Genomic DNA, 107033 nt, shown 5'->3' on the forward strand with positions numbered 1-107033 from the left:
CCCTGCGCGGCCAGGGCGCCCGCGTCATCGTCACCGAGATCGACCCGATCTGCGCCCTGCAGGCCGCCATGGACGGCTACCAGGTCGCGCGCCTCGAGTCGGTCCTGCCGACCGCCGACATCATCATCACGACGACGGGCAACAAGAACGTCGTCACCGCCGACCACATGGCGCAGATGAAGCACCAGGCGATCCTCGGCAACGTCGGCCACTTCGACAACGAGCTCGACATGGCAGGCCTCGCCCGCTACCCCGGCATCCGCAAGAACAACATCAAGCCGCAGGTCGACGAGTGGGTCTTCCCGTCGGGCCGCACGATCATCGTGCTGTCCGAGGGCCGCCTGATGAACCTGGGCAACGCCACGGGCCACCCGTCGTTCGTGATGTCGAACTCCTTCTCGAACCAGGTGATCGCTCAGATCGAGCTGTTCACCAAGTTCAAGGAGTACGACAACGAGGTCTACCGCCTGCCCAAGGTGCTGGACGAGAAGGTCGCGCGCATCCACCTGGAGGCGCTGGGCGGCGAGCTCACCAAGCTCACCAAGGACCAGGCCGAGTACATCGACGTCGACGTCGAGGGCCCGTTCAAGCCCGAGCACTACCGCTACTGATCTCTGTTTTTCAGGGGCCTCCCGCGCGCGTCGCGGGAGGCCCCTGTTTTCATGTTCGTCGTGGGATTCTTCGGCACGTACGCCTACGAGCACGGTTCCTGGAAGACGCTGTCCGAGGGCGAGCTCCCGCCCCTCGCGGAGCCGTCGCTGTGGATCGACATCCACGACAGCGACATCACCTCGGTCGTCTACACCCCGGCCGGCACCGGTTCGGGCGTCGCCTACCTGGGCCTGACGCCCCGCACTTACTTCGAGAACCCCAACGCCTCCGACCCGACGGACGTGCTGCGCGAGGCCGCCGGTCTGGCGGCGTGGTGGGGGCTGCTCAACCCCGACGGGGACGTCCCGGCCAAGCAGGCCGAGCTGCTCGCCTACCTCGCCGAGGACGAGGACCCGCACGGGTTCGAGTGGAACGAGGGGGAGGACGTCGACGACATCGACGACGGTGAGGTGTTCGTCGAGGTCAAGACGCGGCGGTTCCTGGTGGCGCTGGGTCTGCCGGTGCCGGCCGAACTCGGCTGAGTGGCCGTGGCCACGCTCGGAGACGTGATCGCCGCGCTCCGCGCCAGCCTGGAGCGGCTGCCGTTCACCGAGCTGGCCGATGCACTCGATGCTGCCGAGGAAGCACGCAGCCTCGTCGAACAGGTCGCGGAAGGAAGCGACCAAGCCGAACTCCACCAGGTGCTCGGGTGGTTCGGACAGGTCACCGCCGGAATCGATGAGCTGCAGCGGAAAGTTTCCGCGATTCACTCAGACGTGACGGCTGTGGCAAACCGCTTGGAGGGCACAGGCAAGGCAGATGAGCCGCTGCCGCCGGCTCCGGCTGACCCGAACCGATCCAGGGGCGCACTGCTGAGCAAGCTGCCTGACCGTGAAGGTGGGAAGACGTCGGGAATCTGGGTCGATGAGAGCGGCGCCGAACACGCCATCGTCAGCGGCGAACACGACTGGCAGCAGGCGCGCGATGTGTTGGCAGAACTGCGAATCGGTCCTGCCCGAGGCACGTTGTGGGTGGCCGCTCACGTCGAGGTCAAGCTCGCTGCCATGCTCAGAGGTCTTGCCGCGAAGGACGTTACGCTCGCCGTGAACAACGAGCCTTGCAATGAAGGCCGGTGGTCGTGCGACCGACTTCTGTCGAGGATCCTCAAGCCAGGTCAGACCGTGACGATCTACTGGCCTGGCGGCAGTCAGAGCTACCGGGGAAAGGAAGTTCAGAATTGAGCTACGTCCTGGAGGCTTCGTACAAGCACGGTGCAGGTGTGAGCCTGCTGCGCACCGATGACGACATCGAAGCCTTTCTCGCGGAGCTTCTGAACGCAGGGCCGGACTACCAGTCGGCGACGGTCTACGCCGTGGACGAGTCCGTTGACGAGGACCCGACGCATGAGTTGGTGGTCGGCGTCGACCAGGCCACTGGGCTCGGGGCCGTCCGCTACGCCGGTGATGACGGTGAGTGGTTCAGCAAGGGCGAGCAGGTCAACCCGAATGGTGTGCGCTACCTCTACTTCGGGACGGCGCACGAGTTTCCGGCTGACTCCGAAGTGCCCGTCGGCCAGGTGCAGCAGGTTCTCCGCGAACTGCTGGCGAACGGCGGGACACGACCAGAAGGAGCGAGGTGGCAGGCGCCTACCGAGCTTGGATGAACGCCTGCCAGGCCCCGACGCTGAACTCCAGCTCGGGGCTTGCGGTGTTCTTCGAGTCGCGCACGCGGACGGCCTGGGCGAATGCCACCTCGACGCAGTTGCTCCCATCGGTACCACCGCTGTAGCTGCTCTTACGCCAAGTGAAGTTTCCGGCCACTGAGGTCCTCCCGCGATCGGCTGGCGAGGTCCGCCACCATCGACCGCGATTGTTCCTCATCGAGTGCGAGCGCATCCAGGTGCGCGAAGATCGTCCTGCAGTGCTTGATCCCTGCCAGGTCCTGCACGAACACCTGCGCGAGATCCGACTCCGTGTAGGCCGTGCTGGCGCGTTTCTCCCACTCCCACAGCACGTAGTTGGCCGAGAAGACTCCTGCCATGCCGATCGACGCGGGCACGATCCGGATGACGTGCGTGTGGAAGAGCAGCCGCATGAGCTGGTCCTCCACGACCTCGTCGCTGCCGACCTTGAACCTCAGCGCGTGCTCGTGGATGTAGAAGGTGCACTGCGGGCGGTCGTGCCGCCGGAGGATCGCCTGCCGCTCGATTCGGAAGCGGACGTTCCTCTCGATCACGTCCGCGGCGGCGAGGCGTGCCTCGAACAGCGCGATCGCGTACTCCTCCGACTGCACGAGGCCGGGCAGCGACGTCAGGTCGTAGCTGGTGATCTTGTCGGCCGTCGACTCGGCCATCGACATCGTGCGCAGGTTGTCGGGCACTTGGACGAAGTAGGGGTTGAAGGCTGACCTGTACCTGTTCAGGAAGTCCTCGATGAAGGCCTGGCTGCGCCCGCACCGCCCCAGGTACTGGATGATGTCGATCTCGGTCGCCCGGACCTTGCCGTGCTCGATGTTCGAGACCTTCCCCGGATCCCAGCCGAGCATCTTGGCGATCTTGCGCGCGCGGAAGGTCGTCCAGCGCTCTCGGATCTGGCGCAGCTCATCGCCCAGGTCGCGGCTGTACGGAGTGGATGGATCGCCGTTCATGCAGTCTGACGTTAGGCGTTGGAGACCGAACAACATCCTGCCCGAACGGGTGGATTCGAACTCGGTTGACGTGCGGGTTTTACTGTCCGAGTGCGGACGACCATCATCAAGAAGACCCTGCGCGTGCCCACTTCGGACGGTGCGCCGGGTGACGGCGCCCCGGTCGCGCGCCAGTTGGACGCCGCGCTGATCAGGTCCGGCTTCAAAGCGAGCCGTGACCTGCTCGAACACGTCTCCGGCCTGGCCGGTGCCGAGGAGTTCGCCGCTGAGGTCGTCCGGGCGGTGAAGGACCTGATCGGGGCGCGCGGGCAGCACAACCCGTACTTCAAGGACTTCCCGCACAACGTGCCGAACAACATCACGTTCTGGTGGGAGTGCGTGCGCGACGCGGTGGAGCAGGGCGTCGAGCCCACCGGCAACCTCCTCGACCTGCCCAAGTACGGCCGGGTCCAGCACTCCTACGAGGAGATGCTCGCGGCGCACGACGAGCTGATCCCGTCGCTGAAGGACCGCGTCACGGTCGTGCACCTCGGTGGCACGCTCGATGAGGAGGTGCAGCGGCTCTTCGAGGAGCTCGCGACGAGCCCGATCCCGTTGGCGGAGAACGACAGGGCGTTGCTCGGCGAGCTGGCCGTGCTCGCGGCCGACGGCGAGTTCGACGTGCCGGTGCGGGAGAACCGCGCGATCCTCAACGCCGCCCGTCTCGTCGCACAGAGGCCGCTGCAGGACGTCGACACCGTCACGGACGTGCTTCGCGCAGCGGCCGAGGCCTCCGGGGGAGACGTCACGCTGAAGGAGCCGACGCGTTTCCGGTCGTTCCGCCGGCCTGAGCGCAGGGCGTTGCTCGGTGCGTTGGACGAGGTCGCGGCGAGCAAGCTCGGGGACGTCGGCCAGAACCGCGAGGCGTGGAAGCGGCTCGGCGAGCGGTTGCACCCGCACGAGCACCCGTTCGAACGGGCGCAGGACGTGTTCGCGGTGGCGCGCGGGGAGAAGGTCGCGCGGTCGTTCGCCGGGCAGGTCGAGGTGGCGTTCGCGGAGGGGGACACCGCGCGTGCGGTCGGCATCCTCGCCAACGCGCCGGGCCTGTTGCTGCGTCAGGTCGACCGGCTTCTCCGCAACGGTGCCCAGGACCTCGCCGTGCACGTCAGGGCAGCTGTGCCCGAGGTGTCCAGTCGCGTGCTCGTCTCGGTGCTGGAGCACCTGGAGAACCGCACCACGCCGGACACCGCTCGCGTCTTCGCGACGCGTGCGCGCAAGGTGTGGATCGCCGACGACGACCGCGAGCCGTTGGACCCGGTCGCGGTGGCGGAGATCGTCGAGGTGGTCGAGGACGAGCTGGTCAGCAGGCTCCCCGACTACTCCGAACTCGCCGTGGACGACGAGGTGCTCGACGTCGTGGTGCCGCTCACCGGCACCGAGGAGGGCTTCGGGGTGCTCCCGCGCGGGTCGAAGCTCTCGTTCGACGGCGACGTGCTGCGGTTCTTCGTGCACTGGCGGCAGCACGCGAAGCGGACCGACTACGACCTGTCCGCGGTGCTGCTCGACGAGAAGTTCGCATACCGGGGCCAGGTGTCGTGGACGCAGCTGAAGGACGGTGGCGTCGTCCACTCGGGTGACGTCACGGACGCCCCGAACGGTGCGACGGAGTTCATCGACGTGCAGCGCGTCAAGGCGAACGCCAAGTACGTGGTGCCGCAGGTGAACATCTACTCGGGCGAGGGTTTCGACGACGTCGCCGAGTCGATGTTCGGGTTCATGAGCCGCGACCTGGACCAGATGGGCAAGCCGTTCGAGCCGAGCACGGTGCGAGCACGTTCCTCCATGCGCGGCAAGGGAAAGGTCGCGCTGCCGGTGATGTTCGAACGCGAGGGCGACACCTGGTCCGGCACGTGGCTGCACCTCTACCTGCGCGGTTCGTCCTGGGGCAACCGGGTCGAGGAGAACCGCGACATCGTCAAGTTGATCGCCGCGGCGGCGTTGCGGCGCAAGTACTTCACCGTGGCGAGGCTGCGGGACCTGTTCGCGCGCAAGGGATCCACAGTGGACGCACCGGTGATCCGCGTCGGGCTGGCGCAGGACGAGACCGGAACCGTCACCACGGTGTCGGAACTCGGGAAACTGCTGTCGGACTGACAGCCATCACTGCTAACGTGACCCACGCGAGGCCATGAGAGGGCTTCCTCCTAAATCCGGAACCGGAATGCTCTTCGGAGCGCCGGTCTTTAGCCCCCTCGCTTTCCTCGCGCTCACTCAGGCGACGTGTGTCCGCGAAAAGCGCGGACCGCGTCGCTCGCGGTGTCCTCTGGGGACGCCCCAGACCCCGGGTCTAACTCCACTCGACGGCGATGCCCGCGATCCCCGGCCCGACGTCGCCGAAGTACGCGCTGACGACGCCGCCGAGCCCGCACACGAGCTCGTCGACGTCGACGGGCGTCGCGTCGGCCGAGGCCAGGAACTGCTTCATGCAGCGCGCGGGCATCGCCCGCCGGTGGAACGAGAGCTGCACCAGGTACGAGCCGCAGGTGTCGCGGAACGTCCGGTGGTGGCCCGGCGTCGCGTTCCCGGTGTCGTCGACGATCGTGAAGCTGAAGACGTGCTCCTCGCCCGCCGCGAGCCGCCGGTCGAACAGCATCTCCACGGCGAGGTTGCGGGAAGCGCTTTCCCTGCGCAGGCGCCCCTGCCGGCAGCCTTCGCCCGCTCTCACCATCGCGTTCTCGATCAGCGAGCCCTCGTCGCCGTGGTGCATCGCCAGGTACCGGTCCGGTCCCTGCCGTGTCGCGCGCACGACCAGCCGTGTGGTGATGGAGCGCTGCTCGCGGTGCATGCCTATCTGGACGGTGTCGTGCACGGAGAGCACTTCGAGGTCGGCGTTGCCCCTCGCGGCCTCTGGTACGGACTCGAACGATGCGAGCAGCGGTGCGGACTCCGGCCAGGTGGCGACCGGGCGCGGGGCGTAGGTGTTCGCGTTGCGCGGGCCGATGAGGTCCAACAAGGACGATGGCGGCAGGCGCAACACGGTCTCGAGCGCGCGCACCGTGCTGATGGCGCGCGGCACCTCGGGATGGCGCAGACCGCGTTGCCAGTACGAGAGCGTCGACTGGCCCACTTGGACACCCAGTTGCTCGAGATGAGCGCGCAGCCGTGCGAGCGAGAGGCCACGATGGGCGATTGCCTCGCGCAACGCGCGGTGGAAAGGCCCGTAGCGCAGCGTCTCGGTGAGTGGGGTCGGCAGACCCCCGGTCGGGTGCCCGATCGGTTCGTCGACCGACCCGGCGTGCCCGGAATCCGCGGCCACCGCGGCACCTACCCTTCACACACGCGCCGTGTGACTGTTCACCGTAGTCACTCGTTCTGGTGATCGAAAGATCGGATTTCGCCCGTGTGGGGGACGTGCTGCGGCCGTGTGAGTGGTCGGAACCGGTCCAGTTAGGGTTCTGGCGTGGGAAAGCTCGTGGTGATCGAAGGTCTGGACGGCGCCGGCAAGCGCACGCTCGCGAACGGGTTGACCGGGGTTCTGGCCTCCCAGGGCAGGACCGTGGCGAGCCACGCGTTCCCGCGCTACGGCCAGAGCGTGCACGCCGACCTGGTCCGCGACGGCCTCTACGGCCGGCTCGGCGACCTCAGCGACTCGGTCTACGGGATGGCCGTGCTCTACGCGCTCGACCGGCGCGGCGCGGCCGACGAGATCCGCAAGGACCTCGAGGAGCACGACGTGGTCCTGCTCGACCGGTACGTGGCGTCGAGCGCCGCGTACAGCGCCGCGCGGCTGCACCAGGACGAGACCGGCGAGTTCGTGCGGTGGGTGCACGAGCTCGAGATCGAACGCTTCGGGCTGCCGGTGCCCGACCTCCACCTGCTGCTGCGCGTGCCCGTCGAGGTCGCGGCCGAGCGGGCGGCGAAGCGCGAACAGGCCGACGAATCGCGCGCCCGCGACATTTACGAATCCGATGGCTCGCTGCAGGCCAGATGCGGTGTTGTTTACGACGGATTGGCGAAGATCGGCTGGTTGGCCCCTTGGCAAGTGGTCGACGGGCGGTCAAACGTGAACTTTCATTCGCTTCTGGAACCGCTCTTCACTCCTTGAGTGGTCGCTCACGTGCGTACCGATTGACACGATCGAGTGTCCGGATGTCACTGTGAGTGATAGGAGAATCGAATTTGAAGCGTGTCCTGCAGCGCACTCCAGTCGGTGTCGCCCGTACGGCGGTCCTGATCGCTGCCGCCCGTGCCAACGAGCAAGCCCACCCCCGCCCGCTCTTCGACGACCCGCTCGCCGCCGGACTCGTGGAGGCCGCCGGCTCCGCGAGCGACCTGAACGGCGTGCACACCCTCGCCGGTGACCACTTCGTCCTGCGCACCCGGTACTTCGACGACGAGCTCCTCGCCGCCGGTCACCTCCAGGTCGTCGTCATGGCGGCCGGCCTCGACACAAGAGCGTTCCGGCTGCAATGGCCGCCGGGCACAACACTGTTCGAACTCGACCTGCCCGAGCTGCTCGAGTTCAAGGACGACGCCCTGCGCGACCAGCTCGCCGTGCCCGCCTGTGACCGGGTCACCGTTCCGTGCGACCTGCGCGACGACTGGGCGACGGCGCTGATACGCGCCGGGTTCGACCCGAAGAGGCCCACGGCGTGGTTGCTGGAGGGCCTCTTCATGTTCCTGCCCCCGGACGCGGGGGAGAAGGTCCTGTACTGGGTGAGCGCGCTGTCCGCCCGCGGCAGCACGCTCGCGCTCGAACACGTCAACCGCGCCTTCCGCGACCTGCCGCAGATGAAGGCGGTGCACCAGCGGTTCGACGCGCTGGACGCCCGCTGGCAGTCCGACGTGGAGGACCCGGTCGAGTGGCTCGACGGCTACGGCTGGGACGCCGAGGTGACGCACCAGGTCGACCTGGCCGCGCGGCACGAGCGCGCGGTGCCCGCGATCACCGACCCGCACCGGGTGGGCGACGCGCGCATCTGGCTGGCCTCCGCGGTCCGCACCACCTGAGGAACCGCTGGTAACGAAAGGTGACCTCCGCGCGGTTACTCCCGCGACGAACAGGTCAAACGGGGCGAGGTGGGGTACGTGGAACGACAGTTCCGGCCGGTTACCGAACGAGCGCACATCGCCACCAGCAGCAACGGAGCGTGGGCGGTGCGCGAACGCGCGACCGGCAGTGCAACGATGTTGGGTATGAAGGCACGCGTGCTCGTCGTCGATGACGACCCCGCCCTGGCGGAGATGCTGACGATCGTGTTGCGCGGGGAGGGCTTCGACACCGCGGTGGTCGCCGACGGTGCCCGTGCCCTGCCCGCGTTGCGCGAGCTCAAGCCCGACCTCGTGCTGCTCGACCTGATGTTGCCGGGGATGAACGGCATCGACGTCTGCAAGGCGATCAGGTCCGAGTCGGGCGTGCCGATCGTGATGCTCACCGCGAAGAGCGACACGGTCGACGTGGTGCTGGGCCTCGAGTCCGGCGCGGACGACTACGTCGTCAAGCCGTTCAAGCCCAAGGAGCTCGTGGCTCGCATCCGGGCGCGCCTGCGGCGCACCGAGGCCGAGCCCTCCGAGGTGCTGCAGATCGGCGACCTCACGATCGACGTCCCCGGCCACGAGGTCCTGCGCGAGGGCAGGCCGATCCAGCTCACGCCGCTGGAGTTCGACCTCCTCGTCGCCCTGGCCCGCAAGCCGCGCCAGGTGTTCACCCGCGAGGTGCTGCTCGAGCAGGTGTGGGGCTACCGCCACGCCGCCGACACGCGCCTGGTGAACGTCCACGTTCAGCGGCTGCGCTCCAAGGTCGAACGGGACCCGGAACACCCCGAGGTGGTGTTGACTGTCCGCGGTGTCGGGTACAAGGCCGGCCCTCCGTGACAGGTGGCATATGAAGTTCGTACGGCCGGCCATCGCGAAGGCGCAGTTCCTCGTCGAGGAGGCGCGTAAGCGATGGGCCGCGTTTGGTGACCTCTGGCGTCGTTCGCTGCAGTTGCGCGTCGTCGTGTCCACGCTCGCGCTCTCGTCGGCCGTGGTGTTCGTGCTGGGCATGGTCCTGCAGATGCAGATCACCAACCAGCTGCTGAGCACCAAGGACGAGGCCGCCGTGCGCCAGGCGCTGGCCTCGCGCAACCTCATCCAGACCGACCTCGTCGGCCTGAACCCCGGCCCGGACAGCGTCCAGACGCGGTTCACCAGCGCGATCAACAAGCTCGCCGTCGGCGGCAACGGCACGGACGCCACCACGGCGGGCGCCGGCGCGTTCGAACCCGTCCTGGCCGACGGGCTGGGCACCGCGGGCGCCGGGCGGGTGCCGTCGGTCGGCAAGCTCGACGACGTTCCTCGCGGCCTGCGCGAGATGGTCGAGGACGGCGGCTCCGGCACCCAGATCCACACCGTGCAGCGCGACAACACCCAGACCACGTTGTTCGTCGTGGGCCTGCCGATCAGCACGTCCGCGCGCTCGATGCAGCTGTACCTGATCTTCCCGCTGACCGCGGAGCAGCGCACGGCCGAGGTCGTGCAGTCCACGCTCGCCGTCGGCGGCATCGTCCTGCTAGTCCTGCTCGCGCTCATCGCGAACCTGGTGACGCGCCAGGTCGTGCGGCCGGTGCGCCAGGCCGCCGAGGTCGCGGAGCGGTTCGCGGACGGCGTCCTGCACGAACGGATGCACGTCGTCGGCGAGGACGACGTGGCACGCCTGGCCGAGTCGTTCAACGAGATGGCCGAGTCGATCCAGGCCCAGTTCAAGCAGCTGGAGGAGTTCGGCCAGCTGCAGCGCCGCTTCACCTCCGACGTCTCGCACGAGCTGCGCACGCCGTTGACGACGGTCCGCATGGCCGCCGACGTCCTGCACGCCTCGCGCGAACAGTTCCCCGCCGGCCTCGCCCGCTCCACCGAGTTGCTCGTGGACGAGCTCGACCGGTTCGAGTCGCTCCTGGGCGACCTGCTGGAGATCTCCCGTCTCGACGCCGGCGTCGAGGAGCTGACCGCCGACCAGGTCGACATCCGCGTGCTCGCGCGCCGCGCGCACGACTCGGTCCGGGCGATCTCGACCTCGGCCAACTCGCCCGTGGTGCTGGACCTGCCCGACACCGAGCTGATCGCCGAGCTCGATTCCCGCCGCGTGGAACGGATTCTGCGCAACCTGCTCGCCAACGCCATCGACCACGGCGAGGGCCAGCCCGTCGAACTCACCATGCGCGGCAACGACGACGCCGTCGCGATGACCGTGCGGGACCACGGCGTCGGCCTGCGCAAGGGCGAGGCCGAGCTGGTGTTCAGCCGCTTCTGGCGCGCCGACCCGTCGCGCAACCGCCGCACCGGCGGCACCGGCCTCGGCCTGTCGATCTCGCTGGAGGACGCCCGCCTGCACGGCGGCTGGCTGGAGGCGTGGGGCGAACCCGGCCACGGCGCCGTGTTCCGGTTGACGTTGCCGCGCACGCACGGCGAGGAGCTGCGGGAGAGCCCTCTGCCGCTGGCACCCGCTCTGGAGCACGAACCCGTCGTGGTGGTCGAGGAACCGATCGCCGAGGAGGAGCCGGGCGAGATCGAGCTGCGGCCGGAGGAGATCACCTGGCAGCCGGCGGAGCCCGTCGACGGGCCTCCCGCGGACAGGACTGGCAAGAAGGCGAACGAGGTTTCGGAGGAAGTGCGGTGAAGCGGCTGGCGTTGTGGGTGCTCGTCCTCGTGACCCTGTCCGGGTGCGCCGCGATCCCGACGAACACCCAGCCGAAACCGATCGGGTCGAAGGACAACAAGGCGTCCAACACCCTGGCCGCGCCGGAACCGCGCCAGAACATCGACCCGCTCACCCTCGTGCGCGACTTCATCGAGGCGACGGCGAACCCGGCCAGCGACTACGCGGCGGCCCGCGCGTTCCTGACCCCGGAGGCCAGCAAGACCTGGGACAGCAAGAACCCCACCGTCATCGAGACCGGCTTCTCGACCGTGCCGACCTCGCAGGTGCCGCAGACGTCCCAGGACAAGACGCAGACCATCATGTTGCAGGGCAACTACGTCGGGCGGCTGGGCAACGACAACGCGTTCGTCCCGCAGCTCGGCAAGCTCGACGTCCCGGTGAAGATCGAGCGCAACAGCGAGAACCAGTGGCGGATCTCCACGCCGCCCGCGGGCGTGCACATGCCGCAGAACCTGTTCAACGCCACGTACCGCCGGGTGACGTTGTACTTCTACAACCCCGAGTTCACCGTGCTGGTACCGGATCCGCGCTACGTCGTGGTCCCGCCGGCGACGAGCATCCCGACCCGCGTCACCGAGCTGATGATCGCGGGCCCCGGTGACGCGGTGCGCGACACGCTGGTGAGCTCGCTCGGCCCGGAGACCCAGAAGTTCTCGGACACCACGGAATCCGACGACGGCGCGTTGGAGGTGAACCTCACCAACGTCGGCAAGGACATGACGCCGGAGAAGCGCAAGCAGATCGTGGCCCAGGTCGTGAAGTCGTACTCGGGCGTCACCTCGTCGCGGGTGCGCGTGCTCGTCGACGGCCAGCAGATCCTGCCGGACCAGCGCGACTACCGGCCGTCCGACGTGTCGGCGACCGCGGGTGAGGCGTTGCTGGCGCTGAATGCGAACCTCCAGGGAATGCTCGTGTCGGACGGGATGGTCAGGTCGCTGGCAGACGGCAACCCGATCAAGGGCCCCGCGGGCAGCGGCGCGTACGCGGTGGCGTCGGCGGCGCAGTCCATCGACGGCTCACGGCTGGCAGTCGTGTCGCGCGCGGGCGGCTCGGTGCGGCTGCGCGTGGGCGAGCTCGAACAGGACCTGTCCGAAGTGGACCTGAGCGCGGCGACGCTGTCCCGGCCGACGTGGCTGCTCTCCAGCGGCCCGAAGGAACCCGGCACCGAGGTCTGGACGGTCGTCAACGGCACCTCGGTGGCCCGCGTGACCCGGTCCGACAACGGCAGCTGGACCGCGAAGGCCGTCAACGTCACCGACCTCAAGGACTTCGGCTCGATCAGCGAACTGCGCCTCTCCCGCGACGGCACCCGTGCCGCCATGGTGATCTCGGGCAAGCTCTACGTCGCGTCGGTGGTCCGCAACAACCAGGACGTCGCCCTGCGCGCACCCCGGCAACTGCAGCCGCTGATCCTGGGCTCGACGGTGCAGTCGATCGACTGGCTCTCGCAGGACGTGCTGGCGGTCTCCTCCTCGCTGCCCTCGTGGCCGGTCACCAAGGTCTACACCGACGGCTCCCGGATGGACCGCTACAGCCAGTCGAACCTCACCGTGCCGGTGGGTTCGGTGGCGGCGGCCGCGGCGCGCCAGGTACAGGTGATCGACTCCTCCGGGCTCTGGTCGGCTTCGGACATCACGGACGTGTGGCGGTCGAGCGCGATCCGGGTGCCGTCGAACGCGCTGGTGTTCTACCCGGGCTGACGCGACCCGGCCGGGTCGGCGGGTGTGCCGGGCTGCGCGGCTGGGTGGGCGTGACCGGGCGGTGGGCCGGGTCGGCGTGACTGGGGCGGTATGACTGGGGCGGTGGGCCCGGCCGGTGGGCCCGGCGGGTGTGCCGGGCTGCGCGGCTGGGTCGGCGTGACCGGGCGGTGGCCCGGGCCGGCAGGTGTGCCGAGCTGCGTGGCCGGGTCGGCGTGACCAGGCGGCGGGCCGGGCCGGCGTGCTTGGGCAGGTTTGGACTGATGTGGCCGGGCGGGTGTGGCCGGGCAGGTGTGGCCGGGTTGGTTCGGCCGCCGGGTGCGGTCGGCTGACGCGAGTGGCGTTGTCACAACCCGGCTGACCGCTCGGGCTGCAGGACCTTGCGCCACGAAGCAGGCTGCTTCCACCGAAGCAGGCCGCCTCTGCCGGAACAGGCCGCCTCTGCCGAAACGCTGCCGTCAGGCCGCTTCTACCGAAGCAGGCCGCCTCTGCCGAGGCGTCACCGCCACGCCGCCCTACTCCCCAGGCCGATGCGGCCGAGCCGACGTCAACACGAGCACCGCATGCGTCCGCACCCCGGCCTGCCACAACGCCCGCACGCAAGCCGAAGCCGTGGCCCCAGTCGTCACCACGTCGTCCAGCAGCACCGTGGTCCCCGGCGGCGGCGCCGGACCACACACCTCCACCCGCCCCTCCAAGTTCCGCCGCCGAGCAACAGCCGTGAGCCCGACCGAATCGGCCACCCCAGGCGCCAACCGCAACACCGGCGCGACAGACGCCACCTCCACCTCCCGGGCGATGCGCAGCATGTGGTCACCCCCGCGGTCCCGCGCGGCACTCCGGCGCGACGGAGCGGGCACGAGCGTCCACGGTGGAGGGCCGACCGCGACGAGGGCGGCCGCGACCAGAGCGCCGAACCACGCCGAGAGGGCCCGTGCGCCCCGTTCCTTGAAGGCGAGCACCAGTTCCCTCGCGGGGCCGTGATAGGCGGCCAGCGTCCACACAGGCGGCCCGACACCGGGCACCTGGAGTCGGGTGGGCGGGCCGAACTCGTCGAGGCACCTGGCGCAGCAGGGGGTGCCGGGGCGGCCGCAGCCGGAGCAGGTGGCCGGCACGAGCAGGTCGATGGCTGTCATGGGACCAGGATGGCGGCGGGGTCCGACAGAAAATCGCGGGTGGACGGACGCGTGCGTCCGGAAGGGGCCCGGCGGGGTCTTTCGGCACCGCCCGGAAGGGTGAAGTTCTGGTGACGTTGTCGATCTCCGCGAGGCCGATGCGGCGGGAGAATCCCCAGCTGGGCAAGAGTTCTGTGACGATCTTCCACGATCTCGCGACCGTTCCGGCCCATTCGCTCCGGGCTGTGTTGAGCCGAAGTTTCAGAACTGAGGCGTCCGCATCACAGGGCGTCGATCAAGGCCGCGCGACCCGAGGCGATCACCTCCTGGAGTGAGCCGCGGGCGTGGCTCCAGGACCCCCGAGTAGTTAACGATTATTCACGTATGGAGCTGACCAGCGGTTATTACTTGAAATGCCGGTACTGCCCGCCCTGAGGGTGATCGACTGCCTTGTCCGCCATTGGGCGAAATCCGCCGTTCAGCCGGGCGTGACCGGGGTGTGATCGGGTATCGGGGCCGTTCCGTCAGGCGTGAAGAAGTGCGACTCGCGTCCACTCAGTGGTTCGGAATCGATCTCTTCCGGGTTTCGGGAACATGACGCGCGGGTCGCCCGTTGGCTGGGTATGAGGCTGCTACTGGACCCGTTCGACGCAGTGGGGCTGCCGTCGAGTGTCGGTGCTGAGCTGCGCCGTTCGGGTGAGCGAAGGGTCGTGGGGTTTGGTTCGGAGCACGCTCGGGAAACGTTTGACCACAGGCTGTCGTCGCGCTGCGTAGTCATCGAAAAATCTCGTCGTTCCCCCGTCAAGGGGGCTTACGCGACGGTGAATCCCAAGCTAACGTGCACCGCTATCAGCGTTCCCGGCCCTCGGGGAGGAGGCGAACAGCCCATGATCCTGGCGCCGTGAGAGCTGAGGGAGACGACCCTCTGCGACACATCTGCGATCGAAGATCGCCACGGCGCTTTTAAATGCAGTCCAGCCATAGCTCGCAGCAAAGCGAGGGAGGTCGTGTATGGACATCGTCGTCAAGGGCCGCAACGTCGAGGTGCCCGATCACTACAGGGTTCACGTCGCCGAAAAGCTGGCCCGGCTTGAGCGCTACGACCGCAAGGTCATCCGTTTCGACGTGGAGCTCTTCCACGAGCCGAACCGCCGCCAGTCGAAGAACTGCCAGCGGGTCGAAATCACTGGCAAGGGACGTGGACCAGTAGTCCGTTCCGAAGCCTGCGCGGGTGACTTCTACGCCGCGCTGGATGCCGCGGTCGCGAAGCTCGAGAACCGCCTTCGTCGGTCTCACGACCGCAGGCGAGTCCACCACGGGGCGCGGGCCCCGATCTCGGTGGCCGAAGCGACAAGCGGACTGGTCGATCCGTCCGCCGGCGAAAGCATGCCGTCGCGCCGCGCGAAGACCGCGGTGCTCGACGCACCCGAGGCCGACTACGAGGGCATGGCGGAAGTGCCCGCGCAGCGTTGGGACGACGGCCTCGAAGACAAGTTGCCCGGACGCGTCGTACGCGAGAAGGAGCACGCCGCCAAACCGATGACCGTCGACCAGGCCCTCTACGAGATGGAACTGGTCGGACACGACTTCTACCTGTTCGCCGACACCGAATGCGGGCGCCCGAGTGTCGTCTACCGCCGGAAGGGATTCGACTACGGCGTGATCAGGCTGGCCTGACCCGCACCCCACGTTCCTCCGACCGCCGCCGCCCCGCACCCCTCGTGTGCGGGGCGGCGGTGTGCGTCTACCGCCGGTCGGCCCCATTCGGTGCCGTGACGTTCACCGTCAAGGTGAAATCGGCCGGGCCAGGAACCTTTGCGCGGTCCTCCAGCGTTCTCCACATCAGTAGCCGAGGTGGGGGCACCGGCGACAGGTGGTCTGGGAAGATCGCAGAAACCGCGCCTGACCTGCGCATACCAGGTCGCGTGCGCCAATCCGCCTGTGTCCGTGCACACATCTTGGCGACTTGCCTACGATGGGCAGGGGAAAGGCGTCCGACGTGGGCGCGCCGCGATACAGGTGATGAGGTCTATCCAGATGGTGCTGTCCCGACTGCTCCGCTCCGGCGAGGGCAAGATGCTCAAGCGCCTCCGCAACATCGCACAGCACATCAACCACCTGGAAGACGAGGTGGTGGACCTCTCCGACGCCGAGTTGCGCGGCAAGACCGAGGAGTTCAGGAAGCGCTACGCCGAGGGCGAGTCGCTCGACGAACTGCTGCCGGAGGCGTTCGCCGTGGCCCGCGAGGCCGCGAAGCGCACCCTCGGCCAGCGCCCCTACGACGTCCAGCTCATGGGCGGGGCGGCGCTCCACCTCGGTCAGATCTCCGAGATGCGCACCGGTGAGGGCAAGACGCTGACCTCGGTCATGCCCGTCTACCTCAACGCGATCGCCGGCAAGGGCGTCCACGTCATCACCACGAACGACTACCTGGCCAAGCGCGACGCGGACTGGATGGGCCGCGTCCACCGCTTCCTCGGCCTCACGGTCGGCGCGATCCTTTCCGAGATGACGCCGGAGCAGCGCCGCGTCTCGTACAACTCGGACGTCACCTACGGCACGAACAACGAGTTCGGCTTCGACTACCTGCGCGACAACATGGCGTGGAGCCTCGACGAGTGCGTGCAGCGCGGCCACTACTTCGCGATCGTCGACGAGGTCGACTCGATCCTCATCGACGAGGCCCGCACGCCGCTGATCATCTCCGGCCCGGCCGAGCAGTCCGCTCGCTGGTACACGGAGTTCGCGCGCCTGGTCCCGCGCATGCGCGGCATCGACGTCACCCAGCTCTCCCAGAAGGACCGCATCGAGGTCATCGAGGAGAAGTCGAAGTCGTTCCACTACCAGTACGACGAGAAGAAGCGCACGGTCGCCGTCACCGAGCTCGGTGTGGAGTTCATCGAGGACCAGCTCGGCATCGACAACCTGTACGAGGCGGCGAACACGCCGTTGGTGGGCTACCTGAACAACGCCCTCAAGGCGAAGGAGCTCTACAACCGCGACAAGGACTACATCCTCCGCAACGGTGAAGTCATGATCGTCGACGAGTTCACGGGTCGTGTGCTCTCCGGTCGCCGGTACAACGAGGGCATGCACCAGGCCATCGAGGCCAAGGAGAACGTCGAGATCAAGGCGGAGAACCAGACCCTCGCCACGATCACGCTGCAGAACTACTTCCGCCTCTACGAGAAGCTCGGCGGCATGACCGGTACCGCCGAGACCGAGGCGGCCGAGTTCCACCAGACCTACAAGCTGGGCGTCGTCCCGATCCCGACGAACCGCCCGCCGCAGCGCAAGGACCAGCCCGACCTCGTCTACAAGAGCGAGGAGGCGAAGTTCGACGCCGTCGCCGACGACATCGCCGAGAAGCACGAGAACGGCCAGCCGGTCCTGATCGGCACGACGAGCGTCGAGCGCTCCGAGTACCTCTCGAAGCTGTTGGTGCGCAGGGGAATCCCGCACGAGGTGCTGAACGCGAAGCACCACGACCGCGAGGCGCTGATCATCGCGAAGGCGGGCCGCAAGGGCGCCGTCACCGTCGCGACGAACATGGCCGGCCGCGGTACCGACATCGTGCTGGGCGGCAACCCGGACATCATCGCCGACCACGAACTGCGCGACCGCGGCCTCGACCCGGTGGCCACGCCGGAGGAGTACGAGTCCGAGTGGGCCAAGGTCGTCGAGGAACTGACGACCCTGGGCAAGGCGGAGGCCGACGAGGTCCGCGCCGCAGGCGGTCTCTACGTGCTCGGCACCGAGCGCCACGAGTCGCGCCGCATCGACAACCAGCTCCGCGGCCGCACCGGCCGCCAGGGCGACCCGGGCGAGTCGCGCTTCTACCTGTCCCTGCAGGACGAGCTGATGCGCCGCTTCAACGCGTCCATGGTCGAGATGGTCATGACGCGCCTGAACGTGCCGGACGACGTGCCGATCGAGCACAAGATGGTCACCCGCGCCATCCGCAGCGCGCAGACCCAGGTCGAGCAGCAGAACTTCGAGATCCGCAAGAACGTCCTCAAGTACGACGAGGTCATGAACCGCCAGCGCACGGTGATCTACGCCGAGCGCCACCGCGTCCTCGCGGGCGAGGACCTGCGCGACCAGGTCGAGCACATGATCGTCAGCGTCGTCGAGGAGTACGTCAACGGCGCCAGCGCCGACGGCTACGCCGAGGACTGGGACTTCGACAAGCTCTGGACCGCCCTCAAGACGCTCTACCCGGTCTCACTGGACCCGAAGGAGATCCTCGAGTCCGATGAGGACGTGACGCGCGAGTACCTGCGCGACCTCCTCGTCGAGGACGCGATGAACGCCTACCGCGCCCGCGAGGCCGAGATCGAAGGCCGCGTGGGCGAAGGCGCCATGCGCGAGCTGGAGCGCCGCGTCCTGCTGTCCGTCCTGGACCGCAAGTGGCGCGAGCACCTGTACGAAATGGACTACTTGAAGGAGGGCATCGGCCTGCGCGCCATGGCGCAGCGCGACCCCCTCATCGAGTACCAGCGCGAGGGCTTCGAGATGTTCAACGCGATGCTCGACGCCCTGCGAGAGGAAACCGTCGGCTTCCTCTTCAACCTCCAGGTGGAAGCGGCAGAGCCGGAGCCCGCCGCCGAACCCGAGGTCCCCGTGACCCTGGGCGCGGTCCCGCAGGCCCTCCCGCAGGTCTCGGGCAACGGCGGAGGCGGCGGCGCCCGAGCACGAGCCCGCGCCGCAGCAGCCGCCCAGCAACAGGCCCAGCAGGCACCCCAGGCCCCCGCGGGCCCGGCCATGGCCCAGCTGGCCAGCGGCAACGCCATCCCGCCCGCCCTGCGCGGCAAGGGCCTCGGCCCCGGCGGCCAGCAGAACCTGAGCTACAGCGGCCCCGCAGAGGACGGCGGCGTCGACGAGCACGGCGAGTCCAACGGCGCGGCCGGCCAGCAGGGCGGCACCCGCAAGGAGCGCCGCGAGGCGGCCCGCCAGGCGGCCAAGAACAACCGCAACAACAAGGGCCGCTGACCTCCAGCACCACTACCGCACCACCACCGCGTGGGCCGCGTTCCTCAGGGAACGCGGCCCACGCGGCCTTTTTTGCGCGCCCGCCGGGGGTGCGGGGCAACGCGTCGGGGCAGCGCGAGGTGGGGCAGGCGGGCCAGGCAGGGCGCCCAGGGGAGCGGGTCAGGTAGGAGCAGACCAGGGCCGGGTGGGGCGGGACCGGGCGGGGCAAGGCAGGGCTGGGGCGTGCCTGGGCCGGGCAAGGCGGGGCCGGGCAGGCAAGGCTGGGCAGGCAGGGCAGGGCAGGGCAGGCAGGGCAGGGCGGAGTCAGACGGGCGCCGCCAGGCGGGGCGAGCGAGCCGAACGAAGCGAGGCAGAGCGAGGCGATTGAGGGAGACAGAATGGCATGGCAAGGCGGGCCGTAGGACGCGATGGGAAGCGGAGCGGGCGAACCTCTACCGCCCTGACCAGCGGTGATGAAATAGCCGGCTCGTCCCTGCCCACGCGACCACCCGAGCAGCCCGAGCAACCCTCACTCCAGCACCGTGAACGACGTGAACCACCATCTCCCACCCCGGTGCTCCACCCGAGCCGCCACAGCCACAACCCTCCCCTCCCTCCGCACCGTCACCGAAACCTCCGCCACGAACCGAGACGGATGACAAACCCGAGGCGCCCGAACCATCCGAGTGGCAGAAGCCCGAACCGCCCCACCCAACCGAGCAGCCACCCCAGGCACAGCCACCTCCCGCAACAACCGAACCGCCCGCCGCCCGTCCAACACCTCCAACACGACCCAGAGCAACCGAGCCGCATCCAACGGAGGCGACAGCAGCTCCGGCACCGGAACCCACACGGGCCGGGGCCGAGGCCGGGGAATCACGAACCCCGCCGAACCGACCGGCGGCTCGTAGGCGGGCAAGCGGCGAACGACTGGGGGCATGCGCACTAGGCGCGCCAACCGCGGGATCAGGACAACGAACACCCGAAAGTGGGTACGGTCCGAGGCGTGCTCAAAGCCCTGGTGCTCGACTACGGCGGTGTTCTGACCGATCCCGGTGAGGACAACCCCGCCGAACCGCCGCTACTCACCGCGCTGCGCAAGGCGAAGCTGCACGGGCTGAAGACGGCGCTGTTGTCCAACGCGGACGGGTGGTGGCAGCCGCCGAAGGTCCTGACCGACCTGCTGGACGTCCTGGTCGTGTCCGGTGAGGTGGGGCTGGCGAAGCCGGACGTCGACATCTACCTGCTCACGGCGACGAAGCTCGGCCTGGCGCCGGGGGAGTGCGTCTTCGTGGACGACCTCGCGGTCAACGTCCGGGGTGCTGCGGAGGCCGGCATGGTCGGTGTCCACCATCGGTCGACACGGTCCACCCTCGAGGAGTTGGAGATCCTGCTAGCGATCGCGCTCCGCGATTGAGGGTTCACCCCGCAGCGTAATTGCCCCTTATTCGGCGGAGCACTAGCGTCGATTTGGTCAGCAGTCGGAGTGCATAGGGGAGAAAATGCGAAGAATTGTCGCTTGTGTTGCAGTCGCCATTGCAGCCACGGCAATTGCATCACCCGCTCAGGCGCGAGAACGCGGTTGCTACGAGGACTACCTGCGGGACGGGCGCACGGTCGAGGTCTACTGCGACGAGGGCAGGCCAGGGCGGTTCCGGGCCGTCGCGCACTGCACCAACGGCCTGGGCGTGTGGGACCAGTACGGGTCGCTCGGCCGGGTCAGGGGTGAGTCGTCGGTGGCCGAGTGCACGTCGCTGCTGGGGAACCCGCGGGTCAACGGGTTCCACGTCGAGTGGGTCTAGGGCTGGGCCCGGCGCACGAGTTCGAAGCAGAGCACGGCCGCCGCTGAGGCCACGTTCAGGGATTCCACACCCGCCGCCATCGGAATTGAAAGCCACGACGTGATGTGCGGGCGCACGTCGTCGGTGATTCCGGAAGTTTCGCTTCCGAGCACGAATGCGGCGCGCGACGGGAAAGACGCGGAATAAATCGTGTCGGATGCGTGGGAATCGAGCGCGTGAAGCGGGAAACCGGACGCGCGCAACAGAGCCGAGGCCTCCGCCGAGGTGCCGCAGCGCAGCACGGGCGCGCGGAAAGCCACTCCGGCGGAGGCCTTGACCACGAGCGGGTCGATCGAGGCGACGCCCCGGCGGGGCACCACGATGCCGTCGATGCCCGCGGCGGTCGCGGTGCGCAGGATCATGCCCACGTTCGCGGGGGTCGTGATGCCGTCCAGCACGAGCACGGACCGCAGTCCGCCCTCTTCCAGCGCCAGCGCCAGGGGCTTCATGCGGGGTGCGACCACGTCGGCGAGCACGCCCTGGTCCTGCTTGCCGTTGCCGGCCAGCACCTTCACGCGTTGTGCGGTGGCGCGCTGCACGGCGACGCCACGCGAACGGGCCGCGTCGATGATCTCGTGCGCGGCCGCGCCCCGGGCCGTGTCGGCGAGCACCACCTTGTCGACCGTGAGCGACTGGTCGTCCAGCGCTTCCAGCACTGGCTTGCGGCCGTAGACGGTGACGAAGCGGTCCTTGGGCGAGATCTCCACCGGAAGAGAGTGCCAGAGACGAGCACCACGAGCTCAAACGGGTGAAGAGCCGCACTAGAGCCGTTCGGCCCTTGTGTTTCGGATCATATCGATGATGATCGTCACATGACGGCAGGTATGCGCAGCGTCGCGCAACGTCAACATCTCGCGAGCGGCCAGGACTCGGACGTGTTCATCCGGTCCGACGGCCTGCTCGTCAAGCGCACGCGCACCGGCCGTGACCTGCGGCGCGAGGCCGAGATGATGTCGTACCTGAGCGGCTTCGGCATCCCCGTCCCGCGCGTGCACGAGGCCACCGAGGCCGAGCTCGTCATGCAGTACGTGCCCGGTCCGCGGATGTCCGAGGAGATCGGCCGCAAGCCGTGGCTCGCCGGCGGTCTCGGCGAGGACCTCGCGGACCTGCACCACCGCCTCGACGTCATCCCGGCACCCGACTTCCTGAGCGGCGAGGGCGACCTGCTGCACCTCGACCTGCACCCCGGCAACGTCGTGCTCGGCCCGGAGGGGCCCGTCGTCCTGGACTGGGCGTGCGCCACCAAGGGCGACCGCAGGCTCGACGTCGCGCTCAGCTGGGTCTCGCTCGCCGTCGCCCACCTGGCGCCGGTCAAGAAGCTCACGCGCTGGCGGTTCCTGAGGTCGTTCATGGCCAACGTGGACCCGAGGGCGAAGGACGCGATCCCGGAGGCCGCGCGCATTCGGCTCGCCCGGCACGACCGCGATCCGCGAGAACGCGCCGCGCTCGAGAAGTTGATGGACCGCCGACCGCACTAGGCTGGGTGCATGCCGGACCGACTGTCAGCGCTGGACGCCTCGTTCCTGTACCTGGAGGGCTCCACGACGCCGATGCACGTCGGTGGCGTGGCGGTGTTCCGCCGTCCCAAGGCGGGCTTCGACTACGACAAGCTCGTCGCCCTAATCGAGCAACGCCTCAGCCTCGTGCCGCGCTATCGGCAGAAGGTCGTGCAGGTCCCCGGACGCATCGCACGGCCCGTGTGGGTCGACGACCCGGACTTCGACGTCACCTACCACGTGCGCAGGTCGGCGCTGCCCAAGCCGGGCAACGAGACGCAGCTGCACGACCTGATCGCGCGCCTGATGTCGCGCCCGCTCGACCACTCCCGGCCGTTGTGGGAGATCTACCTGGTCGAGGGCCTCGAGAAGAACCAGACGGCGGTCATCACCAAGACCCACCAGGCCATGGTCGACGGCATCGCGTCGCTCGAGATCGGCCAGGTCATGCTGGACGTGTCGCCGACGCCGCGCACGAACGTCGAGAACCTCTGGATGCCGCAACCGGAGCCCAGCCCGCTGCAACTCGTGGCCGACGCGGTCACCGACATCGTGCACAGCCCGGGCGAGCTCGTGGAGAACGTCCGCAGCGCCGCGCTCGACACGGTCAACACGGTCGAGAAGGTCTTCAACGCGTTCAGCGTGCTGGCGAGTGCCGTCCGCACCGCCGCGACCCCCGCGCCCGGCACCCCGCTGAACGTCCGCATCACCTCGCCACAGCGCCGGTTCGCCGTCGCCCGCGCCCAGCTCGACGACCTGCGCGCCATCCGCAAGCAGCACGGCGGCACGGTCAACGACGTGGTGCTCGCGGCCCTTTCCGGCGCGCTGCGCAACTGGCTGCTCAGCCGCGGCGAGAACGTCACCGGCAGCACCACGATCCGCGCGATGGCCCCCCTGAGCGTCCGCGAGACCGACCCGGAGTCGGGCAACAACGTCAGCGCGTACCTGGTCGACCTCCCGGTCGGCGAACCGAACCCGGTCGTGCGCCTGCACCACGTGAGCCACGCGATGCGCGCGCACCAGGAGTCCGGCCAGTCCGTCGCCGCCGACGCGCTGGTGAAGGTCTCCGGCTTCGCCCCGCCGACGCTGCACGCCCTGGGCGCGCGGGCCGCGAGCTCGTTCAGCCGCCGGCTGTTCAACGTCATGATCACGAACGTTCCGGGCCCGCAGGTGGCGCTGTACGCGGCGGGCGCGAGAATGACCGAGATCTTCCCGGTCGTGCCGCTCGCCAGGAACCAGGCGCTGGCCATCGGGGTGACGTCGTACGACGGCGGTGTTTACTTCGGGCTGAACGGCGACCGCGACGCCATGTCCGATGTGGACGTTCTCGCGACCATGGTCGAGGAGTCGGTGGAGGAACTGATGGGGACGGCGAGCGCATGAGGGTCTACATCCCGGCCACGGTGCCGATGCTGCGCACGTTCGTCGAGAGCGGCGAACTGGCTCCGATCACCGGCACGGCGTTCGCGCTGACGCCGGCGTTGCGCGAGTCCTACGCGGCGGGCGACACCGAGGAGCTGGAGTACGCGGCGATGCTCGACGCCGCACGGGCTTCGCTGCGGCTGCTGGCCGCCGACGAGAAGGCCGAACCGCGCCGCGCGGTGCTCGCGGTCGACATGGACGACGTGACGTTGCGCCCGGACCTCGATTTCTCGGTCGTGAAGGTCGGCGGTTCGTTCACGCTGAAGGACGTGGCCGCCGTGCACCTCGACACGGCGGAGGCCGAGCAGGACGTGCGCGCGGCGGCCGACGTCGTGGACGCCGCGGACATGGGCGACCCGGACGCCGAGTTCACGCTGGGCAGCGCCGAGGACCACGAACTGGCCTGGTACGCGGCGCAGGAACTGCCGTTCGTCCTGGAACTGCTCTAGTCCCGTCTCTGGTCGAACACCTCGGGCAGCGCGGTGAACCCCGCTGCCCGGTAGGTGGCGACCGCGCCGGCGTTGGAGCTCGGCGTGCACACGACCGCGCTCGACGAGCCCAGCTCGCGCAACGCGGCCGCTCCGGCGAGGGTGATCGCGGTGCCGAACCCCTTGCCGCGGTGGTCGCGGTGCACACCCATCGGTTCGATCAGGCCGGGCCTGCCGGTGCCCGCCGACCACACGGTGATGGCCGCCACCGCGACGCCCCGGTCGAGGGCGACCAGGCTGCGGGCGTCGGCGTACGGCGAGCCGACCGCCATCGCGTGCCAGCGTTCCTCGGTGAACGTCGACTTCTCGAACGACGCCCGGATCACGGCGGCGTGCACGTCAGCGTGGTCATGTCCGATGACGTCGATCCACACGCCGGGATCCGGCACCGGGGCGGCGAGATCGCGGCGCAACGGCGTCCACGGCACGTCGGACTGCCAGCCGCGCTCGAACATCAGCTCCTGGAACCGCGTGCCCCGCGGGGATTCCACGTAGACGGTCCCGGAGGGCAGGACACCGCGGTCGGGAGCGCAGATGTCGTTGGCCAGCCGCAGAGCCAGTTCCCCGTCCGCACGGGCGTCCGGCGCGACCGTGAGCCGCAGCAGGTCGGCACCGTCCAGCAGACCGACGGCGACGATCCGCCCGTCGCCGCGCCAGGTCCGCACCGCCTCGTCGGCCGCTTTGGCACCGACACGCCGGTACCAGCCCAGATCTCCTGGGTGGAGCTGGAACGGCGTGTCGTCGTGCTGCCACTCGCGCAGCGCGCGCACGGCTTCGTCCAGCATCACATTCCCTCCGCGGGCTCCCACAGCTCGATCCGGTTGCCCTCGGGGTCGACGCACCACCCGAACAGCCCGAACTCCGAGTCCTCGGTCTCCGCCAGCACCTCGACACCGCGCGCCTTGAGCTTCGCCATCAACGACACCAGGTCGTCCACCCGCAGGTTCAGCATCGTGCGCTGGTGGGGCTCGCCGATGTACTCCGTGTCCTGAGCGAACAACGCCATCGTCGTCGTGCCGGGGTACTCGGTCGTCGCCGTGTCGAGCCAGTGGAAGGTGACGGTGCCCTTCTCGCTCATCGGGACGCCCAGGTTGTCGCGGTACCAGGCGGCCAAGCGCACAGGATCCCTTGAACGCAGGAAAACCCCGCCGATGCCAGTCACCCGCGCCACCCGACGGACCCTACTACCGCGTGCCACGATGGGGGAATGGACGCTGTCACGTCTGCACCCGAACCGGTCAACGAGCCCGTGCGCACCTACGCACCCGGCAGCGCCGAACGGGCGAGCCTGCAGGCACGCGTCGCCGAGCTCGAAGGCACCTCGCACGAGCTGACGATGACCATCGGCGGTCAGCAGCGCATGGGCAGTGGCGACCGCATCAACGTCGTGCAGCCGCACGACCACAGGCACGTTCTCGGCGTCACGGCGCAGGCCGGCACCTCCGACGTCGCCGACGCGATGCGCGCCGCCCAGCACGCCGCACCGGGCTGGCAGGAGCTGCCGTTCGACGAACGCGCCGCGGTGCTGCTGCGGGCGGCCGACCTGCTCGCGGGCCCGTGGCGCGACACCCTCAACGCCGCCACCATCCTCGGCCAGTCGAAGTCCGTGCAGCAGGCCGAGATCGACGCGGCCTGCGAGCTGATCGACTTCCTGCGCTTCAACGTCCACTTCGGCCGCCGCATCCTCGCGGAGCAGCCGATCTCGTCGCCCGGCGTGTGGAACCGGATGGACCACCGGCCGCTCGACGGCTTCGTCGTGGCGATCACGCCGTTCAACTTCACCGCCATCGCCGGAAACCTGCCGCTGGCACCGGCGTTGATGGGCAACGCCGTGCTGTGGAAGCCCTCGCCGACCCAGCAACTGGCCGCGCACTTCACCATGCGCCTGCTCGAGGAAGCCGGTCTGCCGCCGGGCGTGATCAACCTCGTCACCGGCGACGGCCAGGCGCTGAGCCAGGTCGCGTTGCGGGACAGGTACTTCGCCGGCCTGCACTTCACCGGCTCGACGCGCACGTTCAAGTCGCTGTGGCAGACCATGGCCGCCAACCTCGACGTCTACCGCGCCTACCCGCGCGTCGTCGGCGAGACCGGCGGCAAGGACTTCGTGCTGGCCCACGCCTCCGCCGACCCCCGGGCGCTCGTCACGGGCCTGGTGCGCGGCGCCTTCGAGTACCAGGGCCAGAAGTGTTCAGCGGCCTCCCGCGCGTACATCGCGCGTTCGCTGTGGGAGGGCGGCGTCCGCGAACAGCTGCTCGACGTCACGAAGTCGTTGTCGTACGGCGATGTCACGGACCTGTCCGCGTTCGGCGGGGCCGTGATCGACGCACGCGCGTTCGCCAAGCACGAGGAAGCCCTGCTGATGGCGTCCGCGTCCACTTCGGTCGAGGTGCTCGCCGGCGGCTCGTGCGACGACTCGGTGGGCTACTTCGTCGACCCGACAGTGCTACTGGGCACCGACCCGCACCACGACATCTTCACCACGGAGTACTTCGGCCCGATCCTCGCCGTGCACGTCTACGAGGACGCGGACTTCCCGACGATGATGGAGACCATCGACACCTCCACGCCGTACGCGCTGACCGGCGCGATCTTCGCGCGTGACCGGGTGGCCGTGGAGCAGGCACATCGTGCTCTGCGGTTCGCGGCGGGCAACTTCTACGTCAACGACAAGCCGACCGGTGCCGTCGTGGGGCAGCAGCCGTTCGGAGGGTCGCGGGGGTCGGGCACCAACGACAAGGCGGGGTCGATCTACAACCTGCAGCGGTGGACGAGCCCGCGCGCCATCAAGGAGACGCTGGTGCCGCAGACCGACCACCGGTACCCGCACATGGGTTAGGGCTTCGGCAGCCGTTCCAGGGCCTTCGCCGCCAGCCCCTGCGTCGCCTGACCCACCGCGTTGAGGTCGTGGCTGCGCTGCAGCACCTTCAACCCGATGAGCGCCCCGTCCCGCACCTCCAGGACGGCGTCGCACGTCACCTCACCCGACGAGTCGACGCACTTGCGCGTCAGCGGCCGGTCACCGATCACACCGCCGTACCCACCGCCGGCCAGCAGCTTCTGCGACTCGTCCTCGTACTTCGCGGTCTGCAGCGTCAGCCGCACGGTCAGCGCGCCGAACGGGTAGTCGCACGTCCGCTCGGACTTGGACGGGGTGCCGTTGAGCTGGCCCGCGTCACCGGACTGCAGCAGCGTGCAGGGGTCCGTGTCGGCGAAGGTCGGTGCTTCCTTCTCCGGCGCGGAGCACGCGGCGAGAGCGACCAGCAGGGGCAACGTCCAACGCATGCTCATGATCCGTCAGAGTAATCGTCCATTCCGGCACGGGACGCGAGCAGCCGCCGCAGCGACGTCAACCGCCCTGGTGCGTCCGGCACGAGCTCGTCCAGCATGCAACCTGGGTCCTCGGGCGAGCCGAGGTGGCCGCAGCCGGGCGGGCACTCCTCGGCGGCCTCGGCGAAGTCCGGGAACGCCTTCACGATGTCGTCCGGCGTGATGTGCGCGAGGCCGAACGAGCGGATGCCCGGCGTGTCCACGACCCAGCCGCCCTCGGGCAGGCGCAGCGCGACGGCCTGGGTGGAGGTGTGCCGGCCCTTGCCGACGCCGGAGACGACGCCGACCGCGCGGTTCGCGTCCGGTACGAGCTTGTTGACCAGGGTGGACTTGCCGACGCCGGAGTGGCCGATCAGGCACGACACCGTGTCCGTCAGCCGTGCGCGCAGTTCGGCGGGTTCCTCGTCGGAGCGCGTCACGACGACCGGCACGTCGAGCTCGGTGTAGAGCGCGAGCAGCGAGTCGGGGGAGGCGAGGTCCGACTTCGTCAGGCACAGCACCGGTTCCAGGCCGCCCGCGTAGGCGGCGACCAGGCAGCGGTCGATGAAACCGGTGCGCGGCGGCGGGTCTGCCAGTGCGACGACCATGATGAGCTGGGAGGCGTTGGCGACGACGACCCGTTCGAACGGGTCGGTGTCGTCCGCGGTCCGGCGCAGCACCGAGGTCCGCTCCCCGACGCGCACGATGCGGGCCAGCGTGTCCGGCAGGCCCGAGGTGTCGCCGACGACGCCGACCTGGTCGCCGACCACCACGGGCGTGCGCCCCAGTTCACGCGCACGCATCGCCGTGACGACGGCGCCGGACTCCATCGCGCACGTCCAGCGGCCGCGGTCGACGCCGATGATCATCGCCGTCTCGGCGTCGGCGTGTTCCGGCCGGATCTTGCTGCGCGGCCTCGTGCCCTTGCCGGGGCGCACCCGCACGTCGGATTCGTCGAGCTTGCGCCAGTCCCGCTTGCCCACGGTCTACGCGCCCCCGGTGAGCATGGCGTCCCACATGCCGGGGAAGTCGGGGATCGTCTTGGTGGTGCTGCCGATGTCGTCGACCGACGTGCCCGGCACGACCAGGCCGATGATCGCGCCCGCCGTCGCCATCCGGTGGTCGGCGTAGGCCTTCCACACACCGCCGTGCAGCGGAACGGGGTCGATGACCAGGCCGTCCTCGGTTTCGGACGCGTTGCCACCGATCGCGTTGATCTCGTTCACCAGAGCCGCGATCCGGTCCGTCTCGTGGCCTCGGATGTGCGCGACGCCGCGGATGGTCGTGCGTCCCTGTGCCAGGGCGGCGAGGGCGGCGACCGTCGGGGTCAGCTCGCTCTCGTCGCGCAGGTCGATGTCCACGCCGGACAGCTTCGCCGGGCCCCGCACGGTCAGCCCGCGCTCCGACACCTCGACCGCACAGCCCATGCGCTCCAGGATGCCGCGCACCGCGTCACCGGGCTGGGTGGTCGTGGACGGCCAGTGCGGGATCGTCACCTCGCCGCCGGTCACCGCGGCCGCCGCGAGGAACACCGTCGCGTTCGACAGGTCGGGCTCCACGTGCCACGTCCGCGCGCTGATCACGCCGGGCTCGACGTGCCACACGTTCGGCACGCTCGTGTCGACCTGAACGCCGACCGAGCGCAGCGTCTGGACCGTCATGTCGATGTGCGGCAACGAGGGCACGGGCTTGCCGTCGTGCCGGATCGTCACGCCCTTGTCGAACCGGGCGGCCGAGAGCAGCAGGCCGGAGACGAACTGCGACGAGCCCGACGCGTCGATCGTCACCTCGCCACCGGGCACAGACCCCGTGCCGTGCAACGAGAACGGCAGGGCGTCGCCGTCGACCTCCACGCCCAGCGACCGCAGCGCACCCAGCACGGTGCTCATCGGCCGCACGCGGGCGTGCGGGTCGCCGTCGAACCGGATCTCGCCCTCGGCCAGCGCGGCGGCGGGCGGCAGGAAGCGCATGACCGTGCCCGCGAGACCGCAGTCGACGTCGGCCGGACCGCGCAGCAGACCGGGCATCACGTCCCAGCCGCCGTCCTCGCGGTCGGTGATCCCGACACCGAGCGAGCGCAGCGCGGCGGTCATCAGCACCGTGTCGCGGCTGCGCAACGGTGCGTGCACCGTCGACGGCCCGTCGGCCAGTGCCGCGAGCACCAGGACGCGGTTCGTGATCGACTTCGAGCCGGGCACCGGCACCGTCGAGTGGACTGGGCCGGACGCGCTGGGGGCTGACCAGTGCTGAGTCATGCACAGATGATCCCGCATCGGCATCGGGGCAGCTCGCACAGGTGTTCCCGGCGTGGGACGATTGTGACTTCGGAGGTGATCGGATTTGTGCGGTAGGTACGCCTCCACCAAGGACCCGGCGCTGCTGGCGGCCGAGTTCGACGCGGTGGACGGGACCGGTGACGAGGCTCCGGGGGCGGACTACAACGTCGCTCCCACTAAGCACGTCATGGCCGTGGTCGAGCGCAAGCCCGAGGACGAGGAGCTGGAGCGCAGCATCCGCGTGATGCGCTGGGGCCTCGTCCCGCACTGGGCGAAGGACCTCTCCGGCGCGGCCAAGATGATCAACGCCCGCGCCGAGACCGTGCTCTCGAAGCCCGCGTACAAGCAGTCGGCGATGAAGCGGCGCTGCATCGTCCCCGCCGCCGGCTGGTACGAGTGGCAGCCGGCCGAGGGGCGCAAGCAGCCGTACTTCATGACGCTCGGGGACGACACGTCGCTCGCTATGGCGGGCCTGTGGTCCGTGTGGTGGAAGGACGACGTCCCGACCGTCACGTGCGCTGTGCTCACCACGGAGTCCATCGGCGCGTTGACCGAGGTGCACAACCGCATGCCGTTGCTGCTGCCGCAGGACCGCTGGTCGGCGTGGCTCGACCCGGCGTCGCTCGACCCGAGCGAGCTGCTGGTGCCGGACCCGTCGATCGTCGAGGCGCTCGAGGTGCGCCCGGTGTCGACCGACGTGAACAGCGTGAAGAACAACAACGCCTCCCTGCTCGAACGCGCAGAACTGCCGTGACGACGCTGTTGGTGGACACGCCGCACGGCCCCGCGCGGGCCTCGCTGCACTGCGCCCACGAACCGCGTGCCGCACTGCTCCTCGGGCACGGCGCCGGTGGCGGCGTCGAGGCTCCCGACCTGGTCGCCGCGTGCCGCGCCGCCAACTCCGTCGGCGTGCACGTGGCGTTGGTCGAACAGCCCTACCGCGTCGCGGGCCGTCGTGCGCCGGCGCCCGCCAACCAGCTCGACACGGCCTGGATGGCGGTGGTCGACGACCTGGGCGAACGCTGGTTCGACGGCCTGCCCCTGGTGTTCGGCGGCCGGTCGTCGGGCGCGCGGGTGGCCTGCCGGACCTCGGTGGAGGGGCAGGCGGTGGCGGTGCTGTGCCTCGCGTTCCCCGTGCACCCGCCGGGCAGGCCGGAGAAGTCGCGGATGTCCGAGCTCGACGGAGTCGAGGTCGCCACGCTGGTCGTGCAGGGCGAGAACGACCCGTTCGGCCAGCCGGTGCGCGCTCACCACCGCGAGGTCGTGCTGCTCAAGGGCGACCACTCGCTGAAGGCTTCCGTGGGCGACGTCGGCAGGTCGGTCGGCGAGTGGCTCGACCGAGTGCTGCGGCCGCTCGACTAAATCGCCTGCTCACGGCGGACCGCGGCATTACTGTGCCGCCCCATGACGCTTCTTGATGAGCAAGGCAGGCCCGAACCTCCGACGGACGGCGACGAACTCGCCACCCTGAACGGGTTCCTGGAGTTCCAGCGCGCGACCCTCGCGTGGAAGATCAGCGGACTGACCGCCGCGCAGCTCGCCCAGACCACCGCGAAGTCCGCGATGACCCTCGGCGGCCTGGTCAAGCACCTCGCGTACGTCGAGCAGCAGTGGTTCCACACCGTCCTGCACGATCGCGAGCCGCTGGAGCCGTGGAAGAGCGTCGACTGGAAGGCCGACTACGACTGGGACTGGCACTCGGCCGCCGACCACACCGTCGAGGACCTGGTCGCGCTCTGGCAGGACGAGGTCGGCCGCGCCCGCAAGGCCGTCGAGGAGGCGCTGGAGACCGGCGACCTCGGGCAGGCCGCCAAGCGCAAGCCGTGGCGCGGCGACGAACGGACCGTGAGCCTGCGCTGGATCCTGACGCACATGGTCGAGGAGTACTCACGGCACAACGGCCACGCCGATCTCATCCGGGAAGCGGTCGACGGCCAGACCGGCGAGTAGGGCGAGCGCTTCCGAATGGAGGAATGGGTCGGCCGAAAGTACGAAATTCGCTCTTCGTGACAACCGGGTGTATCTCCGAGTCGTCGATAGGTGTGCAAGGCGAACGCCTGTCGAGATGAATTCGGGGAGAAAACGTGAGCCGTTTCCGCACGATTGCGACCGCAGCCGCATTGACCGGTACTGCCGCATTGGCCGTCGTGGCGTCCTCCGCCGCTCAGGCCTCCGACCCGGCAGCGGCCCCGTGGTGCACCGGCGACGATCTGGCGATCCGCGTCGACGACATGCGCTCTCCGTCGGCCAGGGACAAGGCGCACGTCATCAGGTTCGTCGCCGCGGAGGGTGCCTCCTGCAGGATCGGTGGCACCGTGAGCAACCTGCGCTTCCTCGACGGACAGGGCAACGACATCCACGCAGCCCTGAACGGAGGCCAGCCCCCGTACAGCGAGACGCTGGTCGGAGGGGACAGCTACGCCGTCAAGTACGTGGCGTCGAACAGCGAGGGTCCCCAGCAGTTCCCGGCCTTCGTCCGCTTCAACCTGCCCGGCCAGGGCAAGCTCGGCGCTTTGGTCACCGTCGCGTGGCCGGCGTCCGGTATCGGTGCTGAATACGTCCGGAGTGGCGGCATCACGGCGCCGGTCGGTTAAGCACTGATTCCGGCGACCACCGCATTGGTGAGTCGCACCAGTTCGGCAGGCGTGATCTCGACTTCGAGACCACGCCTGCCCGCGCTGCAGAAAACCGTCTCGAATTGCATCGCCGATTCGTCGACCACGACCGGGAGGCGTTTCTTCTGTCCCAGCGGCGAGATCCCGCCCGCGACGTACCCGGTGGCGCGTTCCGCGTCGGCGACGACGGCCATCTTCGCCTTCTTGCCCTTCAACGCCGCCGCGAGGCCCTTCAGGTCGAGCTGGACGGTCACCGGCACGACGCCGACGGCGAGCTTGCCGTCCACCTCGGCGACCAACGTCTTGAAGACGCGTTCCGGCGCCAGCCCGAGCGCCTCGGCCGCCTCCAGCCCGTAGGACTCGTGACGGGGGTCGTGCTCGTACGAGTGCAAGGTGTGCGCCACCCGCTGCTTGTCCAGCAGCGCTGTGGCGGGGGTCCCACGTCCGGCCATGCGGAATTACTACCAGCACGTCCGTTGTTAGGTAGAACGTGGCAACCAACACGCTTGAGCGGTCACGCGTAGAGTCAGTCCCGACCCAGAACCAGTGGGAAGGGAGCGCGGTGCCCGCCACCGGCACGACAGAAACGACGGCGGAGCGCGCTTCGCGTTTCGAGCGCGACGCTATGCCGATGCTCGACCAGCTGTACTCGGCCGCCCTGCGCATGACGCGCAACCCGGCGGACGCCGAGGACCTGGTGCAGGAGACGTTCCTCAAGGCCTACTCGGCGTTCGCGTCCTTCTCGGAGGGCACGAACCTCAAGGCCTGGCTCTACCGGATCCTGACGAACACCTACATCAACGGCTACCGCAAGAAGCAGCGCCAGCCGATCCAGCAGCCGACCGAGGAGATCACGGACTGGCAGCTGGCGAAGGCGGAGAGCCACACCTCGTCCGGGCTGCGCAGCGCCGAGGTCGAGGCACTCGACAACCTGCCCGACAGCGACGTCAAGGAAGCATTGCAGCGGTTGCCGGAGGAGTTCCGGATCGCGGTCTACCTCGCCGATGTCGAAGGCTTCGCGTACAAGGAGATCGCAGACATCATGGGCACCCCGATCGGCACGGTGATGTCCCGGTTGCACCGGGGCCGTCGCCAGCTCCGCGACATGCTGGCGGACGTCGCCCGCGACCGCGGGTTCCTCCGAGGCAGCAACGGAGACGCGTCATGAACTGCGGCGAACCCCACGACACCGACTGCTCAGAGGTGCTGTCCGAGGTGTGGCTGTTCCTGGACCAGGAATGCGACACGGGCCGGCGCGCGGCGCTGCAGACGCACCTCGACGAGTGCCATCCGTGCCTGGAGCAGTTCGGGCTCGAGGAGCACCTCAAGGCGCTCCTCGCCCGCAAGTGTGGTGGGGATTACGCCCCCGCGGACCTGAAGGCGCGCATCCGCGCGACGATCGTGGAGATCCGCACGGAGGACTGACAAGTCCCCCAGCAAGACAAAAGGCCCTGGTCACCGTCGTGGTGTCCAGGGCCTTTCGCAGCACTCAGGCGTTGGGGCGCTTGCCTCGGTTGGCGCCGCCCTTTTTGCGGTCGCGGCGCTTGCGAGCACGCTTCGACATGGGAGTCTCCTAGGATCAGAACTGCTTCGCCCACCAGTTTCTCATGGAGGAGTTCTGAGCACGCTCACGGACCTGCTGGCCGAGCACACCAAGCTCTCCGGCGCCGCCGTCGACCACCTCCAGCTGGTCGTCGCGGAGTGGCAACTCCTCTCGGACCTGTCGTTCGCGGACTTCGTCATGTGGGTCCCCCTGGAGGACGACAAGTTCCTCTGCGTCGCCCAGGCCCGTCCCACGACGGCGCCCACGGCCCACCCGGAGGACGTCGTCGGCAGCGAGGTCGACTCCGACGAGCACCCGCAGCTGCGCCGGGCCATGGACGAGTCGCGGATCTGCCGCGAGGAGGACCCGCGCTGGCACCTGGGCGTGCCGGTGCGGCGGGAGACCATCCCCGTGCGGCTGGGCGGCCAGGTCATCGGGGTGCTGAGCCGCAGCACGAACCTGGCCGTGCCGCGCGTGCCGTCGCCGTTGGAGATCTCCTACCTCGGCAGCGCGGCCGACCTGTGCCAGATGATCGCCGACGGCACGTTCCCCGCGCCCGAACCCTCGCCGGACGTGCACACCAGTCCGCGTGTCGGTGACGGTCTGATCAGGCTCGACCCGTCCGGCGCGGTGGTGTTCGCGTCGCCGAACGCGCTGTCGGCCTACCACCGCATGGGGCACGCGAGCGACCTCGTGGGCGTGCACCTAGCGCCGCTCACCCGCAGCCTCATCAGCGACCCGTTCGACGCCACCGAGGTCGCCCAGCGCATCAGGCAGGCGCTGGACGGCCAGCCGTCGATGCGCATCGAGGCGGAGTCGCGGCGCGGTGCGGCGGTGCTGATCCGGTCCTTGCCCCTTCGGCCACGCGGGCAGGCGGCCGGCGCCATCGTGCTGTGCCGCGACGTGACCGAGGTGCGCCGTCGTGACCGTGCGTTGATGTCGAAGGACGCCACGATCCGCGAGATCCACCACCGGGTGAAGAACAACCTGCAGACCGTCGCGGCCCTGCTGCGGCTGCAAAGCCGCAGGTTGAGCAACCCGGAGGCGAAGGAGGCGCTCGCCGAGTCCGTGCGCCGTGTGACTTCCATCGCACTGGTTCACGAGACGTTGTCGATGAGCGTCGACGAGCGCGTCGACCTCGACGACGTCGTCGACAAGGTGATCCCGATGATGGGCGACGTGGCGGTCACCGAGACCCAGGTGAGCGTGCGCCGCGAGGGCGGTTTCGGCATCGTGTCGGCCGAGATCGCGACCCCGCTGGTGATGGTGCTGACCGAGCTCGTGCAGAACGCCTTCGAGCACGCCTACGCCCCTGGCCAGCGAGGGGAGGTCGTCGTGCACTCCGAGCGGTCCGCGAAGTGGCTCGACGTGACGATCACCGACGACGGCAAGGGCCTTCCGCAGGGTTTCTCCCTGGAACGCACCGATCGGCTGGGTCTGCAGATCGTTCGGACCCTCGTCGATTCCGAATTGAGAGGCTCTTTGAGCTTGCGGCGACGGCCCCGAGGCGGTACTGAGGCGGTCCTGCGCGTGCCGCTCAGAGGGCGGCGCTAAACTAACGCCGTGCACACGTGACGACCAGCCTCAGCGGTCTCACGTGGTCATGCGGGAGGGTGTGCAAACAAAAGAAGAAGCCCGACACCTGGCACGGTGTCGGGCTTCTACTTTATGAAGTTCTAGATCGGTACTGCTTCGCTTTCAGAGGCGAACTGCCTGCTCAGGCGTTGCTGCGGGCGCGCGTGCGAGCGTTGCGGCGCTTGAGGGCGCGGCGCTCGTCTTCGCTCATCCCGCCCCAGACGCCGGCGTCCTGGCCGCTCTCGAGTGCCCAGGCGAGGCAGTCGGAGACGACGGGACAACGACGGCAGACGGTCTTCGCCTCGGCGATCTGAAGCAGCGCGGGACCACTGTTCCCAACGGGGAAGAACAGCTCGGGGTCCTCGTCGCGGCAGATCGCGCGGTGGCGCCAGTCCATTGGAACTACTCCTCAGCTAGGCGCGCACAAGGGCACGCCGGTTGTCAGCGGTCGTTTTTGGGGTGCTTGTGAATGCTTTCACGAACGGCAGAGATGTCAAGGGGTAAGCACTGACCCGGTGAGTGAACTCACCCAAAAGATCGACAGCGTTCACCTGGGGTTTCACGCTCTGCTGTCACTCGACTGCAGTACATCGCGGGTGGGTACCGAGACGGTCACGAACCGATCACGGACTGTCAAGTTCCTTACAGGGCAACAGTCAACGCGTCGGGCACCGCCCGGAACTCCACCTCGGTGGTCGTTCCGAGGAAGTCTCCGTCGACCTGGAGGTTGGCCGGATCCTCGCACTTCACTCTGACATAACCCACGTCATCACGCCGAACGAGTTTCCCGCTCTTCGGATTGCCCGTGGCCAGGACCTGGGCGATGTAACGCCCGACGGTGGGTACCCGCAAAGTCCTCAACGCACTCACGCCGAGTCCGCCGTCGAACGACGTGCTGGGGTTGAGCTGGATCGCCCTGTCGCCGAAGTACGTCCACGGGTCGGTGTTCGACACGAACACCATGCCGTCGGTGTCGAACGGCGCCTCGTCCGGCACTTCGACGGTGAAGTGCTGCGGCTTGCGCACGAGTTGCCCGTAGGCCTTGAGAGCGACGCTCAGATAAAGGAACGGGCTCGCGGTGCGGCCTTTTGCCCGCTTGTGTTCCACACCCGCCACCACGTCGGCGTCGAGACCCACGCCCGCGTTGAAGGTGAACCAGCGGCCGTTCTCGATGACGTCCGCGAAGACCTGCCCGAGCCCGACGCGGCGCTTGGTGCCGTGCTCGATCGCCTGGAGCAGGACGTGCGTGGCCTCGACGGGGTCGCGCGGAATGCCGAGCGCGCCCGCGAAGACGTTGGCCGAACCGCCGGGCACGACGCCCAGCATCGGCTTCTCGGGACGGGGGCCGCCGCGCAGCACGCCGTTGACGACCTCGTTGACCGTGCCGTCGCCGCCGTGGGCGATGACCAGGTCGAACCCGTCGGCGGCCGCCTGGTGGGCCGCGTCCGCGGCATGGCCCCGGTAGGAGGTCTCGACGACCTCCAGCTTCACGTCACTGGCGAGTGCGTGGGCCAACACGTCACGGCCCGCCGGCGTCGTTGTAGTCGCCTGCGGGTTCACCACGAGAAGAGCGCGCACTACTTGAGAGTAGGACAATGCGTGACCGTTCGCGGTTCGCATGTCCTCCCTCAGGGTGGCTCCAGCCTCACGAAAGTGGCGCAGATCTCCCTTCCGTCGCACCGCGTCCCGCCCTGCAGCCGAGTGCACCCTGGACGACCGCCGGCTCGCTGAAGGCCCCTTGATCTTCCCGCGCCCGACGCGCTTCCAGAGCCCTCCAACCGGGTGGCATACGATCCGTGACCAGTACAGAACGTGAGGAAAGGTCTCCTGTGAGCACTCGGACCCAGGCGCCACCGCGCCCGGTGCGCATCGCGTCGGCGCTCACCTTCGTGCAGGGGCTGGGCGGGATCGCGCTGGCCGTCGCCCTCGTCCTGCGGGTGATCGGGGGAGCGACGCCCGCGGGCCCCATCCTCGGCGCCGCCGGTGTGCTCGTGCTCTGGTTCGGCGGGGTGCTGTTCGCGACGGTCATGCTGTTCCGCGGTCACCACGGCGCCCGCACGCCCGTGATCGTCACGCAGCTCCTGCTGCTCGGCTGCGCCTGGTACGCGTACGGGCCGTCGGACCAGCAGCTGCTGGGTTCGCTCGGCGGCATCTTCTGCGTCGTCGTGCTCGTGTTCCTCTTCACGAACGAGGGCCGCAGGTGGGCGATGGGCATGGACGAACCGGAAGTCGACAAAGCCGACTAACGGAGGGTGTTCACAGTCACACGGCCGGGTGAAGCTGTGGGTGGTTGCTTGACCACTCCCTGCACTCACGAGGTGACCAACCATGCGTTTGACCATTGCGATCGCGGGCGCCGTCCTGGCGGCTCTCTCCCTCGCCCCTGCCGCGACTGCCGCTCCGGAGAACCCGGACATGTCGCCGATGATCATCGGCGGCGGCAACGCCTCGAACTTCCCGTACGCGGCACGCCTGTTCTTCAACGGGCGGGAGAACTGCTCCGCCACGAAGATCGCGCCTCAGTGGATCCTGACCGCTGAGCACTGCGTCGCGGGCAACGGCACGTACACGTTCCGCGCGGGCAGCCTGGACCAGACCTCCGGCGGCCAGCTCGTCACGGCCAACCAGATCATCAAGCACCCGTCGGCCGACCTGGCGCTGGCGCGTGTCTCGACGACCATGTCGGCTCCGTTCTCCCCGCTCGGGACGACGGCGAACGTGGCCAACGGCAACACCGTGCAGCTCTACGGCTGGGGTGCCACCTGCACCAACCAGCCCGAGATCAACTGCCAGTCGCGCTACCTGAAGGTCGCGAACACCCGCGTCACGTCCGTCAACGGCCGTGACTACCGCGGTGGCACCGCGGTGTCCGTCACGCGCGTCGACGGCATCGCCGCCGGTGGTGACTCGGGTGGCCCGATGTTCTCCAACGGCCGCCAGGTCGGCGTCGCCTCGACGTCGGACCGCGCGACCCGCTCCAACTACACCCACGTCGGCGTGTACCGCGCCTGGATCCGCCAGTACGCGGGCGTCTGACACACAGCTCCACCAGCGGTAACCCTGCGATGGCCCTCGGCTCCGGCCGGGGGCCATCACCCTGCGTGTTCACTAATGGTGGATGGACACGAACGGAGTAGCCGGTTACCGTGCCTCCAGCGTTCGCGCCGCTCGGGAGCAGGGTGAGGTGCGCAGTGCAGGACGGCCCGAAGCGGGTGACCACACACGGCGATTCCGAACGCCCAAATCTGGCCCGCCTGTTCGACTACTACCTCGGCGGAGCCCACAACTTCGCGGTGGACCGCGCGGTGGCCGAGGAGAGCATCGCCAAGTTCCCCGTCGCCGAGATGGCGCGCACGATCCGGTCGTTCTCCCGCCGCGTGGTGCGCCTGTGCGTCGAGGAGTACGGCATTCGCCAGTTCCTCGACCTGGGCAGCGGCATCCCGACCGCCGGCAACGTCCACGAGGTCGCGCAGGCCCTCGACCCGTCGTGCAACATCGTCTACGTCGACAACGACCCGGTGACCGTCGCCCACGCCCGCACGATGCTGCGCGACAACCTCAACGCCGCCATCGTTCAGTCCGACATCGGTGACGTCGGCGCCGTGCTGCGCCACCCGGAGACCCGTCGTCTCATCGACTTCACGCAACCGACCGCCGTGCTGATGGTCGGTGTCCTGCCGTACGTCACCGACGAGCCCGCGGGCGTCGTCGCGCGCTACCGGGCCGCGTTGTGCGAGGGCAGCATCCTCGCTCTGACGCACCTCACGAAGGACATGGAGCCCGAGCTCGTCGGCCGGCTGGTCGAGGTCTCGGCGGAGATGAGCTCCGAGCTCGTGCCGCGGTCCAAACAGGACGTCGAGGAGTTCCTCTGCGGCTTGAAGCTGCTGGAGCCGGGGCTGGTGCTCGCCGCCCACTGGAGGGCCGACGGGGAACTGCCCGGCACGTCCGCCGCCGCCGACGCGTCCACGTACGGCGCCGTCGGGATGGTCTGAGAACGGCGAAGGCCGGGTCCGGAGCCACAGGGATGGCTTCGGACCCGGCCTCGACGATGTTCGGGTGCGTCAGCCCCGGTACGCGGCCTGCTGGCCGACCAGAGCGGCCGGGCCGCGGTACTGCGCGCCACCGAACGCGATGATCGCGTAGCCGATGAGGCTGAACAGCCACAGGCCGACGACGCCGAAGACGGCGTCCTTGCCGAAGGACTTCGCGATGTCGATCGACACGATCACCGAGATCACGATGTTCACGAACGGGATCAGCATCAGGACGAGCCACCAGCCCGGACGACCGGCGATCTTCAGCCACACGTAGATGTTGTAGATCGGGATGATCGCCGCCCAGCCCGGCTGCCCGGCCTTGGTGTTGACCTTCCACATGATGATGATGCCGATCACCGCGAAGATGAGGCTGATCACCAGGAAGACGCCGGAGACGGCGGCTGCGGCGTTCGGGTCGATTGTGGTCGGGTCAGTGCCCACGGTCTTTCCTTCTTTCCACTCTTGCTCTGTGCCGGGGGATCGGCGAGCGGGGACGCTGCCAGGACCGTGGACCCGTCCTGTGTGGAATTCCCGATTCGTGAGCCTTTCGAGACCTTCCGTCAACCTTCAGGGTGAAGTGCCGAGCCTGACCAGGGCTTCGTCGGAGACGCGCATGGTCGTCCACTCGTCCATCGGTATGGCGCCCAAGGACTTGTAGAACCCGATGCTGGGCTCGTTCCAGTTGAGCACCCACCACTGCAGGCGGGTGTACCCCTGGGCGACGCACTCCCGGGCAAGCGCTTGCAGCAACTGCTTCCCGAGGCCCTTGCCACGCTGGTCCGGTGTGACGTAGAGGTCCTCGAGGTAGATGCCGTGCACGCCGTCCCACGTGGAGAAGTTGAGGAACCACAACGCGATGCCGACGACCTGACCGTCCACTTCGGCCACGTGACCGAACAGCGCGGCGTTCTCGCCGAACAGCGCGGTGTGCAACTGTTCCGAGGTGAGGTGGCACTGCTCGGGCGCCTTCTCGTACAGCGCCAGCTCGTGCACCAGCCCGACGGCCGCGTCGACGTCTCGCGGTTCCACCCGCCGGATCATCACACCTCCCACGCGGGCACGTTGAGCCTGCGCACCTGCGGGTCGCCCCGCTCATCGCCCAGCTGGCAGATGCCGGCCGGGTCCAGTCCGAAGTGGACGCCCTGGTCGGGCGCGAGGCCGAGCCACGCCGCGATCAGCACGCGGCTGAAGTGCCCGTGACCCACCAGCACGACGTCGCCGCCGGGCAGGATCTTGCGCACCTCGCCGAGCACCTTGCGGGCCCGCTCCTGCACGTCCGCGTGCGACTCGCCGTTCGGGTTCGGGTGCGTCCACACCGTCCAGCCGGGCACGCGCTCGCGGATCTGCGGCGTGGTGATGCCCTCGTAGTCGCCGTAGTCCCACTCGGCCAGGTCCTCGGTCGTCGCGCCGACCTCCAGACCGGCCAGCGCGGCCGTCCTGGTGGCGCGCTGCCGCGGACTCGTCAGCACGAGCGCGGGAGCCTGGTCCGTGGCCCGCAGTCGCGCGAGCACGGCGCCCGCGCGGCGTGCCTGCTGCTCGCCCTCGGGCGTCAGCTCGATGTCAGTGCGTCCCGTGTGCCTGCCGCTCTCGGACCACTCGGTCTGGCCGTGGCGCAGCAGGTAGAGGTGGGTGCTCACCTGTTCGATCCTAGGGAGTGACGGGGAGCACGTTTGGAGGAGTCCTCCCGTGAGGTACTCCACCCGCCATGACCGCCGAGCCCCCCGACCACGGCGTCCCCGACGAAGTCGATGCCCAGGAGATCCGCGAGGCCTTCGGCGTCCGCGTCGCGCGCATCCGGGCGGAACTGACCTCGACGTGGAACAAGCTGAGCCAGAACGAGCGGGGCACCGACGCCGGGGACCGGTGAATCCAGGCTGGTCCGCTCCTTTTCGAAATACCGTGCCGGAACTTTTTCCGGAAATGTGCGATCGAGCGTTCTGAGGCCCGTTGTACCTAGGTATGTACCCAGGTCACGGGCCTCTTTTGTGCTCTTCTGCGTCGAATTGGTCCGAACGGCGTAATACTGTCGGTTGGTTGTCGTTTTGATTGGCGGATTCCGGGCGGAATTGCGTGCCGTGTGCTGTGCGGCGTCGATAGAACGGAGTGGATCCTTTTTGAGGGGGACCCACAGATGCGTCGTGCAGTCGCGCTTTTGCTACCTGTTCTGCTGGCCGCGGTACTACCGGCGCCGCCCGCGTCGGCCGCGCCGCAACCACCCGCTCCACCGGGCTGGACCGTCTCCGGGAACGTGGTCCGGTGGACCGCCTCCGCGCCGATGCCGCTGCTCGACGCGGGCGTGGAGTTCTGGGAGGGCGACCGCTTCCTGGGACGCGCCCGGGAGTCGGCGGACCTGCGGACGTTCACGGTGCAGGCCGCCCCGGAGGACCCCGCCGCGCTCCAGGTGCGGTCGGCCGGCAAGCGGCTGGACGTCGTCGAGCCGCCGGCGGCCGGGTTGGCGGTGCCCGAGTTGCCGGCGTTGCGGCCGGAGGCGGACGTGGATCCGGGCACGCCCGGTCCGTACGCCACCAGCACCGGTGAGTACGCGCTCGAGCCGATCCGGCTGCCCGAGTACGCGGCGCCGGTCGAGATGGAGGCCGTCGTCGTCGGGCCGAAGGATGCGCCAGGCGAGCGGCCGCTCGTGCTGTTCCTGCACGGCAGGCACTTCACCTGCTACGACAAGGCGGATCCGAACCGGATCCTGATGAACTGGCCGTGTCCCGCCGGGTCGACGGCCGTGCCCAGTCACAAGGGATATTTGAAGGCGCAGCAGTTGCTGGCATCGCAGGGGTACCTGACGGTGTCGATCTCCGCCAACGGTGTCAACGCGCAGGACGCGTTGACCGCCGACGCCGGTGCGCAGGGGCGTTCGTCGCTGGTGCGCCACCACCTGGCGAAGTGGGCGGACTGGTCCTCCGGCAGCGGCTCCGCGCCGACGGGGGTGCGGGCCGACATGTCGGAGGTGCTGCTCGTGGGCCACTCCCGCGGTGGCGAGGGCGTCAACCGCGCCGCGACCGACAGCCTCACCCCGCCGCCCGGCGACACCGGGTTCAGCGGCCCCGTGCGGTGGAACATCCGCGGTGACGTGCTGATCGGCCCCACGATCTTCGGCCACAACCCGGCGCCGGACGTCCCCTCGGTGACGTTCCTGCCCGGTTGCGACGGTGACGTGGCCGACCTGCAGGGCCAGATCTTCGTGGACCAGACCCGCGGCCTGAGCCGCGGCGACGCCCTGCACAGCGCGCTCTACGTGGTCGGCGCGAACCACAACTACTTCAACAGCGAGTGGACGCCCGGCCAGGCGCAGGCGCCCGCGTTCGACGACTTCTGGCCCGGCCAGCAGCCGGACCCGCTGTGCACGCCCGGCGCCGCCACCCGCCTGACGGCCGACCAGCAGCAGACCGCGGGCGCCACGTACGTCGCGGCCTCCGCCCGCCTGTTCCTCGGGCGTGACGAGTCCGTGCTGCCGCTGCTCGACGGCTCCGGCGTCCGCGCCCCGTCCGCCGACCCGGCCCGCGTCCTCTCGCACGCCGTCGGCGCCGACCGCGAGCCGTTCGTCGTGCCGGACGGTGCCACGGCCGCGTCCGGCAGCGCCCGTGTCTGCCTGCAGACGTCCCGTGACGCCGCCGTCGCGTGCAGCACCGCCCGTTCGCCGCACTTCGTCGGCTTCCGCGGCGCGGTGGCGCAGCCCGAACGCCTGTCGGTCGCGCTGAAGTGGTCGGCCGCGGGCCAGGCCGGTGTGGTCACGCCCGCCGAACCGGTCTCGCTGAACGGCTCGCGTGAGCTGGCGCTGCGGCTGGCCGTTCCGCCGAACGCGGCGGCGGCCGGGTTCGGCGTCGCTGTGACCGACCACAGTGGACAGAAGCACCCGCTCGGGTCGGTGTCGGTGGCCGGACTGCCCGGCTCGGACCGCACGGCTTCGGTGTGGGCGCAGGAAGTCCGCGTGCCGCTGCCGTCCGGCGTCGACCGGGTCGCCTCGCTGGAACTGGTGCCCGAGTCCGCGTCGGGTGAGGCGTGGCTGATCGACGCCCACGGCTGGGACGGCGGCCTCGTCCCGGTGCTGCCCACGAACCTGGCCCGGGTCGACGCCGTGGTCACCGCGGTGGACGAGGGGAACTCCGGCACGCAGACCCACAACGTCGTCGTCACCGCCACGGGCGGCGGCACCCGCGTGATCCGGCTCTTCTACAACGACCAGGCGACCAACCAGCCCACCACGAGGCTCGTGACGCTGAAGCCCGGCGAGGACCGCGCCGAGGTGCCGGTCACCTACACCGGCAACACGAGGTGGAGCGCCGACGTCCGGTACGCGGTCTCGGTGCAGGCGATCTCCAACGCCGTGGTCGGTTCCGCGACGGGTGCGCTGCTGGTGCGCAACGACGACCCGGCGCCGAAGCTGACCGTCACCCCGGTCTTGGACAGCGTGGCGGAGGGCGGTGCGCTGAAGTGGAGGCTGACCCTGTCCGAGACCGCCGACTCGACGGTCGCGGTCCTCGGTGCGGCGGTGGCACCGGCCTCCGGCGCCGAACTGTCCACAACGGACGTCAACGCCGACTGGCTGCTCCGGAACTCGGGTGAGGAGGCGCTGCCGTCGAGGCCCTTGTCCTCCACCGGACTCGGTGTCTACGCCTTCGTCCCGCCGGGCCAGACCTCCGCCGAGTTCGAGGTGCCGACGATCGCCGACACCGAGGCCGAGGGCGAGGAACAGGTCCGGTTGCAGTTCCAGGGGGTGTCGCCAGCCGGCGGCGGCTTCGAGGTGACGGGCGAGGTCACCGAGGCGGTGTGACCGCGCGCGGGTGGTCGTTCCGGCGGCCACCCGCGTCCTCCGCCGTCCAGCTGGTCAGCAGCCGGAGCTTCTCCTCCGACGGTGAACCGGTGTCGGCGCTGTAGACGACGATCGTCTGCCCTTCGGCGCCCGGCAGGTGCAACGTCTGCCAGTTGATCCGCATCTCGCCGACGGCCTCGTGGAAGAACCGCTTGACGCCGTGCTGGTGCTCCGACAGCCGGTAGTCCGCCCACATGGCCGCGAACTCCTCCGACCGCGTGCTCAGGTCGCCGACGATCCGCGCCAGGGCGTCGTTGTCGCGTCCGGGGATGATCGACGCCCGCAACAGGGCCACGACGTCGGTGGCGATCTCGGTCCAGTCGCGGTAGACCGCGCGGGCCCGCGGGTTCAGGAACATCCACTTGGCCAGGTTGCGGTCCTCGGCCGGCATGGCGTCGAAGTCGTCCAGCAGCGCCTTGCCCGCGTGGTTGATCCCGAGCACCTCCAGGTACGGCCCGTGGATGACGGCCGGCACCTCCATGGCGCGGATCATGGACTGCAGCGCGGGCCGCGCCCTCAGGGCCTTCTGCGGCTGCCGGGACGGTTCGGACTGCAGCAGCGACGAGAAGTAGCGGCTCTCGACGTCGTCGAGCCGCAGCGCCCGCGCCACCGCGTCGGCCACCTGCTCGGAGACGTTGCGAGCGCGTCCCTGCTCGAGCTTGACGTAGTAGTCGACGCTCACCCCGGCGAGGATCGCGACCTCCGCCCGGCGCAGCCCCTTGACCCTGCGCGCCGTCGTGGCGGCGGGAAGGCCCACGTCCTCGGGGGACAGCGCCGCGCGACGCGAGGTGAGGAAGTCGCGCAGTTCGTTGCCGCTGGTCATGGACCGATTATGGCCTTGTGGCGGGCTGGTCGGCAGCCGCTGGGTGGTACTGCCAGAGCCACGACGAGGGGTACCACCTATCCCCTTCGAATCGGTGCCGCGCTGGGACGTAATGGAAAGCGTCAACCACGTCCAGCAAGGAGAACACCGTGTCCGTTTGGTTCGTCACCGGAGCGTCCCGCGGCCTGGGTCTGGAAATCGCGAAGGCCGCGCTGACGCGCGGCGACTCGGTGGTGGCGACCGCCCGCGACCCCCACGCGATCGAACAGGCCCTCGGCCACCCCGACCACCTGCTCGCCCTGCCGCTCGACGTCACCTCGCAGGACCAGGCCGACGCCGCGGTGAAGGCGGCGGTAGCCCGGTTCGGAGGGATCGACGTCCTCGTCAACAACGCGGGTCGAGGCCTCGTGGGCGCGATCGAGGAGACCAGCGACGCCGAGGCCCGCGCCGTCTTCGACATCAACGTCTTCGGCCTCCTGACCGTCCTCCGGGCCGTCACCCCGGTCATGCGCGCCGCCCGCAACGGCCGCATCCTCAACATCAGCTCCACCGGCGGCGTCGTCGCCTGGGCGGGCTGGGGCGTCTACAGCGCCACGAAGTTCGCACTGGAGGGCATCACCGAGGCCCTGCGCCTCGAACTCGCCCCGCTCGGCATCCAGGTCAGCTCGGTGCAACCGGGCCCGCTGCGCACCGACTTCCTCGCCTCGTCGTCACTCGGCCAGGTGGAGCGCGTCATCGACGACTACGCCCCGACCGGCGGCGCGTCGAGGGAGTGGGCCGGGGCGAACCACGGCCTGCAGGAGGGTGACCCGGTGAAGGCCGCGGAGGCGGTCCTGACGGTTGCCGGCCTGCCTGAGATGCCCGCGTGGCTCCCTCTTGGCACCTCGACCCTCACCGACATCCGCACCAAGTTGGCGGCCGTCGGCGCGGACCTCGAGACCTGGCAGGAGTTGTCGCGGTCGACCGACGTCGTGTCCGCCTGACGTCGCTGAAACTGCGTGGCAGCCCGGCACTTCTCGCCGCTACGGTCCTGCGCTTGTGAACGAGAGTCCGATGGCGGAAGAATCCCTGTGACCGAACGGGACCAGCACGAGTACAAGGCCTCGTTGAGGGTCTTCAGCGAGACGCTGACCCTGGCGGACCTCGTCGCCTCGCTCGGCGAACCCACCAGGAGCTACGACGTCGGCGATCCGGTGAGCCCACGCCGTCCCGACGGCCCCCGCCGCGCCGTGTCCCACTGGGCTCTCCGGAGCCGGGCACAGCCCACGAGCCCGCTCGACGAGCACCTCTCCGAACTCGTCGTGTTCGTCGAGGCCCACAGCCGTGAGATCGAGGCGCTCAGGGACAAAGCCGAGATCGACGTCTTCTGCGGTGTCTTCGCCGGCGACGACGCGCAGGGCGGCTTCACCCTCACCGCGGATCTGATGCGCCGGTTGGCAGCCCTCGGCCTCGACGTCGGCTTCGACCTGTACTGACCGGCTCCCCTGGGCGGGGAACGACGAACGGCGCCGCTCCCTGCCCAGGGGAGCGGCGCCGTCCGTCAACGATCCGAAGGGGGATCAGCCCTGCTTGGTCTCCCAGAAGATCTTGTCGATCTGGGCGATCAGGTCGAGCAGCGCCTGGCCAGAGGCCGGGTCCATCGAGCCCTTGGTGCCCGACGCACCCGCGGCCTTGGTGGCGCGGTTGAACAGGTCGTGCAGCTCGGGGTACTTCTCGAAGTGCGGCGGCTTGAAGTAGTCCGTCCACAGCACCCACAGGTGGTGCTTGACGAGCTCACTGCGCTGTTCCTTGATCAGGACGGCGCGCTCCCGGAACTCCGGGTCCTCGTTGGCCTGGTACTTCTCCTGGACCGCCTTGACCGACTCGGCCTCGATGCGGGCCTGCGCGGGGTCGTAGACACCGCACGGCAGGTCGCAGTGCGCGGTGGCTTCGACGCGCGGGCGGAGAATGCGCGACACGAGTCGCATCGTTCCTCCCAGAATGAAAAAACAGTGGATGCTCCGACAGGTAGGACCCTACTCCGGCTGACCGAAGGGTGATCGTTGAGACCGCGTCTCTCCACCGTGCTCGTGAAGGGGCCGTCGATGGTCCCCGCCCTGCGCAACGACGACGTCGTGCTGGTCAGGTGGGGTGCGGTGCCCAGGCCGGGGCAGGTCGTGCTTGTCACATGGGCGAGCAGGCCGGGCCAGTTGTCGGTGAAGCGCGCCTCCCACGAGGTGGACGGGGGGTGGCACGTGGTGGGAGACAACCCGTACGCGAGCACGGACTCCGAGCACCTCGGACCTGCGGAGGTGCTCGGAGTCGTCAAAGCTCGACTATGGCCGAGGCCTGGTTTCAGGCTTTGAGGGACGCGTACAGGGCGAGGCAGTCCTCGTAGCGCGGCAGCACGCCGGCCTCGTACGCCTCGGCCAGGGTGGGGGCGGAGGTGTCCTTCTCGGAGAGCCGGAACTCGAGCTCGCGCGGCCACGGGAGGTCCAGCGCGGGGTCGAGCGGCGTCAGGCCGTGCTCGCCGGACGGGTTGTAGACGGTGGAGCAGAGGTAGTGCATGGTCGTGTCGTCCTCGAGGGCGATCATGGCGTGGCCGAGGCCCTCGGAGAGGTAGACGGCGTTGCACTTCGAGGAGTTCACCAGCACGGCGTCCCACTGGCCGAACGTGGGGGAGCCGACGCGGATGTCGACGACCACGTCGATGAACGAGCCGCGCGGGCAGAAGACGTACTTCGCCTGGGACGGCGGGACGTCCGCGTAGTGCAGGCCCCGGATCGTTCCCGCGCGGGAGACGCTGTGGTTCGTCTGGGCGACCCGCAGGGGGTGCCCGACCGCCTCGACGAAGGCCGCCTCCTGGTACGGCGAGACGAACACACCGCGGTCGTCGGGAAATGATCGGGGAGTGAACTCGAACGCGCCGTCAATTTTGAGGGAACTCACCTGCATGGCCGTCACTCTAAGGCGTCGATCTTCTTGAACGATCGGGTGCTTCCTGCCTGCAGAAACTGACCGGTCGGTCCAGAAAACCGGACGGACGTCTTGCTACATGCCCTCTGACCTGCGGAAAAAGTGTGATCCCCGCCGCAGACAGCATCGCGGGACCCTGCCACACTTCCGTCACCCGCAGCACTCGGCCGGCCTCGCCGGCGGAAAACTCCGCCGACGACGTCGACCGAATTTCAAGGCCCCGTGCACCCGGCGTGACAACGCTGGGCCGGTGCGCCGTTTGGTGATGAGCCCACGTTGGGGCCACTACGCCGCCCGCACCGCAGGAGGGACGCCGTGACAGCAGTGAACGAAGCCCGTATCGAGAACTCCGATCCGACGCAGTTGACGGATGACGAGATCTTCAACGCGCACCTGGGCGGGAAGCTCGAGGTCGGCGCGACCGCCTCGCTCGCTGACCCGAAGGCGCTGTCCATCGCCTACACACCCGGTGTCGCCCGAGTGAGCAAGGCCATCGCGCAGGACCCGTCGCTGGCCGCGAAGTACACGTGGGCGCACCGCCTGGTCGCCGTCGTGAGCGACGGCACCGCGGTGCTCGGTCTCGGCGACATCGGCCCCAGCGCGTCGCTGCCCGTCATGGAGGGCAAGTCCGCGCTGTTCAAGACGTTCGGCGGCCTCGACTCCATCCCGCTCGTGCTCAACACCACCGACGTGGACGAGATCGTCGAGACGCTCGTCCGGCTGCGCCCGTCGTTCGGCGCGGTCAACCTGGAGGACGTCTCCGCGCCGCGCTGCTTCGAGCTCGAGCAGAAGCTGATCGAGGCGCTCGACTGCCCGGTCATGCACGACGACCAGCACGGCACGGCCGTCGTGTCGCTGGCCGCCCTCAACGGCGCGAACGCCGTGCTCGGCAAGAACATCGGCGACCAGCGGGTGGTCATCTCCGGTGCGGGCGCTGCGGGCATCGCGATCGCCAAGATCCTCATCGCCGCCGGTGCCGGCGACATCACGCTGATCGACTCGCGCGGCATCGTCCGCACGGGCCGCGCCGGTCTCAACCCGATCAAGGAGGAGATCGCGGCGGTCACCAACTCCGCGAACCTCGACGGCGGCATCGACGTGGCCCTGCGCGGCGCGGACGTCTTCATCGGCGTGTCGTCGTCCAAGGTGTCCGAGGACCTCATCGCGAGCATGGCGAGCGACTCGATCGTGTTCGCGTTGTCGAACCCGGACCCCGAGGTGCACCCGGAGATCGCCGCCCGGCACGCCGCGATCGTGGCGACCGGCCGCAGCGACTTCCCGAACCAGATCAACAACGTGCTCGCGTTCCCCGGCATTTTCCGCGGGGCTCTCGACGCGGGTGCGCGACGGATCACGGAAGGCATGAAACTCGCCGCCGCGGATGCCATTCTCGCGGTCGCGAAGGATGATTTGGGCCCAGATCGAATTGTGCCCTCGGCATTGGACCCGCGCGTCGGACCCGAGGTCGCGGCGGCTGTGGCCCTGGCCGCGAAGGCCGACGGAGTCGCCTGATCACGCTCTCCTATTCGCCACTCATTTGCATCTTCACGGGGACCGGAACCACGAACGTGGCTTTTCGTTAACCCGTGCAGGGGTGGGCGATGACGCTCTGAAGCGCTACCGTCCCTCTCCTCGGGTGTTCACTCGAGGAGAGGGTTCGTGTTTGCCGCCGTTCGGGTGCCGTTGTCGTGTCCACCTGAATTGCCGCGGGCGGCTAATGCGGGAGAGGGTGGGTCGGTGCCCAAGTGGGTGGGACGCGCGACGACGGTGGTGAACGGCCGTGCACGGACGGCGGAGAAACCTCCGATGACGCTCGACGGGTTGACGCTGCCCGATGCGCCTTCGTTGCTCGTGGACGCCAAGGGCGTCGTCATGCAGGCGAATCCCGCCGCCGTGGAGCTCGCGGTCGCGCAGGGAGCCGACGACCTCGTCGGGCACCCGCTCGGTGAACTGCTCCTCGGCAACTCCTCCGACCTGCGGCTCCTGCGCGCGGACGGCTCCGAACTGCCGGTGCGCGTCGCACGCCACGCCGTTCCCGGAACGGGCCTGCAGGCCGTCCTGCTGATCGACGTCTCCGACCTCTCCACCGCCGCGGACGCCCTGCGCGACGAACAACGCCGCCTGCGCAAGGTGCAACGGGTCGCGGAGCTGGGCTCCTGGGAGTTCGACCCCCTCACCGGCATGACCGTCTGGTCGGACACGCACTACGAGCTCCTCGGCCTCGAACGCGGCACCGTGGTGCCCGGCGCGCAGGCCGTCCTCGACGTCGTGCACCCGGACGACTTCCACATGGTCGAGACCTACTGGCACGGCCGCGAGATCACCGGCGACCCGATCGACATCGAGTACCGGATCGTCCGCCCGGACGGCCAGCTGCGGTGGATCCGCGGCGTGGCCGAGGCGAGGCTCGACGACGCGGGCTCCCTGGACAAGATCACCGGCTACATCCGCGACATCACCGAGACCAAGCGCGCGGCCAGCGAGCTCGCCCAGGAACGGGCGCGGCTGCTGGAGGCGCAGCGCATCGCCCGCATCGGCAGCTGGGCGTACGAGACGGGCACGCGCGCCGTGCACCGCAGCGAAGTGCTGATGGAGATGTTCGCCGAGCTCGGCATGACGCCGGACGAGGACCTGCTCAGCGGCGTGCACCCGGACGACCGCGAGGCAGTCAAGGAGATGCGGCACCAGCTGCTGCACACCTCCGACAACGCCCCGGTCGAGATCGAGGTCCGCAGCGAGATCGGCGAGCGCGTCTACATGTGCCGGGCCCGCGCGGAGATCTCGCCGTCCGGCCGCATCGAGCGCTACCACGGCACGATCCAGGACGTCACCGAAGCGCGCGCCCTGGAACGCCAGATGCGCGAGGACCGCCGGAGGCTGGCCGACGCGCAGCAGGCGGCCCGCCTGGGCATGTGGGAGTGGAATCCCGCGTCCGGCGCCGTCGTGTGGTCGGACATGCTCAGCGAGCTCTTCGGCGTCGCTGGCGAGGCCGTGGGCAGCTACGAGGCCTACCTCGAGCTCGTGCACCCCGAGGACCGCAACTGGGTCGACGACCTGTGGCGCCAGCTGGCCGTCGACGAGGTCGCCGTGCAGTGCGAACACCGCGTGGTGCGCCGCGACGGCTCGATGCGGATCTTCCGCTGCCACGGCATGATCGTCCACGACCCGCGCGGCAAGCAGCTCGCCGTCGGCACCGCCCAGGACGTCACCGAGCAACGCGCCGCCGAGGCGCGCATGAAGCGGTCGTCGCAGCGCTTCACCGACCTCGTGTCCGTGACGCCGGTCGGCATCGGCCTGTTCGACGAGGGCGAGCGCCTGGTCGACGCCAACGACGCGTTGTGCGACCTGCTCGGCATGGAGCTGGAGCAGCTGCGCGGCATGACCGCCGAGCAGCTCACCCACCCCGAGGACACCTCGCCCGGCCTGCAGTGGGCCGCCGAGCGCACGCAGAAGATCCCGCAGCGCATCCTCGTCCGCCCCGACGGCGAGAAGGTCTACTGCGAGCTGCACATCGCGCTGTCCGTGCAGGACGACGGCCGCCGCTTCTGGCTGATCGTGTTCCTGGACATCACCGAACGCCGCCGCGCCGCCGAGGCGCTGCGCCACCAGGCCACGCACGACGAGCTGACCGGCCTGCCCAACCGCGCGCTGGTCAAGGAGATCCTCGGCAAGGCGCTGGAGGGCCCCGACCGCGCCAAGGTCGCCGTGCTGTTCTGCGACATCGACAACTTCAAGCGCGTCAACGACTCCCTCGGCCACGACGCGGGCGACGAGCTCCTCGTGGCCCTGGCGCGACGGCTGGAGGGCGGCCTGCCCGACGGCTGCACCGCCGCCCGCCTGTCCGGCGACGAGTACGTGATCATCTCCGAGGACATCGACTCGGTCGGCGGCGTCGACGCCCTGGCCACACGCGTGGCCTCGTTGCTCAGGACCGCCGTCCCGGTGCACGGCCAGCTCGTCCGGGTTTCGGCGTCGATCGGCGCCGCCGTCCCGAACGGTTCGCGCGCCAACGGGGCCGACCTGCTGCGCTTCGCCGACGCCGCCATGTTCGAGGCGAAGCGGGCCGGCGCCGGACGCGTGTCCCTGGCTTCGGCGGCGTTGATCGCGTCCGCCGACCGCCAGGTGCACCTCGAAGGCCAGCTCCGCGAGGCCCTGCAGAACGACGGCCTGGCGCTGCACTACCAGCCCGTCGTCGGCGTCGACGGCGCCGTGCTGACCGCCGAGGCCCTCGTCCGCTGGCCGCACCCCGATCGCGGACTGCTGCCGCCGGACGTGTTCCTTCCTGTCGCCGAGCAGGGCGACCTGATGCGCGAACTCGACCGCTGGGTGCTGCGTACGGCGCTGAAGGAGGCCTCGACCTGGCCCGCGCCCGACGGCCGTCCGGTGTCCGTCGCCGTGAACCTCGCGGGCCTGGTGCCGGGTGATCCGGAGTTCGTCGACATCGTGTCGACCGCGATCATGGAATCCGGCGTCCCGTGGGAACGCGTGGTGCTGGAGCTCGTCGAGACGGCGTTCGTCGACCTGCCCTCCCGCGTCCGCCAGTCGATGGACGAACTCGTGAAGCGCGGCGTGCAGTTCGCGGTGGACGACTTCGGCACCGGCTACTCGTCACTGGCCCGCCTGAAGGACCTGCCCGCCCAGATCATCAAGGTGGACCGGCGCTTCGTCTCGGGCGTGGGCAACGACTCCTCGGACTTCGCCGTCGCCCGCGCCGTGGTGGACATGGCCCGTGCGATGGGACGCAAGTGCGTCGCAGAAGGGGTGGAGACCGCCACCCAGTTCCACGTGCTGCGAGGTGTGGGCGTGGACGCGTACCAGGGGTGGCTGTTCTCGCGTCCGGTGCCACCCAAGGAGTTCCGCGCGATCCTAGCCCTCGGTCCGCTCCACATACCCCGCGCTGGCTGAGATCTCCGGCAGGAGCGCCGCCACGCGGTGCTTCGGCAGGTCGATCAACCGCAGCTCGAGGTCCTCCTGCACGACCGACGCGTTGTCGACGATCTCCGCCGCCTGGCGCTTGGTCAGCACGCCCTGCGACGCGGTGATCAACGCCTCGCGCCACACGTTGCGCAGCTTGCCGTGCGCCTTCATCAGGACCTCGCGGACCGTGCGCTCGCCCAGCGACAACGTGCCGGTGAGCACCTGGTCGGCGACGACGATCGTGGTCTTGGCATCCGGGTTGTTGCGCAGGAACTTCAACTTGAACCGCGTGGCGACCAGCTCCTGCAGCTCCTTCTGCCCGGCCTCCGACGACACCGCCGGGTGGTTGTTCGGGACCAGGCAGGCCAGGCGGGCGGGAGAGGACGCCAGCAGCGTCCGCAGCAGCCACGGGCCCGGATCCGCGGACAGGTCGACGGCCAGCGAGGCCGCGCCCTTGCCCACGGGCTCGGCCCACCCGGCGGCACGGGGCTTCGGCGGCGGCGAGGACTCCGGCCGCGGCGCCAGTTCCGACAGCGCGGCGAGGGCTTCCTTCGAGGGCCCCGACGACTCCACGGACTGCGCGCCGTGCGTGTAGATCCGCGTGCCACCGGACACCGCGCGCCGCCCGGTGGGCCGGCAGACGTACAGATCGGCGGCCGACCCGATCGCCTGCGCGCCGTCGAACCGGTGGAACGCGGGCAGGATCGCCTCGAACACCAGCCCGAGCTTCTGCAGCTCCTGCTGCACCTTCAGGCCGAGGGCCGGGGTGCGGTCGGAGAAGCCGTACGCCAGCAGCAGCCGGCCCGACGCGATGTCCTCCAGCGCCTCGATGCCGCGTCCGGCGAACAGGCCCATGCCCTCCGGCGTGTAGGGCGGGTCGCTGAAGACGAGGTCCGCGGACTCGAGCACGGACTGGGGCAGCCCGAAACGCATGTCGCAGTGCAACGTCCGGATGTCGAGCCCCCGCGCCTGCGCCCGCGAGTCGATGAACTCCAGCAGGCGCTCGTCGAGGTCCACGACCGTGACGGAGACGTGGGGGTTCACCGCGGCGACGGCCAGCGACGTCAGGTCGTGGTCGCCCAGGCACAGCAGGCGCTTGCCCGTCAGGTCGTACGTGGAGTTCAGCCACACCGCCCGGTTCAGCGCGGTCTCCGCCGTCGCCTGCACGTGGTCCAACGAGGACAACGGCGGCGGCACGTCGGCGACGTCCACCAGGATCTGCCGCAGCACGTCGGTGTGGTCGCGAACACCGGAAACACCGAACTCGGCGCGGTAGGACGCGACCAGACCGGGCGCGATGCGGTAACGATCGCCTGAAGATTCGGCGTCGTCCCCGAGGGCCTTGAGCAGGTCCTGAACGGTGCGGCGGGGCACGGCGGGCAGGCGCACGAGTTCGGCCAGCGGGTGCCAGTCCTCGCTGAGCAGGGACAACACCTCGCGGAGCTTGCGGGCGTGCACGCCGCGTTCCGCCACCAACTGCCGCACCTGATCGATCGTCACAAGCGGTAAACCATACGGCCCGTCACATAGTGGAACGCTGTGCCGGGGTACGCCGAACGAGTTAAGGTCTTTGGGATCTACATCCAGGGCGGCCCAATCGGGGTGGTCGTCACGACCGGAGGGATCCGAAGGGTGATCGAGTTCCGGGCCGTAACCAAGCGGTTCGAGGACGGGACCATCGCTGTCGACGAGCTCGACCTCGCGGTCGAGGCGGGCACCATCACGGTGTTCGTCGGTCCTTCCGGCTGTGGCAAGACGACGTCCCTGCGCATGGTCAACCGCATGATCGACCCCACGTCGGGCACGATCCTCGTGGACGGCAAGGACGTCCTGACCGTCGACCCGCCCACGCTGCGGCGCGGCATCGGCTACGTGATCCAGCAGGCTGGGCTCTTCCCGCACCGCACGGTGCTGGACAACATCGCGACGGTGCCGCTTCTGTCCGGTTGGGACAGACGCAAGGCGCGCACGCGTGCGGCCGAGTTGCTGGAGATCGTCGGGCTCGACTCGAACTTCGGCAAGCGCTACCCGGCCCAGCTCTCGGGCGGTCAGCAGCAACGCGTGGGCGTCGCCCGCGCGCTCGCGGCGGATCCGCCCGTTCTGCTGATGGACGAGCCGTTCAGCGCCGTGGACCCGGTGGTCCGCGAGGACCTGCAGAACGAACTCCTCCGCCTGCAAGCGGAACTGGACAAGACCATCGTGTTCGTCACGCACGACATCGACGAGGCGTTGAAGCTCGGTGAGCGCGTCGCGGTGTTCCAGACGGGCGGGCACCTCGCGCAGTACGCGCGGCCGACGGAGCTGCTGGCCGCGCCCGCCAACGACTTCGTGGCGTCGTTCGTCGGCAGGGACCGCGGCTACCGCACGCTGACGTTCCTGCACGCGGACGTGCCCGTGCACCCGGTGACCACGGCCAAGCTCGGCGAGCGCATCACCGTCGCGGACTGGACGCTCGTCGTCGACGAGCAGAACCGGCCGAAGGGCTGGCTGTCCGGTGTGGACGGTGAGGTCGAGGTGAACGAGCGCGACCTCATCTCCGGCGGCTCGCTCTACGACGGTTCCAGCCTCAGGGGCGCGCTCGACGCGGCTCTCAGCTCGCCGTCCGCGCTCGGCGTGGTGGTCGACGACGCCGGCGCCGTGACCGGTGTGGTCAGGGCCGACGACGTGATCCAGGCGCTCGCGAAGGCCCGCGCGGCGGGTGAGGTCCCGAAGTGACCTGGATTTTCGAGAACTGGGAAAGGTTCTGGGAAGTCACCGGGGTGCACCTCCGGCTCTCCGTCGTGCCGGTGCTGATCGGGTTCCTGCTCGCCATCCCGTTCGGGTGGTGGGCGAGCCGGTCGCAGCGGGCGCGGGCGGTGCTCTTCCCGTTCGCCAACGTCCTGTTCACGATCCCGTCCATCGCGCTGATCGTGATCACGCCGGTGCTCATCGGCGTGAAGATCCTCGACGAGATCAACGTCATCGTGCCGCTGACCGTCTACACGGTCGCGCTGATGATCCGGTCGGTCGCGGACGCGCTGTCGGCGGTGCCGGGCAACGTGATCGCCGCGGCGAACGCGATGGGGTTCCGGCCGTTGCGCAGGTTCCTCACCGTCGACTTCCCGCTGGCGCTGCCGGTCACGATCGCGGGCCTGCGGGTCGCGACCGTGTCGAACATCAGCATGGTGAGCGTGGGCGCGCTCGTCGGGCTCGGCGGCTACGGCCAGCTCTTCACCGAGGGCTACCAGACCGACCACACCGAGAAGGTCCTCGCGGGTCTCATCGGGACCGTAGTGCTGGCGGTGCTCGCGGACGGCCTGCTGTTGCTGATCGGACGGCTGCTCACGCCGTGGGCACGGGCGGGGAGGTGAGCTGAGATGGGCTGGCTCTTCGATCCCGCGAACTGGTCGGGCTCGACCGGGATTCCGCTGCGGTTGCTGGAACACCTCGGTTACACGTTGCTGACGCTGGTGATCGCCGCGCTGATCGCGATCCCGCTCGGCGCGTTCGTCGGGCACACCGGCAAGGGCGGCTTCGTGATCGTCGGTCTCTCCAACGCCCTGAGGGCGCTGCCGACCACGGCGGTGCTGATCCTCGTGGTGCTGTGGGCGGGTCTCGGCGACTTCCCCGTGTACGTCGCGCTGGTGCTGCTGGCGATCCCGCCGATCATGGCGGGCACGTACGCCGGCGTCCGCGCGGTCGACCCCGTGACCGTCGACGCCGCGAGGGGCGTCGGCATGCGCGAGTCGGGAGTGCTCCTGCAGGTGGAGATCCCGAACGCGCTTCCGTTGATCTACGGCGGTTTCCGCGGCGCCGCACTGCAAGTGGTCGCGACCGCCACCATCGCCGCCTACACGGGCGCCGGTGGTCTGGGCAGGCTCGTCTTCGACGGCCTCGCCCTGCAGGATTTCGGACAGATGCTCGCCGGCGCGGTGCTCGTGGCACTGCTCGCCGTTCTCGTCGACCTGGGGTTCGCCGGCTTGCAGAAGCTGACGGTCTCGCCAGGGCTGCGTCCAGTGGGAACCGGAGGAAAGAGATGAAGCGCATCGCGACAGCCGTCGCTGCGGTCATGCTTCTGTCGGCGTGCGGTGGCGATCCGCTGACCGGCGACGGCAAGAACGAACCGGCCCCGACGGACACCATCGTCGTGGGCTCCGCGAACTTCCCCGAGTCGCGCCTGCTCTCGGAGATCTACGCGGAAGCGTTGTCCGCCAAGGGCGTCAAGGTCTCGAAGAAGCCGAACATCGGCAACCGCGAGCTGTACTTCAAGGGTGTGCAGGACGGCTCGATCGACCTGATCCCCGAGTACACCGGCGTGCTCCTCAAGCACGTCAACAAGGAGGCGCCGGAGGTCGGCGCCGACGAGGTGTACGCGGCGCTGCAGAAGGCCCTGCCGAAGGGCCTCATCGTGCTCGACAAGTCCTCCGCCGAGGACAAGGACGCCGTCGTCGTCACGAAGCAGATCGCGGCCCAGTACAGCCTGAAGTCGCTCGACGACCTCGTGCCGTACTGCAAGGACCTGTCCTTCGGCGGCCCGCCGGAGTTCCAGAACCGCCCCGACGGCCTGCCGGGCCTCAAGGCCAAGTACAACTGCGAGTTCAAGGAGTTCAAGGCCCTCGACGTCGGCGGTCCGCTGACCGTCGCCGGCCTGAAGGACAACACCGTTCAGGCGGCCGACCTGTTCACGACGGACGCGGCCATCAAGGCCAACGAGTTCGTGGTGCTGGAAGACCCGAAGAACGTGTTCGCCGCGCAGAACGTGCTGCCGCTCATCAACGAGAAGAAGGCGTCGCAGCAGGTCCGCGACACCCTCAACGCCATCTCGAAGAAGCTCGACACCAAGACGCTGCTGGAGCTGAACGAGAAGCTCTCGTCGCCGGACAAGCCGGAGCCGCAGAAGGTCGCCAAGGAGTGGCTCGCCTCCGCGGGCCTCTGATCGTCTGAAAACCGCCGGCCCGCAGGCTTCACGCCCGCAGGTCGGCGGTTTTCGCTTGTACGGCCATGTACGTGTACCTGTCCTCGAAGCCCAGCGAGTGGTTGACGCGCAGCATGTGCTCGTTCTGGCTGCTGGTGCGCGTGTAGATGGTCCCGACGCCGTCCAGTTCGTGCAGCATGCGCGCCTTGATCAGCCTGCCCAGCCCCTTGCCGCGATGGGCGGGCAGCACGACCGTCTGTTGCTGCTCGGCGATGTCGTGTTTGACGGAGTCGCGTTCCACCACCGTGACCCCGGCGACCTCGCCCCCGTGCAGCAGGAGCACGACCCAGCGGTCCGAGAGCGCCTGGGCCTCTTCTTCCCGAACGCTCTCGACCGTGTTGTATGCCTGGTCGAGCGCCGTCTCGCCGAACGGTGCGTCGGCGATCGAGTTGAGCCCTTCGACGTACGCCTCGACGAGCTCCTCCGGCGCAGCGCCGTTCCACGTCACCAGCTCGTACCCGTCCGGCAGCTCGCCCAACTCCGGCAGATCGGTGAGCACCAGCCGTTGCCTGGTCATGGACGTGACGACCCGGAACCCGTGTGCGGCGGCGAAGTGTTCGCCCGGTTCGCCCGCGCCGACGCTCCACGACTCGACGACGGTCTGCCCGTCCAGCAACGAAGGGGTGGCGCGGAGCAGCGCGGTGCCGATGCCGCGGCGGCGATGTTGGGGCCGCACCACGACGGTGACGAGCGCGAGGTGCGCGTTCGCCTCGGCCTCGGAGAGCTCGGCCTGCGCGTAGCCGACGATCTTCCCGTTCTCCCGTGCGACGACGAAGCGCGCGGGCTCGAAACCCAGGTCGTTGCGGGACTCCCACATCGCGATGTAGGACTCGACGGGCGCCGGGTCGCGGTCCGGGGCGTCCTCGGACGCCCACGCCTCCGCCACCTCGTAGAGCGCGTACCGGTCTTCTGCTGACGCGGAACCGAAATCCAGCTTCTCGATCATCCGCGCACCTCCTCGACAGTCGCGCTGACGGCGATCATCTCGCCGATCGTGACGAAGCCGAGGGAGTGGTTGACCCTCGCCATGTGGATGTTCGAGGCACCGGTGCCGGTGACGATCTCCCGCAGCGCGGGCCGCTCCGGCAGCACCCAGCGGATCATGTGCGCCTTCATGCTCCTGCCGAGTCCGCGGCCCCGGTGTGCGGGCACCACCGAGGTCTCCTGCTGGGACGCCCGGTGCGGCCGCCCGTCGTGCAGTTCGAGTTCGGTCATGCCGGCCACGGCGCCGCTGGCCTCGTGCACCGCGACCACCACTCGTTGCTCGGCGCCGCGCCTGCGGTAGTCCTCCTCCGCTTCCCGCGTCCGCTCGGGCGTCCACTGTTGCGATGGCACGGTCTGGTCGCCGGTGGGCGCGTCGTGGATCGCGTTGCGGGCGGTGGAGTAACCGGCGAGCAGGTCGTCCGGTGCGTGGCCTGCCCACTGCGCCAGCCGGTAGCCGGGTGGGACCGGGACGTCCCAGAGCGCGCTGTCGACGTCGGCGAACGTCAGGCTCTGGAGGATGCTCCCGTTGGTGGTGCGGAACCCGCGGTTCGCCGCCCACCTGGCGCCATCGCTGTCCTTGGTGACCTGCCACTCCTCGATCGTGGTGCGGCCGCGGGACTGGATCTCGGGCAGCAATGCGGCCAAGAGCGCACCACCGACGCCCTGACGCCGGGCCCGCGGGTGCACGACGATCTCGAGCAGCGCCGCGTGTTCCCACAGGTCCGGCACGTTCAGGTCGGCGAAGCCGGCGATCTCACCGTCGAGGCGGGCCATCCACCGGTGCGACGGGCCCAGCCCCTGGAACGACGTCCTCAGGCGGAACACGACCTCCTCGTAGGTCGGCGCGGTCCACCTCGGCCGGTCGTCCGCGTACCGGGCGAGCATGACCTCGTGGAACGCCCGGAGCTCGGCTTCGGACGCGTGCTCGGGAACGAACTTCTCGACTACGACCCCCATGCACCCGATCTAAGCAAGATCGTGCCGACCTGCCCAGTGAGCGACGGCCGCCGCGATCTCCTTCGCCTTGTCCTCCTGCGCGTGGTGCCCCGCCTCACCCAGACTCACGACGTCGAGCGCGGCGATGTTCTCCCTGCACCAGTCGGTGAGCAACGGCCCGATGGCCAGCGTCGGCGAGCCCTCGAACGTCAGCAACAGCTTCGGAACAGTTGACGCACCCAGCCACTCGCAGTAGGCCTCCATGCGCGGCACCAAAGCCGGCGGCTCACCGTCGACCGGAAGCTGCCGCACCCACGCCAGCAACGGGCGTCGGCTCTCCCGGTCTGGGTAGGGCTCCAGGTACACCGCCAGGTCCTCGTCCGAGACCGGCGTCAGCACCCCGCCGGTGAACGCCTGGCGCACCAACACGTCCTGCTCCAGCACCAGTTCCTCACCCACACCAGGAGTCCGCAGCCGGCGAGTGCGTTCACGGGCGGCCGGCGGAAGATCAGCGCTCGTCATCGGCTTCAGCATCGCCTCGAAGAAGGCGATGCCCGCGACGCGGTCCGGATGCCTCGCCGCCCAGTCGAACGCGAGCGTGGCGCCCCAGTCGTGGCCGACGAGGACCACGCGGTCGAGGCCGAGGGCGTCGAACCACGCGTCGAGGTAGCGGGAGTGGTCGTCGAACGAGTAGCCGATGGCCGGCTTGCCGGACCTGCCCATGCCGATGAGGTCGGGGGCGAGCCCGCCGAGCTCGGGCAGGACGTGCCGCCAGATGTGCGAGGAGGCCGGGTTGCCGTGCAGGAACACGAAGGGCGCGGTGCCGGACGACTCGTGGTGCATGGTCGAGTCGAGGACGGGGACGACGGGCATCGGGGAGCTCCCTAGTCGAGGGGAACGGCGAGCAGTTCGCGGAGCTCGTCGGAGAACGCGGAGGTGCGGTCGCCCAGCGGCTCCAGCAGGCGGTCCAGCAGCGAGCGGACCACGGCGATGGCGGGCTCGACCGTCGAACGTCCGTGCGGGGTCAGGGTCAGCCGCACGGACCGGGTGTCGACGGTGTCGCGCGTGCGCGCGATGAAGTCCGCGGCCTCCAGGGAGCGCGCCAGCTTCGAGACGTACAGCGGTTCGAGACCGGTGTGGTCGGCCAGTTCGCGTTGGGAGGGCCGGTCGAGGGCGATCAGCGACGACAGCACGACGTACTGCGCGTGCGTCAGTCCGAGGGAGTCCAACGCGCGGTCAACGGCCGTTCGCCACTTCATCGCCAAACGCCACACGAGGTGCCCAGCCGTCGGTCCCATGGCAGATACAGTACATAGCTACTATGTACATGGCTACTGTTCGGAGATCGGGTGACCGCCGATCCGGACGGTGAGCTCGTCGGCGGCCTTGCGGACTTCTCTTGCCAGATCGGGCCACGTCTGGCCGCACGGCGTGTCGCACAGGTGCCGGAACGTCAGCGTGATGGCCGCGATCGGGCGCTCGCCGTGGTCGAACACCGGCGCCGCCACCGAGGCGAACCCCGCCGTCACGAACCCGTCCTCGACCGACCAGCCCTGACGGCGTTCCAGCGTCAGCAGTCTGCGCAGCGCGGGCAGGTTGTGCGGGCCCCGCCCGGTCCGGTCGACGAACGCGGCGACGGACGGCAGCAGCGCCCTGACCTGCGCCGGGGGCAGGTGGGCCAGCATCGCGCGGCCGGAGGCGGTCAGGTGGGCGGGCAGGCGGACGCCGACGTCGGAGACGATCGACTGAGGCTGCCGGGGCTGCTCGCGCACGAGGTAGAGGGCCTCGGCGCCGTGCAGGACGCCCAGGTGCGCGACCTTCTCCATCCGGTCGGCGAGCTTGCGCAGCAACGGGCGGGCCAGCCGTTCCAGCGGGTCGTGCCGCAGGTAGGCGGACCCGAGTTCGAACGCGGCGACGCCCAGGCCGTAGCGCTTCTCCTCGGGGAAGTGCGTCGCGAAGCCCGCCTCGGTCAGTTCGGACAGCAGGTGGTAGGTCGTTGACCTGGGCAGATTGAGCTCGCGCGCCACCGACGCCGCGGAGACGGGCCCCGGTCTGCCCGCCAGCAGCCGGAGGACCGCCAGCCCTCGCCGCAGCGCGGGAACGTCACTGCTGCTGCCCACGAAGTGATTTTCCCACGTGATGCAGCCCACGCCGTTCCTCCATCAGGGCACACTCAACAGAACAGCCTCGAGCTGCGTCATAGGGGTGTGACGGTTTTGAAGGGGGTCGGGATTGACACCGAGTTTCGATGACTTCGTGGCAGAACAGGTGACCCCGTTGCTGCGCTACGCCACCGTGCTCACGTGCGACCCGCACCTGGCCCAGGACGTGGTCCAGGAAGTTCTGCTGCGCGCGCAGCAGAAGTGGGACCGCATCGGGTCCGTCGACCTCCCTCACGCCTACGTCAAGCGCATGGTGACCAACGAGTTCCTCTCGTGGCGCAGACGCAGGGCCGCCAAGGACGTCGCTCTGAGCATGACGACCCTGGAGTCCGTCACCCCGCCCGTCGCGGACAAGACGCACCACTACGACGAGCGGGAAGCGATGTTGCAGCGGATCGCGAAGCTGCCCCGCAAACAGCGGGCGGCCGTGGTGCTCCGCTACTACGAGAACTACGACGACTCGGAGATCGCACAGATGCTCGGTTGTGCCGAGGGAACCGTGCGCAGCCACATCTCACGTGCGCTGGCCACACTCCGCATGGAACACACGCCGGAACCCGCTGGTGTCGGGTCCCGGCTCGGGGAGGGCCTGTCGTGAACGACACCGAACAGCGGATCAAGGAGGCACTCGGCCTGCTGGCCGAACGCACTCCTCACCCGGGACCGACGCTGAACGCGTTGCGGCGCAAGCGCAAGCGGCAGCGGAACAACATCTTCCTCATCGCCACGGCGGGCATGGCCGCGGTCGTCGTCCTGATCTTCGCGGGCGTCGTCGCCAGCGACAGGTACGCGCCGCCGAACCCGAACGACGCCGGCGCGGCGCTCGTGGTCGAACAGCCCTCGCGCCTGCCTCTCAAGTACGCGCCGCACTGGCTTCCCGAGGGGTACGGCGAGGTCTACCGCGGCCTGCTGGACGGCGAACGCGCCTACGTGCCCGCCGGTGCCCAGGGCTACCCGTTCACCAACGGCGGTCCGCTGACCAGGATCTTCAAGTCCAAGGCCAAGCCGGACACGACCGGGTGGGACGAGGTCTCCGTGCGCGGCCTCAAAGCCTGGATCCACACACAGCAGGGCCAGTCGCCCGGCCTGACCGCCGAGCTCGTCTGGGAGGCGCAGGACTGGCTGCACGTCACGGTGCGCGGCACCGACGACGTGAGGCAGACGGCGACGCGCGTCGCCGAGTCGGTGCGCGCGGACGCGAAGGTCGCGCACACGCCACCGTTCACGCTGAACGGCCAGGAGGCCACCGAGGTCTGGGGCAGCTCACCCGGCGACTGGGGCGCGCAGTTCAAGAAGGACCCGCTCGTCGTCCAGGTGTCGACCCGCTCGCCCGGCATCACCGGCACGCCGGTCACGGTGCGCGGCACGCAGGGGATCCAGGCCGACGGCGCCGTCGCGGTGCTGGACGGCTCCGTGTGGGTGACGGTCCAGGGCGCCGCTTCGGTCGAGGAGCTGGTGAAGACCGCGAACGACGTCCAGCTCGCGTCCACGCCCGACACGAGCTGGATCGGCAGGGGGATGTAGACCGTCTGGCATCTCAGACACCATCACCCGCTCCGGGGTCGCCCAGTCGGCTCCGGAGCGGTCTGATGTCTGCATGCGACAACCGGTGGAGCTGGGTCCGAAGCCTCTGACCCTCGAGGACGTTCATGCCGTCGCCCGCGACGGCGCCCCGGTGGAGATCACCGCGGCGGCCCGCGAGGCGGTCACCACCGCCCGCGGCCACATCGAACAGCTCGCCACGGCCGAACGCCCCACCTACGGCGTCTCGACCGGGTTCGGGGCTCTCGCCGTCCGGCACATCCCGCCGGACCGCCGTGCCCAGCTGCAGCGGTCGCTGATCCGCTCGCACGCCGCCGGGTCCGGGCCCGAGGTCGAGCGCGAGGTCGTGCGGGCGCTGATGTTGCTGCGCCTGCGCACGCTCTCGACCGGCCACACCGGCGTCCGGTTGTCCACTGTGGACGCCATGGCCGGGATGCTGAACGCCGGCATCACGCCGATCGTGCACGAGTACGGCTCGCTGGGCTGCTCCGGCGACCTGGCGCCGCTCTCGGCCAACGCGCTGGCGTTGATGGGCGAGGGCATGGTCCGCAACTCGCGCGAGGAGCTCGTGCCCGCCGCCGAGGCGTTGGCGGAAGCCGGCATCGAACCGGTGCAGCTGGCAGAGAAGGAAGGCCTCGCGCTGATCAACGGCACCGACGGCATGCTCGGCATGCTGTCGCTGGCGATCGCCGACCTGACCAGGCTGCTGGACATCGCCGACCTCACGGCCGCCATGAGCGTCGAGGCGCTGCTGGGCACCGACCGCGTCTTCGAGCCGCAGCTGCACGCGCTGCGCCCGCACCCCGGCCAGAACCTGTCCGCGGCCCGGATGCTCGCGTTCCTGCGCGACTCCGAGATCGTCGCCTCGCACCGCGGCCCGGACTGCACCCGCGTGCAGGACGCGTACTCGTTGCGCTGCTCCCCGCAGGTGCACGGCGCGGCCCGCGACACCGTGGCGTACGCGGCGACGGTGGCCGACCGCGAGCTGGCGTCCGTGATCGACAACCCCGTCGTGCTGGCCGACGGACGGGTCGAGTCCAACGGCAACTTCCACGGCGCGCCCGTCGCCTACGCGCTCGACTTCCTGGCCATCCCGCTCGCGGACGTGGCCTCCATCGCCGAGCGCCGCACCGACCGCATGCTCGACGTCTCGCGCTCGCACGGCCTGCCGCCGTTCCTCGCCGACGACCCCGGTGTCGACTCCGGCCACATGATCGCCCAGTACACGCAGGCGGCGATCGTGTCCGAGCTCAAGCGCCTGGCCGTGCCGGCGTCAGTCGATTCGATCCCGTCCTCCGCGATGCAGGAGGACCACGTGTCGATGGGCTGGTCCGCCGCCCGCAAGCTGCGCAAGGCCGTGGACGGTCTCACGACCGTGCTGGCCATCGAACTGCTCACCGCCGCACGGGCGCTCGACCTGCGCGCGCCCCTCAAGCCCGCCCCCGCGACGGCCGCCGCCGTGGCGAAGCTGCGCGAGACGGTCCAGGGCCCCGGCCCCGACCGCCACCTCGCCCCCGAGATCGCCGCCGCCGAGGCCCTCATCCGAAGTGGAGCCCTGTAATGGTTGTTCGCGCTGACCGCGGCACCGAGCTGACCGCGAAGAACTGGTCCACCGAGGCCGCCCTGCGGATGTTCCACAACAACCTCGACCCGGACGTCGCCGAGCGCCCCGAGGACCTCGTCGTCTACGGCGGCACGGGCAAGGCCGCGCGCGACTGGCCGTCGTTCGACGCCATCACCCGTGAGCTGAGGAACCTCGAGGCCGACGAGACGCTGCTCGTGCAGTCGGGCCGTCCGGTCGGCGTCATGCGCACGAACGAGTGGGCGCCGCGCGTGCTCATCGCGAACTCGAACCTCGTGCCGGACTGGGCGAACTGGCCCGAGTTCCGCCGCCTGGAGGCCGAGGGCCTCACGATGTACGGGCAGATGACCGCCGGTTCGTGGATCTACATCGGCACCCAGGGCATCCTGCAGGGCACCTTCGAGACGTTCGCCGCCGTCGCCACCAAGCGCTTCAACGGGACTTTGAAGGGCACGCTGACCGTCACGGCCGGACTGGGCGGCATGGGCGGTGCGCAGCCTCTCGCCGTGACGATGAACGAGGGCGTCGCGCTGTGCATCGAGGTCGACCCGCACCGCGCCCAGCGTCGCCTGGAGACCCGCTACCTCGACGAGGTCGCGGACGACCTGGACTCGGCCATCGAGCGTGTGCTGGCCGCCAAGGCCGCTGGTGAGGCCGTGTCCGTCGGTGTCGTGGGCAATGCGGCGGAGATCCTGCCGGAACTGCTGCGCCGCGAGGTCGCGATCGACATCGTCACGGACCAGACGTCGGCGCACGACCCGTTGGCGTACCTGCCGGTCGGTGTCCCGCTGGAGGACTGGGCGTCGTACGCCGCCGCGAAGCCCGAGGAGTTCACCGACCGGGCGCGCAAGTCGATGGCCGCGCACGTCGAGGCCATGGTCGGGTTCATGGACCGCGGCGCCGAGGTGTTCGACTACGGCAACTCGATCCGCGGTGAGGCGCAGCTCGGCGGCTACGAGCGCGCGTTCGCGTTCCCCGGCTTCGTGCCCGCCTACATCCGGCCGCTGTTCTGCGAGGGCAAGGGCCCGTTCCGCTGGGCCGCGCTGTCCGGCGACCCGGCCGACATCGCCAAGACCGACAAGGCGATCCTCGAGCTGTTCCCGGACAACGAGCAGCTGCACCGGTGGATCAAGATGGCGGGGGAGCGCGTCGAGTTCCAGGGCCTGCCCGCCCGCATCTGCTGGCTCGGCTACGGCGAACGGCACCTCGCGGGCCTGAAGTTCAACGAGATGGTGGCGTCCGGCGAGCTGTCCGCGCCGATCGTCATCGGGCGCGACCACCTCGACTGCGGCTCGGTGGCCTCCCCGTACCGCGAGACCGAGGCGATGGCCGACGGCTCCGACGCGATCGCGGACTGGCCGCTGCTCAACGCCCTGGTCAACACGGCCTCGGGTGCGACGTGGGTGTCGATCCACCACGGTGGTGGCGTGGGCATCGGCCGCTCGATCCACGCCGGCCAGGTGACGGTCGCGGACGGTACTCCGCTGGCCGCGCAGAAGATCGAGCGCGTGCTGACCAACGACCCCGGCATGGGCGTCATCCGGCACGTGGACGCCGGGTACGACGAGGCGAAGACGGTGGCAGCGGACAAGGGCGTCCCCATCCCGATGATGCACAGGCCAATGGAGGGCTGAAAATTGTCAGACCTCGCTGGGACAATTGAATCAGGGGACCCCCTGGGAGGGGACCCCTGCGTGAGCCTGCCGGTGGAGGCGTGATGCTCGACCAGATCACCGATGTCGGCCGCGACCTCAAGCGCGGCGGTTACTCGCGTCACGGCTACGACAAGCCGGAGCTCGAACTGCGGCACTGGTTCGTCGAGCAGGCCGTCAAGCGCGGCCTGAACGTCGAGACCGACCAGAACGGCAACCTCTGGGCGTGGTGGGGCGAGCGCGGCGACGACGCGCTCGTCACCGGCAGTCACCTGGACTCGGTGCCCGGTGGTGGCGCGTTCGACGGGCCGCTCGGGGTGACGTCGGCTCTGGAGGCCGTCGACCTGTTGCAGGCCAAGGGTTTCACGCCCGCGCGGCCGTTCGCGATCACGGTGTTCGCCGAGGAGGAGGGCGGCCGGTTCGGGGTCGCCTGCCTCGGCTCCCGGCTGCTGACCGGTGCCATCTCCCCGGAGAAGGCGCTGAACCTCAAGGACCCGGACGGCGTCACGCTCGCCGAGGCCATGAAGGCGGCGGGGTACGACCCCGGCCTGGTCGGCCGCGACGAACGGGCGTTGAAGCGCATCGGCCAGTTCGTCGAGCTGCACGTCGAGCAGGGCCGCGGCCTCACGGTGCCGGTGGGGGTGGCGAGCAGCATCCTCGCGCACGGCCGGTGGCGCTTCACGTTCTCCGGCGAGGGCAACCACGCCGGAGCGACGTTGATCGAAGACCGCCGCGACCCGATGCTCCCGGCCTCCCAGCTCGTGCTGGCGGCGCGGAAGGCGGCTCGCGGTGGCGGGCGTGCGACCGTGGGGAGGCTCGTCCCCAACCCCGGTGGCACGAACGTCATCGCGTCCACTGTGGACGTCTGGCTGGACGCGCGGGACAGCGACGACGCGCGCACCCGTGCGATGGTCGCGGAGATCTCCGAGGCTGCTGAGCGGGCTGCCGAGGAGGAAGGCTGCGCGCTGAGGATCACCGAGGAGTCGTACGGCGACACGGTGCACTTCGACGCAGCTCTGCGGGACGACATCGCTTCGGCGCTCGGCGGCGTTCCGGCGCTGCCGACCGGCGCGGGTCACGACGCGGGCATCCTCGCGGAGCACGTGCCGACCGCGATGCTGTTCGTGCGCAACCCCACCGGCGTGAGCCACGCGCCGGAGGAGTTCGCCGAGCAGGCCGACGTCGACGAGGGCGTCAAGGCGCTGGCCGCGACCATCGAACACCTCGGCTCGTGAACTTCTGGTGCGAGCGGGCCTGGTTGCTCTCCGGGCTCGCCGAACGCGTCCTACTCAGGGTCGAGAACGGCGTGATCTCGAACGTGTCCACAGTGGACACGATTCCGCTGGGTGTGCGCAGGCTGCACGGCATCGTGGTGCCGGGCTTCGCGAACGCCCACTCGCACGCGTTCCACCGGGCGCTGCGGGGCCGGACGCACGACGGCGGTGGCACGTTCTGGACGTGGCGCGAAGGCATGTACGCGCTGGCGTCGAAGCTGACACCCCAGTCGTACTACCGCCTGGCCCGCGCGGTCTACGGCGAGATGGCGCTCGCCGGGGTGTCGGCCGTCGGCGAGTTCCACTACGTCCACGACAGGTCGAACGAGTTCGGGTACGCCCTGCGGGAAGCGGCCAAGGACGCCGGCATCCGGCTGACGCTGCTCGACACCTGCTACCTCGCGGGCGGCATCGACCAGCCCGTCAACGAGGTGCAGCGGCGTTTCTCCGACGGCACGGCCGAAGCGTGGGCCACCAGGGTCGGCGAGCTGAAGTCCGACGACGTGATGCGCGTCGGCGCGGCCATCCACTCGGTCCGCGCCGTCCCGCGAGCCGAGCTCCCCGTGGTGGCGCAAGCGTTTCCGGACGCGCCGCTGCACGTCCACCTCTCCGAGCAACCGGCCGAGAACGAGGCGTGCCTCGCTGCTTACGGGGTGACGCCGACCGGCCTGTTGCACGAGGCCGGCGCACTGTCGCCTCGAACGACGGCCGTGCACGCCACGCACCTCACGCCGGAGGACATCGCGCTGCTGGGCGGTTCCGGCACGGGTGCGTGCTTCTGCCCGACCACCGAGGCGGACCTGGCCGACGGCATCGGCCCGGCCCGGGAGCTGGCCGACGCGGGCAGCCCGCTCTCGCTAGGCAGCGATCAGCACGCGGTGATCGACCCGCTGCTGGAGTCCCGCGCGCTGGAGCACCACGAACGGCTCCGCACCGGTCAGCGCGGCCGTTTCTCGCCGTCCGAACTGCTCGGCGCGGCCACCCGCCACTCGGCGATCGGCTGGGACGGCGGCCGCATCGAGCCGGGCGCGCCCTGCGACCTCGTGGCGATCAGCTGCTCGACGCCGCGCACCGCGGGTTCGTTGCCGCAGCAGGTCCTCCTGTCCGCGACGGCGTCCGATGTGGACACCGTGGTGGCAGGCGGCCGGGTGGTCGCGAGCGGTGGCGTGCACGAGACCCTGGGAGACGTCGGCAGGCTGCTGGCGGACGCGATCGAGGAGCTGTGGGCATGAGCGTGCTGATCACCGGCATCGGTGAGCTGACCACGAACAGCGAGTCCGCCGGTGACGCGCTGGTGATCGACGGCGCGGAGATCGCCTGGGTCGGCGACGCCTCGAACGCCCCCGCGGCGGACGAACGCGTCGACGTCGAGGGCCGCGCGGTGCTGCCCGGCTGGGTCGACAGCCACACCCACCTGGTCTTCGCGGGCGACCGCACCGCCGAGTTCGGCGCGCGCATGGCCGGCAAGCCCTACACCGCGGGCGGCATCGCCGTGACCGTCAACGCGACCCGTGCCGCGACCGACGAGGAACTGGCCGCCGTCGTGCGCAAGCACGTCGCCGAGGCGCTCAGGCAGGGCACGACGTTCGTCGAGACCAAGACCGGCTACGGCCTGAACGTGGCCGACGAGGTCCGAAGCGCCCGCATCGCCGCCGAGCACGCCGACGAGGTCACGTTCCTCGGCGCCCACCTCGTGCCGCCCGGCGAGGACGCCGACACCTACGTCGAACTGGTCCGCGGCGAGATGCTCGACGCCGTCGCACCGCTCGTGCGCTGGGCTGACGTGTTCTGCGAGAAGGGCGCCTTCGACTACGACCAGTCGAAGGCCGTGCTGGTGGCCGCTCAGCAGAAGGGTCTCGGCCTGCGGGTGCACGGCAACCAGCTCGGCGAGGGCCCCGGCGTGCGGCTGGCCGTGGAGCTCGGCGCCACCTCCGTCGACCACTGCACGTACCTGTCGGCGGACGACGTCGACGCGCTGGCGTCGTCGGACACGGTCGCGACGCTGCTCCCGGCGTGCGACCTGTCGACCCGCCAGTCGCTGCCGCCCGCCCGCGCCCTGCTGGACGCCGGTGCGACGGTCGCGCTCGCCAGCAACTGCAACCCCGGCTCCTCCTACACCTCGTCGATGGCGTTCTGCGTGACGACGGCGGTCCTGCAGATGCGGATGACCGTCGAGGAGGCGGTGTGGGCGGCGACGGCGGGAGGCGCGCGGGCGTTGCGACGGGACGACGTCGGTGTCATCCGGCCCGGTTCGCGCGCTGACCTGCACGTGCTGGACGCCCCCTCGATCACGCATCTGGCGTACCGGCCCGGCGTCCCGTTGACGCACTCGGTGTGGCGTCAGGGGCAACGCGCCAATTGAGACCGGGGTCCCGGCACCCGTCGTGTGGGCCTGTTGGCGGAAGGTGCGGGGCCGTACGGTGTCCCCGTGGTGGATTTCGCGGAGGCGCTGACGAAAGCCGTCGACAACAGCGGCCTGAGTCTCGAACGCATCCAGCACCACCTCGCCGCCCGCGGCATGCAGGTGAGCATCTCGACGCTGAGCTACTGGCGCCGCGGCCGCAGCCGCCCGGAACGCCCCGAGTCGCTGAAGGTCGTCGCCGCGCTGGAGGAGCTCCTCGAACTCGGCGAGGGCTTCCTGACCGACCGGCTGGGCGACAAGCGGCCGCGGGGGCGCTGGGTCGACCAGGCGCTGTCGCTCGAGGACATGTGGGACTCGCGGGCGACGGACCTCGGTGAGGTCATGTCGCGGATCGACCGCCTGCAACCGACCGCGTCGACGTACCTGAGCGTGCAGGACCGGCAGGTGGTCGGGCCGGACCGCCGCGAGGTCTCGAACCGCTGCACCGGGGTGATCCAGGCGCTGGAGGACGGCGTCGACCGGTTCCTCGCGATCCAGCTGGCCGATGCCACCGACCTCGGTGTGCCGTCGATCGAGGCGGGGCCGCCGTGCCGGCTCGGGCGGGTGCGCAGCGAGGACTCGACGGGCTTCCTCGTGGCGGAGATCCTGTTCGACCGGATGCTCAGGGCCGGGGAGACGGCGCTGGTCGACTACACGGTCCGGATGAGGCCCGGTGCGGACAGCGAGGTCTGCGACCGGCGGTTCCTGCGGCCGGTGAACGACTACACGCTGCAGATCGGCTTCCACCCCGACGCCGTGCCCGCGCGGTGCTTCCAGTTCGCGCGGCCGTCGTTGCACGAACCGGAGACCGCTCTGAACGACCTGTGGATCGGGACGACGGCATCAACGCACATCCACGTGCGGAACTCGAAGCCCGGGATCTATGGAGTGCGGTGGGAGTGGGAGTAGCCGCTACTCCCACTCCCACCGCAAGCGCCCCCCAGTCGAAATGATGCTTCGGCCGAGCCGCATTCGGCCGTGGGCATCGAGGGCGCCCAGGATGGCCGTCGCCGCCGCAGGGAGGCGGCGACGGCAAGTCCCTAGACCTTCAGCAGCAGGTTCGGTGAACCCGTCCTGATGTCGGTCAGCTTGTTCGGCGTGGCCGCGCCGACCAGGGCGTTGCGCACCTGGGCGGGCGTCGCGGACGGGTTCGCGCTCAGGTACAGCGCGGCCGCTCCGGCGACGTGCGGGGAGGCCATCGACGTGCCGCCCATGGACCGCGTGCCGGTGTCGTTGCTGTGCGAGGCGGAGACGATGTCGCTGCCCGGCGCCCAGATGTCGAGGCACCTGCCGTGGTTCGACGAGCCCGCGGAGTAGATCGACCGCTTGTCGGCGCGGTCCGAGGCGCCGACGGTGATCGCCTCCGGCGTGCGGGCCGGGGTGAAGTTGCAGGCGTCCTGACCGCTGTTGCCACCCGCGAGCACGTAGGTGAAGCCCGTGCTGATCGAGCGCTTGACGGCGTTCTCCAGCGAGGCGTTCGTGCCGCTGCCACCGAGACTCATGTTGACGACGGCGGGCTTCTTGCCGTTGGCCGTCACCCAGTCGATGCCGCGGATGATGCCGTCCCACGGGCCGCTGCCGTTGCAGTCGAGCACGCGGACGCCGATGAGCTTGGCCTTCTTCGCGACGCCGTACGTCTTGCCGCCGACCGTGCCGGCGACGTGCGTGCCGTGGCCCTGGCAGTCCTGGGCGACGGAATCGTTGTCGATGAAGTCGTAACCGTCGGAAGCGCGGCCCTCGAATTCGGAATGCGTTTTCCTGATTCCGGTGTCGAGAACGTACGCCGTCACGTTCGACGCGGTGTTCGGGTAGGTGTAGCTGCGGCTGAGCGGCAGGTTCGCCTGGTCGATCCGGTCGAGACCCCAGACGGGATTCGCCTGGGTGGCCTGGATCGTGGCGAACGTGTTGCGCTCGACGAATTCGACGTCGGGGTCGGCCGCGAGCCGCCGCGCCTGTCGTTCGGACATCCCGGTGACGGAGAAACCGTTCAGCGCGGTGCTGTAGGTGTGCTTGACGTTGCCCTGGTAGCGGGACGCCAACGCGCCGGCAGGGGTGCGCGCTCCGTCCTTCAGCACCACGATGTAGCTGCCCTCGACCGCTTGTGCGCCCGCACCGGGGAGCACCGCTTCCTCAGCGATCGCGGTGGGCGTCAGCATCGCCGTGGAAGCGATGCCCAATGCCGCCGCGATGGCGACATGACGCCGTGGTGACATGAGTTCCTCCTGGCAGGGAATGAACTGGGGAACACCAAGAAACTAACGCGGCATGTGCTTCGGATAACAGGTTCGAAACTTCGGTCCTCAATACTGTCAAAACTGTGGCGCGCGCACTCGGTCACTCACAGTAGTATCCGGCGGTGTCGGAATTCGCTGAAGCGCTGACGCTGGCCGTGGAGGCGAGCGGGCTCAGCCTGGAGCGGATCCAGCACCACCTGGAGTCACGCGGCGTGCAGGTGAGCCAGTCGACGCTGAGTTACTGGCGCCGTGGCCGCAGCCGCCCGGAACGTCCCGAGTCGCTCGCGGCCGTAGCCGCTCTCGAGGAGATCCTGCAGCTCTCGCCGGGCGCGTTGACGAGCAGGCTCGGGGGCAGGCGTCCGCGCGGCCGGTGGGTGGAGCGCGCCACCGCGCTGGAGGGCATCTGGCGTGACGCCGCGATCGACCTCGGCCGTGAGATCACCCGCGTCGACAGGCTGCTCCCGGCCCCGGCTCGTTACCTCAGCGTGCGGGACCGCGCGCTGATCGGACAGGACAGGCGCGAGATCGAGATCCGCAGCAGCGCGGTGATCGAGGCGTTCGAGGACGGCGTCGACCGGATGCTGCTCGCCAAGACGGCCGACGACACCGACCTCTCGCCCGGCGGCATCGTCGCCGAGAAGACGTGCCGCGTGGGCAGGGTGCGCAGGGACGACGAGCAGAAGCTGCTCGTCGCGGAGATCATCCTCGACCGCGTGCTGCAGGCCGGCGAGACCGCGCTCGTCGACCTGCGGCTGATCTCCGACCCCGGCGCCGACAGCGCCTGTGCCGACCGCACGTTCCTCCGCACGGTGCGCAACTACGTGCTGGAGGTCGAGTTCCACCCCGCCGCGGTTCCCGTGCGCTGCCACAGCTTCACCCGCTCCGAGCCCGGCGGGCCGGACGTGGAGACGGGCGAACTGTGGATCGGCACCACCGCCGCCGCGCACCTGCTGGTGCACGAGGCCCAGGCGGGCTCCGTGCACGGCATCAGGTGGGAGTGGGAGTAGCGGCCCTCGCTCGCTATTCGCACGACTGCGCACCGGATTCCTGTTCCCTGCGTGCAGAGAGCGGTCGCGAACAATGCCGCCACAACGCAGGTGTTGATTCTCGTCAGGTCCTCCAGGCAAGGGGGAACGCGATGAAACGTGAACTCACTAGCGGGTGAATTGGCGGCGTAGAAAATTCGGTGACCGACACTGTCGAACCTGTGGCGAGCTGGAGCAGCTCCACGTGGCACAACGCCGCGCCGCGGGGCAGGCTGGAAGCATGGAGTACACCCAGCTCGGTCGCAGCGGCCTGTCCGTCTCCCGCCTGTGCCTCGGCACGATGAACTTCGGCCCCGAGACCTCCGAGACCGACAGCCACGCGATCATGGACCGCGCCCACGAACACGGCCTGAACTTCTTCGACACGGCCAACGTCTACGGCTGGAAGAAGGGCGAGGGCGTCACCGAGAACATCATCGGCAACTGGTTTGCCAAGGGCGGCACCCGCCGCGAGCGGACCGTCATCGCCACCAAGCTCTACGGCAGCATGGGCGACTGGCCGAACGAGACCAAGCTCTCCGCCCTGAACATCCGCCGCGCCGCCGACGCCTCGTTGAAGCGCCTCCAGACCGACTACATCGACCTCTACCAGATGCACCACGTCGACCGGGACACGCCGTGGGACGAGATCTGGGAGGCCTTCTCCGTCCTGCGCCAGCAGGGCAAGGTCATCTACTTCGGCTCGTCGAACTTCGCCGGCTGGCACATCGCCCAGGCTGCCGAGGCCGCTCGTACGCGCGGGTTCCTCGGGCTGGTGTCGGAGCAGTCGATCTACAACCTGATGACCCGCTGGGTGGAGCTGGAGGTCCTGCCGGCCGCTCGTCACTACGGCCTGGGCGTCATCCCGTGGTCGCCGCTGCACGGCGGGCTGCTGGGCGGCGTGCTGCGCAAGCAGCGCGAGGGCGGGGTCTCCCGGTCCGCGTCCGGGCGTTCCGCCGACGCGCTGGAGAAGAACAGGGACCAGATCGAGGCCTACGAGAAGTTGTGCGCCGAGATCGGCGAGGACCCGGCGAACGTCGGTCTCGCGTGGTTGCTGCACCAGGACGGCGTCACGGCGCCGATCATCGGGCCGCGCACCGGTGAGCAGCTGGACAACTCGCTGCGGGCGGCGGAGTTGAAGCTCGACGCCGACGTGCTGGCGAAGCTCGACGAGCTGTTCCCGGCACCGGCGCCGAACGGGTCGAAGCCCGCTCCGGAGGCCTACGCCTGGTGATCCGCCGCTAGTCGGTGGCCAGGACGATCGTCTCGTTCGCGGGGATTCTGCCGTCGGCGCGTCGCTGCAAGATCGACGCGCTGGCGGCCAGCGAACGGAAATGAGGCCAATTGGCCTTGTCTGTCTCGTGTGCCAAACACGTCGCGAGGAGGCGCACCGATGCCGCTTCTTCGGCAGTGACCGGTTCGCGCCTGGAGAAGAGGGCTGCGGCTCGCACGACGAGGTCCGGAAGACGAGCCTGTCCCCACCGAGTCGTCGGGCATTCCTGCACATGCCGGAGTGCTTTCGGGAAATCCGCGTCGAGGCGTGGATTGCCCTTGGACTCGAACATGTCGACGAACGTCCGGCTGAACTGCTCGGTGAAGTTCGTGCGCTTCGGGTTGGCCGCCATGGCCGCTCTGCACAGTGCTCTTCCAAACAAACCTTCCGGTTTCAAGGCTCGCATGTGCCGGATCTCTATCCGGAGCAACTTCGATTTAGCGGGCGACCAGTGAAGGTCAGGCGCGATCCTGAACACATACCCGAGTTCCATGATTTCAGGCAGCAGCACGAGGTCGGCGTGCAAGTCCTCTCGCACCTCCTGCATCGTGACCGAGAAGTGTGCCCGCTCCTCGGCTTCTGCGGTGTGAGGGGACAGCACTTCGAGTTTCGCGGCCAGCGGGGACGACATCAGCTCGTCTGCGACGGCGAGGCGGAAGATCTGCTCCGCAGCCGCGATGCGGTTGACCCAGTCGACGAAGCCGACCACATCGCGGTGCCACATCCCTCTGGCGGGTTCGTCAGGCCCGCCCAGCGGAACATCCGGCATGCCAGGCGATTCCTGCGCCAAGAACAGCTTGTAGACGCGCACGGGTACCGGTTCGGCGCAGATGTGGGTGCCCGCGCCGGTGCGCACGAGCTTGCGCAGGTGTCGTGCCACCAGCACGCGGGTGATGAGGGTGCGCAACGAGGGTTCGGCGTCGGAGTCGTACGGGGTGTCCAGCAGGTCGTCGAGCCTCTTCCGAAGTTCCGGTGCGAGTTCGCTGCCCTGTTCGGCGATGTCGAACGCCAGCGACAAAGTCCACACAGAGCCGAATTCGAAGACCGCCCTCACGATCGCGTCGGCACTGGCACGGGCCACGTGCAGCAGTGTCGTTTCGCGCCACCACAGGTTGTTGACGTTGTCGACCAACACCTTCGTCAGCTGCTTCTCGCGGATGTGATGTGCTGCCAGGAACTCCTGGAACGTCAGGTGCGCGAACGCGAAGGTGTCGCGCTCGCGCTCCAGCAACAGGCCGCACGACGTCATGTCCGCCAGAAAGGCGTTCTCGTCCAGCCCACCCGCCATGCGGCGCAGGGAAGAGCGGAACTCGACAGCGATCTCGTCCCTGCTGACGTCGCGCACTTCGCGACTCATCATCGAGAACGCGAGTCCGCTCATGAGCGTCATCTTCTGCTCGCCGCTCAGCTCCGATCGGAGCCTTTTCGCCTCCTGCCGCCGCCACAGCAGCACCTGGCAGATCTCGCTGTACAGGTCCACGCGACTGCCGGGCAGCGCGCCGCGGAACTTGTGGACGTTCGCGATCATGGTGAGCAGCAACGGGTTCACCGACAGCTCGTAGAGCGAAGGGTTCTGGTGCAGGCGCTCCAGGAGGTCGTTCGCCTCACCCTCGGCGCGGCGGGCGATCTCGGGCGACTTCTCGCCGGTGCTGCGCTGCTCGAAAGCGAAGTACCAGCTCCGCACGAACCTGGTCACCTGCTCGTCGGTGAAGCCGCGGACCTGCACGACGTCGGCGCCCGACACCGGAGCCGACTCGTAGCCGTGCGGGCGGGACGTGATCACGAAGTCGTTCGACGGGTGGCGCGCGATCTGGCGTTCGACCCAGTCCGAGACGGTGCGGCGGTTCTGGTGGTCCGCGACCTCGTCCAGGCCGTCGAGGAGCACCACGCACGAACCGGCGCGCAGCTTCTGCTCGAACCAGCCTGCCGGAGCGGCCCGGTCGACCAGGTCCGTCAGCGCGGTGTCCTCGGCGATCGCCTGAACGTGGTCGCGGAGGTAGAGGAGCACCGGAATGCCGCGCCGCCGGCGGCGCTTGCGGCACACGAGCAGCGCGGTGTGGCGGAGCAAGGTCGTCTTGCCACAGCCCGGTGCGCCGATCACGGCGAGCACCACGGGCTTGGGCTGGTCGATCAGGTCGCCGATGAAGCGGCGTTCGGGGTGCACCTGGTGGTGGCCCAGCACGTCCGAGGGGACCTTCGCCGGGTCGCTGTGGACGAGGCTGATGTCGACGAAGACCTCGTCGAGTTCGGGCGTGTAGAAGCCCATCGTGGCGAGACCCTTGAGGTCGATGAACCTCAGGTTGCCTAGCACGGCCTCGCGGTAGCGGCGTTCGAAGCCGGACAGACGGCGGCGTGTGCCCTCGTCGATGGTTCTGGCGAGGTCGTCCTTCCATCGCCTGTTCAGCTCGTCGGCGGTGCCGCCGACGAGCTTGCCCGCGAAGCTCAGGCCGAGGACCACCGCTTCGTAGGCGACGAACGCGATCAGGGCCAGGACCGGGTGTGCCTTCGCCCAGGCCTGCAAGAAGGCGAAGGCGGCGGCCGGTGGTGCGATGGCCGCGCCGAGCAGGCCGAGCGTCTTGCCCATGCACCTCTAGTCGCCCGAGGTGCACGGGATGTCACGTTATTCGAGGTGACTAGTCCTCGAAGTCGTCGTCGCGCGCCAGGAACGTGGCGAAGCGCTCGATCGGCGTCTCGAAGTCCGGGTTGGCGTCGACGAACTCGCGCAGCTTGTCGGCCAGCCACGCGAAGGTGACCTCCTCCTCGCCGCGCCGCTTCTCGAGCTCCTCGATGCCGCGATCGGTGTGGTACATGGCTAGAACTCCTAGAGGGCTTGAGAAAACGAGCCGCCGGACCCCAGCGGAGTCCGGCGGCTCGTTTCGTTCAGGACCGGCCTACTCGAACGCGCGGGTGATGATCTCGCGCTGCTCGACCTCGTGCACCTTGCTCGAACCGGCCGACGGGGCGGCCATCGGGCGGCGGGACACGCGGCGGACGGTGCCCAGGTGCTCCGGCAGGAGCTCCGGGAGGGCGAGGCCGTAGAACGGCCAGGCACCCTGGTTCGCCGGCTCCTCCTGGACCCAGCGGACGTCCTTCGCGTTCGGGTAGCGCTCCAGGGTCTCGGTCAGCTTGCGGGCCGGGACCGGGTAGAGCTGCTCGACGCGCACGATCGCCACGTCGCCGCCGCCGCGCTTCTCGCGCTCGGCGTGCAGCTCGTAGGAGATCTTGCCGCTGCACAGCAGGACCTTCGTGACCGCGTTCGGGTCCTTGACGGTCGGGTCGTCCATCACCGAGTGGAAGCGGTCGTTGATGAACTCGTCGGTCCCGGACACGGCGGCCTTGAGGCGCAGCATGGACTTCGGCGTGAACACGATCAGCGGCCGGTCGACGCCGTCGAGGGCGTGGCGACGCAGCAGGTGGAAGTAGTTCGCCGGAGTCGACGGCACCGCGACGGTCATCGAGCCCTCGGCGCACAGCTGCAGCCAGCGCTCGATGCGGCCCGACGTGTGGTCGGGGCCCTGGCCCTCGTGGCCGTGCGGCAGCAGGATCACGACGTCGGAACGCTGACCCCACTTGGCCTCACCGGACGAGATGAACTCGTCGATGATCGGCTGCGCGCCGTTGACGAAGTCACCGAACTGCGCCTCCCACAGCACCAGCGCCTGCGGGTTCGCCACCGAGTAGCCGTACTCGAAGCCCACGGCCGCGAACTCCGAGAGCACCGAGTCGTAGACCATGAACTTGCCCTGGTCCTCGGACAGGTGCTGCAGCGGCGTGTGCTCCGCGCCGGTCTTGCGGTCGATCAGGGTCGCGTGGCGCTGCACGAACGTGCCGCGGCGCGAGTCCTGGCCGGCCAGGCGGATGTTGCGGCCCTCGATCGCGAGCGAGCCGAAGGCGAGCAGCTCGGCGAACGCCCAGTCGATGCCACCCTCGCGCGCCATCTTGGCGCGGCGGTCGAGCACCGGCTTGACGCGGGCGTGCGGCGTGAAGCCCTCGGGCAGCTTCACGTGGGCGTCGGCGATGTGCTCCAGCGTCTCGCGGGAGATGCCCGTGGGCAGCTTCGCCGGGATCTGCTGCTCGGCCTCCACCGAAGGACTGGCCTTCACCGGGTGCTTCTCGAGCTCGCGGACCTCGTTGAAGACGTGCTCCAGCTGGCTGGAGAAGTCCTGCAGCGCCTTCTCGGCCTCTTCGACCGTGATGTCGCCGCGGCCGATCAGGGACTCGGTGTAGGTCTTGCGCACCGAGCGCTTCTGGTCGATCACGTCGTACATCGCCGGCTGCGTCATCGAGGGGTCGTCGCCCTCGTTGTGGCCGCGGCGGCGGTAGCAGACCATGTCGATCACGACGTCCTTGGCGAACGCCTGGCGGTACTCGACGGCCAGCTTCGCGACCCAGTAGCAGGCCTCGGGGTCGTCGCCGTTCACGTGGAAGACCGGCGAGCCGATCATCTTCGCGACGTCGGTCGAGTACTTCGAGGACCGCGAGTGCTCCGGCGCGGTGGTGAAGCCGACCTGGTTGTTCACGACGATGTGCACCGTGCCACCGGTGCGGTAACCGCGGACCAGCGCCAGGTTCAGCGTCTCGGCCACGACACCCTGACCGGCGAACGCCGCGTCACCGTGCATGGCGACCGGCAGCACCGGGAAGAAGTCGCCGCCCTTGTCGAGCATGTCCTGCTTGGCGCGGACGATGCCCTCCAGAACCGGGTCGACGGCCTCGAGGTGCGACGGGTTGGCGGTCAGCGACACCTTGGTCTCGCCGTCGCCGAACATGCGGAAGTACTTGCCCTCGGCACCGAGGTGGTACTTCACGTCGCCGGAGCCGTGCGCCTGACCGGGGTCGAGGTTGCCCTCGAACTCGCGGAAGATCTGCGAGATCGGCTTGCCGACGATGTTCGCGAGGACGTTGAGGCGGCCGCGGTGCGGCATGCCGATGACGACCTCGTCGAGCTCGTGCTCGGCGGCCTTGTCGAGCACCGCGTCGAGCAGCGGGATGACGGTCTCGCCGCCCTCGAGCGAGAAGCGCTTCTGGCCGACGTACTTCGTCTGCAGGAACGTCTCGAACGCCTCAGCCGCGTTCAGCTTGCTGAGGATGTACTTCTGCACGGTGGCCGGCGGCTTCTCGTGCGGGACCTCGACGCGCTCCTGGATCCACTGGCGCTCTTCGGGCTCGAGGATGTGCATGTACTCGACGCCGACGGTGCGGCAGTACGAGTTGCGCAGCACGCCCAGGATGTCGCGGAGCTTCATCCGCTCCTTGCCGGCGAAGCCGCCGACCGGGAACTCGCGGTCCAGGTCCCACAGCGTCAGGCCGTGGCTGAGCACGTCCAGGTCGGCGTGGGAGCGCTGGCGGTAGTTCAGCGGGTCCGTGTCGGCCATCAGGTGGCCGCGCGTGCGGAACGCGTCGATCAGCTCGATGACGCGCGCCGTCTTGTCGACAGCGCCCTCGGGGATGTCGGCGACCCAGCGGATCGGCTCGTACGGCAGCCGCAGCGACGCGAAGATGTCGTCGTAGAAGCCGTCCTCGCCCAGCAGCAGCTGGTGGATGCGCTTGAGGAACTCGCCCGACTCCGCGCCCTGGATGATGCGGTGGTCGTACGTGGAGGTCAGCGTGATGATCTTGCTGACGCCCATGTCGGTGAGCGCCTGCTCGCTGGTGCCCTGGAAGTGCGCGGGGTACTCCATCGCGCCGACGCCGATGATCGCGCCCTGACCGGCCTGCAGACGCGGCACCGAGTGGTTCGTGCCGATCGTGCCGGGGTTGGTCAGCGAGATCGTGGTGCCGGAGAAGTCGTCCGCCGTCAGCGAGCCGCCGCGGGCCTTGCGGATCAGGTCCTCGTAGGCCTGCCAGAACTGCGTGAACGTCATGTTCTCGCAGCCCTTGACCGACGCGACGACCAGCGTGCGGCTGCCGTCCTTGCCGGGCAGGTCGATCGCCAGGCCGAAGTTCACGTGCTCCGGCGTGACGACGAACGGCTTGCCGTCGACCTCGGCGTAGTGCCGGTTCATGTTCGGGAACGCCTGCAGCGCCCGGACCACCGCGTAGCCGATGACGTGCGTGAAGGAGACCTTCCCGCCGCGCGTCCGCTTCAGGTGGTTGTTGATGACGATGCGGTTGTCGGCCAGCAGCTTGGCGGGCACGGCACGCACGCTGGTCGCGGTCGGAACGGTGAGCGACAGCTCCATGTTCTTCGCGATCGCGGCGGAGGCACCGCGCAGCTGCTTCTGCTCGGGCTGCGCGCTCTGCGAGACCGGCTTGGCCTTGGCGGCCTGCTGCGGCGCGGGCTTGCCGGTCGACGGCAACGAGGCCGCCTGCTTCGGCTGCGACTGCGCGGCAGGCTTGGGTGCGGCGGCGGGCGCGGGCTTCGCCTTGTCGGCGGCCGGCGGCGTCACGGTCGCGGTCGTGGTGGCCGTGGAGCCACCCGCGCTGGCCGTGGCGGCACTGCCGTTGCCGCCCGCCCGCTTGTAGTCGGCAAAGAAGTCGTGCCATGCCGGGTCTACGGATGACGGGTCCGCGAGGAACTGCTCGTACATCTCCTCGACGAGCCACTCGTTCGGCCCGAATTGTGACGCAGGACTGCTGCTGGACACGGCTGGCGCTCGCCTCTATCCATCTCGCTCTTGGTGATGACTCATGCGGTACTCAGGTTAGTCCCCCCGGCATGGGCCTTCACACGCTGGAGGCCCCTGGCAAGGAGTGCTCTGTCACAGGATCGATCAGGACGGGCCTGCCGTCACCCGCAGTTGAGCATTTCTTGAGGTGCGTCTCACCACGTCACCTCCTTTCGGGTATTGCGCACTGAGCTGTTTGACGGGCATACGCACACAGCGCGGTGATCAGTTCACGATAGGTACACCGCGGCTGCTTTGCGGATTGATCTTGTTCAGGTCAGTGAACTGCGGATCGAGGCCGTCATCGCCGCCGTGAACCTGGCTCTCGCGTCGTCCGTCGTGCGGTCCAGCGACAGGTACGGGTTCAGGTCCTCGAGTTCGACGAGGAGCAGGTCGCCGCTTCGCGTGCGGCACGCGTCGACGCGCTGGACGCCGTGGGCGAGGTCGTTCCAGCCGACGAACTCCCGCGCGAAATCCAGGTCCTCCGCGCTCGGGGTGTAGTTCGCGAGTTCCCAGCGCCGGGACGGGTCCGGGGCGTTCAGCGCGTACTGGAAGTCGTGGTCCACGAAGTAGAACGAGACCTCGTACCGAAAATCGATCTTCGGCTGGACGAGGATTTCCGCCCCGTCGCTCGCTTTCGCCGCCAGGTTGCTTTGCAGGTCCTGCGCCGGGACGAACTCCAGGCCGTGCGAGTCGGCGCCCGCTTTCGGCTTCACGACGTAGGTGTCGGACCGGGGGAGGCGGTCCAGGTGGTCGTGCGAGTCGACCGTCGGGATGACCGGGTGCCCCTGGGCGGTCAGGTCGACCAGGTACTGCTTGCCCGCCATGTCGCCCTTGCCCGTCAGCGGGTTGTAGACGCGCTGACCCGTGGCTTCCGCTTGCCGGCGGAACTCGGCGTAGGCGGAGGGGTAGTCGATCACCGGTCCGCTGTTGCGGACCACGACGGTGTCGAAGTCCCGCATGAGGGCGATGGCGTCTTCCGGGTGGCAGATGGCCAGGTCGAAGGCCTGTCTCAGGTGCGAGGTCAGGTAGATGTCCTCGTCGCAGTACCGGCGGCCCCTGGCGGGGTAGGCCAGGTTGGAGACGTAGAGGACGTGGGGGCGGTTTGGCATGGGTGTGCTCCTCCGGCCGTCGGCTGGCCGCGGTGTCAGCGGGGTGGTCGGTCGCGGTGGCTATGCGGCCTCTGAGGTGTCGCCGTGCCGCCAGAGGCGGGCGTAGGTGCCGTTCGCCGCCAAGAGCTCGGCGTGGGTGCCCTGTTCGATCACCCGGCCGTCGGCCAGGACGACTATCCGGTCCGCCCTTGCCGCCGTGGCCAGGCGGTGGGCGACCACGAAGGTGGTCCTGGAGCCCGTGAGCTGGTCGCTCGCGGCCAGCACCGCCGACTCCGTGGCCGGGTCCAGGGCCGCTGTCGCCTCGTCGAGGAGCAGGAGATCCGGGTCGACCAGTTCGGCCCTGGCCAGGGCCACCAGCTGGCGCTGGCCCGCGGACAGGTGGTTGCCCCGTTCGCCCACCGGTTGGTGGAAGCCGTTCTGGAGCGAGGCGACCATGGGCAGGGCGCCCACGGCCGCTGTGGCCGCTTCGATCTCCTCGTGCGTGGCCGTGGGACGGCCGTAGGCGACGTTGGTGGCCAGGTCGCCTCCGAACAGGTGCGCTTCCTGCGGGACGACGCCCAGCCTCTGGCGGTAGGCGGAGAGGTCGTAGGTGCGGATGTCGGTGCCGTCCACCAGCACTTCGCCCGTCGTGGCGTCGTAGAAGCGGGCGATCAGCTTGACGAGGGTGGACTTGCCCGCGCCCGTCTCGCCCACCAGCGCGACCGTTTCGCCCGGGCTCACGTGGAGGCTCACGTCGTCGAGCGCCGGGGTCTCGGCGCTCGTGTACGTGAAGGAGACGTTGCGCAACTCCACCTCGCCGCGGAGGCGGGCCGGCACCGGGACCGGCTCCGACGGCGGTTCGACCGTGCTCGGGGTGCGCAGCAGGTCGCCGATCCTGCGCAGACCCACCCGCGCCTGCTGGTAGCCGTCGAAGACGCCGGAGAGTTGCTGGATCGGGCTGAAGAACAGGCCGAGGTAGAGCAGGAAGGCCAGCAGGACGCCCGGTGTGAGGGAACCCGTCGCCACCCGGTGCGCGCCCACGGCCAGGACGACCGCTTGGGCCACGCCCGAGAGCATCGACACGAACGGGAAGTACGTGGCGATGTAGCGCTGGGCCCGCAGGCGGGTGCGGCGGTAGGCGTCGCTGCGTTCCGCGAAGGCCGCCGCCGAGCGGCGTTCTCTCGTGTAGGCCTGGGAGACGCGCAGACCCGAGACGTTCTCCTGCAGGTCGGCGTTGACGGCGCTGACCCGCTCCCTGGCCTCCGCGTAGGCGGTGGAGGAGAGGCGCTGGAAGACCACCGTGGCGATGGCGAGCACCGGCAGCACCGACAGGGCGATCAGGGCCAGCGAGGCGTCGGTGAGCACCAGGGCCGCGGTGATGCCCACGACGGTGATCAGGCTGATGACGGCGGTGACGAGGCCGGTCTGCAGGAACGTCGAGAGGGCGTCGACGTCCGTCGTCATCCTCGTCATGATGCGGCCGGCCATCTCGCGCTCGTAGTAGTCGAGGCCGAGGCGTTGCAGGTGGGCGTAGCTGCGGACGCGCAGCAGGTAGAGCAGGCGTTCGCCCAGGCGGGCGGCGAAGACCGTGCTGCCCGCCGTCGTCAGCCAGCCGACCACGACGAGGCCGACGCCCAGGACCACGGCCTGCCACAGCGCCGACTCCGCGCCACCGACCACGCCGCCGTCGATGCCCAGGCGGACCAGCGAGGGCATGCCCATGCCCACCAGCGCGTCCAGCACCACCAGGGCCGCCACGCCGCCCAGGGCCCAGCGGAACGGGCGCAGGAGGCGGGCGAGGCGGAAGGCCGGGTCGGGGGCGCGCGGGTCCTCGTCGTGCAGGACGGGGACCTCGGTGGCCGGGGGCAGCGAACGGACCTGGGCCAGCAGCTCGGGAGTGGGCGGGCCGCCGGCCAGGGCCGCCATGCTGCCGCCTCCCGCGCCCCCTCCACCTCCGCCGCGCCTGCCGGACGCGGCCGGCGTCGAGGTCTTGGCCTCGGCGATCAGGCGGTCGTCGAGCTCCTCCTGCGACAGCGTCGGCCACAGCTCGCCGGTCTGGACGGGCGCGGCGGACTCGATCGCCTCACCGGGGCCCGCGAGCAGGTCGCGGTAGAGGGCGCAGCGGGCGATCAGCTCGGAGTGCGTGCCGACGTCGACCACGCGGCCCGCGTCCAGGACCGCGATGCGGTCGGCCAGCGACAGCGTGGAACGCCTGTGCGCCACCAGGAGAGTCGTGCGGTGGGCCGTCACCGAGGCCAGCGTCGAGTGGATGGCGGCCTCGGTCGCGTTGTCGACGGCGGACGTCGCGTCGTCCAGCACCAGGACGCGCGGGTCGGAGAGCAGCGCGCGGGCCAGGGCCACGCGCTGGCGCTGACCACCGGACAGCGTGAGGCCGCGTTCACCCACCACCGTGTCGTACCCGAGCGGCAGGGCGTTGATGAAGTCGTGGGCCTCCGCGGCCTTCGCGGCGCGCTCGACCTCCTCGCGCGACGCGTCGGGGTTGCCGTACGCGATGTTCGAGAACACCGTGTCGGAGAAGAGGAAGGCCTCCTCGAACACCACGCCCACCGTGCCGCGCAACGACTCCAGCCTCAACGTCCGCACGTCGGCACCGCCGACGCGGACCGAACCCGCGTGCACGTCGTAGAAACGGGGCAGCAGCAACGAGACCGTCGACTTGCCGGACCCCGCGGTGCCCACCAGCGCCAGCGTCTCGCCCGGCTCGACGGAGATCGAGAAGTCCTGCAGCACGGGTTCGCTCCGCGCATACCCGAAGGTCACACCGGAGAACGAGACCCCGAGCGGACCGTCCGGCACCTCGCCGGGGCCGTCCGTCACGTCCGGCTGCGAGTCGATCAGCTCGTAGACCCGCTCCACACCGGCGCGGGCCAGCTGCGCGGACACCATCAGGCTCGACAGCAACCGCGTCGGCCCCACGAGGTTCGCCACGTACGTCGTGAAAGCCAGGAACGTGCCCAGCGTGACCTGGCCGTGCAACGCGAGCCAGCCACCCAGCCCCAGCACCGCGACCTGACCGAGCAACGGCAGCGCCGTCACCGTCGCGAGCGGCTTCGAGGACAACCGCGCCGCCCGCATCCGCTCCGCGAACAGGAACTTGGCGTGCTTCTCCAGCCGGGCGACCTCACGAGCCTCCTGGCCGAAGCCCTTCACCACGCGGACACCGGTGACGGTCTCCTCGACGTGCTGCGCCAGATCCGCCGCCCGCTGCTGCGCCGACCACGTGGCCGGGAACAACGTCAGCCGCGTGCGCCCGGCCAGCCACGCCACCAGCGGCAGCACGACCACCGCGATGATCGTCAGCGGGATCGACAGGTAGATCATCGCCGCCAGCGCGGCAAACGCGAACACCACCGTCCCCACCGCCAGCGGCGCCATCATCAGCAACGACTGCACCAACTGCAGGTCCGTGATCGACCGCGACACGATCTGCCCGGTCCGCAACTCGTCCTGCTTCGCCCCGTCGAGCCGCTGCACCGCCGAGAACACCCCGAGCCGCAGGTCGTGCTGCACCCCCAGTGCCAACCGCCCGCCCAGGTACCGGCGCAGGAACGCCGACCCGAACGTGAGCACCTCGAGCACGATCAACGCCACCATGAGCGGCCACAACCGATCGGTGCGCCCACCCGTCGAGTCGTCGATCGCCGTCTTGAGCAGCAACGGCCCCGCCGCCTGAAGACCCACGCCGACGACCGCGGCGAGCACCGACAGCACCACCAGCCGGGGGTGCTGCCAGCAGGCCGCGGACAGTCGGCGGATCCAGCCCTTCGTCACGAGCCCCACACTACGTTCGGTGTCCGACATAAAAGTGTGACGTCAGAAACCGCAGGTCAGGGGAGCATCGCCAGTCGCACCTGGGACCGCGGGGCGGCTACGCGCAGGCCGGGTGCGGCGTGGGCCGACCACGTATGCAGGCCTGGCGCGTGGTGCCGACCGGCGCTCGCTCTCGTGTGGTGACCAGGTACGCAGGCCTGGCGCGTGGTGCCGACCGGCGCTCGCCCTCGCAGGCCAACCACGTACGCATGCCTGGCGCGTGGTGCCAACCGTCAGCCGACATCGCAAGCCACCTCGCACGCAGCCTGGCGTGGCGATGCGAAGCGAGCCGTCCGAACTCTTACGACTGGGTAGCGGTGCACCCCGCTCATGGCGATTGGGGCTTGACCTTGAGGGGCGGGGTGCTACCCCTCATCAGGCACGGCCGGGCGCTTTTCAGCCCGGCCTTTCCGGCCGTCAAGCACCCCGCCAGAGGCTCAAGGTCAAGCCCCAATCGCCAGCCCGTGATTCGTCACGACCTACGCGCCCGTCCTCGCAACGCGACCCAACCCCAGGAACGCGACCAACCCCGCTGGAATGCGACACAACCGAGCAAGCCGCCAACCGAATCAGAACCCGCAGCTCAGGTGATGTCCTTCGACTGCGTGACCGCCCAACCACCAGCGAACACCACACCGGCCCAAGCCAGGAACACGATCCCCGACAGCCACCAGTCCTGCGCCCCGGCCGCCCCGGCGATCGCCCGCAGCACGTCCTCGATCTCCGTCGGCACCACCCCCGCCGACGACAGGAACAGGTCGACCGCGACCGCCCCGGTGAGCCCGTTGATCGACCCGTTCGGCAGGAAGCCGATCACCGCCGGCACCTCGAGGTACGCGAGCACGCCGTGCAGCACGTTCTCGATCACCAGGAAGTACAGCAGCAGGAGCACCACCGCCCCCGCGACGTTGGGGATCAGCGCGCCCACGCCGACGCCGAGCATCGTCATGAGGATCGACGACAGCACGCAGACCAGCGTCAGCATCGCCCAGCCGCCCGCGTCCGGCAGCTGGCCGGCGTCGCTGGTGATCACGACACCGATGCTGACGAACGCCATGATCGCGAGGCCGTAGATCGCGCCCCACAGGACGTAGACCAGCATCTTCGCCAGCAGCGCGTGCATGCGCGACGGAGCGGTCAGGAACGTCGTGGTGATCGTCCGGCGGCTGATCTCGCTGGAGATCGCCATCGCGCCGAACACCATCGGGAAGATCGTCGAGATGTTGATCGCCCGCGCCATGCCGAACAGCGAGACCTTCCACTGGTCGGGTGTGACGCCGAGGAAGTCCGAGACCTCGTCGACGTCGCCGCTGGACGCGAAGTCCACGAAGAACTGTCCGAGCAGGCCGGTCGCGAGCCCCCAGCCGAGCGCCAGCACCGCGGTCGGGATCAGCAGGCCCCACCACAGCCCGGTCGTCGTCGTCTTGCGGAGCTCCGCTCCCACGAGGTTGCCCATCAGGCCCAACCACCCTGCTGCTGGTACGGATTCTGCTGCGCGGGCGCGTACCCGGCGTACTGACCACTGGTGAGCTGGAAGAACAGCCGTTCGAGGTCGACCGTCTCCTCCTGGATGCCGTAGACCGACACGCCCGCCTGCAGTGCGATGTCGGCGACCTGCCGCGAGTCCACACCGGACACCGCGAGCCTGCCGTCCGGCAGCTGTTCGATCACCTGCACACCGGCGGTGCGCAGGGCGTTCGCGAGGGCGTTGATGTCCGACGGCTGCACGAGAACGCGGCGCTGCTGCGACTGCCGCAGCTGGTCCAGCGGCCCGTAGAACATCGTCTGGCCGCGCGAGATGATCACGACCTGGTCGACGGTCTGCTCGACCTCGGCCAGCAGGTGGCTCGAGATCAGCACCGTGCGGCCCATGCGCGCGTAGGACTGCAGGAACGTGCGCAGCCAGGCGATGCCCTCGGGGTCGAGACCGTTCGCCGGTTCGTCCAGCACGAGCACCTGGGGGTCGCCGAGCAACGCCGTGGCCAGCGCCAGCCGCTGCTTCATGCCGAGCGAGAACCCGCCCACCTTGCGGTCGGCGGCGCTGCCCAGGCCGACCAGGCCCATGACCTGGTCGGCCTGCGCGTCGGGCACGCCGATGGCCGCCGCGTACACGCGCAGGTGGTTGCGGGCGGAGCGCGCCGGGTGGAACCCCTGCGCCTCCAGCACCGCGCCCACCACGCGGCCGGGCTGGCCGAGCTGGTGGAACGGTCGTCCGTTGATCGTCGCCGTGCCACCCGTGGGTTTGACGAGACCCAGCAACATCCGCAGGGTCGTCGTCTTGCCCGCGCCGTTCGGGCCGAGGAAGCCCGTCACGCTGCCGGGTGACACGGTGAAGCTCAGGTTCTGCACCGCGGTCACCGGACCGAACTGCTTGGTCAGGTTCTGGACCGCGATGAGGCCGCTGCCGTCATGCATGCGGCCCATCCTGCCTGAAAGGTCACTCCGGCAAGGCGTGCTTCGGACGAGACACGACGGGCGCGCGGTGCACCACCGGTGGCGCGTCGGTCAGGACCGGCAGCTCGGTGGTCATTTCCGCCGGACTCTCCTCCGGCATCTCGATGACACCTGATCGAGTGAAGGGGTTGCGCAACGGCCGACGCCGTTCGCGGTGCGGCAGCCCTTCTCCGATGAGGTGCTGGTGCGCCATGTTCCAGACCTGGCAAGGCCACCGGCGGCGGCGCAGCCAGCCGGGACAGGCCCGGCAGCGACCGTCCTCGTCCGGCTGGTGCACCGTCAGCAGCAGGCGCCAGCCGTCCGCGAGGCGGTGGATCTCCGCGCGGGCCAACGGAACCAGCGCCTCGGCCTCTCCGTGCTCGGCGACCTTGTCCAGCAACGCCAGGCGTTGCATCACCGCGTCGCGCAGGTTCTCGTCCATCACATCTTCGCCGTGGCCTGGTCGAGCAAAGAGCCCAAGCGACGCGTCTGGGTGGCGGACATCACAGCGGTCTCGCCAGGAGGCGTGACCAGCAGGACGCGGTCGTTCTCCACCAGCACGGTCATGGACCTGTCACGACCGAACGGGTCGTGGCAGTGGATCCATCCCTGTGGTTCAGCCATGGAATCTCCCTTCGAGGGACACCCGACTTGGTCTACATCGGCCGAACCCCCTGCTCGCCGCACCACGATCCGCGGAATTCACTCGTTTGCTGGACGGTCCGAGGTCGGGCAGTGGTCCACTCGGGGAAACTTTTGGGTCCCGTTTAGGTGGGGGTGCTGGGCGTGACCCCCGACGGCCCGCTATATTTGGTGACGGCGGCCCCGCTCCCAGTGACCCCCAGGCTGGTTGAGCGCGGCCGCCCTTTACGTGGCGGACTCCGATGCTCATTGACCTTCGGCCAATTTCGCCGTAGCCCGCAGTGTTGGTCGGGGGACACCCCCGAACCCCCGGGCTTTCCCGAATCCCTTTCAGTTCTGAGCAAAAACCCGTTGCGTCCTCCGGTCTCGTACGCTGTAAGTTTCCTCGTACACCGTAAGGGGGGATGATGATGACTTCGACGACCGAGAAGGCCGTGGTGCACCCGCACCCGCAACGCTGGGCCGTGCTCGGCGTGCTCTGCCTGTCCGTGATGGTCGTGGTGCTGGACAACACCGTGCTCAACGTGGCGATCCCGTCCATCTCCACGGGCTTGGACGCGAGCACCGCCGACATCCAGTGGATGATCAACGCCTACTCGCTCGCGCTGGCGGGCCTGCTGCTCACGACCGGGTCGCTCAGCGACAGGTTCGGCCGCAAGCGCGCGCTCCTGGCGGGTCTGGCCCTGTTCGGCGCGGGCAGCGCGGTCGCGGCCTACGCGACCTCGTCGGAAGCGCTGATCGCGGCTCGCGGCTTCATGGGCATCGGCGCCGCGGTGCTGATGCCGGGCACGCTCGCCGTGCTCATGCAGTTGTTCGACGACGAGGAACGCCCGAAGGCCATCGGCATCTGGGCCGCCGTCAGCAGCCTCGGTTTCGCGGCCGGGCCGGTGATCGGCGGCGCGCTGATCAAGCACTTCTGGTGGGGCTCGGTGTTCCTGATCAACGTGCCGGTGGCCCTCCTCGCGGTCGCGGCCGTCGCGTTCCTCGTGCCGGAGTCCAAGGACCCGACCGTGCGCAGGCCTGACGTGCTCGGCTCGATCCTGTCGATCGTCGGCATGGTGTCGGTCGTGTACGCGGTGATCGAGGTGCCGGAGCACGGGTTCGGCTCGGCCGAGTTCGGCGTGCCCGTCGCGATCGGGCTCGTGACCATGACCGGATTCGCCTTGTGGGAACGGCACACCACCGACCCGATGCTCGACCTCGGGTTCTTCGGGAACCGCCGGTTCACCGGTGCGGTGGCGTCGGGTGTGCTGGCCGCGTTCGGCATGGCGGGCTCGCTCTTCCTGCTGACGCAACACCTCCAGGGCGTGCTCGGCTACAGCCCGCTGGAGGCCGGCGTGCGCGTGGCGCCGATGGCGATCGCGTTGCTGATCACCAGCAACACGTTGGGACAGCTCGTGATCAAGCTCGGTGCGGGCAGGGCGATGCTGCTCGGCATGACGATCGTCGCGGGCGGTGTGGCACTGCTGTCGATCGGCACCACCTACCCGCCGACGCTGGCCGGGCTGGTGCTCATCGGCGTCGGAGTCGGTGTGTCCCAACCGGTCGCGGTCAACGCGCTGATGGGCTCCATCCCGCCGGAACGGGCCGGGATCGCGTCCGGGTTGTCGGGCACGCTCACGGAACTGGGCTCCTCGTTCGGCATCGCGGTGCTGGGCGCGCTGCTGTCGGCGCGGTTCGTCGCGTCACTGCCGGAGGGCGTTCCAGGGCGTTCGCTGAGCGAGGCCCTGCACAGCGGTGCGGACATCACGGTCGTGCGCGAGGCGTTCTCCAACGGCATGAGCGTCAGCCTCGCCGTCGGTGCTGTCGCCGTGTTCCTGGGAGGTGTTGTGGCCAGCGTGCTCCTCAGGCGCGCCTAGGATCGCCGACGTGGACAGCGTGTGGTTCGGCAAGCCCAGGCCCAGCAGCGGTCAGCCCCTCGGCTTGAGCCGTGAGTTGATCGTCCGCAAGGCGCTGGAGATGCTGGACGAGCACGGTCTGCAGAAGCTGTCCATGCGCAAGCTCGCCGCCGAACTCGGCGCGGCACCCATGTCGCTCTACTGGCACGTGCCCACGAAGGACGCGTTGATCGAGCTCTGCCTGGACGAGGTCTACGGCGAGTTCACCCTCCCCGATCCCGAGGCCGAGTGGGAGACCGCGGTGCGCGCGATGATGCGCGAGCTGCGCCAGCTCGCGCTCAAGCACCCGTGGTGGATCCGCGGGATCGGGGAGTTCAACACGATCGGCCCGAACGCGGTGGCGTTCGCGGACGCCATGTTCGAGCCCATGCTGCGCGCCGGCCTGTCGACCGCGGCCGCCGCCCAGTCGATCTCCGCGGTGGGCAGCTTCGTCAACGGCCACGCGATCGCGGAGGTCAACTTCATCGGACGCGGCGGGATGGACTCGCCGCCGCCCGACCTGGCGAAGATCGCCGACCTCTACCGGGACGAGCACCCCCGCTACGTCGCGATGCTGGACGAGCCGAACCTGTGGTCGCTCGACACCCAGTTCGAGTTCGGGCTGGACTGCGTCATCGACGGCATCAAGGCGCGCGTCGCCGCCCTCAGATAGCCGAAACCCCCGCAGCGGTTCACGCGTGCGGGGGCCTCATTCATTCAGTTGGCTTTCAGACCACGCTCTCGAGCGGCGTGTGGAGCAGACCGGTCGCCTCGGCCACCGGGCCGTTGGTCAGCAGGCCCTCGTGGGCGTTGAGGCCCAGGGCCAACGAACGGTCGTCCTTCAGCGCCTGCGTCCAGCCCTTGTCCGCCAGCGCGACCGCGTACGGCAGCGTCACGTTGGTCAGCGCGTAGGTCGAGGTGCGCGGGACGGCGCCCGGCATGTTCGCCACGCAGTAGAACACCGAGTTGTGGACCTCGTAGGTCGGCTCGGCGTGCGTGGTCGCGCGGGAGTCCTCGAAGCAACCGCCCTGGTCGATGGCGATGTCGACGAGCACCGAACCCGGCTTCATGTCCGCGACCAGCGCGTTCGACACGAGCTTCGGCGCGGCGGCACCGGGGACGAGCACGGCGCCGATGACCAGGTCGGCCTCGCGGACGGCCTGCTCGATGGCGAACGAGTTCGACGCGAGCGTGCGCAGGCGGCCCTGGAACTGGGCGTCGATCTGGCGCAGGCGGTCGACGTTGGTGTCGAGGATCTGCACGTCCGCGCCCATGCCGACGGCGATCGTGGCGGCGTTGACACCCGCCACGCCACCGCCGATGACGACCACGCGGGCCGGGGCGACACCGGGGACGCCGCCGGGCAGCACACCGCGGCCACCGGAGGGCTTCATCAGCGCGAACGCGCCGACCTGCGGGGCCAGGCGGCCCGCGACCTCGGACATCGGGGCGAGCAGCGGCAGCGCGCGGTTCGGCAGCTGCACGGTCTCGTAGGCGATGGCCGTGGTGCGCGACGCGAGCAGCGCCTCGGTCAGCGGCTTGTCGGCGGCGAGGTGCAGGTACGTGAAGAGGGTCTGGCCGGCGCGGAGACGGGGGTACTCCTGCGCGATCGGCTCCTTGACCTTGAGGACCAGGTCGCCCTCCGCCCAGACGTCGTCGGCGGTCGCGAGGACCTTCGCACCCGCGGCGAGGTACTCCTCGTCGGTGATCGCGGAGCCCAGACCGGCGCCCTGCTCGACGTAGACGTCGTGCCCGCGGCTGGTCAGTTCGTGCGCACCGGCAGGGGTGAGGGCGACGCGGTACTCGTGGTTCTTGATCTCGCGAGGAACTGCGATCCGCACGATGACTCCTCCGTTCGGTGGCCGACATCTCATAATGTGGGCCAGTCGCAAGGTCATGTCACTGTGCGGATCGCACTATCCGGCACCAAGCCGATTGTTCACTTGGGACAAAGCGACCTGAGCCTCGTTCGCGTTCCGCTCGACCGTCCCGCGTTGACACTCGGCGGGGGCCGCACATAGCGTTCGCCCCGGACAACTGAACACCGGCCGCGGCGCGCGAGCGCCAGAACCCGCGTGGGAGAGACCTCGACGACCGAGTCGGGGCGCCGAAGGGGCAAGCTCCCGCACACTCTCAGGCAGCAAGACCACTCGGGGTAGGCAACTCTGCACGGCGGAGGGGGCGCAAGTTTCCTGACCCGTCACAGCTGGAGGAGTCGCGCCGTGGAGTTCCCCGAGAACCTGCTCTACACCGTCGAGCACGAGTGGGTCGACTGGACGCCGGGCACCCAGGACCCGCTGACCTGCGGAATCACCGAGTACGCGGCCGACGCCCTCGGCGACATCGTCTACGTGCAGCTCCCCGAGGTCGGCGCCAAGGTCGTCACCAACGAGGTCTGCGGCGAGCTCGAGTCCACCAAGTCCGTCAGCGACCTGTTCTCGCCCGTCACCGGTGAGGTGCTCGAGGTCAACAGCGCCGTCGTGGACGACCCGGCGGTCGTGAACACCGACCCGTACGGCGCCGGCTGGCTGTTCAAGGTCCGCGTCGAGTCGGCGGAGAACCTCCTCACCGCGGCGAAGTACGCCGAACTCACCAAGTCCGACTGACCATGGACCTGACTGACCGCTCCACCACCACGAAGGACTGATCAGTGGCGATCAGCGTTTTCGACCTGTTCTCCGTCGGCATCGGACCGTCCAGCTCCCACACGGTCGGCCCGATGCGCGCGGCGGCGATGTTCGTCGACAAGCTCGGCGAGCGACTGTCCTCAGTGGACCGCGTCCACGTCGAGCTGTTCGGCTCGCTCGGCGCGACCGGACACGGCCACGGCAGCCCGAAGGCCGTGTTCCTCGGCCTCGAGGGCAACCTCCCCGAAGAGGTCGACCCCACCGCTGCGGCGACGCGCGTCGAGGAGATCGTCTCCGGCGGACGGCTCCGGCTCGGCGGCGAGCACGAGATCGGCTTCGTGCACGACCGCGACCTCGTCATGCACCGCCGCAAGTCGCTTCCGCTGCACCCCAACGGGATGAGCTTCGAGGCCTTCAGCGGCGGCAAGTCCGTCGAGCACGCCGTCTACTACTCGATCGGCGGCGGTTTCGTCGTCGACGAGAACGCCTCGGGCACCGACCGGATCAAGCCGGACTCCACACCGCTGCCGCACCCGTTCCTGACCGGCGACCAGCTCCTCGCGCGCTGCCGCGAGACCGGCCTGTCGATCAGCGAGATCATGATGGCCAACGAGCTGTCGTGGCGCACCGAAGACGAGGTGCGCCAAGGACTCCTGCACATCTGGCACGTCATGCAGGAGTGCGTCGAACGCGGCTGCACCGAGCACGGCGTCCTGCCCGGCGGCCTCAAGGTCCGCCGCCGCGCCGCCGAGATGCGCAAGCGCCTCGAGGGCGAGCACTTCGTCACCGACCCGCTACGGGTCATGGACTGGGTGACGCTCTTCGCCCTGGCCGTCAACGAGGAGAACGCGGCAGGCGGCCGTGTCGTCACCGCGCCGACCAACGGTGCGGCCGGCATCGTCCCGGCGGTCCTGCACTACTACACGAGGTTCGTGCCGGGCGCGTCCGACGACGGAGTGGTCCGCTTCCTGCTGACCGCCGGCGCGATCGGCGTGCTGTTCAAGGAGAACGCGTCGATCTCCGGCGCCGAGGTCGGCTGCCAGGGCGAGGTCGGCTCGGCCTGCTCGATGGCCGCCGGCGGACTCGCCGAGGTCCTCGGCGGCACCCCCGAACAGGTCGAGAACGCCGCCGAGATCGCCATGGAGCACAACCTCGGCCTGACGTGCGACCCGATCGGCGGCCTCGTGCAGATCCCGTGCATCGAACGCAACGCCGTCGCGTCCATCAAGGCGATCACGGCTGTGCGCATGGCTCTGCGCGGTGACGGCTCGCACCTCGTGTCGCTCGACAAGGTCATCAAGACCATGCGGGACACCGGCAAGGACATGTCGGTGAAGTACAAGGAGACGGCACGCGGCGGGCTCGCCGTGAACGTCATCGAGTGCTGAGCCACTCCAGCACCTCGTCCTGAGGCGTGGGGTCGGTCCACCGCAACCACGTGCCGAAGGTGCTGCTCGCCTTGTCGCAGTCCGACCACTCCTCGGCGAGGTGCTCGACGACCTCGTCGGGGAGCGTGTCGACCAGGCGCAGCCACGGGACCATGCTCTGGTCGAGCTGCGCGGCGGCCTCGATCAGCTCCCCGAGGTCCTTGTGGCGTTCCTCGTCCGACGCCGCACGCAGGACGATGTCGGTGACCTGCGCGTAGAGCGCGGTGCGTTCGGCTTCCGGCCAGTGCGAGAACCCCGCCCACGTCAGCCCCATGGTGAGCCGGGAGTCGGGGTCCTCGGTGAGCAACCCGACCACCCTGTGCGCGAGTCGTCGCCAGGCGGGCCCGTACTCGTCGGGCTCGAAGTGGTCCTCGACCTCCCAGGCGAACTGCCACACGACCTCGTCCGGCACGAGCGCCGGATCACCGTCGAGCAGCGCCAGTTCGGCCTCGGTCCAGCAGAGTCCGCAGCCTTTCAACGCGCGTCGTAGGCCTTCTGCGCGTCCAGCACCTCGGGCATCCGCGCCTCCAGCAGGTGGATCAACGACAGCAACCGCTCCGCGGTGTCGCGCCCGAGCGGCGTGAGGCTGTAGTCGACGCGCGGCGGGTTCGTGGGCTGCGCGTCGCGGTTCACCAACCCGTCGCGCTCCAGCGCCTGCAGCGTCTGGGAGAGCATCTTCTCGCTGACCCCGTCGACCCGGCGGCGCAGCTCGTTGAACCGCAGCGGGCCGTCGACGAGCACGCCCAGCGTCAGCCCGCCCCACCTGCCGGTGACGTGCTCCAGCAAGGGACGTGACGGGCACGCCTTCGCGAACACGTTGTACTCCATGGCGGCATCATACCTGGTGAGGGCGCTTACTGATAGTAAGTGTGAGGACTCTCCACGTCAGGGGAGCCCTCACACGTCAGAACGGCCAGGTCGCGTTCTGGCCCGCTTCGAGAAGCGGGACCATGCGGAACGTCGCGTCCGACAGGCCTCCGAATTCGTGCCTGCCGGCCTTGCCGGTGGCGTACGCGGCGTTCTTGTAACCACCGAGGTTGAACCCGTACACCGGCACGTGCTTCGGCACGACGTCCGAGACCCCGTTGCCGTAGTACCCGGACATCGTCTGCATGTCCGAGATGATGAACACGCGGTCGTGACCCCGGTACGAGCGCTTCAGCGACCCGACGATGTCGGTGCCGTGCCCGACCTCTCCGATCCGCTCGAGGAACCGGCTGACCTCGCGGATCACCGACGCCCCGCGCGGCACGTCGTGCCGGAACGTGCCGTCCGCGAACCCGACGACGTCGACCTGCTCGCCCTTCGCGCCCAGTGCGACGCCGAAGACCGCCGCGGCCTTGGCCGGGGTGACCTTCGAGCGGGCCGAGATCGCGCCACCCGTCATCGACGCCGAGGTGTCGATCAGGATCAGCGACCGGCCCGGCAGCGCGGGCAGGTTCGACAGCGACGCCTGCAGCGCCTGGTCCAGGGCGTGGCCCCAGCGCAGGCTCGGCGCGGCCTCGTAGGCGGACAGGAAGCGGAACGGGAACTGCCGCGAGCGCGCGACCTGGCCGGGGTCGGCCAGACGTGCCGCGACCTGGGACGCGACTTGGTCGGACATGCCGGCCTCGTCGAAGTTCCTGAGGTTGCGGAGCGCGGCCATGTACCCCATGGACGGCGCGAGCGCCTCCCACACCTCACGGGTCAACGGCCCCTGCAGCCAGCCGGCCACGGCCTCCCACGTCATCCCGGCGCCGCGCAGCACGTCGACCGCGTCGGGACGCGAGAAGAGCGCACGGCGCTGCTCCACGGGCCACGCCATCAGCTCCCGGCGGGCCGCGATCACGCGCAGCGCCTCGGGCACCGAGGTGTCGGCGTCGCGGCGGCGGTCGAGGACGTACTGGAAGAGCGAGCCCTGCCACGAAGCGGCAGGCGAGGGGTGGGCGAGGTTCAGGACGTCGGCCATGCGGAAGCCGCGGGCGTCGCTGTCCCACTTGAGGACCGCGCGCTCGTCGTACAGGCGTCCGACGGCGTCGGCGATGCCGCGCTTGATCGGCTTCGGCACGCGCCGGCCGTTCTGGGCCGTCCAGTACGCGAGGAGTTCGCCCGGCTCGTCGGCGCGCTGCAGGACGGAGTCGACGACGGCGCGGTTGGTGACGCCCGCGCCGGACTCGGCCACCAGTCGCGCGAGGACGAACTCCGCCGCGCCCACCAGCGACGCGGTGCGCATGTTCGCCTCGCCGCGCAGCCACGCGAGCAGGCGCGCGGTCCACTCGGGATCCGCGAGCGCCGCCTCGTGCACTAGCTGGGCGAAGCGGTTGTCGCGCTGGGTGCCGGACTCGTAGAAGGTGTCCTCGCCGCCCATGTTGGACACGGCGAGCAGGAACAGCTCGGACTTCGTGTCGCGCGCGTAGCCGTCGCCGCCCTCGTAGGTGCGGCCGGTCGGTCCTGGCGCCGTGGCGACAGGGCTGGTGCCCGCCGGACGTGCGCGGAAGATGTTGAACTTCGCCATCGGCTCTTCCCCCTCGGAGAAACAAAAGGGGAGCCCACGAACCCCACACGTGTCCGAGATCAAAGTCGCGGAAGGTACGTAGCTGCTCTGCCGTTTTGAGCTACAGCCGGTTTCCCGTCTGGCGGGACTCGAACCCGCAACCCGCCCATTAACAGTGGAAGTAACCCTCTGCTTCGCACCGGACACGTGTGGAGTTGTGCGCTCCCGAGGTCAAACGCGCCCGCGGCATGGGTTTCATCTCGAATGAAGTAGCCGTGGACTTTCGCACCGGGTGCTATTTCCATATAACCACGTCACGCCAGCGAATTAATTGTCGGCCGATGTGGAGTTGGTGGACGCCCGAGATCAAATCACGGAAGGTGACGTGCTCACCGGGGTGAGCAGAGACCGGCCGGAACCGGCCTCAGGAGTTGAACCTGAGAATCACCAGAAGTAACCCTCCGCTGCGCACCGGGCGCTCATTAATACAACCACACCGCGCAAAGGGTTTTCCTAAGGCGCCGCCTTCACGAGCCGGCGCAGGAGGTAGAAGAGGCCGACCGTCAGCAGGAAACCGACCGCGCTGATCATCACGATCTGCTCCACGGTGTCGGCCTTCGAGCCGGCGAACACGTAGGCGGCGCAGATGGGCAGGGTTCCGATGAGCGTGTACGACATGAATTGCCGGAACGACACCCTGGAGACACCCGCGGACACCGACACGGTCTCCGCCATCATCGGGATCCCGCGCGCCACCCCGAAGAACCACGGCCCGAACTGACGGCCCCAGCGCCGCATCTCCGTGAGCTCCTCGATGGTCACCACCCGGCGCACCAGCAGCGGGCCCGCGAACCGCCCCAGGGCGTACCCTGCGGCAGAGGAACCCAGTGATCCGACGACCGCGAGTGCCAGCCCGAGGGGCAGGCCGAGTGCAGTTCCCGCCAGCACGATGAGCGGCGTGGACGGCACGGGCAGCAGCACGTCCACGACGAGCAGGGCGAAGATCGCCGCCGCAGCCCACATCGGGTCGATGCCGCGCACCCACGTCACGACACCGTCGAAGTCGATGAGGTCGAGTGCCTCGAACACGATCCAGCTCAGCAGCACGAAGCCGAGCACGACGGCCGGTATCCACTTCCACCGGACGCCCGTCTCATAACTCATCGGGTGATGGTCGCCCACGTCGATCCGCCGGACAATCCGCCAGTGGCGCAGGTTCCGCGAAGGGACACACATGAGTGACGATCTCGTGCCTTTTCTGGGGCACTGGGTGCTCGACCCGGCACGCTCCGCATACACCGGTGGCACTCCTCCGAGGAGCGGCCACTACGACCTGAGGCTCGAGAACGACCGCCTGGTCGTCAGCATCGAGGGCGTGCTGGGGTCCGGTGACCCCATCCGCACCGGGTACACATTGGACCTGTGGCACGACACGCCGATGAGCGTCGGTCACGTGGACCGCGTGCGCACGGTCGTCGAGCCGCGCCGGTTCTGCACGATCGCCTACGCGGGCGCGCAAGCGGTTGCGCGCGCGTGGCGGGTCCTCGGTCACCTCAACGAGATGACGGTCGTCCAGTCCGCTCCGGACCAGTTCGGGGTGTGGCGCGACGACGTCTCGGTCTACCGCAGGCAGTTCTAGGCACCCGGAGATGAACGGGGCCTGAACACCGCGACGACGACGCGCAGGCCCAGCAGCACGCTGATGATCAGCAGGTTGTAGCCGAACACCTGGTACAACCCGACGTCCGGCGAGATCTGCGGCCCGCCGGTCGAGCCGAGCAGCAGCACCGCCATCACGCCCGCGGTCGCGCCCAGCGCCGTGAGCATCGCCTGGTGCAGCAGGCCCGTGATGAACGACCGGTCGCGTTCGTCCGCGAACAGCCTCATCGACATGCTCAGACGTCCCTGCTCCATGGCCCCGGTGATCCGGTCGATCCGCCGCGGCAGCCGCCGCAGCATCGGCAGCACGGCCTGGAGCTCCTCAGCCATCGTCCGCTTCACCGACTCCGGCGTGAGCCGTTCGGAGATCTGCTCGGCCGCGAACGACCGCGACTCGACCACGATGTTGAAGCCCGGCGCCAGCACCGCCAGCGTGCCCTCCAGCGTCGCCAGGGCCCGGAACACGGCCGCGATCTCCGGCGGGATGCTCAGCCCGAACCGCGACACGATCAGGAACAGGTCGCCGAACATCTCCACGTCCGGCCGCATGCCCGCGCCGAGGTGCCGAGCCATGAACTGACCGAGCGCGCGCTCCAGCCGTTGCTCGTCGATGTCCTCCGGCCGTGAGGTCAGCTCCAGCAGCGCGTCCGTCAGTCCTGCGGGGTCGCCGCGGTCGATGGCGAGCAGCAGCCGTTGCAACGCCGAGCGCAGCGCGGAGTCGATCCGCCCGACCGAGCCGAAGTCGAGCAGGCCCAGGCGTCCGTCGGCGAGCAGCAGCACGTTGCCGGGGTGCGGATCGGCGTGGAAGACGCCGTCGAGCATCACCTGGCGCAGCACGAAGCGCAGCAACGTCCGTGCGAGCCCCTCGTCCTCGGAGGCACCGCGCAACGGCACACCGTCGAGCCGGTCCATGACGAGCACGCGGGAAGTCGACAGGTGGACGTGCGGCAGCCCGACCGACGAGTCCGAGGCCGCCGCCACGGCCGTGATGTTGCGTGCCTCGATCTTGAAGTCGAGCTCCTCGCGCAACGCCGCAGCGAACCCGGCCGCGAGGTCGCGGACCCCCAGTGCCGAACCCCACCGCGTGCGCTGCAACGTCTCGGCCAGCCGGGAGACGATGTCGAGATCACCCTCGGCCGTCGCCCGCACGTCCGGCCGTTGCACCTTCACGACGACCTCGGCGCCGGAGCGCAACACGGCCCGGTGCACCTGCGCGATCGAGGCGGCGGCCAGGGGCTCGGGATCGACCTCCTGGAACGCGTCGAGCCCGACCTCGGCGTCGAGCACCTCCCGGACCTGCTCCCACTTCGCCGCCGGCACCTTGTCCTGCAGCAGGCTCAGTTCCTCGACGAAGTCCTCGGGCAACAGGTCGGCGCGCGTCGACAGCACCTGCCCGAGCTTCACGAACGTCACGCCCGCGTCCTGCAACGCGAGCCGCAGCGACCGCGCGAGACCGGTGGACGTGCGCTCCCGGCCGCGCAGGTAGGGCCCCAGGCCGTGCCGGAAGGCGATGGCGGTGATCCGCGAGTAGCGCCGGGTCCGCGCGATCCGGCGCCGCGCCATGCCCCACCACTCGGTGGGCGGCGGGATCGACCCGGTCGGGACGATGATCTCCGCGAGCGCCAGCAGCGCGATCACGGCGAGAATGGACAGTCCGAGTTGGAGCGTCACCAGCCCCGCGGACGGCTCGGCGGTGGTCTCGCCGAAGGCGTTCTGCGCGATGGACATCGCGAGCGCGCACGCCAGCGCGGTGCGGATGAGGCCGATGCGCAGGCCGAGGATGCGGCGCGCGGCCAGTGCCATGCCCAGCACCAGCAGCAGGAACGTGACCGGGAAGCCGATCGTGTAGACCAGGAAGTCCCCCATGCCCGGCATGCTAGGCCGTGCGAGCTGAGCCCCGCCCGCGCTTCCCGGCGAACGAACTCAGCGTGCAGGACCTGGGCAGGGCGAGCTGAACGCCACCGGTGTTCCAGCACGACGGCGGTGCGCTGGAACACCGGTGGCGCGGTCAGGGGATCAGAAGTCGAAGACCTTGCCGGTGTGCGCGCGCAGCACGCACGGGTTCGAGTACACCTGCTGGAAGTCGATCTTCTTGTTGCGCCACTTGCCGCGCAACGTGGCCTTGGTCGGGTTCAGCTCCATCGTGCACATCACGTCCGCCGTGCCGATTCTGCGGAAGTCGCCCTCGACGGGCGTGAGCTGCTCGCACGCCTGCTGGGCGTTGCGGTGCAGCCCGCCCGTGGGTTCGCAGGTCAGCTGCGTGGTGCTGAGCGTGCCCATCTCCGGCTGCACCGACAGCGTCACGCCGGCTGCGGGGAAGAGGGCCTCTGTCAGTGGTGCCGCCTGAGCCGTCGCGGGGATGAGCGGGGCGGCGAGCACGAGACAGGCCAACAAGATTCGGGTCCTTGCCATGCCAACACTGTGGCGTGGCAAGGACCCGCGATTCCATTCAACCGGGCGGTAACACCAGATCGTGTAAACCGCCGCGACTCAGTGCAACTAGACGCCGCTCAGTTCCGTCCCGGCGAGCGCGGCGGCGACCTGCTTACCCACCGCAGCCATGCCCTTGGCGTTCGGGTGAACGGGGAACGCGAGGCTCGTCGGGATGATGCCCTCGACCCACTTGTCCCACGGTGCCGCACACGTATCGCGACCGGAGCTGATGTCGTACGGGTTCACGAACGTGGCACCGGCGGCTTTCGCCTGTGCGCCGAGCATTCCGTTCAGCTGCTGCTGCACGTTGTCGAGGAACGGCACGTCGCCCTTCGCGATCGGCACGATCGGCCAGCAGCCACCGGACGACGGCAGGATGCGCAGGTAGCCCACGACGACGATCTTGGCCTTCGGGCTGCGCTGCTTGATGCCCTGGAGCACCGCGGCGACCTTCGAGGCGGTGGCGTCGACGCGCTGGCCGAGCGAGTCGCCGAAGTTCGCCTTGCAGGGCGCGCCGTTCGGGTCGGAGATGCTCTTGCCGGCGCAGGTCAGGATGATGTCGGAGAAGCCGATGTCGTTGCCGCCGATGGAGACGGTGACGAGGTCGGTGTCCGGCTTCAACGCGGAGAACTGCGTCACCGACTGGCCGGGGATGCCGCTCTGGACGCCCGCCATGTCCTCGGTCTGCGCGCCACCGCAGGAGATGTCGGTGAAGTTCGCGATGCCGAGCCGCTTCGCGAGCACGGACGGGTAGTTCTGGGTGGACTTGAAACAGCTCAGCGGATCGAGCCGCTGCAGGGGGATGAACGGTCCCGAGACGAACGAATCTCCGAGCGAGACGTAGTTCCGGTACGTGGGAGCGGCGCTGGCGTGCGGTACCAGCAGGGCCGCGAACAGGGCCGTGAGCAGGGAAACAACAGTCACTCGGCGCGTCATTGCTACCTCGTTACTGAACAGTAGGAACGTAGGACGAAGGGTGACCGGACCATTGCGCAGTGTCAATCCCTCGACCAGGCTGGAACGATGACGGGGGTGCGGAAAGTGGCAGCGGCGTCGGCCGTCGGCAACACGATCGAGCTGTACGACTTCCTGCTCTACGGCACGGCGTCGGCGCTGGTGTTCGACAAGATCTTCTTCCCGCAGTTCGACTCGCGCGTCGGTGTGCTGCTCGCGTTCGCCACGTTCGGCGCCGGCTTCTTCGCCCGGCCGCTGGGCGGCGCGGTGATCGGTCACCTCGGCGACCGGATCGGGCGACGCCCGATGCTGGTGATCACACTGTCGGTCACGGGTGCGTCGACGGCGTTGATCGGCCTGCTGCCGACCTACGCCCAGGTCGGCATCCTGGCGCCGCTGCTGCTCGTGTTGCTGAGACTCGTCCAGGGGTTCTTCATGGGCGGCGAGCAGGGTGGTGCGTCGCTGATGGCGGTCGAGCACGCGCCGCCGGGGCGGTGGGGCTGGTACGGCAGTTGGGTGTTCATCGGGTCGCCGGTCGGGCTCGTGCTGGCGAACCTCGCGATGTACGCGTCCTCGCGCGCGTCCGGGCCGGACTTCCTGAGCTGGGGCTGGAGGCTGCCGTTCCTGTTCTCGGTCGTGCTGGTCGGGATCGGCCTCTACATCCGGCTGCGCGTGGCGGAGTCGCCGCGGTTCGAACGGGCCGAGAAGGCGCGGCTGCCGATCGCGGAGGTGCTGCGCGACCGGTGGCGCGTGGTGCTGCTGGGCGCCGGGGTGAACCTCGGCTTCACGATCTTCATCTACGTGCTGAGCGTGTTCATGATCGGCTACGGGCGCACGGCGTTGAAGATCTCCGCGGACGACCTGCTGATCGCGACGATCGTCGGGTCCGTGGCTCAGGTGGTGGCGGTGCCCGCCTTCGCGCTGTTGTCGGACCGCATCGGCCGTCTGCCGGTGATGTTCGGCGGCGCGATCTTCCAGGCCGCGTTCGCGTTCCCCTTGTTCTGGCTCACGGACTCGGGCTGGTTCACGTTCGCGATGGTGCTCGGGTTCGTCGGCTCCGCGGCGTTGTTCGGCCCGTCCGCCGCCTACTTCGCCGAGCTCTTCCGGACCCGCGTCCGCTACAGCGGGGTGGCGTTGAGCTTCCAGCTCGGTGCCGTGCTGGGCGGCGGGCTCGCCCCGCTGGTCGCGCAGTCGTTGCTGCGCACCGGAACCTGGGCGATCGCGCTCTACCTGATCGCCGGCGCGGTGTTGTCCGGCGTGTGCCTGCTGGTGATCGGGTCAGCGCACGAGGCGGAGCCTGCGGGCGGCGAGTCCGATGCTCAGCCGCTGGCCCCAGCCCAGTCGTAGCGCGTCGCTCTCGATGCCGTCGCCGAACGCCACCAGGCCGTCCGACTCGACCTCGACGTCGAGGGGCCGGCCGGTGATCTCGCCCTCGGTGTGCTCGATCCCGGTGCCCGGCGACGGCCACGCCTCCCGGACGAACCAGACGAGCCTGCGTTCGGTCGGGGAGGGGAGGCCGAGCGGACTCTTCCGCTCGCGGTGGGCCGAACTGCACCAGCCCGTCGCGCCCGTGCCGCTGCCGACGAGGACGCCGGACGACGCCTGGCGTTCGCCCGCGATGCGGTAGCGGCTGGTCTGGTGGCTCGGGTGGCCCACGTAGATCTCGTTGAGCGCGCAGAGGGTCTGGCCGTCGTCCGACCTCGCCTCGACCATCGTGCGCTCCTCGACGTTCCCGGTGCTGCGGAGGAGTTCCCCGGCGTCCTGCGGAGCGTGCCGGGCGAGCACGCCCCGGTCCGGGTTGATGCCGATCACGGGCTGGCCGTCGAGGTACTTCGCGACGTTCGCGACGAGCCCGTCCTGCCCGACGATGACGACTACGTCCTCGGGCGCGAACAGGAACCGCGACAGGTCTTCCCGCTCGACGACGCCACGGCGCCAGTCGAGCGGGATCGCGGCGCCGACGTCTCCCAACGCCCGTCTGGCCTGCTGGTCACGGTCCACCACCTCGTCCAGGGTTCTGTTGCGGGACTTGAGGAAGAACTCGACCTGCCCTCTGGTCCCGTGTCGTGCCAGCAACTCTGTCAGCTCGGTGCGCCGGTGCACCAGCACAATTCTCGGCGCGAGGCTCATCGCGCGAGCCGCTGCAGGATCGGCTGGATGAGATCCGGCGTGAGCGTGATGCTGCCGATCTCCGGCAGGTTGCCGGCGAGCTCCTTCGCCGCCAGCGCGTAGAGGAGATCCTGCGGAACCTCCCTGTAGGCGTCCAGGCGCGCCTTCTCGCCGGCGGCCTCGGCCTCGGCGAGCTTGCGGATGCCGTCGGCCTTCGCGTCGTCGGCGACTCGGCTGGCCCTGGCGTGGTCCTCGGCCTTCTTCAACGCGTTCGCACCCCGTTGTACCACTAGGAGCTCCTCGCGCTTCGCGAGCTCGATCTGGTTCTGGAGCTCGTTCTCGCTGATCGCGCGCTCGCGCTCGACGGCCATGGCCCGGCGTTCGTAGGTGGCCTTGTCGGCCTCCTGCTGGACCCTCTCCCTGATGGTGGTCTGGAGGGCCTTCTCCATGTCGGCGTCCGGGCGGATCGCGACCACGCGCACGTCGATGATCTCCAGGCCGATGTGGTCCGCCTTCAGGTTGGCGCCGACCGCCGCCTTGACCCTCTCGACGCCGGTCCTGATCGCCGTTTCGAGGTCGAGGGTGCCGAGGATCTTCAGCGCGTGCTGCTGGGTGCTCTCGGTGAGGGTGTTCGCGATCTGGCTCAACGGGTCCTGGCGCCAGGTGCCGGTGTCCGGGTCGATCGAGAAGTCGATGCGCGCCGTGGCCGTCTCCGGGTCGGTGCAGCGGTAGGTGACCGTCAGCTGGACCGTGACGTCCTGGTGGTCCTGGGTCCGCGCGTGGAAGAGCATCGGGAGTTCCCTGTCGTCCACCGGGACCTCGCTCAGGACGGCGGTCCTGGGGCGGAACCAGAAGCTCAGGCCCGTGCCCTCGTGGACCAGCTTGCCCTTCTCGACGTGTCTGATGTGGACCGTCGGGGTTCCCCTGAGGTGGCGGAATCCGGGGTAGGTGCTGATGTCGGCCATCGTGCTGCCTCTCGTCTGCCCGAGCCGGGCTGGTGTGGAGGTGGACGACAAGCGCTCGACCCCCCGATCGTGCGCTTGTCGTCCAACTGACGATAAGCCTATGCTGTGGGACGTGTATTCGCCAAGTGATTTCCCTCCCTTCGCTGTCACGGTCGATCTGGTGGTGCTGACCGTGCGGGGGGATGCGTTGTGTGCGTTGCTGGTGCGGCGGGGGGAGGCGCCGTTCCGGGGGCGGTGGGCGTTGCCCGGGGGGTTCGTCCGGGTCGACGAGTCGGTGGATGACGCGGCTGTTCGGGAGCTTGGTGAGGAGACCGGGGTGTCCGGGCTGCATCTCGAGCAGTTGGGGACGTATGGGGAGCCTCGGCGGGATCCTCGGATGAGGGTTGTTTCTGTGGCTTATTTGGCGTTGGCGCCGGATTTGCCTGTTCCCGTGGCTGGGACTGATGCGGCTTCTGCTTCTTGGGTGCCGGTGGCTGAGGTGTCTGCGTTGGCCTTCGACCATGCGCGGATCTTGGGGGATGGGGTGGAGAGGGCTCGGGCGAAGTTGGAGTACACGTCGTTGGGGACTGCGTTTTGTGGGGAGGAGTTCACGGTGGCTGAGTTGAGGAGGGTGTACGAGATTGTTTGGGGGGTTGGGTTGGATCCTCGGAATTTTCATCGGAAGGTGACTGGGGTGGGTGGGTTTCTGGTGGCTACTGGGGAGAGCACCAGTCGGGATGGGGGGCGGCCGGCTGCCTTGTTTCGGCGTGGGGGTGTTGAGGTGTTGTATCCGCCGTTGGTTCGGTCGCCTGTTGCGTAGGGTTCCCCTGTTGTGTTGCGTGGTTTCCCCTGGGGGCTCTGCCCCCAGACCCCCGGCAATCTGATCGGGGGGTGGCGCCGTGGGCGGGTTGATGGCACGCCTGTTTGTGTTGGGCGGCTGCCTGTTGCGTTGTTGGTTGCGTTGGCGGTGGGGTCCCGTCACGAGTCGCACCAGGAGCTGGCCACATGCAGGTAGGGGTGTCAACTCGACGAAAAGCGTGGAGTTGTCCCCGGTTCCCGGACACGGGGTGTTCACGCAGCGTAGGTGATGCGTGT

Annotated in this window: 103 protein-coding genes and 1 riboswitch; of the genes, 56 read left to right on the top strand and 47 right to left on the bottom strand. The window is 69.3% G+C overall.

Annotation, left to right across the window (positions count from 1 at the left end):
• From IE307_RS42285 to IE307_RS42300, 4 genes are all read left to right on the top strand, one after another.
• On the top strand, window positions 1-611 hold a 611-nt coding region (locus tag IE307_RS42285), incomplete at its 5' end, for an adenosylhomocysteinase (protein WP_191305136.1).
• Window positions 612-662: 51 nt separating this feature from the next.
• On the top strand, window positions 663-1133 hold the full coding sequence (locus tag IE307_RS42290; protein ID WP_191305137.1) for a hypothetical protein: 471 nt from the start codon (window positions 663-665) through the stop codon (window positions 1131-1133).
• 24 nt (window positions 1134-1157) lie between these two features.
• A complete protein-coding gene (locus IE307_RS42295; protein ID WP_191305138.1) occupies window positions 1158-1832 on the top strand; it encodes a DddA-like double-stranded DNA deaminase toxin in 675 nt (224 codons plus the stop codon).
• Between the two features lie 38 nt (window positions 1833-1870).
• Window positions 1871-2254, top strand: coding sequence for an Imm1 family immunity protein (locus IE307_RS42300; RefSeq protein WP_191305139.1), 384 nt, complete (start codon window positions 1871-1873; stop codon window positions 2252-2254).
• Here IE307_RS42300 and IE307_RS42305 read toward each other — a convergent pair.
• Both IE307_RS42305 and IE307_RS42310 read right to left on the bottom strand, forming a co-directional pair.
• Entirely contained in the window at window positions 2238-2486 is a 249-nt protein-coding gene (locus IE307_RS42305) for a DUF397 domain-containing protein (protein WP_308436445.1), read from the bottom strand. The two genes, IE307_RS42300 and IE307_RS42305, sit on opposite strands and share 17 nt — an antisense overlap.
• Window positions 2386-3237: a DUF5753 domain-containing protein gene (locus IE307_RS42310; RefSeq protein WP_191305141.1), complete on the bottom strand. Its 852-nt coding sequence runs from the start codon at window positions 3235-3237 to the stop codon at window positions 2386-2388. Before IE307_RS42310 ends, IE307_RS42305 begins: the two co-directional genes overlap by 101 nt.
• Before the next feature lie 90 nt (window positions 3238-3327).
• Here IE307_RS42310 and IE307_RS42315 point away from each other — a divergent pair, with 90 nt between their 5' ends.
• A complete protein-coding gene (locus IE307_RS42315; protein ID WP_191305142.1) occupies window positions 3328-5370 on the top strand; it encodes a TerD family protein in 2043 nt (680 codons plus the stop codon).
• Between the two features lie 193 nt (window positions 5371-5563).
• On the opposite strand, the gene IE307_RS42320 is transcribed toward IE307_RS42315, so the two are convergent.
• On the bottom strand, window positions 5564-6532 hold the full coding sequence (locus IE307_RS42320) for a helix-turn-helix domain-containing protein (RefSeq protein WP_191305143.1): 969 nt from the start codon (window positions 6530-6532) through the stop codon (window positions 5564-5566).
• A 144-nt stretch (window positions 6533-6676) separates the two neighbouring features.
• Here IE307_RS42320 and IE307_RS42325 point away from each other — a divergent pair, with 144 nt between their 5' ends.
• The 5 genes from IE307_RS42325 (at window position 6677) to IE307_RS42345 (ending at window position 12612) form a co-directional block, all read left to right on the top strand.
• Window positions 6677-7321 (top strand): dTMP kinase, encoded by a 645-nt coding sequence (locus IE307_RS42325; RefSeq protein ID WP_191305144.1) that lies wholly within the window; start codon window positions 6677-6679, stop codon window positions 7319-7321.
• A gap of 74 nt (window positions 7322-7395) precedes the next feature.
• Window positions 7396-8226: an SAM-dependent methyltransferase gene (locus tag IE307_RS42330; protein ID WP_229905588.1), complete on the top strand. Its 831-nt coding sequence runs from the start codon at window positions 7396-7398 to the stop codon at window positions 8224-8226.
• A gap of 186 nt (window positions 8227-8412) precedes the next feature.
• Window positions 8413-9090, top strand: a complete 678-nt coding sequence (mtrA, locus tag IE307_RS42335) for an MtrAB system response regulator MtrA (RefSeq protein WP_030471262.1) — start codon at window positions 8413-8415, stop codon at window positions 9088-9090.
• Window positions 9091-9100: 10 nt separating this feature from the next.
• On the top strand, window positions 9101-10870 hold the full coding sequence (gene mtrB, locus IE307_RS42340) for an MtrAB system histidine kinase MtrB (protein WP_191305145.1): 1770 nt from the start codon (window positions 9101-9103) through the stop codon (window positions 10868-10870).
• Window positions 10867-12612: an LpqB family beta-propeller domain-containing protein gene (locus tag IE307_RS42345; RefSeq protein ID WP_191305146.1), complete on the top strand. Its 1746-nt coding sequence runs from the start codon at window positions 10867-10869 to the stop codon at window positions 12610-12612. The genes mtrB and IE307_RS42345 overlap by 4 nt, the downstream gene beginning before the upstream one ends.
• Window positions 12613-13124: 512 nt before the next feature.
• On the opposite strand, the gene IE307_RS42350 is transcribed toward IE307_RS42345, so the two are convergent.
• The gene (locus IE307_RS42350) at window positions 13125-13745 is read right to left on the bottom strand and encodes a ComF family protein (RefSeq protein ID WP_191305147.1); all 621 of its coding nucleotides are present in this window, start codon (window positions 13743-13745) and stop codon (window positions 13125-13127) included.
• 990 nt (window positions 13746-14735) lie between these two features.
• Here IE307_RS42350 and hpf point away from each other — a divergent pair.
• Entirely contained in the window at window positions 14736-15401 is a 666-nt protein-coding gene (gene hpf, locus IE307_RS42355; protein WP_191305148.1) for a ribosome hibernation-promoting factor, HPF/YfiA family, read from the top strand.
• Between the two features lie 360 nt (window positions 15402-15761).
• Entirely contained in the window at window positions 15762-18716 is a 2955-nt protein-coding gene (gene secA / locus IE307_RS42360; RefSeq protein WP_191305149.1) for a preprotein translocase subunit SecA, read from the top strand.
• 508 nt (window positions 18717-19224) lie between these two features.
• Here secA and IE307_RS47705 read toward each other — a convergent pair.
• On the bottom strand, window positions 19225-19635 hold the full coding sequence (locus IE307_RS47705) for an Rv3235 family protein (protein WP_373306086.1): 411 nt from the start codon (window positions 19633-19635) through the stop codon (window positions 19225-19227).
• Window positions 19636-19701: 66 nt separating this feature from the next.
• Here IE307_RS47705 and IE307_RS42365 point away from each other — a divergent pair, with 66 nt between their 5' ends.
• Both IE307_RS42365 and IE307_RS42370 read left to right on the top strand, forming a co-directional pair.
• A complete protein-coding gene (locus tag IE307_RS42365; protein WP_191305150.1) occupies window positions 19702-20112 on the top strand; it encodes an HAD-IA family hydrolase in 411 nt (136 codons plus the stop codon).
• Window positions 20113-20197: 85 nt separating this feature from the next.
• Entirely contained in the window at window positions 20198-20497 is a 300-nt protein-coding gene (locus IE307_RS42370; RefSeq protein WP_191305151.1) for a hypothetical protein, read from the top strand.
• Here IE307_RS42370 and IE307_RS42375 read toward each other — a convergent pair.
• Window positions 20494-21243 (bottom strand): TrmH family RNA methyltransferase, encoded by a 750-nt coding sequence (locus IE307_RS42375; protein WP_191305152.1) that lies wholly within the window; start codon window positions 21241-21243, stop codon window positions 20494-20496. The two genes, IE307_RS42370 and IE307_RS42375, sit on opposite strands and share 4 nt — an antisense overlap.
• A 105-nt stretch (window positions 21244-21348) precedes the next feature.
• Here IE307_RS42375 and IE307_RS42380 point away from each other — a divergent pair, with 105 nt between their 5' ends.
• The 3 genes from IE307_RS42380 to IE307_RS42390 are packed head-to-tail and all read left to right on the top strand — an operon-like array spanning window position 21349 to window position 23903.
• A complete protein-coding gene (locus IE307_RS42380; RefSeq protein WP_191305153.1) occupies window positions 21349-22014 on the top strand; it encodes a phosphotransferase in 666 nt (221 codons plus the stop codon).
• A 9-nt stretch (window positions 22015-22023) separates the two neighbouring features.
• Complete coding sequence (locus IE307_RS42385) at window positions 22024-23415, top strand: WS/DGAT/MGAT family O-acyltransferase (protein ID WP_191305154.1); 1392 nt, start codon at window positions 22024-22026, stop codon at window positions 23413-23415.
• Window positions 23412-23903: a DUF6912 family protein gene (locus IE307_RS42390; protein ID WP_191305155.1), complete on the top strand. Its 492-nt coding sequence runs from the start codon at window positions 23412-23414 to the stop codon at window positions 23901-23903. Before IE307_RS42385 ends, IE307_RS42390 begins: the two co-directional genes overlap by 4 nt.
• On the opposite strand, the gene IE307_RS42395 is transcribed toward IE307_RS42390, so the two are convergent.
• Window positions 23900-24727, bottom strand: coding sequence for a GNAT family N-acetyltransferase (locus IE307_RS42395; protein ID WP_191305156.1), 828 nt, complete (start codon window positions 24725-24727; stop codon window positions 23900-23902). The two genes, IE307_RS42390 and IE307_RS42395, sit on opposite strands and share 4 nt — an antisense overlap.
• Window positions 24727-25062, bottom strand: coding sequence for a VOC family protein (locus tag IE307_RS42400; RefSeq protein ID WP_229905596.1), 336 nt, complete (start codon window positions 25060-25062; stop codon window positions 24727-24729). The genes IE307_RS42395 and IE307_RS42400 overlap by 1 nt, the downstream gene beginning before the upstream one ends.
• A gap of 87 nt (window positions 25063-25149) precedes the next feature.
• On the opposite strand from IE307_RS42400, the gene pruA reads away from it, so the two are divergent.
• Window positions 25150-26778, top strand: coding sequence for an L-glutamate gamma-semialdehyde dehydrogenase (gene pruA / locus IE307_RS42405; protein WP_191305158.1), 1629 nt, complete (start codon window positions 25150-25152; stop codon window positions 26776-26778).
• On the opposite strand, the gene IE307_RS42410 is transcribed toward pruA, so the two are convergent.
• The 3 genes from IE307_RS42410 to aroA are packed head-to-tail and all read right to left on the bottom strand — an operon-like array spanning window position 26775 to window position 29503.
• Window positions 26775-27230: a hypothetical protein gene (locus tag IE307_RS42410; RefSeq protein WP_191305159.1), complete on the bottom strand. Its 456-nt coding sequence runs from the start codon at window positions 27228-27230 to the stop codon at window positions 26775-26777. The two genes, pruA and IE307_RS42410, sit on opposite strands and share 4 nt — an antisense overlap.
• Window positions 27227-28231, bottom strand: a complete 1005-nt coding sequence (gene rsgA, locus IE307_RS42415) for a ribosome small subunit-dependent GTPase A (RefSeq protein WP_191305160.1) — start codon at window positions 28229-28231, stop codon at window positions 27227-27229. Before rsgA ends, IE307_RS42410 begins: the two co-directional genes overlap by 4 nt.
• A gap of 3 nt (window positions 28232-28234) precedes the next feature.
• Window positions 28235-29503, bottom strand: a complete 1269-nt coding sequence (gene aroA, locus IE307_RS42420) for a 3-phosphoshikimate 1-carboxyvinyltransferase (RefSeq protein ID WP_191305161.1) — start codon at window positions 29501-29503, stop codon at window positions 28235-28237.
• Window positions 29504-29588: 85 nt separating this feature from the next.
• Between aroA and IE307_RS42425 the strand changes: the two genes are divergently transcribed.
• The 4 genes from IE307_RS42425 to IE307_RS42440 all read left to right on the top strand — a co-directional run bounded on the left by IE307_RS42425 (window position 29589) and on the right by IE307_RS42440 (window position 32118).
• On the top strand, window positions 29589-30278 hold the full coding sequence (locus tag IE307_RS42425; protein ID WP_191305162.1) for an SOS response-associated peptidase: 690 nt from the start codon (window positions 29589-29591) through the stop codon (window positions 30276-30278).
• Window positions 30275-30886, top strand: a complete 612-nt coding sequence (locus IE307_RS42430; RefSeq protein WP_191305163.1) for an alpha/beta hydrolase family protein — start codon at window positions 30275-30277, stop codon at window positions 30884-30886. The genes IE307_RS42425 and IE307_RS42430 overlap by 4 nt, the downstream gene beginning before the upstream one ends.
• Before the next feature lie 42 nt (window positions 30887-30928).
• Window positions 30929-31474 carry a DinB family protein gene (locus tag IE307_RS42435; RefSeq protein WP_191305164.1) on the top strand — a complete coding sequence of 182 codons (546 nt, stop codon included), beginning with the start codon at window positions 30929-30931 and terminating at the stop codon, window positions 31472-31474.
• Between the two features lie 134 nt (window positions 31475-31608).
• Complete coding sequence (locus IE307_RS42440; RefSeq protein ID WP_191305165.1) at window positions 31609-32118, top strand: hypothetical protein; 510 nt, start codon at window positions 31609-31611, stop codon at window positions 32116-32118.
• On the opposite strand, the gene ybaK is transcribed toward IE307_RS42440, so the two are convergent.
• Window positions 32115-32591 (bottom strand): Cys-tRNA(Pro) deacylase, encoded by a 477-nt coding sequence (ybaK, locus tag IE307_RS42445; protein WP_191305166.1) that lies wholly within the window; start codon window positions 32589-32591, stop codon window positions 32115-32117. The genes IE307_RS42440 and ybaK overlap by 4 nt on opposite strands.
• A gap of 110 nt (window positions 32592-32701) precedes the next feature.
• Between ybaK and IE307_RS42450 the strand changes: the two genes are divergently transcribed.
• The gene (locus IE307_RS42450) at window positions 32702-33307 is read left to right on the top strand and encodes a sigma-70 family RNA polymerase sigma factor (RefSeq protein ID WP_191305167.1); all 606 of its coding nucleotides are present in this window, start codon (window positions 32702-32704) and stop codon (window positions 33305-33307) included.
• Window positions 33304-33564 (top strand): mycothiol system anti-sigma-R factor, encoded by a 261-nt coding sequence (gene rsrA, locus IE307_RS42455; protein WP_191305168.1) that lies wholly within the window; start codon window positions 33304-33306, stop codon window positions 33562-33564. Before IE307_RS42450 ends, rsrA begins: the two co-directional genes overlap by 4 nt.
• A 64-nt stretch (window positions 33565-33628) precedes the next feature.
• On the opposite strand, the gene IE307_RS47710 is transcribed toward rsrA, so the two are convergent.
• Window positions 33629-33703, bottom strand: a complete 75-nt coding sequence (locus IE307_RS47710) for a 50S ribosomal protein bL37 (protein WP_369809028.1) — start codon at window positions 33701-33703, stop codon at window positions 33629-33631.
• 54 nt (window positions 33704-33757) lie between these two features.
• On the opposite strand from IE307_RS47710, the gene IE307_RS42460 reads away from it, so the two are divergent.
• Window positions 33758-35236, top strand: coding sequence for a PAS domain-containing sensor histidine kinase (locus IE307_RS42460; protein WP_191305227.1), 1479 nt, complete (start codon window positions 33758-33760; stop codon window positions 35234-35236).
• A gap of 163 nt (window positions 35237-35399) precedes the next feature.
• Here IE307_RS42460 and IE307_RS42465 read toward each other — a convergent pair whose 3' ends face one another.
• Window positions 35400-35654 carry a WhiB family transcriptional regulator gene (locus tag IE307_RS42465; protein ID WP_015104912.1) on the bottom strand — a complete coding sequence of 85 codons (255 nt, stop codon included), beginning with the start codon at window positions 35652-35654 and terminating at the stop codon, window positions 35400-35402.
• A 245-nt stretch (window positions 35655-35899) separates the two neighbouring features.
• Window positions 35900-36835, bottom strand: coding sequence for a diacylglycerol/lipid kinase family protein (locus IE307_RS42470; RefSeq protein ID WP_191305169.1), 936 nt, complete (start codon window positions 36833-36835; stop codon window positions 35900-35902).
• 251 nt (window positions 36836-37086) lie between these two features.
• On the opposite strand from IE307_RS42470, the gene IE307_RS42475 reads away from it, so the two are divergent.
• From IE307_RS42475 to IE307_RS42485, 3 genes are all read left to right on the top strand, one after another.
• On the top strand, window positions 37087-37503 hold the full coding sequence (locus tag IE307_RS42475; protein WP_229905589.1) for a hypothetical protein: 417 nt from the start codon (window positions 37087-37089) through the stop codon (window positions 37501-37503).
• Window positions 37504-37585: 82 nt separating this feature from the next.
• Entirely contained in the window at window positions 37586-38293 is a 708-nt protein-coding gene (locus IE307_RS42480) for a S1 family peptidase (RefSeq protein WP_191305171.1), read from the top strand.
• Window positions 38294-38436: 143 nt separating this feature from the next.
• Window positions 38437-39249, top strand: a complete 813-nt coding sequence (locus tag IE307_RS42485; protein ID WP_191305172.1) for an SAM-dependent methyltransferase — start codon at window positions 38437-38439, stop codon at window positions 39247-39249.
• A 69-nt stretch (window positions 39250-39318) separates the two neighbouring features.
• On the opposite strand, the gene IE307_RS42490 is transcribed toward IE307_RS42485, so the two are convergent.
• The 3 genes from IE307_RS42490 to IE307_RS42500 all read right to left on the bottom strand — a co-directional run bounded on the left by IE307_RS42490 (window position 39319) and on the right by IE307_RS42500 (window position 40931).
• On the bottom strand, window positions 39319-39735 hold the full coding sequence (locus IE307_RS42490; protein ID WP_229905590.1) for a DUF5684 domain-containing protein: 417 nt from the start codon (window positions 39733-39735) through the stop codon (window positions 39319-39321).
• Between the two features lie 126 nt (window positions 39736-39861).
• Entirely contained in the window at window positions 39862-40335 is a 474-nt protein-coding gene (locus tag IE307_RS42495; RefSeq protein ID WP_191305173.1) for a GNAT family N-acetyltransferase, read from the bottom strand.
• Window positions 40335-40931 (bottom strand): histidine phosphatase family protein, encoded by a 597-nt coding sequence (locus tag IE307_RS42500; RefSeq protein ID WP_191305174.1) that lies wholly within the window; start codon window positions 40929-40931, stop codon window positions 40335-40337. The genes IE307_RS42495 and IE307_RS42500 overlap by 1 nt, the downstream gene beginning before the upstream one ends.
• Window positions 40932-40999: 68 nt before the next feature.
• Between IE307_RS42500 and IE307_RS42505 the strand changes: the two genes are divergently transcribed.
• Together IE307_RS42505 and IE307_RS42510 are read left to right on the top strand one after the other, a co-directional pair.
• Window positions 41000-41161, top strand: coding sequence for a hypothetical protein (locus tag IE307_RS42505; RefSeq protein WP_191305175.1), 162 nt, complete (start codon window positions 41000-41002; stop codon window positions 41159-41161).
• A 264-nt stretch (window positions 41162-41425) separates the two neighbouring features.
• Window positions 41426-44077 (top strand): alpha/beta hydrolase family protein, encoded by a 2652-nt coding sequence (locus IE307_RS42510; RefSeq protein ID WP_191305176.1) that lies wholly within the window; start codon window positions 41426-41428, stop codon window positions 44075-44077.
• On the opposite strand, the gene IE307_RS42515 is transcribed toward IE307_RS42510, so the two are convergent.
• The gene (locus IE307_RS42515; protein WP_191305177.1) at window positions 44061-44939 is read right to left on the bottom strand and encodes a helix-turn-helix domain-containing protein; all 879 of its coding nucleotides are present in this window, start codon (window positions 44937-44939) and stop codon (window positions 44061-44063) included. The two genes, IE307_RS42510 and IE307_RS42515, sit on opposite strands and share 17 nt — an antisense overlap.
• A gap of 149 nt (window positions 44940-45088) precedes the next feature.
• Between IE307_RS42515 and IE307_RS42520 the strand changes: the two genes are divergently transcribed.
• Together IE307_RS42520 and IE307_RS42525 are read left to right on the top strand one after the other, a co-directional pair.
• The gene (locus IE307_RS42520; RefSeq protein WP_191305178.1) at window positions 45089-45922 is read left to right on the top strand and encodes an oxidoreductase; all 834 of its coding nucleotides are present in this window, start codon (window positions 45089-45091) and stop codon (window positions 45920-45922) included.
• Window positions 45923-46009: 87 nt separating this feature from the next.
• Window positions 46010-46414, top strand: a complete 405-nt coding sequence (locus IE307_RS42525; RefSeq protein WP_191305179.1) for a DUF4279 domain-containing protein — start codon at window positions 46010-46012, stop codon at window positions 46412-46414.
• An 84-nt stretch (window positions 46415-46498) separates the two neighbouring features.
• Here IE307_RS42525 and sodN read toward each other — a convergent pair whose 3' ends face one another.
• Complete coding sequence (sodN, locus tag IE307_RS42530) at window positions 46499-46906, bottom strand: superoxide dismutase, Ni (protein ID WP_030476597.1); 408 nt, start codon at window positions 46904-46906, stop codon at window positions 46499-46501.
• 102 nt (window positions 46907-47008) lie between these two features.
• Between sodN and IE307_RS42535 the strand changes: the two genes are divergently transcribed.
• Window positions 47009-47284 (top strand): S24 family peptidase, encoded by a 276-nt coding sequence (locus IE307_RS42535; protein ID WP_373306087.1) that lies wholly within the window; start codon window positions 47009-47011, stop codon window positions 47282-47284.
• Here the strand turns inward: IE307_RS42535 and IE307_RS42540 are convergent.
• On the bottom strand, window positions 47274-47873 hold the full coding sequence (locus IE307_RS42540) for a dTDP-4-dehydrorhamnose 3,5-epimerase family protein (protein WP_191305181.1): 600 nt from the start codon (window positions 47871-47873) through the stop codon (window positions 47274-47276). The two genes, IE307_RS42535 and IE307_RS42540, sit on opposite strands and share 11 nt — an antisense overlap.
• Window positions 47874-48209: 336 nt before the next feature.
• On the opposite strand from IE307_RS42540, the gene IE307_RS42545 reads away from it, so the two are divergent.
• Window positions 48210-49406: an NAD(P)-dependent malic enzyme gene (locus tag IE307_RS42545; RefSeq protein WP_229905591.1), complete on the top strand. Its 1197-nt coding sequence runs from the start codon at window positions 48210-48212 to the stop codon at window positions 49404-49406.
• A 225-nt stretch (window positions 49407-49631) separates the two neighbouring features.
• A complete protein-coding gene (locus tag IE307_RS42550) occupies window positions 49632-52799 on the top strand; it encodes a bifunctional diguanylate cyclase/phosphodiesterase (RefSeq protein WP_229905592.1) in 3168 nt (1055 codons plus the stop codon).
• Here IE307_RS42550 and IE307_RS42555 read toward each other — a convergent pair.
• On the bottom strand, window positions 52761-54311 hold the full coding sequence (locus tag IE307_RS42555) for a bis-aminopropyl spermidine synthase family protein (RefSeq protein ID WP_191305182.1): 1551 nt from the start codon (window positions 54309-54311) through the stop codon (window positions 52761-52763). The two genes, IE307_RS42550 and IE307_RS42555, sit on opposite strands and share 39 nt — an antisense overlap.
• Before the next feature lie 132 nt (window positions 54312-54443).
• Between IE307_RS42555 and IE307_RS42560 the strand changes: the two genes are divergently transcribed.
• Genes IE307_RS42560 through IE307_RS42575 form a run of 4 tightly spaced genes read left to right on the top strand, consistent with a single transcriptional unit; the run spans window position 54444 to window position 57726 of the window.
• Window positions 54444-55526, top strand: coding sequence for an ABC transporter ATP-binding protein (locus IE307_RS42560; RefSeq protein ID WP_191305183.1), 1083 nt, complete (start codon window positions 54444-54446; stop codon window positions 55524-55526).
• Entirely contained in the window at window positions 55523-56161 is a 639-nt protein-coding gene (locus IE307_RS42565) for an ABC transporter permease (protein WP_191305184.1), read from the top strand. The genes IE307_RS42560 and IE307_RS42565 overlap by 4 nt, the downstream gene beginning before the upstream one ends.
• 6 nt (window positions 56162-56167) lie before the next feature.
• Window positions 56168-56830, top strand: coding sequence for an ABC transporter permease (locus IE307_RS42570; RefSeq protein ID WP_191305185.1), 663 nt, complete (start codon window positions 56168-56170; stop codon window positions 56828-56830).
• Complete coding sequence (locus tag IE307_RS42575) at window positions 56827-57726, top strand: ABC transporter substrate-binding protein (protein WP_191305186.1); 900 nt, start codon at window positions 56827-56829, stop codon at window positions 57724-57726. Before IE307_RS42570 ends, IE307_RS42575 begins: the two co-directional genes overlap by 4 nt.
• A 28-nt stretch (window positions 57727-57754) precedes the next feature.
• Here the strand turns inward: IE307_RS42575 and IE307_RS42580 are convergent, their stop codons facing one another.
• Genes IE307_RS42580 through IE307_RS42600 form a run of 5 tightly spaced genes read right to left on the bottom strand, consistent with a single transcriptional unit; the run spans window position 57755 to window position 61805 of the window.
• Window positions 57755-58711, bottom strand: coding sequence for a GNAT family N-acetyltransferase (locus IE307_RS42580; RefSeq protein WP_191305187.1), 957 nt, complete (start codon window positions 58709-58711; stop codon window positions 57755-57757).
• On the bottom strand, window positions 58708-59706 hold the full coding sequence (locus IE307_RS42585; RefSeq protein WP_191305188.1) for a GNAT family N-acetyltransferase: 999 nt from the start codon (window positions 59704-59706) through the stop codon (window positions 58708-58710). Before IE307_RS42585 ends, IE307_RS42580 begins: the two co-directional genes overlap by 4 nt.
• A gap of 9 nt (window positions 59707-59715) precedes the next feature.
• The gene (locus IE307_RS42590; protein WP_191305189.1) at window positions 59716-60558 is read right to left on the bottom strand and encodes a haloalkane dehalogenase; all 843 of its coding nucleotides are present in this window, start codon (window positions 60556-60558) and stop codon (window positions 59716-59718) included.
• Between the two features lie 11 nt (window positions 60559-60569).
• On the bottom strand, window positions 60570-60983 hold the full coding sequence (locus IE307_RS42595; protein ID WP_191305190.1) for a MarR family winged helix-turn-helix transcriptional regulator: 414 nt from the start codon (window positions 60981-60983) through the stop codon (window positions 60570-60572).
• A 33-nt stretch (window positions 60984-61016) separates the two neighbouring features.
• Window positions 61017-61805 (bottom strand): IclR family transcriptional regulator, encoded by a 789-nt coding sequence (locus IE307_RS42600; RefSeq protein WP_191305191.1) that lies wholly within the window; start codon window positions 61803-61805, stop codon window positions 61017-61019.
• A gap of 112 nt (window positions 61806-61917) precedes the next feature.
• On the opposite strand from IE307_RS42600, the gene IE307_RS42605 reads away from it, so the two are divergent.
• The 8 genes from IE307_RS42605 (at window position 61918) to IE307_RS42640 (ending at window position 71207) form a co-directional block, all read left to right on the top strand.
• The gene (locus tag IE307_RS42605) at window positions 61918-62445 is read left to right on the top strand and encodes a SigE family RNA polymerase sigma factor (protein WP_191305192.1); all 528 of its coding nucleotides are present in this window, start codon (window positions 61918-61920) and stop codon (window positions 62443-62445) included.
• Window positions 62442-63371, top strand: coding sequence for a hypothetical protein (locus IE307_RS42610; RefSeq protein ID WP_191305193.1), 930 nt, complete (start codon window positions 62442-62444; stop codon window positions 63369-63371). The genes IE307_RS42605 and IE307_RS42610 overlap by 4 nt, the downstream gene beginning before the upstream one ends.
• A gap of 73 nt (window positions 63372-63444) precedes the next feature.
• Window positions 63445-64950: a histidine ammonia-lyase gene (gene hutH / locus IE307_RS42615; protein ID WP_191305194.1), complete on the top strand. Its 1506-nt coding sequence runs from the start codon at window positions 63445-63447 to the stop codon at window positions 64948-64950.
• Window positions 64950-66605, top strand: coding sequence for a urocanate hydratase (gene hutU, locus IE307_RS42620; RefSeq protein ID WP_191305195.1), 1656 nt, complete (start codon window positions 64950-64952; stop codon window positions 66603-66605). The genes hutH and hutU overlap by 1 nt, the downstream gene beginning before the upstream one ends.
• 83 nt (window positions 66606-66688) lie before the next feature.
• Window positions 66689-67858: an allantoate amidohydrolase gene (locus IE307_RS42625; protein ID WP_191305196.1), complete on the top strand. Its 1170-nt coding sequence runs from the start codon at window positions 66689-66691 to the stop codon at window positions 67856-67858.
• Window positions 67855-69129 (top strand): formimidoylglutamate deiminase, encoded by a 1275-nt coding sequence (locus IE307_RS42630; protein WP_191305197.1) that lies wholly within the window; start codon window positions 67855-67857, stop codon window positions 69127-69129. The genes IE307_RS42625 and IE307_RS42630 overlap by 4 nt, the downstream gene beginning before the upstream one ends.
• On the top strand, window positions 69126-70259 hold the full coding sequence (gene hutI / locus IE307_RS42635) for an imidazolonepropionase (RefSeq protein ID WP_191305198.1): 1134 nt from the start codon (window positions 69126-69128) through the stop codon (window positions 70257-70259). The genes IE307_RS42630 and hutI overlap by 4 nt, the downstream gene beginning before the upstream one ends.
• Before the next feature lie 66 nt (window positions 70260-70325).
• The gene (locus IE307_RS42640) at window positions 70326-71207 is read left to right on the top strand and encodes a hypothetical protein (protein ID WP_191305199.1); all 882 of its coding nucleotides are present in this window, start codon (window positions 70326-70328) and stop codon (window positions 71205-71207) included.
• A gap of 131 nt (window positions 71208-71338) precedes the next feature.
• Here the strand turns inward: IE307_RS42640 and IE307_RS42645 are convergent, their stop codons facing one another.
• The gene (locus IE307_RS42645; protein ID WP_191305200.1) at window positions 71339-72511 is read right to left on the bottom strand and encodes a S8 family peptidase; all 1173 of its coding nucleotides are present in this window, start codon (window positions 72509-72511) and stop codon (window positions 71339-71341) included.
• Between the two features lie 143 nt (window positions 72512-72654).
• On the opposite strand from IE307_RS42645, the gene IE307_RS42650 reads away from it, so the two are divergent.
• Entirely contained in the window at window positions 72655-73539 is an 885-nt protein-coding gene (locus IE307_RS42650) for a DISARM anti-phage system protein DrmE domain-containing protein (protein WP_191305201.1), read from the top strand.
• Between the two features lie 259 nt (window positions 73540-73798).
• Window positions 73799-74791: an aldo/keto reductase gene (locus tag IE307_RS42655; protein WP_191305202.1), complete on the top strand. Its 993-nt coding sequence runs from the start codon at window positions 73799-73801 to the stop codon at window positions 74789-74791.
• 7 nt (window positions 74792-74798) lie between these two features.
• On the opposite strand, the gene IE307_RS42660 is transcribed toward IE307_RS42655, so the two are convergent.
• The 9 genes from IE307_RS42660 to IE307_RS42700 form a co-directional block, all read right to left on the bottom strand.
• Complete coding sequence (locus IE307_RS42660) at window positions 74799-77414, bottom strand: NACHT domain-containing protein (RefSeq protein ID WP_191305203.1); 2616 nt, start codon at window positions 77412-77414, stop codon at window positions 74799-74801.
• A gap of 49 nt (window positions 77415-77463) precedes the next feature.
• Complete coding sequence (locus IE307_RS42665; RefSeq protein WP_189154218.1) at window positions 77464-77640, bottom strand: DUF6104 family protein; 177 nt, start codon at window positions 77638-77640, stop codon at window positions 77464-77466.
• An 81-nt stretch (window positions 77641-77721) separates the two neighbouring features.
• The gene (locus tag IE307_RS42670) at window positions 77722-81417 is read right to left on the bottom strand and encodes a multifunctional oxoglutarate decarboxylase/oxoglutarate dehydrogenase thiamine pyrophosphate-binding subunit/dihydrolipoyllysine-residue succinyltransferase subunit (RefSeq protein ID WP_191305204.1); all 3696 of its coding nucleotides are present in this window, start codon (window positions 81415-81417) and stop codon (window positions 77722-77724) included.
• Window positions 81418-81710: 293 nt separating this feature from the next.
• Window positions 81711-82550 carry an ATP-grasp domain-containing protein gene (locus tag IE307_RS42675; RefSeq protein ID WP_191305205.1) on the bottom strand — a complete coding sequence of 280 codons (840 nt, stop codon included), beginning with the start codon at window positions 82548-82550 and terminating at the stop codon, window positions 81711-81713.
• 60 nt (window positions 82551-82610) lie between these two features.
• Window positions 82611-86351 carry an ABC transporter ATP-binding protein gene (locus tag IE307_RS42680; RefSeq protein WP_191305206.1) on the bottom strand — a complete coding sequence of 1247 codons (3741 nt, stop codon included), beginning with the start codon at window positions 86349-86351 and terminating at the stop codon, window positions 82611-82613.
• Window positions 86352-86943: 592 nt separating this feature from the next.
• Window positions 86944-87816: an ABC-2 transporter permease gene (locus tag IE307_RS42685; RefSeq protein ID WP_191305207.1), complete on the bottom strand. Its 873-nt coding sequence runs from the start codon at window positions 87814-87816 to the stop codon at window positions 86944-86946.
• The gene (locus IE307_RS42690) at window positions 87816-88775 is read right to left on the bottom strand and encodes an ABC transporter ATP-binding protein (protein WP_191305208.1); all 960 of its coding nucleotides are present in this window, start codon (window positions 88773-88775) and stop codon (window positions 87816-87818) included. The genes IE307_RS42685 and IE307_RS42690 overlap by 1 nt, the downstream gene beginning before the upstream one ends.
• A gap of 22 nt (window positions 88776-88797) precedes the next feature.
• Entirely contained in the window at window positions 88798-89235 is a 438-nt protein-coding gene (locus tag IE307_RS42695; protein ID WP_229905593.1) for a hypothetical protein, read from the bottom strand.
• Window positions 89235-89417: a hypothetical protein gene (locus IE307_RS42700; protein ID WP_045312139.1), complete on the bottom strand. Its 183-nt coding sequence runs from the start codon at window positions 89415-89417 to the stop codon at window positions 89235-89237. Before IE307_RS42700 ends, IE307_RS42695 begins: the two co-directional genes overlap by 1 nt.
• A gap of 428 nt (window positions 89418-89845) precedes the next feature.
• Here IE307_RS42700 and IE307_RS42705 point away from each other — a divergent pair, with 428 nt between their 5' ends.
• Both IE307_RS42705 and IE307_RS42710 read left to right on the top strand, forming a co-directional pair.
• The gene (locus IE307_RS42705) at window positions 89846-91294 is read left to right on the top strand and encodes an MFS transporter (RefSeq protein WP_191305209.1); all 1449 of its coding nucleotides are present in this window, start codon (window positions 89846-89848) and stop codon (window positions 91292-91294) included.
• 10 nt (window positions 91295-91304) lie between these two features.
• Window positions 91305-91985: a TetR/AcrR family transcriptional regulator gene (locus tag IE307_RS42710; protein ID WP_191305210.1), complete on the top strand. Its 681-nt coding sequence runs from the start codon at window positions 91305-91307 to the stop codon at window positions 91983-91985.
• Between the two features lie 55 nt (window positions 91986-92040).
• Here the strand turns inward: IE307_RS42710 and ald are convergent, their stop codons facing one another.
• A complete protein-coding gene (ald, locus tag IE307_RS42715; RefSeq protein ID WP_191305211.1) occupies window positions 92041-93153 on the bottom strand; it encodes an alanine dehydrogenase in 1113 nt (370 codons plus the stop codon).
• A 225-nt stretch (window positions 93154-93378) separates the two neighbouring features.
• Window positions 93379-93471, top strand: a riboswitch (glycine riboswitch).
• A 63-nt stretch (window positions 93472-93534) separates the two neighbouring features.
• Between ald and gcvH the strand changes: the two genes are divergently transcribed.
• Both gcvH and IE307_RS42725 read left to right on the top strand, forming a co-directional pair.
• A complete protein-coding gene (gene gcvH / locus IE307_RS42720) occupies window positions 93535-93918 on the top strand; it encodes a glycine cleavage system protein GcvH (RefSeq protein WP_191305212.1) in 384 nt (127 codons plus the stop codon).
• 44 nt (window positions 93919-93962) lie between these two features.
• Window positions 93963-95327, top strand: coding sequence for an L-serine ammonia-lyase (locus tag IE307_RS42725; RefSeq protein ID WP_191305213.1), 1365 nt, complete (start codon window positions 93963-93965; stop codon window positions 95325-95327).
• Here IE307_RS42725 and IE307_RS42730 read toward each other — a convergent pair.
• From IE307_RS42730 to IE307_RS42745, 4 genes are all read right to left on the bottom strand, one after another.
• Window positions 95314-95844 carry a hypothetical protein gene (locus tag IE307_RS42730; protein WP_191305214.1) on the bottom strand — a complete coding sequence of 177 codons (531 nt, stop codon included), beginning with the start codon at window positions 95842-95844 and terminating at the stop codon, window positions 95314-95316. The two genes, IE307_RS42725 and IE307_RS42730, sit on opposite strands and share 14 nt — an antisense overlap.
• On the bottom strand, window positions 95841-96194 hold the full coding sequence (locus tag IE307_RS42735; RefSeq protein WP_191305215.1) for a winged helix-turn-helix transcriptional regulator: 354 nt from the start codon (window positions 96192-96194) through the stop codon (window positions 95841-95843). Before IE307_RS42735 ends, IE307_RS42730 begins: the two co-directional genes overlap by 4 nt.
• A 76-nt stretch (window positions 96195-96270) precedes the next feature.
• Window positions 96271-97860 carry a TROVE domain-containing protein gene (locus IE307_RS42740; RefSeq protein WP_191305216.1) on the bottom strand — a complete coding sequence of 530 codons (1590 nt, stop codon included), beginning with the start codon at window positions 97858-97860 and terminating at the stop codon, window positions 96271-96273.
• A 492-nt stretch (window positions 97861-98352) separates the two neighbouring features.
• The gene (locus tag IE307_RS42745; protein WP_191305217.1) at window positions 98353-99003 is read right to left on the bottom strand and encodes a TVP38/TMEM64 family protein; all 651 of its coding nucleotides are present in this window, start codon (window positions 99001-99003) and stop codon (window positions 98353-98355) included.
• Between the two features lie 70 nt (window positions 99004-99073).
• On the opposite strand from IE307_RS42745, the gene IE307_RS42750 reads away from it, so the two are divergent.
• Window positions 99074-99478 (top strand): hypothetical protein, encoded by a 405-nt coding sequence (locus tag IE307_RS42750; protein WP_191305218.1) that lies wholly within the window; start codon window positions 99074-99076, stop codon window positions 99476-99478.
• Here IE307_RS42750 and IE307_RS42755 read toward each other — a convergent pair.
• From IE307_RS42755 to IE307_RS42765, 3 genes are all read right to left on the bottom strand, one after another.
• Window positions 99475-101364 carry an ABC1 kinase family protein gene (locus IE307_RS42755; RefSeq protein ID WP_191305219.1) on the bottom strand — a complete coding sequence of 630 codons (1890 nt, stop codon included), beginning with the start codon at window positions 101362-101364 and terminating at the stop codon, window positions 99475-99477. The genes IE307_RS42750 and IE307_RS42755 overlap by 4 nt on opposite strands.
• A gap of 150 nt (window positions 101365-101514) precedes the next feature.
• Window positions 101515-101910, bottom strand: coding sequence for an SSI family serine proteinase inhibitor (locus IE307_RS42760; RefSeq protein WP_191305220.1), 396 nt, complete (start codon window positions 101908-101910; stop codon window positions 101515-101517).
• A gap of 87 nt (window positions 101911-101997) precedes the next feature.
• Window positions 101998-102867, bottom strand: coding sequence for an SGNH/GDSL hydrolase family protein (locus IE307_RS42765; protein ID WP_191305221.1), 870 nt, complete (start codon window positions 102865-102867; stop codon window positions 101998-102000).
• 105 nt (window positions 102868-102972) lie between these two features.
• Here IE307_RS42765 and IE307_RS42770 point away from each other — a divergent pair, with 105 nt between their 5' ends.
• Window positions 102973-104232, top strand: coding sequence for an MFS transporter (locus IE307_RS42770; RefSeq protein ID WP_229905594.1), 1260 nt, complete (start codon window positions 102973-102975; stop codon window positions 104230-104232).
• Here IE307_RS42770 and IE307_RS42775 read toward each other — a convergent pair.
• Together IE307_RS42775 and IE307_RS42780 are read right to left on the bottom strand one after the other, a co-directional pair.
• Entirely contained in the window at window positions 104164-104988 is an 825-nt protein-coding gene (locus IE307_RS42775; protein ID WP_229905595.1) for an NAD(+)/NADH kinase, read from the bottom strand. The genes IE307_RS42770 and IE307_RS42775 overlap by 69 nt on opposite strands.
• Before the next feature lie 23 nt (window positions 104989-105011).
• Complete coding sequence (locus tag IE307_RS42780; protein WP_191305224.1) at window positions 105012-105959, bottom strand: SPFH domain-containing protein; 948 nt, start codon at window positions 105957-105959, stop codon at window positions 105012-105014.
• Between the two features lie 100 nt (window positions 105960-106059).
• Between IE307_RS42780 and IE307_RS42785 the strand changes: the two genes are divergently transcribed.
• Window positions 106060-106758, top strand: a complete 699-nt coding sequence (locus IE307_RS42785; protein WP_191305225.1) for an NUDIX hydrolase — start codon at window positions 106060-106062, stop codon at window positions 106756-106758.
• Window positions 106759-107033 lie beyond the last annotated feature (275 nt).

Origin of the sequence: Lentzea cavernae (assembly GCF_014653695.1) — a bacterium.
GTDB classification, from domain to species: Bacteria; Actinomycetota; Actinomycetes; order Mycobacteriales; family Pseudonocardiaceae; genus Lentzea; species Lentzea cavernae.

Bases quoted from the DNA above. Each gene is read 5' to 3' on its own strand.
- IE307_RS42290 (WP_191305137.1), top strand. From the start codon at position 663: ATGTTCGTCGTGGGATTCTTCGGCACGTACGCCTACGAGCACGGTTCC.
- IE307_RS42305 (WP_308436445.1), bottom strand. From the start codon at position 2,486: ATGCGCTCGCACTCGATGAGGAACAATCGCGGTCGATGGTGGCGGACC.
- IE307_RS42310 (WP_191305141.1), bottom strand. From the start codon at position 3,237: ATGAACGGCGATCCATCCACTCCGTACAGCCGCGACCTGGGCGATGAG.
- mtrA (WP_030471262.1), top strand. From the start codon at position 8,413: ATGAAGGCACGCGTGCTCGTCGTCGATGACGACCCCGCCCTGGCGGAG.
- mtrB (WP_191305145.1), top strand. From the start codon at position 9,101: ATGAAGTTCGTACGGCCGGCCATCGCGAAGGCGCAGTTCCTCGTCGAG.
- IE307_RS42350 (WP_191305147.1), bottom strand. From the start codon at position 13,745: ATGACAGCCATCGACCTGCTCGTGCCGGCCACCTGCTCCGGCTGCGGC.
- hpf (WP_191305148.1), top strand. From the start codon at position 14,736: ATGGACATCGTCGTCAAGGGCCGCAACGTCGAGGTGCCCGATCACTAC.
- secA (WP_191305149.1), top strand. From the start codon at position 15,762: ATGGTGCTGTCCCGACTGCTCCGCTCCGGCGAGGGCAAGATGCTCAAG.
- IE307_RS47705 (WP_373306086.1), bottom strand. From the start codon at position 19,635: ATGCCCCCAGTCGTTCGCCGCTTGCCCGCCTACGAGCCGCCGGTCGGT.
- IE307_RS42370 (WP_191305151.1), top strand. From the start codon at position 20,198: ATGCGAAGAATTGTCGCTTGTGTTGCAGTCGCCATTGCAGCCACGGCA.
- IE307_RS42380 (WP_191305153.1), top strand. From the start codon at position 21,349: ATGACGGCAGGTATGCGCAGCGTCGCGCAACGTCAACATCTCGCGAGC.
- IE307_RS42385 (WP_191305154.1), top strand. From the start codon at position 22,024: ATGCCGGACCGACTGTCAGCGCTGGACGCCTCGTTCCTGTACCTGGAG.
- IE307_RS42390 (WP_191305155.1), top strand. From the start codon at position 23,412: ATGAGGGTCTACATCCCGGCCACGGTGCCGATGCTGCGCACGTTCGTC.
- IE307_RS42395 (WP_191305156.1), bottom strand. From the start codon at position 24,727: ATGCTGGACGAAGCCGTGCGCGCGCTGCGCGAGTGGCAGCACGACGAC.
- pruA (WP_191305158.1), top strand. From the start codon at position 25,150: ATGGACGCTGTCACGTCTGCACCCGAACCGGTCAACGAGCCCGTGCGC.
- IE307_RS42410 (WP_191305159.1), bottom strand. From the start codon at position 27,230: ATGAGCATGCGTTGGACGTTGCCCCTGCTGGTCGCTCTCGCCGCGTGC.
- aroA (WP_191305161.1), bottom strand. From the start codon at position 29,503: ATGACTCAGCACTGGTCAGCCCCCAGCGCGTCCGGCCCAGTCCACTCG.
- IE307_RS42435 (WP_191305164.1), top strand. From the start codon at position 30,929: ATGACGCTTCTTGATGAGCAAGGCAGGCCCGAACCTCCGACGGACGGC.
- ybaK (WP_191305166.1), bottom strand. From the start codon at position 32,591: ATGGCCGGACGTGGGACCCCCGCCACAGCGCTGCTGGACAAGCAGCGG.
- rsrA (WP_191305168.1), top strand. From the start codon at position 33,304: ATGAACTGCGGCGAACCCCACGACACCGACTGCTCAGAGGTGCTGTCC.
- IE307_RS42465 (WP_015104912.1), bottom strand. From the start codon at position 35,654: ATGGACTGGCGCCACCGCGCGATCTGCCGCGACGAGGACCCCGAGCTG.
- IE307_RS42480 (WP_191305171.1), top strand. From the start codon at position 37,586: ATGCGTTTGACCATTGCGATCGCGGGCGCCGTCCTGGCGGCTCTCTCC.
- IE307_RS42495 (WP_191305173.1), bottom strand. From the start codon at position 40,335: ATGATCCGGCGGGTGGAACCGCGAGACGTCGACGCGGCCGTCGGGCTG.
- IE307_RS42505 (WP_191305175.1), top strand. From the start codon at position 41,000: ATGACCGCCGAGCCCCCCGACCACGGCGTCCCCGACGAAGTCGATGCC.
- IE307_RS42510 (WP_191305176.1), top strand. From the start codon at position 41,426: ATGCGTCGTGCAGTCGCGCTTTTGCTACCTGTTCTGCTGGCCGCGGTA.
- IE307_RS42515 (WP_191305177.1), bottom strand. From the start codon at position 44,939: ATGACCAGCGGCAACGAACTGCGCGACTTCCTCACCTCGCGTCGCGCG.
- sodN (WP_030476597.1), bottom strand. From the start codon at position 46,906: ATGCGACTCGTGTCGCGCATTCTCCGCCCGCGCGTCGAAGCCACCGCG.
- IE307_RS42540 (WP_191305181.1), bottom strand. From the start codon at position 47,873: ATGCAGGTGAGTTCCCTCAAAATTGACGGCGCGTTCGAGTTCACTCCC.
- IE307_RS42570 (WP_191305185.1), top strand. From the start codon at position 56,168: ATGGGCTGGCTCTTCGATCCCGCGAACTGGTCGGGCTCGACCGGGATT.
- IE307_RS42575 (WP_191305186.1), top strand. From the start codon at position 56,827: ATGAAGCGCATCGCGACAGCCGTCGCTGCGGTCATGCTTCTGTCGGCG.
- IE307_RS42580 (WP_191305187.1), bottom strand. From the start codon at position 58,711: ATGATCGAGAAGCTGGATTTCGGTTCCGCGTCAGCAGAAGACCGGTAC.
- IE307_RS42585 (WP_191305188.1), bottom strand. From the start codon at position 59,706: ATGGGGGTCGTAGTCGAGAAGTTCGTTCCCGAGCACGCGTCCGAAGCC.
- IE307_RS42590 (WP_191305189.1), bottom strand. From the start codon at position 60,558: ATGCCCGTCGTCCCCGTCCTCGACTCGACCATGCACCACGAGTCGTCC.
- IE307_RS42595 (WP_191305190.1), bottom strand. From the start codon at position 60,983: ATGGGACCGACGGCTGGGCACCTCGTGTGGCGTTTGGCGATGAAGTGG.
- hutH (WP_191305194.1), top strand. From the start codon at position 63,445: ATGCGACAACCGGTGGAGCTGGGTCCGAAGCCTCTGACCCTCGAGGAC.
- hutU (WP_191305195.1), top strand. From the start codon at position 64,950: ATGGTTGTTCGCGCTGACCGCGGCACCGAGCTGACCGCGAAGAACTGG.
- IE307_RS42625 (WP_191305196.1), top strand. From the start codon at position 66,689: ATGCTCGACCAGATCACCGATGTCGGCCGCGACCTCAAGCGCGGCGGT.
- hutI (WP_191305198.1), top strand. From the start codon at position 69,126: ATGAGCGTGCTGATCACCGGCATCGGTGAGCTGACCACGAACAGCGAG.
- IE307_RS42645 (WP_191305200.1), bottom strand. From the start codon at position 72,511: ATGTCACCACGGCGTCATGTCGCCATCGCGGCGGCATTGGGCATCGCT.
- IE307_RS42655 (WP_191305202.1), top strand. From the start codon at position 73,799: ATGGAGTACACCCAGCTCGGTCGCAGCGGCCTGTCCGTCTCCCGCCTG.
- IE307_RS42660 (WP_191305203.1), bottom strand. From the start codon at position 77,414: ATGGGCAAGACGCTCGGCCTGCTCGGCGCGGCCATCGCACCACCGGCC.
- IE307_RS42665 (WP_189154218.1), bottom strand. From the start codon at position 77,640: ATGTACCACACCGATCGCGGCATCGAGGAGCTCGAGAAGCGGCGCGGC.
- IE307_RS42675 (WP_191305205.1), bottom strand. From the start codon at position 82,550: ATGCCAAACCGCCCCCACGTCCTCTACGTCTCCAACCTGGCCTACCCC.
- IE307_RS42680 (WP_191305206.1), bottom strand. From the start codon at position 86,351: ATGTCGGACACCGAACGTAGTGTGGGGCTCGTGACGAAGGGCTGGATC.
- IE307_RS42685 (WP_191305207.1), bottom strand. From the start codon at position 87,816: ATGGGCAACCTCGTGGGAGCGGAGCTCCGCAAGACGACGACGACCGGG.
- IE307_RS42690 (WP_191305208.1), bottom strand. From the start codon at position 88,775: ATGCATGACGGCAGCGGCCTCATCGCGGTCCAGAACCTGACCAAGCAG.
- IE307_RS42695 (WP_229905593.1), bottom strand. From the start codon at position 89,235: ATGGACGAGAACCTGCGCGACGCGGTGATGCAACGCCTGGCGTTGCTG.
- IE307_RS42700 (WP_045312139.1), bottom strand. From the start codon at position 89,417: ATGGCTGAACCACAGGGATGGATCCACTGCCACGACCCGTTCGGTCGT.
- IE307_RS42705 (WP_191305209.1), top strand. From the start codon at position 89,846: ATGACTTCGACGACCGAGAAGGCCGTGGTGCACCCGCACCCGCAACGC.
- IE307_RS42735 (WP_191305215.1), bottom strand. From the start codon at position 96,194: ATGGAGTACAACGTGTTCGCGAAGGCGTGCCCGTCACGTCCCTTGCTG.
- IE307_RS42740 (WP_191305216.1), bottom strand. From the start codon at position 97,860: ATGGCGAAGTTCAACATCTTCCGCGCACGTCCGGCGGGCACCAGCCCT.
- IE307_RS42745 (WP_191305217.1), bottom strand. From the start codon at position 99,003: ATGAGTTATGAGACGGGCGTCCGGTGGAAGTGGATACCGGCCGTCGTG.
- IE307_RS42750 (WP_191305218.1), top strand. From the start codon at position 99,074: ATGAGTGACGATCTCGTGCCTTTTCTGGGGCACTGGGTGCTCGACCCG.
- IE307_RS42755 (WP_191305219.1), bottom strand. From the start codon at position 101,364: ATGGGGGACTTCCTGGTCTACACGATCGGCTTCCCGGTCACGTTCCTG.
- IE307_RS42760 (WP_191305220.1), bottom strand. From the start codon at position 101,910: ATGGCAAGGACCCGAATCTTGTTGGCCTGTCTCGTGCTCGCCGCCCCG.
- IE307_RS42765 (WP_191305221.1), bottom strand. From the start codon at position 102,867: ATGACGCGCCGAGTGACTGTTGTTTCCCTGCTCACGGCCCTGTTCGCG.
- IE307_RS42780 (WP_191305224.1), bottom strand. From the start codon at position 105,959: ATGGCCGACATCAGCACCTACCCCGGATTCCGCCACCTCAGGGGAACC.
- IE307_RS42785 (WP_191305225.1), top strand. From the start codon at position 106,060: ATGCTGTGGGACGTGTATTCGCCAAGTGATTTCCCTCCCTTCGCTGTC.